At 30.2% G+C, this 88,537-nt stretch carries 87 protein-coding genes and 5 pseudogenes; 16 read left to right on the plus strand and 76 right to left on the minus strand.

All coding sequences use genetic code 11. The features are described from left to right. From L8W56_RS03970 to L8W56_RS03985, 4 genes are all read right to left on the minus strand, one after another. A partial coding sequence (locus tag L8W56_RS03970) for a DEAD/DEAH box helicase family protein (protein ID WP_263659503.1) occupies positions 1-2,090 on the minus strand: 2,090 nt, incomplete at its 3' end. A 78-nt stretch (positions 2,091-2,168) separates the two neighbouring features. After that, the gene (locus L8W56_RS03975) at positions 2,169-2,741 is read right to left on the minus strand and encodes a cytolethal distending toxin subunit A (protein ID WP_133319530.1); all 573 of its coding nucleotides are present in this window, start codon (positions 2,739-2,741) and stop codon (positions 2,169-2,171) included. A 9-nt stretch (positions 2,742-2,750) separates the two neighbouring features. Continuing rightward, a complete protein-coding gene (locus L8W56_RS03980) occupies positions 2,751-3,554 on the minus strand; it encodes a cytolethal distending toxin subunit B family protein (protein ID WP_133319572.1) in 804 nt (267 codons plus the stop codon). Between the two features lie 2 nt (positions 3,555-3,556). After that, on the minus strand, positions 3,557-4,363 hold the full coding sequence (locus L8W56_RS03985; protein WP_133319529.1) for a cytolethal distending toxin subunit A/C: 807 nt from the start codon (positions 4,361-4,363) through the stop codon (positions 3,557-3,559). 156 nt (positions 4,364-4,519) lie between these two features. Between L8W56_RS03985 and pepT the strand changes: the two genes are divergently transcribed. Then, positions 4,520-5,746 (plus strand): peptidase T, encoded by a 1,227-nt coding sequence (pepT, locus tag L8W56_RS03990; RefSeq protein ID WP_133319528.1) that lies wholly within the window; start codon positions 4,520-4,522, stop codon positions 5,744-5,746. 24 nt (positions 5,747-5,770) lie between these two features. Here the strand turns inward: pepT and dcuC are convergent, their stop codons facing one another. Beyond that, positions 5,771-7,063, minus strand: coding sequence for a C4-dicarboxylate transporter DcuC (gene dcuC, locus L8W56_RS03995; protein WP_263659504.1), 1,293 nt, complete (start codon positions 7,061-7,063; stop codon positions 5,771-5,773). Positions 7,064-7,072: 9 nt separating this feature from the next. Beyond that, a complete protein-coding gene (pepE, locus tag L8W56_RS04000) occupies positions 7,073-7,777 on the minus strand; it encodes a dipeptidase PepE (RefSeq protein WP_263659505.1) in 705 nt (234 codons plus the stop codon). Between the two features lie 121 nt (positions 7,778-7,898). On the opposite strand from pepE, the gene surE reads away from it, so the two are divergent. From surE to L8W56_RS04025, 5 genes and pseudogenes are all read left to right on the plus strand, one after another. Next, positions 7,899-8,672 carry a 5'/3'-nucleotidase SurE gene (surE, locus tag L8W56_RS04005; protein ID WP_133319525.1) on the plus strand — a complete coding sequence of 258 codons (774 nt, stop codon included), beginning with the start codon at positions 7,899-7,901 and terminating at the stop codon, positions 8,670-8,672. Next, the gene (locus L8W56_RS04010; protein WP_220566570.1) at positions 8,665-9,318 is read left to right on the plus strand and encodes a ThiF family adenylyltransferase; all 654 of its coding nucleotides are present in this window, start codon (positions 8,665-8,667) and stop codon (positions 9,316-9,318) included. The genes surE and L8W56_RS04010 overlap by 8 nt, the downstream gene beginning before the upstream one ends. Further along, on the plus strand, positions 9,302-9,757 hold the full coding sequence (locus tag L8W56_RS04015; protein ID WP_263659506.1) for a GNAT family N-acetyltransferase: 456 nt from the start codon (positions 9,302-9,304) through the stop codon (positions 9,755-9,757). The genes L8W56_RS04010 and L8W56_RS04015 overlap by 17 nt, the downstream gene beginning before the upstream one ends. Then, positions 9,747-10,053 (plus strand): annotated as a pseudogene (locus tag L8W56_RS04020) (hypothetical protein); the annotation flags it as partial. The gene L8W56_RS04015 and the pseudogene L8W56_RS04020, both read left to right, overlap by 11 nt. A gap of 13 nt (positions 10,054-10,066) precedes the next feature. Beyond that, positions 10,067-10,888: a CPBP family intramembrane glutamic endopeptidase gene (locus L8W56_RS04025; protein ID WP_263659507.1), complete on the plus strand. Its 822-nt coding sequence runs from the start codon at positions 10,067-10,069 to the stop codon at positions 10,886-10,888. Positions 10,889-10,891: 3 nt separating this feature from the next. Here the strand turns inward: L8W56_RS04025 and L8W56_RS04030 are convergent, their stop codons facing one another. Genes L8W56_RS04030 through L8W56_RS04045 form a run of 4 tightly spaced genes read right to left on the minus strand, consistent with a single transcriptional unit; the run spans position 10,892 to position 13,726 of the window. Further along, on the minus strand, positions 10,892-11,590 hold the full coding sequence (locus L8W56_RS04030; RefSeq protein WP_263659508.1) for a methyltransferase domain-containing protein: 699 nt from the start codon (positions 11,588-11,590) through the stop codon (positions 10,892-10,894). Further along, positions 11,575-12,201 carry a pimeloyl-ACP methyl esterase BioG family protein gene (locus L8W56_RS04035; RefSeq protein WP_263659509.1) on the minus strand — a complete coding sequence of 209 codons (627 nt, stop codon included), beginning with the start codon at positions 12,199-12,201 and terminating at the stop codon, positions 11,575-11,577. Before L8W56_RS04035 ends, L8W56_RS04030 begins: the two co-directional genes overlap by 16 nt. After that, on the minus strand, positions 12,198-13,322 hold the full coding sequence (locus tag L8W56_RS04040) for an aminotransferase class I/II-fold pyridoxal phosphate-dependent enzyme (RefSeq protein ID WP_263659510.1): 1,125 nt from the start codon (positions 13,320-13,322) through the stop codon (positions 12,198-12,200). Before L8W56_RS04040 ends, L8W56_RS04035 begins: the two co-directional genes overlap by 4 nt. Further along, positions 13,322-13,726, minus strand: coding sequence for a tetratricopeptide repeat protein (locus tag L8W56_RS04045; RefSeq protein WP_220566565.1), 405 nt, complete (start codon positions 13,724-13,726; stop codon positions 13,322-13,324). Before L8W56_RS04045 ends, L8W56_RS04040 begins: the two co-directional genes overlap by 1 nt. 129 nt (positions 13,727-13,855) lie before the next feature. Between L8W56_RS04045 and L8W56_RS04050 the strand changes: the two genes are divergently transcribed. Next, complete coding sequence (locus tag L8W56_RS04050) at positions 13,856-15,124, plus strand: adenosylmethionine--8-amino-7-oxononanoate transaminase (RefSeq protein ID WP_263659511.1); 1,269 nt, start codon at positions 13,856-13,858, stop codon at positions 15,122-15,124. Here the strand turns inward: L8W56_RS04050 and bioD are convergent. The 5 genes and pseudogenes from bioD to L8W56_RS08860 all read right to left on the minus strand — a co-directional run. Beyond that, positions 15,098-15,670 (minus strand): dethiobiotin synthase, encoded by a 573-nt coding sequence (gene bioD, locus L8W56_RS04055; RefSeq protein WP_263659512.1) that lies wholly within the window; start codon positions 15,668-15,670, stop codon positions 15,098-15,100. The two genes, L8W56_RS04050 and bioD, sit on opposite strands and share 27 nt — an antisense overlap. A 7-nt stretch (positions 15,671-15,677) precedes the next feature. Then, positions 15,678-15,992, minus strand: coding sequence for a DMT family transporter (locus L8W56_RS04060; RefSeq protein WP_087699706.1), 315 nt, complete (start codon positions 15,990-15,992; stop codon positions 15,678-15,680). After that, on the minus strand, positions 15,992-16,339 hold the full coding sequence (locus L8W56_RS04065) for a DMT family transporter (RefSeq protein ID WP_087699708.1): 348 nt from the start codon (positions 16,337-16,339) through the stop codon (positions 15,992-15,994). The genes L8W56_RS04060 and L8W56_RS04065 overlap by 1 nt, the downstream gene beginning before the upstream one ends. A gap of 63 nt (positions 16,340-16,402) precedes the next feature. Further along, entirely contained in the window at positions 16,403-17,596 is a 1,194-nt protein-coding gene (locus tag L8W56_RS08855; protein WP_404842198.1) for a methyl-accepting chemotaxis protein, read from the minus strand. 21 nt (positions 17,597-17,617) lie between these two features. Then, positions 17,618-18,394: pseudogene (locus L8W56_RS08860) on the minus strand (cache domain-containing protein); the annotation flags it as partial. 189 nt (positions 18,395-18,583) lie between these two features. Here L8W56_RS08860 and L8W56_RS04080 point away from each other — a divergent pair. Then, positions 18,584-19,618 carry an isoaspartyl peptidase/L-asparaginase family protein gene (locus L8W56_RS04080; protein WP_263659513.1) on the plus strand — a complete coding sequence of 345 codons (1,035 nt, stop codon included), beginning with the start codon at positions 18,584-18,586 and terminating at the stop codon, positions 19,616-19,618. Here L8W56_RS04080 and L8W56_RS04085 read toward each other — a convergent pair. The 11 genes from L8W56_RS04085 to L8W56_RS04135 form a co-directional block, all read right to left on the minus strand. Next, positions 19,615-20,037, minus strand: coding sequence for a Sua5 YciO YrdC YwlC family protein (locus L8W56_RS04085; RefSeq protein WP_263659514.1), 423 nt, complete (start codon positions 20,035-20,037; stop codon positions 19,615-19,617). The genes L8W56_RS04080 and L8W56_RS04085 overlap by 4 nt on opposite strands. Beyond that, positions 20,034-23,297, minus strand: a complete 3,264-nt coding sequence (gene carB / locus L8W56_RS04090) for a carbamoyl-phosphate synthase large subunit (RefSeq protein ID WP_263659515.1) — start codon at positions 23,295-23,297, stop codon at positions 20,034-20,036. Before carB ends, L8W56_RS04085 begins: the two co-directional genes overlap by 4 nt. A 97-nt stretch (positions 23,298-23,394) precedes the next feature. Next, positions 23,395-24,366 (minus strand): catalase, encoded by a 972-nt coding sequence (locus tag L8W56_RS04095; RefSeq protein WP_263659516.1) that lies wholly within the window; start codon positions 24,364-24,366, stop codon positions 23,395-23,397. A gap of 89 nt (positions 24,367-24,455) precedes the next feature. Then, positions 24,456-25,199, minus strand: coding sequence for a rod shape-determining protein MreC (mreC, locus tag L8W56_RS04100; RefSeq protein WP_263659517.1), 744 nt, complete (start codon positions 25,197-25,199; stop codon positions 24,456-24,458). Further along, positions 25,189-26,226: a rod shape-determining protein gene (locus L8W56_RS04105; protein ID WP_012662095.1), complete on the minus strand. Its 1,038-nt coding sequence runs from the start codon at positions 26,224-26,226 to the stop codon at positions 25,189-25,191. The genes mreC and L8W56_RS04105 overlap by 11 nt, the downstream gene beginning before the upstream one ends. A 2-nt stretch (positions 26,227-26,228) precedes the next feature. After that, positions 26,229-27,458 (minus strand): ATP-dependent Clp protease ATP-binding subunit ClpX, encoded by a 1,230-nt coding sequence (gene clpX / locus L8W56_RS04110; RefSeq protein WP_263659518.1) that lies wholly within the window; start codon positions 27,456-27,458, stop codon positions 26,229-26,231. Further along, complete coding sequence (gene lpxA / locus L8W56_RS04115; RefSeq protein WP_263659542.1) at positions 27,451-28,242, minus strand: acyl-ACP--UDP-N-acetylglucosamine O-acyltransferase; 792 nt, start codon at positions 28,240-28,242, stop codon at positions 27,451-27,453. Before lpxA ends, clpX begins: the two co-directional genes overlap by 8 nt. Next, positions 28,242-28,682 (minus strand): 3-hydroxyacyl-ACP dehydratase FabZ, encoded by a 441-nt coding sequence (fabZ, locus tag L8W56_RS04120; protein WP_039619275.1) that lies wholly within the window; start codon positions 28,680-28,682, stop codon positions 28,242-28,244. The genes lpxA and fabZ overlap by 1 nt, the downstream gene beginning before the upstream one ends. A gap of 68 nt (positions 28,683-28,750) precedes the next feature. Continuing rightward, positions 28,751-29,824 carry an epoxyqueuosine reductase QueH gene (locus L8W56_RS04125; RefSeq protein WP_263659519.1) on the minus strand — a complete coding sequence of 358 codons (1,074 nt, stop codon included), beginning with the start codon at positions 29,822-29,824 and terminating at the stop codon, positions 28,751-28,753. After that, positions 29,818-30,279, minus strand: a complete 462-nt coding sequence (gene bcp / locus L8W56_RS04130; protein WP_263659520.1) for a thioredoxin-dependent thiol peroxidase — start codon at positions 30,277-30,279, stop codon at positions 29,818-29,820. Before bcp ends, L8W56_RS04125 begins: the two co-directional genes overlap by 7 nt. Continuing rightward, positions 30,276-30,482 (minus strand): tautomerase family protein, encoded by a 207-nt coding sequence (locus tag L8W56_RS04135; RefSeq protein ID WP_133319508.1) that lies wholly within the window; start codon positions 30,480-30,482, stop codon positions 30,276-30,278. Before L8W56_RS04135 ends, bcp begins: the two co-directional genes overlap by 4 nt. A gap of 100 nt (positions 30,483-30,582) precedes the next feature. Here L8W56_RS04135 and ilvE point away from each other — a divergent pair, with 100 nt between their 5' ends. Genes ilvE through L8W56_RS04155 form a run of 4 tightly spaced genes read left to right on the plus strand, consistent with a single transcriptional unit; the run spans position 30,583 to position 33,664 of the window. Continuing rightward, positions 30,583-31,497, plus strand: a complete 915-nt coding sequence (gene ilvE / locus L8W56_RS04140; RefSeq protein WP_133319507.1) for a branched-chain-amino-acid transaminase — start codon at positions 30,583-30,585, stop codon at positions 31,495-31,497. 12 nt (positions 31,498-31,509) lie between these two features. Further along, entirely contained in the window at positions 31,510-32,580 is a 1,071-nt protein-coding gene (locus L8W56_RS04145) for a prohibitin family protein (RefSeq protein WP_133319506.1), read from the plus strand. A gap of 17 nt (positions 32,581-32,597) precedes the next feature. After that, the gene (locus tag L8W56_RS04150; protein WP_133319505.1) at positions 32,598-33,134 is read left to right on the plus strand and encodes a DUF2393 family protein; all 537 of its coding nucleotides are present in this window, start codon (positions 32,598-32,600) and stop codon (positions 33,132-33,134) included. A gap of 41 nt (positions 33,135-33,175) precedes the next feature. Beyond that, a complete protein-coding gene (locus L8W56_RS04155) occupies positions 33,176-33,664 on the plus strand; it encodes a DUF2393 domain-containing protein (protein WP_259443337.1) in 489 nt (162 codons plus the stop codon). 3 nt (positions 33,665-33,667) lie between these two features. Here L8W56_RS04155 and purF read toward each other — a convergent pair whose 3' ends face one another. Beyond that, entirely contained in the window at positions 33,668-35,008 is a 1,341-nt protein-coding gene (gene purF, locus L8W56_RS04160; RefSeq protein WP_263659521.1) for an amidophosphoribosyltransferase, read from the minus strand. Then, a complete protein-coding gene (gene dapB, locus L8W56_RS04165; protein WP_133319502.1) occupies positions 35,009-35,737 on the minus strand; it encodes a 4-hydroxy-tetrahydrodipicolinate reductase in 729 nt (242 codons plus the stop codon). 135 nt (positions 35,738-35,872) lie between these two features. Between dapB and L8W56_RS04170 the strand changes: the two genes are divergently transcribed. Further along, entirely contained in the window at positions 35,873-37,654 is a 1,782-nt protein-coding gene (locus L8W56_RS04170; protein WP_263659522.1) for a PhoX family protein, read from the plus strand. A 19-nt stretch (positions 37,655-37,673) separates the two neighbouring features. Here the strand turns inward: L8W56_RS04170 and trxB are convergent, their stop codons facing one another. The 19 genes from trxB to mqnP all read right to left on the minus strand — a co-directional run bounded on the left by trxB (position 37,674) and on the right by mqnP (position 50,828). Beyond that, a complete protein-coding gene (gene trxB, locus L8W56_RS04175) occupies positions 37,674-38,612 on the minus strand; it encodes a thioredoxin-disulfide reductase (RefSeq protein ID WP_263659523.1) in 939 nt (312 codons plus the stop codon). 117 nt (positions 38,613-38,729) lie between these two features. Next, positions 38,730-39,044 carry a thioredoxin gene (gene trxA / locus L8W56_RS04180; RefSeq protein WP_039619298.1) on the minus strand — a complete coding sequence of 105 codons (315 nt, stop codon included), beginning with the start codon at positions 39,042-39,044 and terminating at the stop codon, positions 38,730-38,732. A 51-nt stretch (positions 39,045-39,095) separates the two neighbouring features. Beyond that, positions 39,096-39,434 carry a YraN family protein gene (locus L8W56_RS04185; protein WP_133319499.1) on the minus strand — a complete coding sequence of 113 codons (339 nt, stop codon included), beginning with the start codon at positions 39,432-39,434 and terminating at the stop codon, positions 39,096-39,098. Continuing rightward, positions 39,434-40,687 (minus strand): homoserine dehydrogenase, encoded by a 1,254-nt coding sequence (locus L8W56_RS04190; RefSeq protein WP_220566551.1) that lies wholly within the window; start codon positions 40,685-40,687, stop codon positions 39,434-39,436. The genes L8W56_RS04185 and L8W56_RS04190 overlap by 1 nt, the downstream gene beginning before the upstream one ends. A gap of 1 nt (position 40,688) precedes the next feature. After that, positions 40,689-41,891, minus strand: coding sequence for an LL-diaminopimelate aminotransferase (locus L8W56_RS04195; protein WP_263659524.1), 1,203 nt, complete (start codon positions 41,889-41,891; stop codon positions 40,689-40,691). Positions 41,892-41,903: 12 nt separating this feature from the next. Continuing rightward, positions 41,904-42,710 carry a hypothetical protein gene (locus L8W56_RS04200; RefSeq protein WP_263659525.1) on the minus strand — a complete coding sequence of 269 codons (807 nt, stop codon included), beginning with the start codon at positions 42,708-42,710 and terminating at the stop codon, positions 41,904-41,906. After that, positions 42,704-43,576 (minus strand): hypothetical protein, encoded by an 873-nt coding sequence (locus L8W56_RS04205; RefSeq protein WP_133319495.1) that lies wholly within the window; start codon positions 43,574-43,576, stop codon positions 42,704-42,706. The genes L8W56_RS04200 and L8W56_RS04205 overlap by 7 nt, the downstream gene beginning before the upstream one ends. After that, positions 43,569-44,249, minus strand: coding sequence for a 23S rRNA (guanosine(2251)-2'-O)-methyltransferase RlmB (gene rlmB / locus L8W56_RS04210; RefSeq protein WP_133319494.1), 681 nt, complete (start codon positions 44,247-44,249; stop codon positions 43,569-43,571). Before rlmB ends, L8W56_RS04205 begins: the two co-directional genes overlap by 8 nt. A gap of 19 nt (positions 44,250-44,268) precedes the next feature. Further along, positions 44,269-45,087 (minus strand): 16S rRNA (cytidine(1402)-2'-O)-methyltransferase, encoded by an 819-nt coding sequence (rsmI, locus tag L8W56_RS04215; RefSeq protein ID WP_133319493.1) that lies wholly within the window; start codon positions 45,085-45,087, stop codon positions 44,269-44,271. Continuing rightward, a complete protein-coding gene (gene rpmE, locus L8W56_RS04220) occupies positions 45,087-45,287 on the minus strand; it encodes a 50S ribosomal protein L31 (RefSeq protein ID WP_039664588.1) in 201 nt (66 codons plus the stop codon). Before rpmE ends, rsmI begins: the two co-directional genes overlap by 1 nt. 77 nt (positions 45,288-45,364) lie before the next feature. Beyond that, complete coding sequence (locus tag L8W56_RS04225) at positions 45,365-46,027, minus strand: 16S rRNA (uracil(1498)-N(3))-methyltransferase (RefSeq protein ID WP_133319492.1); 663 nt, start codon at positions 46,025-46,027, stop codon at positions 45,365-45,367. After that, positions 46,027-46,437: a hypothetical protein gene (locus L8W56_RS04230; protein WP_133319491.1), complete on the minus strand. Its 411-nt coding sequence runs from the start codon at positions 46,435-46,437 to the stop codon at positions 46,027-46,029. Before L8W56_RS04230 ends, L8W56_RS04225 begins: the two co-directional genes overlap by 1 nt. Continuing rightward, positions 46,437-46,637, minus strand: a complete 201-nt coding sequence (locus tag L8W56_RS04235; RefSeq protein ID WP_133319490.1) for a cytochrome C — start codon at positions 46,635-46,637, stop codon at positions 46,437-46,439. Before L8W56_RS04235 ends, L8W56_RS04230 begins: the two co-directional genes overlap by 1 nt. Next, on the minus strand, positions 46,637-47,221 hold the full coding sequence (locus L8W56_RS04240) for a 6-pyruvoyl trahydropterin synthase family protein (RefSeq protein WP_133319489.1): 585 nt from the start codon (positions 47,219-47,221) through the stop codon (positions 46,637-46,639). The genes L8W56_RS04235 and L8W56_RS04240 overlap by 1 nt, the downstream gene beginning before the upstream one ends. Further along, the gene (locus tag L8W56_RS04245) at positions 47,218-47,967 is read right to left on the minus strand and encodes a 7-carboxy-7-deazaguanine synthase QueE (RefSeq protein ID WP_133319488.1); all 750 of its coding nucleotides are present in this window, start codon (positions 47,965-47,967) and stop codon (positions 47,218-47,220) included. Before L8W56_RS04245 ends, L8W56_RS04240 begins: the two co-directional genes overlap by 4 nt. Next, a complete protein-coding gene (moaA, locus tag L8W56_RS04250; protein ID WP_133319487.1) occupies positions 47,967-48,935 on the minus strand; it encodes a GTP 3',8-cyclase MoaA in 969 nt (322 codons plus the stop codon). The genes L8W56_RS04245 and moaA overlap by 1 nt, the downstream gene beginning before the upstream one ends. Positions 48,936-48,944: 9 nt before the next feature. After that, the gene (locus L8W56_RS04255; RefSeq protein WP_133319486.1) at positions 48,945-49,466 is read right to left on the minus strand and encodes a DUF6115 domain-containing protein; all 522 of its coding nucleotides are present in this window, start codon (positions 49,464-49,466) and stop codon (positions 48,945-48,947) included. Beyond that, complete coding sequence (locus L8W56_RS04260) at positions 49,459-49,956, minus strand: hypothetical protein (protein ID WP_263659526.1); 498 nt, start codon at positions 49,954-49,956, stop codon at positions 49,459-49,461. Before L8W56_RS04260 ends, L8W56_RS04255 begins: the two co-directional genes overlap by 8 nt. Further along, positions 49,953-50,828, minus strand: a complete 876-nt coding sequence (gene mqnP / locus L8W56_RS04265) for a menaquinone biosynthesis prenyltransferase MqnP (RefSeq protein ID WP_263659527.1) — start codon at positions 50,826-50,828, stop codon at positions 49,953-49,955. Before mqnP ends, L8W56_RS04260 begins: the two co-directional genes overlap by 4 nt. Positions 50,829-50,897: 69 nt before the next feature. Between mqnP and miaA the strand changes: the two genes are divergently transcribed. Further along, positions 50,898-51,773 carry a tRNA (adenosine(37)-N6)-dimethylallyltransferase MiaA gene (miaA, locus tag L8W56_RS04270; RefSeq protein WP_263659528.1) on the plus strand — a complete coding sequence of 292 codons (876 nt, stop codon included), beginning with the start codon at positions 50,898-50,900 and terminating at the stop codon, positions 51,771-51,773. On the opposite strand, the gene L8W56_RS04275 is transcribed toward miaA, so the two are convergent. The 29 genes and pseudogenes from L8W56_RS04275 to L8W56_RS04405 form a co-directional block, all read right to left on the minus strand. Continuing rightward, positions 51,764-54,127, minus strand: coding sequence for a tetratricopeptide repeat protein (locus tag L8W56_RS04275; protein WP_263659529.1), 2,364 nt, complete (start codon positions 54,125-54,127; stop codon positions 51,764-51,766). The genes miaA and L8W56_RS04275 overlap by 10 nt on opposite strands. A 24-nt stretch (positions 54,128-54,151) precedes the next feature. After that, the gene (locus L8W56_RS04280; protein ID WP_263659530.1) at positions 54,152-55,549 is read right to left on the minus strand and encodes an NADH-quinone oxidoreductase subunit N; all 1,398 of its coding nucleotides are present in this window, start codon (positions 55,547-55,549) and stop codon (positions 54,152-54,154) included. Beyond that, positions 55,549-57,021: a complex I subunit 4 family protein gene (locus L8W56_RS04285; protein ID WP_263659531.1), complete on the minus strand. Its 1,473-nt coding sequence runs from the start codon at positions 57,019-57,021 to the stop codon at positions 55,549-55,551. Before L8W56_RS04285 ends, L8W56_RS04280 begins: the two co-directional genes overlap by 1 nt. A 1-nt stretch (position 57,022) precedes the next feature. Continuing rightward, positions 57,023-58,825 carry an NADH-quinone oxidoreductase subunit L gene (gene nuoL / locus L8W56_RS04290; RefSeq protein WP_257928395.1) on the minus strand — a complete coding sequence of 601 codons (1,803 nt, stop codon included), beginning with the start codon at positions 58,823-58,825 and terminating at the stop codon, positions 57,023-57,025. After that, the gene (gene nuoK / locus L8W56_RS04295) at positions 58,813-59,124 is read right to left on the minus strand and encodes an NADH-quinone oxidoreductase subunit NuoK (RefSeq protein ID WP_087699810.1); all 312 of its coding nucleotides are present in this window, start codon (positions 59,122-59,124) and stop codon (positions 58,813-58,815) included. The genes nuoL and nuoK overlap by 13 nt, the downstream gene beginning before the upstream one ends. Then, positions 59,124-59,630 carry an NADH-quinone oxidoreductase subunit J gene (locus tag L8W56_RS04300; RefSeq protein ID WP_263659532.1) on the minus strand — a complete coding sequence of 169 codons (507 nt, stop codon included), beginning with the start codon at positions 59,628-59,630 and terminating at the stop codon, positions 59,124-59,126. Before L8W56_RS04300 ends, nuoK begins: the two co-directional genes overlap by 1 nt. Then, positions 59,623-60,255, minus strand: coding sequence for an NADH-quinone oxidoreductase subunit NuoI (gene nuoI, locus L8W56_RS04305; protein ID WP_257928396.1), 633 nt, complete (start codon positions 60,253-60,255; stop codon positions 59,623-59,625). The genes L8W56_RS04300 and nuoI overlap by 8 nt, the downstream gene beginning before the upstream one ends. Before the next feature lie 9 nt (positions 60,256-60,264). Continuing rightward, entirely contained in the window at positions 60,265-61,263 is a 999-nt protein-coding gene (nuoH, locus tag L8W56_RS04310; RefSeq protein ID WP_133319476.1) for an NADH-quinone oxidoreductase subunit NuoH, read from the minus strand. Then, the gene (locus L8W56_RS04315) at positions 61,260-63,713 is read right to left on the minus strand and encodes an NADH-quinone oxidoreductase subunit G (protein ID WP_263659533.1); all 2,454 of its coding nucleotides are present in this window, start codon (positions 63,711-63,713) and stop codon (positions 61,260-61,262) included. Before L8W56_RS04315 ends, nuoH begins: the two co-directional genes overlap by 4 nt. Then, entirely contained in the window at positions 63,710-64,426 is a 717-nt protein-coding gene (locus L8W56_RS04320) for a hypothetical protein (RefSeq protein ID WP_257928398.1), read from the minus strand. The genes L8W56_RS04315 and L8W56_RS04320 overlap by 4 nt, the downstream gene beginning before the upstream one ends. Continuing rightward, entirely contained in the window at positions 64,423-64,650 is a 228-nt protein-coding gene (locus tag L8W56_RS04325) for an NADH-ubiquinone oxidoreductase subunit E family protein (RefSeq protein ID WP_039642382.1), read from the minus strand. The genes L8W56_RS04320 and L8W56_RS04325 overlap by 4 nt, the downstream gene beginning before the upstream one ends. Then, entirely contained in the window at positions 64,647-65,873 is a 1,227-nt protein-coding gene (nuoD, locus tag L8W56_RS04330; RefSeq protein ID WP_257928399.1) for an NADH dehydrogenase (quinone) subunit D, read from the minus strand. Before nuoD ends, L8W56_RS04325 begins: the two co-directional genes overlap by 4 nt. A gap of 1 nt (position 65,874) precedes the next feature. Continuing rightward, on the minus strand, positions 65,875-66,666 hold the full coding sequence (locus L8W56_RS04335) for an NADH-quinone oxidoreductase subunit C (protein WP_257928400.1): 792 nt from the start codon (positions 66,664-66,666) through the stop codon (positions 65,875-65,877). Beyond that, entirely contained in the window at positions 66,666-67,163 is a 498-nt protein-coding gene (locus tag L8W56_RS04340) for a NuoB/complex I 20 kDa subunit family protein (protein WP_039619352.1), read from the minus strand. The genes L8W56_RS04335 and L8W56_RS04340 overlap by 1 nt, the downstream gene beginning before the upstream one ends. Further along, positions 67,142-67,561 carry an NAD(P)H-quinone oxidoreductase subunit 3 gene (locus L8W56_RS04345; RefSeq protein ID WP_220566531.1) on the minus strand — a complete coding sequence of 140 codons (420 nt, stop codon included), beginning with the start codon at positions 67,559-67,561 and terminating at the stop codon, positions 67,142-67,144. Before L8W56_RS04345 ends, L8W56_RS04340 begins: the two co-directional genes overlap by 22 nt. A 118-nt stretch (positions 67,562-67,679) precedes the next feature. Further along, positions 67,680-68,348, minus strand: a complete 669-nt coding sequence (locus L8W56_RS04350; protein WP_257928401.1) for an ATP-binding cassette domain-containing protein — start codon at positions 68,346-68,348, stop codon at positions 67,680-67,682. Further along, positions 68,332-69,105 (minus strand): ATP-binding cassette domain-containing protein, encoded by a 774-nt coding sequence (locus tag L8W56_RS04355; RefSeq protein ID WP_263659534.1) that lies wholly within the window; start codon positions 69,103-69,105, stop codon positions 68,332-68,334. Before L8W56_RS04355 ends, L8W56_RS04350 begins: the two co-directional genes overlap by 17 nt. Next, the gene (locus L8W56_RS04360) at positions 69,102-69,878 is read right to left on the minus strand and encodes an ABC transporter permease (protein ID WP_220566528.1); all 777 of its coding nucleotides are present in this window, start codon (positions 69,876-69,878) and stop codon (positions 69,102-69,104) included. Before L8W56_RS04360 ends, L8W56_RS04355 begins: the two co-directional genes overlap by 4 nt. Next, positions 69,871-70,809, minus strand: coding sequence for an ABC transporter permease (locus L8W56_RS04365; protein WP_310794429.1), 939 nt, complete (start codon positions 70,807-70,809; stop codon positions 69,871-69,873). Before L8W56_RS04365 ends, L8W56_RS04360 begins: the two co-directional genes overlap by 8 nt. 11 nt (positions 70,810-70,820) lie before the next feature. After that, the gene (locus L8W56_RS04370; RefSeq protein WP_070255429.1) at positions 70,821-72,356 is read right to left on the minus strand and encodes an ABC transporter substrate-binding protein; all 1,536 of its coding nucleotides are present in this window, start codon (positions 72,354-72,356) and stop codon (positions 70,821-70,823) included. A gap of 43 nt (positions 72,357-72,399) precedes the next feature. Further along, positions 72,400-74,343: a BCCT family transporter gene (locus tag L8W56_RS04375; RefSeq protein WP_070255432.1), complete on the minus strand. Its 1,944-nt coding sequence runs from the start codon at positions 74,341-74,343 to the stop codon at positions 72,400-72,402. A gap of 198 nt (positions 74,344-74,541) precedes the next feature. Then, positions 74,542-75,192, minus strand: a complete 651-nt coding sequence (locus L8W56_RS04380; RefSeq protein WP_263659536.1) for a LutC/YkgG family protein — start codon at positions 75,190-75,192, stop codon at positions 74,542-74,544. Next, a complete protein-coding gene (locus L8W56_RS04385) occupies positions 75,185-76,600 on the minus strand; it encodes a LutB/LldF family L-lactate oxidation iron-sulfur protein (protein WP_263659537.1) in 1,416 nt (471 codons plus the stop codon). The genes L8W56_RS04380 and L8W56_RS04385 overlap by 8 nt, the downstream gene beginning before the upstream one ends. Next, a complete protein-coding gene (locus L8W56_RS04390; RefSeq protein WP_263659538.1) occupies positions 76,597-77,337 on the minus strand; it encodes a (Fe-S)-binding protein in 741 nt (246 codons plus the stop codon). The genes L8W56_RS04385 and L8W56_RS04390 overlap by 4 nt, the downstream gene beginning before the upstream one ends. Positions 77,338-77,343: 6 nt before the next feature. Continuing rightward, positions 77,344-78,999 carry an L-lactate permease gene (locus L8W56_RS04395; protein WP_412175542.1) on the minus strand — a complete coding sequence of 552 codons (1,656 nt, stop codon included), beginning with the start codon at positions 78,997-78,999 and terminating at the stop codon, positions 77,344-77,346. Between the two features lie 932 nt (positions 79,000-79,931). After that, positions 79,932-80,142, minus strand: a pseudogene (locus L8W56_RS08865) (pentapeptide repeat-containing protein); the annotation flags it as partial. Positions 80,143-80,207: 65 nt separating this feature from the next. Beyond that, positions 80,208-80,370 (minus strand): annotated as a pseudogene (locus L8W56_RS08870) (hypothetical protein); the annotation flags it as partial. 12 nt (positions 80,371-80,382) lie between these two features. Beyond that, a pseudogene (locus tag L8W56_RS08875) lies at positions 80,383-81,393 on the minus strand (hypothetical protein); the annotation flags it as partial. After that, positions 81,393-85,190, minus strand: a complete 3,798-nt coding sequence (locus L8W56_RS04405) for an Eco57I restriction-modification methylase domain-containing protein (RefSeq protein WP_263659540.1) — start codon at positions 85,188-85,190, stop codon at positions 81,393-81,395. The pseudogene L8W56_RS08875 and the gene L8W56_RS04405, both read right to left, overlap by 1 nt. A gap of 212 nt (positions 85,191-85,402) precedes the next feature. Between L8W56_RS04405 and L8W56_RS04410 the strand changes: the two genes are divergently transcribed. Further along, on the plus strand, positions 85,403-85,981 hold the full coding sequence (locus L8W56_RS04410; RefSeq protein ID WP_133319461.1) for a cytochrome c3 family protein: 579 nt from the start codon (positions 85,403-85,405) through the stop codon (positions 85,979-85,981). A 1-nt stretch (position 85,982) separates the two neighbouring features. Further along, positions 85,983-88,502 (plus strand): molybdopterin guanine dinucleotide-containing S/N-oxide reductase, encoded by a 2,520-nt coding sequence (locus L8W56_RS04415; RefSeq protein ID WP_263659541.1) that lies wholly within the window; start codon positions 85,983-85,985, stop codon positions 88,500-88,502. The last annotated feature ends 35 nt before the right edge of the window (positions 88,503-88,537 follow it).

An 88,537-nucleotide genomic window follows, 5' to 3' on the forward strand; every position in this document is an offset into this window, starting at 1 on the left:
GTATTTTCTTGTGCGTTAAAAACTTTCTTTTCATAATACAAAATTTCTTTTTCTATTTTTAAAGCGTTAAATTCTTTTGCTATTGTTTCTATAAGTTCATTTTCTTTTATATTTTTATAAACTATATTTGCTTTTTTATTTATAATATCCCAAAGCTCTTTAAAATCTTTAGCTAGATTTGAATTTATTTTTATTTTTTTATTTTCTTTGTTTGCATTTATGATTTGCTTGTATTTATTTTGGGAGTTTTCATTAAGAATTTTTAATAAAACTTCAAATTTATCACCTAGAAGTTCTTTAATCTCATCATTATCTTTTATGTTTTCATATATAGGAGATATTATTTCATAATTACTTTGTTCTTCATTGTAAGTGATTAATTTTAATTTTTTTAAAATATAGACCAAATCATTAGCTAAATCTATATTCAAAAGATTTTCTAAAAAACTTTTTTCTAATATTTTATTATCAAAAGCAAAACTAGAATTTGTAATTTCCTTTTGCAAATTTTCTATATAGTTAAATTCTCTTGCACTAACTAAAATATCAAGATAATTAATATCATAAAATTTGCTATCATTAAAATCTAAATAACTATGGGTAATTCTTTTGCCTTTATCATTTACACAAAGTCTAAGTCCACGACCAACTTGTTGGTGTATGCTAATTTGCGAAGAAGAATTTGAAAGTTTGGTAAGGGTAAAAATATTTGGATTATCCCAGCCTTCTTGCAAAGCCCAAACACTAAAAATAAAACGCAAAGAAGTGTCAAATGAAAGTAATTTTTCTTTATCTTCTAAAATAAGTTTAACCCCGTAAGCTTCTTTTTCATCAGCACTCCCTTTATCGCCACTAAAATAACCTTGATGGACTTTTAAATTTCCATCTTCATCAAAATCTTTTTCCAAATATTCTCTATAAGATTTGTCTATTTTAGTTTCAAGTATTTGTTTTCTTTTTTCTTTATAAAGCTCTTCAAATTTATTTTTTATAAAAGGATTATCGCCTCTAAAATCTAAAATATTTGGTATAAAAAATAAGCTTAATGCTTTAATATTTTGTTTAAATAATTTTTCTTCTTTTTCAAAGTGTAAATTAATAGCATTTTGCAAAAGCCCTGTGATTTCTTCTTCACTTAAAACATAACTTTCTTTTTTTTCTATGATAATATCATTATCAAAATACGCTTTATTTTCTTTTACACTTTTTAAAATAGCATTATTTAAAATTTGACAACTATCGCCTTTTTTGATTTTTATTTCTTGTTCTATGCCATTTGAAAAATAAGTAAAAGTAACTAAATCTCTTTTATATTCTTTTAAAAAAATATTTTTATTTTGAGTTCCTAAAGAACTTACTCTAACTTGCTTTACAAGATATTCTTTAAATGCCGATATAGAATCAAGACAATATACTAAATTGCTAAGCTCATAATCTTTTTCTTTTGGAAAAGTAGCTCCAAAACGAAAATAAATAGAATTTAATCTAGAAAAATACTCATTAAAGGCTTTACCTTTAAGCAAATGTGGTTCATCTATAATACTAATAGGCTTTAGATCTATGATATTTTCAAAAATACTTTTTGAATTAAATAAATTTTCATTGTTTTTGTTTAATATATTATCTTTTTTATCTATAGCACTATTTGTTAAAATCAACACTGAAAGCTCATCTTGATTTTTTATATAATGACTGATGATAGAATTTTGGCTTTTTGCATCTGTATAAAAATAAGCTTTTATGTGTTTTTTATACTGCACATAAAAATATTCTCTAGTAAGATCTATGTTTTGCTTTACGCTTTCTAAAATTGCTTTTCTTGGAACAAAAATAATGAATTTATTTTGTTTGTAAATTTTGTTAAGCTCAAAAATCAAATTTAGATAAGTAAAGGTTTTTCCTGTACCTGTTTCCATTAAAACATCTAAATTTAACTTATCGGTGATATTTTGTACCGGCAAGATTGTGGTTTTATAAAATTCTTGCAAACATTCTTTTAAATTATCTTGTTTTTTAAAATCAAAATCTTTTAAAAGCTCTATGATGTTGTTTATGCACTTTTCTTGATATTCTTGTTTTTCAAAAATCATTTTTTTCCCTAACAAAAACTAAAAAGACATTCTAACAAATTTTAACTTAGAGTTTAAACCCGCAAAAGCGGGTTAAATTTAATAAATCGGAGTTGCTTCAACAATAGCAGGAGCAAAGAAAAATAACTCTTTTAACTCTATCGGCACAGAAGGATTTACAGTGCAATCATCTAAGCCAAAACGATTTTCTATAGGTACGCGCGCTTCATAAAAGGTACTCATGCATTTTACCCCGCCATGAGTTAAAGATCTAATTTGTACAGCTGAACTTGTAGTAGGCATGATAGAAAAAACCGTTTGCATTTGCCCATCTTGTAAATCTTGCTTGCAAGATTTCACTCCAAAAGATTTTTCACTTAAGACAGCTAAACACACATCAGCACCTCTAGGGTTTATAAACTGCACATAGCCAAAAGGGCGTTGCACGGCATATCTATCTTTTTGTTTTAACGCATCGCTAAGAATTATCTCTTTTAAAAACCAATTTTGCTCTTCTAGTTTTTCAGAGCTATATCTAAAAGGACTAAGTGAAATTCCTGTTTCTAAAGATCTTATCGCGAACATAGGTGTAAAATCTTCTAAATCATCAAATAAAACTTCAGCTTTTAAAAAACTTAAAATAAAGCAAAATAAAATACAAATTTTTCTCATCATCTTCTCCTAAGGTCTTCTAAAATTTACAGGAAAATGATCCGAAGCTAAAAAAGTCCTAAGTCCTGCTACAGCTAAGATTGCAAGAATTCTAGGCGGACTATATAAAGATGTAGTGCTTGAATTTCCCGTAATCGCATAATCAATTGTATTGCCACCTGTTTGTGTAAAAGAAGGAGGTGCGACTATATTAATGCGAGATCTTAAATCCGGATCAATTAAATTTACAATAGTCCCAGGAGGTCTGTTGAAATCCCCTAAAATCATCCAATTAACCTGTGGCATATTCCTAAAGTGCATATCCACAGCACTTATAATAGCCCCTGCATCATTACCACCTCTTGATAAAGCGTGTATGCTAAAAAACGCATCATTTCCTATACGAATTCCTATAATAGGCCTTGAAGCAACGGTTGGAGGCGGTAAAACTATCACCTCATCAGCTCGCGTTCTACTCACAATAGCCATATTTACGCGATTTGCCCCAACATCAACTCTTGAGTAGTATATATAAACTGAATTTGGACGACTTGATGAGCCCAAATTCCACTCATACTCATGAATAGGAATGCCAACTCCCACGGGTTGAACTTGTCTTGGCGTCATTATAGCAGTACTTGGTAAAACTCCTGCTTCTTGAACAGCCAAAATATCCATAGGATTAGCACCGGTTACAAGCTGTCTTATACTAATATTCCACTTACTTTCGGTAGAAGCTGATGCACCTTGTAAATTCCAAGTACCGCTATTATAATTTTCCAAAGCAGCAAATAATAAATTAAAACTAAAAATCAAAAATACTATCTTTTTCATCATCACTCTCCCGTATAAGCATAAGGCGATCTTGTTTGAAAAGCAGGCGCACTAATGCTCCATTGTCTATCTAAATTTTTTTCTTTTGATTTCAAACAAGGTGTCAAATAAATACTATAATAGTCAAAATAAAATTCCTCCATTACATTTCCAACTGTCGTTTGTATACATTGTTGTGTTGCAAAATTTTGAATTTGATAAGCACCATTGCTCATAGGATATAATCTCCAAAATTGTGCAAAATTTGTCTGATCGCAAGGATAATGTACTATACCATTACCATAAGCATTTAAGCAAGTTAAAGTTTTTGCATTTTTAATCATCACAGTATTATTTGGAAATTCAATGAGTTGCCACACTCTTGCATCACCAAAAGATTTACTATCAAATAAATTATACCCCCATATCCAATTGCCTGGATTTAAAGCCCAAACCGTTAATGCAGCTCCATTTGGGTTCATAATAGTTACAAAATCGCTTACAAATCCTATATTTTCATACAAAGCATTTGAAGTAAATCCATTGCTTGATGTAAGCCTTGGTAATGGTCCTTTTACAGCATTATCTCCTTTAAAAGTATTGACTTTCATAAGAGGTGGCTCAAGTGGTATAGCTGGGATTTTCTTACCTTCCACTAAAGTTGGTGTTTTTTGTTTAGCCGGTGGAGTTGGATTTTTACCTATTTTCAAAGGATCTCCATCGCTAAATTCCCCAAAAGAACGCCCTAAAGGATTGATTTCTTTAGAAGAACATCCAACAAAAAAAGTTATAAATACACTCAATATCATCATAAATCTAAGTTTTTGCATATTCTCTCCTTAAAAAATGTAAATTTAAATATATTATCATAATTTTAAATAAATTTTGATAGAAAATATCATTTAATAAAATCTTCTTAGATTAATCAAATATTTTAAAAATGAATTGTTATAATTTTATTAATTTTAATCTAAAAAGGAAAAATTATGGATATTGTACAAAGATTTATAAATTACACTAAGATTAATACCACTACAAGTAGAGAAAATGGCGCCAAAGGCATTATGCCATCAAGCCCTAATCAAATGGAGCTTGCAAAATTACTTGAAAAAGAATTACAAGAACTAGGTTTAAAGGACATCAAAAGAAGAGAAAACACCATTACCACAGCTCTTTTACCAGCAAACACTCCAAATGCTCCTAAAATAGCCTTTTTTGCGCATTTAGATACAAGTATGGAACAAACTAATGATACCAAAGCACAAATCACTAAGTATCAAGGTGGGGATATATGTTTAAATAAAAACTTAGATCTTTATTTGAAAGAAAGTGAATTTAAAGAGCTTAAAAACTACATAGGAGATGATATTATCCACACTGATGGCACAAGCTTGCTTGGAGCTGATGATAAAGCAGCTATTGCAGCTATTATGGATATGCTTGAATTTTTTGTTAAAAATCCTGATATTAAGCATGGTGATATTTATGCTTGCTTTTTACCTGATGAAGAACAAGGTTTAAGAGGGGCAAAAGCTTTTGATATAAAAGAAATTAATGCTGATTTTGGATATTGTTTAGATTGTTGCGAGATAGGAGAGTTTATTTATGAAAATTGGAATGCAGGAGATTGTGAAGTAGAATTTATAGGAAAATCTGCTCATCCTATGAGTGCTAAAGGAAAATTAGTTAATTCTTTACTTTTAGCACATAAATTTATCTCTATGCTTCCAAATGGCGAAGCACCTGAATACACAGAAAATAAAGAAGGATATTTTTGGGTTAAAGAACTCAAGGGAAATAGCGCTAAAACTATTTTAAAAATAGATATTAGAGAATTTGATGATGAAAAATACAAACAAAGAATGCAATTTTTACAAGATTTAAACGATAGTTTTAAAAAGCTATATGGAGAAGAAAGAATTAACATTAAACTTAACGATCGTTATAAAAATGTCTTTAATAGTCTAAAAACAACCAAATCTTTGCCTATTAAACTTGCTTTACAAGCTTATGAAAATTTAAATATCAAAACTAAAATCATTCCTATGCGTGGAGGATACGATGGAGCGGTGCTTTCGGAAAAAGGCCTACCTTGTCCAAATATCTTTACTGGAGCACATAATTTTCACTCTATTTATGAGTATTTACCTGTTAAATCTTTAAAAGCAGCAAGCAAAGTTATACAAGAAATCATCATTCTAGCCGCAAAATAAATTTAAGCCTTTTAAGGCTTAAAATTATAATAACACAAAAGCAATTACAACCACCGAAACAACACAACCCAAAGCAGTTCTTTTAACAATTTCTAAAGGACTAACCCCGGCTATAGCTGAAACGATGATACAAGCTCCTAAAATAGGCGAAAGGTATCTTCCAAGCACTGCTGACATTGCCACTGCAGTACCAAGTTTAACTTGATCAAAACCAAGATCTTGAGCATGAATAGTTACAGCCTTGTTAAATGCCATAGCAGCAGCATCACCGCTACCTGTAATCATAGCCATTAAAAATGGTATAAAAGTTCCACCAAAACGCACATAATGCTGTTCATTTTTAAGCCATTCTATGATAATATCAATTACACCGCATGCTTTTAAACCCGCAACAAAAACACTAGCAGCTATGATAATCCCTATAATCTCTGCATAAGATTTTCCCATGCCATTGAAAAACTCTTTAAAAATATTATCAGGCTTACTCATAGTTACCACCAAAGCTATAATCGCCCCTAAAAGCATGGCTTCAGCAACTCCAACTTGTTTTGTCCATGTTAAAAACTCATAATCATTTAAAGGACTTGCGCCTATGATTAGCACAATTAAAGGCACTAAAGGCATAAGTGCATAAAATACATTTACTTTTTCAATATTATCTTCAGTCTTGTTTTGATTAGCCACTTCAAAAACTTGCCCTTTTTGATAATCTTTAAAAATCACTGCCATAATCATCAAAGAAATCATCACTATCACTCCTGCTGTTAATGCATTTGGAGTTTGAGTTAAAACAATTTCTTGTATATTTTTCCCTGAAATTCCAGAAATCAAAGCCGTATGAGAAACACCTGGACTTAAAATTCCTCCTATAGTTCCACAAAGCACTGTTGCTGCTGCCATGGCAGGTTTTATACCCGAAGCCATTAAAAGTGGTATTAAAGTCGCACCAACTGCAGCTGAACATCCTGCCGCTGAAGGTATAGCTATAGCGATAAAAAAAGTCACCATAAAAGCAAGTGGGATTAAGAAAAATCCTACATTTTTCAAAGGTGTTGTAAGTATTTTAACCAAATGTTTATCACATTTAGTCACTTTCATCACAAAAGCAAAGCCCATACTCGCACAAATTGCCTTAATCAAAGCAGGTTGCACCATAGCATGTGTAAAAGCACTCAAAGCTTCAATGGGCTTAAGTGAAATCAAACATAAAATAAAACCAACACTAATTAAAGCTGTTTTTGTTTCTACTTTTTTAATAAGCAAATAAACCACAGCCACAATACCAAAAATCGCAGCTAAAAGATAAAAAGTTTGCATTTTTCTCCTTTAGATTTTAGTTATTTGATTGACTTTTAAATATTCTACATTAAAAGGATGACTTAGCTTTAACACATCATGATAACCTATGATTTTTAAGCTATCATCTTGCACTTTTAATGCAGAACCCTCCGGTATAGCATAAACAATGTCTTTTGGATTAGTTAATAAAAACTCTTCCAAACGCTCTTCTCTACTTTCTCCGTTGTGTCCAGGAATTTTCCCGCCAATAAAATGTGGGTTGATTTGACAAGGAAAAACCCCTAAACTATCAAAACTTTTTGGCATAACAATAGGCATATCATTAGTTGTTTTTATGCTAAGGCCTGCTATGTTAGAACCTGCACTCCAACCTATATAACAAGCCCCTTTTTCAATACACTCTTTTAACACTTCAAGCAAATCGTTTTCATATAATTTATGCAAAAGCATAAAACTATTGCCACCACCTACTAAAAAAACCCTTGCATTTAAAATCGCTTCTTTTAAATTTTCAAAATGGTGTAAAGATTTGATATTATCTTTTTTCAAGCCTTCTTTTACCCTAGCTTCATAAGCATCATAAGTCCTTCTAACACCTGCATAAGGTATAAAAAGAATTTCTTCATCTTTCATGGAATTTTCTTTTAAAAAATCATCTATAAATTCTCTAGTATGACTTAAATAAGCACTATCTTTATAGCCAGAAGCACTAAAAAGTAAAAGTTTTGACATCATTCTTTCCTTTAAAAAAATTAATCAAAACTATAATTTTAATATTTAAAAAATGAAAAAACAATTTAGTAATAAAAAAATATTGTATTACTTGTGTTAGAATTTAAAAAAAGGAAAAAACATGAAAGAAATTTTAATAACAAACGATGATGGCTATGAAAGTGAGGGTTTAAAAAAGCTTATAAAAATGCTAAGAAAGCATTTTAAAGCTAAAATTACCATAGTAGCTCCTGCTAGTGAAAAATCAGCATGCTCACACTCCATAACACTAACTAAGCCTTTGAGATTTCATAAGGTTGGTAAAAGATTTTACAAGCTTGATGATGGCACGCCTGCAGATTGTATTTATCTAGCTTTACATGCTTTATATAAAAAGCGTTTGCCTGATCTTGTCATAAGTGGAATTAACAAAGGTGCTAATGTAGGCGAGGATATAACCTACTCAGGAACTTGCGCAGGTGCTATGGAAGCAGTACTTCATGGAATTCCCGCCATTGCTTTATCGCAATTTTACAAAGATAATCAAAAAGAGCTTGATTATAAACTTGCTTTAAAACTTACTAAAAAAATAGTCAAAAATATCTTTGAAAAAGGCTTTCCTTTAGATAAAAAAGAATTTTTAAATATCAACTTTCCTTCTAGCAAAACAGCCTTTCAAGGCTTAAAAATTTGCAAAGCAGGTAAAAGAATTTATAGCTATAAAGCACACTCAAATACAAATCCAAGAGGTGTAGAATACTACTGGCTAGCTGCTGCTAATCTTGATCATGAAAATGAAAAAGATTCAGACATAGCACTTTTAAAACAAGGCTATGCCACAATAACCCCTATAATGCTTGATCTAACAGCTTATAAACAAATGAAAAATCTCAAAAAATGGATGAAAAATGGATAGATACACGCGTATAAAATGGCTTATTAATGAAGAGAATTTTATCAAAATTCAAAACACTAAAGTTTTAGTTTGTGGACTTGGTGGAGTTGGTGGAATTTGTGTTGATGCGCTTTTTAGAAGTGGCTTTAGTAATCTAACTTTAATTGATGCGGATAAATTTGAAACTACTAATCAAAACCGCCAGCTTCATAGTGAAAATATAGGCGAAGAAAAAGCTAAGGTTTTTGAGCGTATTTACAATGCTAAAGGTATAGTCAGTAAAATCGATGATGAGTTTTTGAAAAGTTTTAATTTGAGTGAATTTGATCTTATCATCGATGCGATTGATGATATACCTGCTAAGGTTGCTTTGGCTAATTTACTTGATTTGAAAAAGCAAATTTTTATCTCATCAACCGGTGGAGCTAGAAAGCTTGATCCAACGCGTATTAAAACGACAAGCATATTTAAAACACATGGCGATGCTTTAGCTAAAAAATTCCGCTATGAACTTAGAAAATCAGGCTTTAAAGGGGATTTTGATGTGGTATTTTCAGATGAAGAAGCCCATTGTAAAGATCTTGGCTCATTTATGGGTGTAACAGCTTCTTTTGGACTTGCTCTAGCTTCTTTGGCTTTAAGGAAAGTGCTTGATAAGAAAGCTTGATATAAAAGACTTAGCTCCTTGTATCAAGCTTTTTAAGCAAAGCGTATCCATTCTTTGTAAAAATGATTATACAAAAGAACAAATTCGTGCTTGGATTAATATAAACCAAAAAGCTTGGGAAGAAAAATTTCAAAATCAGCTAGGTTTTATTTATGAAGAAAAAGGCCAAATTGTATCTTTTATAAATATAAATTTAGAAGAAAAAACACTCGATCTTTGCTTTACTCATGCAAACTATGCTCATCAAGGTTATGGTAAAGCTTTATTGGAATTTGCTCTTAAAAACTACCCTTATAGTGAAATTTATACTTTTGCTAGCCTTAGTGCTAAAAATTTCTTTTTAAAAGCAGGATTTAAAATCATCAAAGAAAACATTGCTATAAGAGATCAACAAGAATTAAAAAATTTTTTCATGAAAAAGAAAATAAAACGATTTTAAAAAAGCAAACAAAATGCATTTTATCTGCTTCTACTTTAAAATTTTTAATGTCTTAATTACACTCAATAAAGGTATTATAAAAGATAATAATAAATTTTTCACTACAAAGATAAAAATTATAAATATCATCAAGCTAAGTAAAAACACAAACTGGAATTTAAAACAATATAGACAAATTGTAGGTTTTATAAAAAGTAACAAAATTTACGCTTTTGTCTTAAATATATAAATGTAAATGATTAAAAAAGCTTTACCTAAGAGAAGAAGTAGTAAAACTATATCTAGATCAATTATAAACAAGGATTTTATATGTTAGCTTTAAGCACTCATCTTTTTTTGGCTATTTCTTTGATATTACTTTCATTTGATAAAGTCAAAATTTCGTATATTTTTTTACTCTTTTCAGTCTTGTTGGGATATGTATTTAAAATTATAGATATAACTTTTATAGTGATTAATGTATTAGTTTTTATAACGGCTATATTGTATCAGTATAAAAAAATTTTCATATTAGAAATAGCATTATTTATCTATGCTTTAGCTTTATTTCTTCATTTTATCCCTGGTGTAAATAACATCAAAGTTTTAGATCAAGTTTATGCAAGCACAAATAGCGCACCTTTTAATCTTTACTTTAGTATTGACAAGCCACTAGGGGTTTTTATACTTTTTATACTTTTTCCTATTTTATTTAAAAACACAAACTACACCAAAGCTTCAGTGCTAAAATGGAGCTTATTGCTTTTATCTCCTATTCTTTTGCTGTGCGTGCCTTGGTATTTGGGTGTTATCAAACTAGAAATAAGCATACCATCATGGATTTTATATTTTTTATTTTCAAATCTTTTGTTAGTTGCTTTAGTAGAAGAAGCTTTTTTTAGAGGTTATCTCCAACAAAGACTTACACAATTTATTCACCCCAATCTTGCTTTATTAATCGCAAGCATAACTTTTGGATTAGTGCATTATAAAAGCGGTGTTTTGATGATTGTATTTGCTAGTGTTGCAGGCGTGATTTATGGCTTAGCTTATAAACACTCAAAAAGCTTATGGATGAGCGTATTGTTTCACTATGGATTAAATTTAATCCATTTGATATTTTTTACCTATCCATTTTACTTAAAACATTAGCGATTATAGTTTTCTAACTAGAAAAAATAAAGGATGATAAGTCAAGGTATTTTGAAATTCTTTTTCATAGTTTTTTAAAAATGCCTTGCTTATAAAAAATTTATCACTCAAAGCATTTACTCCGCTTAATTTCAAATGCCTAAAAAGTTCCAAAGTATGATCAAATTTTAACTCTTTTAACTCTTCTTTTGTTTTTATGATCTTAAAATTTTTAGAAAGCTTTTGCCTAATTTGCTCTAAAGTTAAATACTCAAGTGATAAATTAGTGCTTTGTTTTATTTGAGTGAAATTTTTTTCTCCAAAAGTAGAAAAAAGCAAAATCCCATTTTTATTTAGCATGCTTGCAAAATTTTCTAAAAGCTCATCTATCTTTAGCCACTGCATACAAGCATTGGAAGCTATAAGATCAAATTTTTTCGTATAAAAATGATGATTTTTAAGTTCATTCATATCAAAAACACCAAATTCATCAAACTTACAAGGATTTTCAAAAGGATAAATATCATTTAAAAAATAATGCTTAAATTTAATACACTCTTGCAAAGCCTTACTAAAAACCCCTACTCCACAGCCAAACTCAAATACCGCTTTAAAATCGCTCAAATCATTCTCACTAAGCATTTTACAAAGCTCTTTAACCATGTCTTTTTGCACTGGTGTATTTGCGCTATAAGTATCTTTTGCTCTTATGAAAGTTTGCAAAGCTCTTCCCAAGTGTGGTATTTAAAAAATGCAAAATGTGGCTCATCGATAAACATTGCCTTTTCTTTGAAAAAATTTAAAACATGCTTTGGTGGAAAGATTTTATCCTCTTTGCTAATTATGGCTTTATCCCAAGTGAAATTTTCATTTAAGTTTTTAGTGCAAAACTCATATAAACTTAAAAGTTCTGCTTTTAAATACTCGTTTTTTTCAAAGTAAAATTCATCACTTAAACTCATTCTTTTTTCAAGCAAATTTGCTTTAAAATCCTCTAAAGCAAATCTTTTTATCGTAAGTTTAAAAATGGCTTTTTTAATCCCAAATTCATCATTTATAGGTAAATTTGTGCCATTTATGGCTATTTTTTTATCAAATTTCATATCTTTTAAAATTTTACTCGCTATGCAAACTCCCATAGAAAAGCCAACAAGAGTGATTTTTTCAAATTTATTAAGATCAAATTCCCAACCAAAACTCGTATAATCATACACCATTAAAACATTTACATCACTTTTTAAATGCGTAAAATGGCTAAAATGCGAGCAAAACCCTGAAAAAAATAAAATCAACTCAGATGAATTTGCATTTTCATGTAAAAAATGAGTTTTCAAAATACCTCCAAAACCTTTTTTAAGTCTTTTTTCACTAAACCAGTATGCAAAGAAAAGCGAATTCTAGCTGTATTTTTAGCTACGGTTGGCTCTTTAATAGCAGGTGCAAAAATACCATTTTCTAAAAGCTTTTGTGAAATTTCACTAGCTAGTGCATTTTGCCCTAAAATAAAAGATATCACATAAGCCTCGCCTAAAACTGCACCTTTACTTGCTAAAGCATTTTTAAACCAAGTGCTTAACTCTAAAAGCTTTTTTCTTTGAGCATTAAATTCATGCAAATGCTTAAAAACATGTAAAGTCCAAGCTACATTGATAGGCGCAATAGCAGTTGAGTATATAAAAGCTCTTGCTTTGTTGATAAAAAAATCTTTTTCATTACTTATCATGCAAGCTCCCATGGAAGCTATGGCCTTACCAAAGGTAAAAACTAAAAAATCCACTTCTTTTTCTAAGCCTAAAAATTTCACATAACCCAAACCATCATCTCCAAAACAACCTATGCTATGAGCTTCGTCAATATAAATTTTGATATTTTTAAACTCTTTTTTTAAATTTATGAATTCTTTTATAGGCGCAAAATCTCCATCCATGCTAAATAGTGCTTCACTTACGATGATGATATTTTCAAATTCTTTATAATGCTTTTGCACTAAGCTTTGTAAATGCTTTATATCATTGTGTTTAAATCTTATAAATTTAGCCCCACCAAGCCTTAAACCATCAATAATACTTGCATGCACTTGCTTATCTGCTAAAAATAAAGTATTTTTAATGCTTGCTAAAGCTTGCAAACAGCTAACATTTAAGGCATAGCCGTTGTTAAAATGCAAGATTTTTCTGCCTAATTTAGCTTCTAAAAAGCTTTCAAATTCATCAAAAATAGCATAATTTCCACTCAAGCTTCTTGAACTTGAACTAGAAAATTCAAATTCTTTTAAATGTGTTAAAAAATCTTGTTTTAATGCTTTTTCATTGCTTAAATTTAGATAATCATTGCTTGCTAAATTTAGCATTTTTTGCCCATTATAAACGACATATTTTCCCTCATGTTTTAATGAGCGTAGAATTCTAAAATTATCTTGTTGTTTTAACTCATCTAAAATTTGTGCAATTTGCATTATTGTTTAAGCCTTGCGTAAGCTTGACAACCTAAATCATCTTTTAAATCACAAGCTTTACCAAAATATTCTAAAGCCTTAGAAGTGTCTTTTCTAACGCCTTTTCCAAGTGCATATATAGCTCCGAGATTAAAACAGCCATTTCCATTATTTAAGTCGCATGCTTTTTGATATAATTCTGCTGCTTTAAAATTATCCTTTTTTACACCTTGTCCATTTGCATACATGAAACCAAGATTAGCACAGCCATTTCCACTATTTAAATCACAAGCTTTTCTAAGATATTTTTCAGCTTTTACATAATCACCATTTTCATAGGCTTTAATTCCTTTTTCAACCAAATCCTCTTGCGAGTATGCAAAATTTAAAAATAAAATCGCCAAGATAATCAATACTTTTTTCATACTTTATCTCCAAATTCAAGATAAAAAACTAATTATATAAATATTTTCTAAATAATCCTTTTTCATTTTAAAGCATAAATTTGAGTAAAAATTGTAGTATTATTAGTAATAAAAATCAAAGAAGTAAAAATGAATTTAAAAGAACTAGACTTAAAACACATTTGGCACCCTTGCACGCAAATGAGCGATCATGAGTTTTTACCTTTAATACCTATAAAAAAGGCTAAGGGAGTGTATTTGTATGATTTTGATGAAAAATCCTACATAGACTGCATTAGCTCTTGGTGGGTAAATATCTTTGGCCATTGTAATGAATATATCAATGAAAAAATCAAAGATCAACTTCAAAATTTAGAACATGTCTTGCTTGCAGGCTTTTCACATGAGCCTATCATAAAGCTTTCACAAAGACTTTGTGAGCTTTTACCTTTTGATAAATGCTTTTTTGCAGACAATGGTAGTTCAGCCATAGAAGTGGCTTTAAAAATGAGCTTTCAATACCACTTAAACAATGGCTCTAAAAAGGATAAATTCTTATCGCTTAGCAATTCTTACCATGGAGAAACCTTAGGTGCATTAAGCGTTGGCGATGTAGCGCTTTATAAAAAAACCTATGAGCCTTTACTTTTAAAAAGTGTCACAACGCCTGTGCCAACAAGCAAGGACTATACAAAAGAACTCGAAATTCTAGAAAGCATTTTAAAAAATCATCATCATGAAATTTGTGCTTTTATACTTGAACCTTTACTTCAATGTGCGGGCAATATGCATATGTATGAGCTTGGGTATTTAGATGAGGCAGTTAAACTTGCTAAAGATTATGGCGTGCAAGTGATATTTGATGAGATAGCCACAGGTTTTGGACGCACAGGGGAAATGTTTGCGCTTGATTATTGCTCACAAAGCATTGATTATATATGTCTTTCTAAAGCTATCACGGGTGGGTATTTACCGCTTTCAGTGGTGCTTACTAAAGATGAAATTTATGAGAAATTTTATGATAGCTATGAGAGCCAAAAGGCCTTTTTACACTCTCACTCTTACACGGGTAATGCCCTAGCTTGTGCAGCGGCTAATGCGACTTTGGATATTTTTGAAAAAGAAAATATCATCACAAAAAATAAAATCAAAAGTGCTTTTATAAAAACTCAATGGGAGAGTTTAAAAGAATTTGACTTTTTAGGAAATTTTAGAAATTTAGGCATGGTAAGTGCATTTGATATACAAAAAAGCAAATATCAAAGAGCAGGACTTGAAGTCTTTCAAAGAGCCTTAGAAAAAGGCTTGCTTTTAAGACCACTTGGAAATACAATTTATTTCATGCCACCATATGTTATAAATGAAGATGAAATTGCTTATATAGTGCAGTCTTTAAGAGAGATTTTCAAGGATTTTTGAAAGTTTTTCACACACTTTATCATCAAATTCTATGATAGGAATTTTAGCGTAATTGCTTATAAAATCCTTGCTAAAAGTATCTTGAGTTTTTAAGATTAAAGCAAGGATTTTAATATCTCTTTGTTTTAGTGCTTCTATGCTTAAAAGTGTGTGATTGATACTTCCTAGATAGTCTTTTGCGACTAAAATCGTAGGGTGCTTAAACGCACTCATATAATCAATCATTGTTTTTTCATCATCAAGGGGCGAAAAAAGCCCGCCAGCTAGCTCGATGATGAGTTTATCACTTTGTGGAATTTGTATATCAAAGGCTTTATAATTTAAATTCTCTAAAATCCTACCTTTGTGCGGTGAAGCAGGAGTTTGTAAAAACACACCTTCTTTGAAAATCTTAGTTTTTAGGCTAAACTCAGCTACTACCTCACTATCTTTTGGCGTGCCTGCTTGGATAAGCTTAAAATAATCAAAACCCAATTCTTTACAAATTCTAGCACTTAGATAAGTTTTACCAACATCTGTGTCTATACCGCTAATGTATATTTTCATTTTAAACCTATGAAAGTATTTTTAAACCCACGGTGCAAGCAATGATAAGAGCAATCAAAAAAAGCTTTAAAAAGCTTTTGCTTTCTTTATAAAAAAGCACCCCTATGATAACCCCGCCTGCAGTTCCAGCTCCTGTCCATATAGAATAAGCCACACTCATAGCAATACTTTGCATACTAAGGCTTAAAAATCCAAATGAAAAAGCAAAACACACTATCAAAGCTAAAAGATAAAGCTTATTTTTAGTGCTTACAAGTTGTTTCATGATAATCACGCCAAAAATTTCAAAAGCAGTCGCCAAAAACAAAAAGAACCATTCCATTATTTAGCTTCCTTGCTAATGATTTTAAGGCCTATGATGCTTAAAAGCAAAATGGCTATTAAAGTAAGCTTGGTAATAGAGCTTGGCTCATTGAAAATAAACATCTCATTAAGCACCACTCCAACCGTGCCAATACCTACAAAAACACTATAAGCAATACTTACTTCAAGTCTTTCACAAGCTTTTAAAAAACATGTAAAAGATATACAAACTCCAATGGCTGTTAAAGCATAATGCCAAATTTCAGTAGAGTATTTTAAACCACTTACCCAAAAACACTCAACCAAACCACCTAAAATTACCATAAACCAACCAAAATTAGAGCTTATTTTTGTTCTTTCAATCATAATCTACCTTTTTTTAAAAGTGCAAATTATAACCAAAATTACAAAATAATAAGCTCCTTGGTATTAAATTTTCTTACTTTCTACCTCTTTTAATATATCTTGAGAAATATCCCCTACTTCTTTAGTAGTTTCATTAGTAAAATTAGCTATTTTTACATTTTCTTTTGTGACATCTTCTAGTTGAATTATCGCATCATTGATTTGTGAAATACTTTGAGTTTGTTCATGCATTGATATAGAAACATCATTAACACTTTGAACTAAAATATTTACATTAGCTTCTATCTCACCTAAACTTCTTTCTGTCTTTTCAGCCAAATGACGCACCTCATCAGCAACCACAGCAAAACCTCTGCCATGTTCGCCCGCACGAGCAGCTTCTATGGCAGCATTTAATGCTAATAAATTTGTTTGTTCTGCTATGTCCTTGATCACATTTACTACTTCTTTAATATTTTCAGCTTGAGAAACAACCTCTGTAGTTTTACCTCCAACATTTTGCATAGAAATGTTTATTTGCTCTACTGCTTTTATGGATTTTTCCAAAGAATTTGATTGAGAATAAGTTCCATCAACAAGTTTTTGCATAAATTCTTCTAGTTTTTCACATTGTATAGTTAGTTTATGTGCAAATTTAGAAGAAGAAATCAACATCTTTTTGATTTCTGAACCTAAAACATTTGTTGTTATTTCTACACTTCCTTTTGCATTTTCAACCTGTGTTGAAAAATCTAAAGCCTTATAACTTTCAAGCACTCTATCAAGCTCGTTGATGTTTGATCCTATTTTCTCTTCTAAAATATCAAGTAATTCATTTAATACATTTTTTAACTCTATTAGTTGAGGGTTTATAGGATCATTATCAATTCTAACAGATAAATCTCCAAGCTCTATCTCTTTCAACTTTTGAACACTTTCAAATACAGCCTTCTTATCTTGCTTTAAATTCTTTTGGATATTTTTTATACCATTATTGATTTCTTTACCAATAATAGCAAATTCATCATTTCCTTTGATATTTAAATCTATATCTTTCATATCGCCTTTGTAGTTTAAACTTTCAAAAAAATCTTCTAAAGCTTCTTTAATAAATATAATTTTCTTAAGAAAATGCTCTATCATACCACCCAAAATAACGATAATAACAAGGACAAAAATCACACCAAATATAACTTGGGTAATTAAAAGTCCGTTTAAAACCTCATCATAATCACTCAAAGCATTAGAAGAACACAAAGTTAAAGAATTTTCTCCCATAATACATACAGCTAAGCGTTCTTGACCTTTAAGTTTATACAAAATCAAATCAGTAGTTTCATTTGGAGTTACACTTGCAACATTAACAAAATTTTTTAACACTTCTTTAACTTCATTGTCTTCATAAAAATCTATATTAGCAGAAGAATGAGCTATCATTTCCTTTCTTTCATTGATTAAAAACACATTATTACTTGCAGTAGTTTTTAATCTTCCAAAAGCATTGCGTATATCATCTAGAAAAAACTCACCTGCTAAAACTCCATAAAATTTCCCATCAATAACAATCGGAATTGACACTGACAAAGCTATTTTTTTAGTTACGACATCTAAAAAAGGTTCTGAAATGCTTACCTTATTTTTATTTTTTGCATTTTGATACCACACGCGTTCTCTAGCATCAAAACCATCTTTTTCTTGATTTAAAATAAAATGTTTTCCTTTAGAATTAATATCTACATCAATTAAGCTACCATCTTTTTCATACCCAACATAAATAGCATTAAAAGAATAAAAACCAAACATCTTTTCTAAAAAAGAACCAATATATTCCTCACTTACATTTTTATGTTCAATAATATTTGCAGCGATTTTTTTAATATTCTCTATCTTGGTATTGAAGTATAAATCTGAAAAATTTTTTCCATTTTTAACACTTTCTTGCTTTCCACTTACAATACTTTGAAGAATATCCGTTTTAGACGAATAATAATTTAGTCCAACAAAAATACCAAATCCAACAACCAAAATCAAAGCTGTGAAAAATGATATTTTCTTAGCTACAATAGTTTTAAACATTAAAATACCTCCTAATTTTGCAATAAATATAAAAACATTTTAATTAATTTCTAAAAAATTTTTCAAAAATAACACCTATAAAAATAAAAAGTAGAATTTTTGTCCTAAAAATACTCATTTATTAATTAAATTTTAGTTATATTTAATTTTTATTAAATATAATAAATAATTTTAAAAAAGGAGTAAATAATGAAATTTTTAACCTGTAGTAAAAGAATTTTATTGACATTAACTAGTTTAATATTTTTACTAAGCAATAATGTCTTTGCAAAAGATTTTGAACCTATCATCGTTATACATGGTGGAACAAGTGGCTTAGGACTTACCAAAGAAGAATTTGCCAAAAGAGAAAAGGTAATGAAAGAATCTTTAAAAGCAGGTCAAAGCATACTTGAAAAAGGAGGAAGCTCGGTTGATGCTGTTATAGCCGCTATTAAAGTAATGGAAGATAGTCCTGAATTTAATGCTGGGAAAGGTGCTGTTTTTACCTCTGATGGATTTAATGAGCTTGATGCATCTATAATGGATGGAAAAAATTTAAAAGCAGGTGCAGTTGCTATGGCTAGGACGATTAAAAATCCTATAGAAGCAGCAAGACTTGTTATGGAAAAAACACCCCATACTTTAATAGCGGGCGAGGGTGCTGATAAATTAGCCAAAAAACATGGCTTAGAAATAGTAGGACAAAAATACTTCTTTACAGAGCACAGATACAAACAACTTCAAGAAGCTAAAAAAAGCAAGGAAGTTTTATTAGATAGTGATAAGGCAAAAGCCCATCTTGGTGTAAGCACCGAGCCATATTTAGGCACAGTAGGTGCAATAGCTTTAGATAAAAACGGCAACCTAGCAGCAGGTACAAGCACAGGTGGCACTACAAATAAAATGACAGGACGCATTGGGGATTCTCCTATCATAGGAGCAGGAAATTATGCAAATAATGACTCAGTAGCAATTTCTTGCACAGGAACAGGTGACATTTACATAAGAGTAGCTGCAGCTCATGAAGTTGCGTCTTTATACAAATACAAAAAACTTTCAGTGCAAAAAGCAGCCCAAGAAACTATCAAACAAGTTGCAAAACTTGGTGGTACAGGCGGAATTATTTCAATAGATAAAAATGGAAAAGTTGGTTATGCTTGGACTAAAGATAAGCTTGGAATGTATCATGGACAAGCAAAAATCGGCGAAGAGCCAAAAGTATTTTGGCCGCTTGGAAATTAACGCAGTTTAACTTTTTTAATGCCTCGAAGTTTAAAAATCTTTGAGGCTCCACTTTCAAAAAACTTTTCATCTACTATTTTATCTGCATTTTGCATAGCCCAATTTAGATCAAATTTTTTTCCATGAAGATTTGCAGAAGTAGAATAAAGCCAATCAAACTTTTTTAAAAATTCCTCATGAGTGCAATCTTTCACAACGCGTATTGCTTTAGAATTAGGATATAAAAAAGTAGTTTTTTTGGATTTTCTAATAGTATTTTTAAAATAATTTGGCACTCTTGTAAGTTTTTTAAGCTCACTAAATTTAGCCGTAGTAATTAAACAATCTTTCTTTAAGGGCCTTTTTTTTAAAGTATTAAGGGCTTTTAAGTCCTTACTTAAAAACCCTGCTGTTGTATCAGTTTGAGCAAGATAAATCATGTTTTTAAGTATTCTTGTAAGCTCTTTACTTCAAGACATGATTTATTTTGTATAGCTTTGATAGCTTTAATCCCCGCATAAGCTGCTCTTAGATTTGTAAAATATGGGATTTTAAAGCGTAAAATATTTGCTCTAATTTTTTTAGTGTCGCCTTTAAAACTATGCTCATCGCTAGTATTTATAGCAAGTTGAATTTGAGAATTTTTTAATTTATCCTCTACATTCGGGCGTCCTTCAGAAATTTTATGCACAAACTCACATTCCAAGCCCGCTTCTTGTAAAACTTTATAAGTTCCACTCGTAGCAATGATTTTAAATCCTAGCTTAATATACTCATTAGCTAAATCTACTGCATATTTTTTATCTTGCTCTCTTAACGATAAAAACACATTACCACTTTCTGGTAAGAAATTTGAAGAAGCAAGTTGGCTTTTTGCATAAGAGTTATCAAAATCTTTACTTACCCCCATGACTTCACCGGTTGAGCGCATTTCAGGTCCAAGCTCAAGATCGCTTCCGCTAAGTTTAGCAAAAGGAAATACCACTGATTTTACACTAATATGTTTTGACTTTTTAGCTCTTAAAATTCCGTTTTTTTCCTCTACTACTTTAAAGGTGTCATAAAATTTCAAGCTTTCTCTTAAATTTCCTTGCCACATCACGCGCGTTGCAACCTTAGCTAAAGGAATTCCTGTAGCTTTGCTCACAAAAGGCACAGTTCTACTAGCTCTTGGATTTACTTCTATCATATAAAGTTTATTATCATAAATAGCAAATTGTATATTTAAAAGCCCTACTACACCTAAATTTAAAGCAATATCTTTTGTTTTTTGCTCAATCATTTCAAGCATAGCTTCATCAATATTTACAGCAGGTAAAGAGCAAGCGCTATCGCCTGAGTGAATTCCTGCTTCTTCAATATGCTCCATAATACCTGCTACATAAACTTCTTTTCCATCACTTATCGCATCTACATCAAGCTCAGTTGCATTATCTAAAAACTGATCGATTAATACCGGAGATTTATCACTCACATCTACTGCTTCTTGCATATAAAGTCTAAGCTCACTCTCATCATGCACTACACGCATTGCACGACCACCTAAAACATAACTTGGTCTAACAAGCACAGGATAACCTATCTCATTTGCTTTTATAATCGCTTCTTCTACACTTATGGCTGTGCCATTTTTAGGTTGATTTATACCTAGATCTTCAATAAATTTAGCAAATTTCTTTCTATCTTCAGCTAAATCTATTACCCTTGCACTTGTTCCTATAATCTTTGCCCCAAAAGCACTAAGGCGTTTTGCAAATTTAAGCGGAGTTTGACCACCAAAATGCACTATCACTCCATCGGGTCTTTCTCTATCAATAACCGCTCTTAAATGCTCAAAATCAATTGGCTCAAAATACAAAATATCGCTTGTATCATAATCTGTTGAAACCGTTTCTGGGTTACAATTATACATTATAGTTTTTACACCCATATCTTTTAGAGCAAAAGAAGCATGCACACAAGCATAATCAAACTCAATGCCTTGTCCTATGCGGTTTGGTCCACCACCTATAATCATCACTTTTTTATCTTTTTTATCTTTACTTTCTTTTACTTGCGTAGCTTCATTTGTATTAATACTTGAGTATAAATACGGGGTCAGTGCTTCAAATTCTCCTGCACAAGTATCTACTTCACTATATTGAGCGATGATTTTATGTTTAATTCTTGCATAATAAATATCATTTTGGCTTAACTCAAGATTATCTTTTTGATTAATCAAGCTAGCGATTTTTTTATCTGAAAAACCTAAGGTTTTGGTTTTTCTTAATAGTTGCTTATTACTTAAAATATCCATATCTATTTGATTTTCAAATTCCACTATTTCTTTGATTTGATTTAAAAACCAAGGATCTATTTTGCAAAGCTCAAAAAGCTCTTGTGTGTTAAAACCTTCTCTAAAAGCTTGTGCTATATAAAGCAAGCGTTTTTCATTAGCTTGGCGAATTTTTGCCAAAAGCTCATTTTTATCACATTCTATAGTATCAAACCCGCTTAAATTTCTCTCAAGTGAGCAAAGTGCTTTTTGAATGCTTTCTTTAAAAGTTCTCCCTATAGCCATAACCTCACCCACGCTTTTCATAGCAGTGCCAAGCTCTGTGCTTGCATTTGGAAATTTTTCAAAAGTAAAACGAGGAATTTTAGTTACGATATAATCAATTACCGGTTCAAATGAAGCAGGAGTTCCTGTGATATCATTTTTAATCTCATCTAAACTAAATCCAACTGCTAAAAGCGTAGCTACCTTAGCTATAGGATAGCCCGTAGCTTTACTAGCTAGGGCTGAAGATCTTGAAACCCTAGGATTCATTTCAATAACTATCATTCTACCATTAGTTGGATTGATAGCAAATTGCACATTTGATCCACCTGTATCTACTCCAATTTCTCTTAAAATAGCAAAAGAAGCATTACGCATCGCTTGGTATTCTTTATCAGTCAAAGTTAAAGCAGGAGCTATAGTAATAGAATCGCCTGTATGAACTCCCATAGGATCGACATTTTCAATAGAGCAAACGATAATACAATTGTCATTTTTATCTCTAATGACCTCCATTTCGTATTCTTTCCAACCAAGCAAGCTTTCTTCGATTAAAATTTCATGGATAGGGCTTAGCGCTAAAGCAGTATTTGCAAGTTCTGCAAACTCATCCATATTATATACCACGCCACTTCCTGCACCACCTAAGGTAAAAGAAGCTCTAATCATCAAAGGAAAGCCAATCTCATCAACAGCTTTTAAAGCCTCTTCATAATTATACGCATACATAGATTTTGGTAAATCCATGCCAATTTTTTTCATGCATTCTTTAAAAACTTGTCTGTCTTCGCCTTTTTTAATCGCTTCAGGATTTGCACCTAAAAATTTTATATCTGCAAGCTCGCCACTTTCATAAACTTCCATAGCAACATTCAAAGCAACTTGGCCACCCATAGTAGGTAAAATCGCATCGATTTTTTCTTTTTTGATAATACTTAGAATACTTTCTTTGGTAATTGGTTCTATATAAGTTGCATCAGCAAATTCAGGATCTGTCATAATCGTAGCCGGATTAGAATTGATCAAAACTACTCTATAACCTAGCTCTTTTAAAGTTTTTGCCGCTTGAGTTCCTGAGTAATCAAACTCACAAGCTTGACCTATAATGATAGGCCCACTGCCTATTAATAATATATTTTTTATATCTGTTCTTTTTGGCATGTATTTTCCTAAGCTGAATTTTTAGCCAAATTATAACAAATATAAGTTTTTTAGAAGTTGAATTTAACAAAGAATTTAGCTCTTAAAGAGCTAAATTTTATTGACGCTTACCAAAAGTTATAGCATAAGCTTCATTTCTTACATCAAATAAAGGATCTTGTGGTGGATTAACCCCTTGAGGTACATCCGAAGGAAAATATACATCAAAATTACAATCTTCATCGCTCAAGGCATTAACCTTAAAAGTCCCAACTAGACTTTCTTTGTGCTTACCGCTCCATAAAGCCGTTGTTTCATTGGTAATATCATTTTTATTTGCATATACTAAATACATTTTATACTCAACCGGCTTATTAGCTTTTACACGATTTTGGAAATCTTCTTTTAAAAAATCACTACTCGCACTTTTCATTTGTGCTTCATTTAAATATGCCACACCTTCACTTGGAACTAATTTCCATCTTGCTGGTAAATAGTTTTCTCCGTTTGCTTGTTTAAAATAAAAAGTATGAATACTAAAAAATGGAGTATTTGCTACACTTTTACTAATGCCAATTTTATCAGTATATGTAGCAAAATTTCTATAAGAATCAACCTCTTGCATCATCTTGCTTATTTTTTCTTGATCGACTTTACCATTTACAGGAAGTCTCATTTCAAAAAACTGACCGAATTCTTTAGGATTTTTTGCGAAATTTATTTCTGTATTTAGCATAACCATAGTCCAAGAAGCAGAATCTTTAGGATCAGTAATTCTAATAGCCATACCTCTTGTTTTGCTTTTATCATCTTTAAAAGCTCCACCCAAAGAATATCTTACTTGGATTGGCAAACTTTTTTGTGTTAACAAAGGCACATCAACTTCTTTATTAATAGACAAAGCTGGCTCAAAAGTTCCCATAGCACAAAAGCCTTTTGCATGATTAACTTTTGCTTTTGGATTTTTAGGATCAGCATTAAGTTGATAAAAAATATCTGCTATTTTTTGTGCATCATATTCCACTTCATTTGCATAAATAGCACCACTTAAACAGCAAAAAGCTAAACAACTACTGATATATTTTTTCATTTAATCTCCTAAATTTTTAAAATTCGGAGATAATTCTAATATTTAATAGTAAATAATAATTTATATCAACTAAAATAAATAACTTTTTATTAAAAATTTTCTACCATATAAAAATAACTTGGTACTTTCATTTTTACATAAGGTTTAACATATGCATTTTGATAGGCACCTTCTTCTTCTATTTTAAAAATTTCGCCTACTGGAATTCCTGAAAAGAAAATCTCATCTAAGCCACTTGTATAAACCTTATCGCCCATTTTAAGTTCAAGCCATTTAGGAATATATTTAACTAAAACATAATCATTTCTACCATGAGCTATACCTGGTGCTTGTTCCTTACCTATATATACGGAAAAAATACACTCTTCATCACCTTGTAAAAGTCCCAAAGCTCTACCATTTTTTTCTATAACTATGCCTGCTGTATAGCCATTATAAATTAAGCCTTTAATTTTTCCTTTATAATCCACATCAAGCCAAACTTTATGATAATCGCTAATTTGAGCATAAGAAGTTGCCTTAACTAAACTAACATTAGGATAATAAAAACTTGAATTTTTATCACTTAAAATATTGTTTAATTCATTGGCAAAGTTTTTCATATAGATATTGTTTTTTTCAAGTTCAGCATTTCTTTCTCTTAATTTTTTAATTTCTTGAGCTTGATTAAAATGCTCATTAAATTTATCTTTTAAAAGATTAATGCTTTGAGAAAACTGATTAACAATAGCAATATTTAAATCTAAAATATTTCGTTTTATTATATCTCCATAATAAAACGAAACAAACACTAAAAAAGATAAAATTAAAACACTAAGAATTTTACTCTTCATTCGTTAGTTGGTGCAATAAAGAAATTTCTTCCAAAGCTTTACCTGTGCCTTTTGCCACTGCTAAAAGTGGCTCATCAGCTACATATACTGGAAGTTTTACAATTTCAGATAAATATTTATCAAGACCGCGTATTAAAGCTCCGCCTCCTGTTAAAACAACACCGTTTTCAACAATATCAGCTGCAAGATCAGGCGGCATCATTTCAAGAACGATTTTTAATGCATCAGCAATTTCTTTTAAATGCTCACGCATAGCCTCTCTTACATCTTCACTTGTTAACTCTATTCTATTTAACAATCCTGTTACTTGATCGCGTCCTTTAACTACCATAGAAAGCTCTTTTGGAAGCTGAACTGCTGAGCCTATTGCGATTTTGATTTCCTCGCCCGTTCTTTCACCTATGACAAGATTGTATTTTTCTTTTACATAATTTACTATACTAGTATCAAGCTTATCACCAGCTGTTCGGATAGATTTTGAAATCACAAGACCGCCCAAAGAAGTAACACCAATTTCAGTAGTACCACCGCCAATATCTACCACCAAGCTCCCTTGAGGCTCTCTAATTGGTAAATTTGCACCAATAGCTGCTGCCATAGGTTCTTCTATCAAAAATACTTCTCTAGCACCCGCACTTAAAGCACTTTCTCTAACTGCTTTTCTTTCTACTTGGGTTAATCCATAAGGAACTGAAATGATAATTCTAGGTCTTAAAAAAGATTTTCTTCTATGAGTTTTTTCTATAAAATAACGGATCATTTTTTCAGTCATATCAAAATCAGCAATCACACCATCTTTCATAGGACGGATTGCTTCGATATTACCTGGGGTTTTTCCTACCATTTCCTTAGCTTCTTTTCCAACAGCTAAAATTTTAACCCTACCATATCTTTCACGCTCTACCGCAACAACCGAAGGTTCATCAATCACTATACCTTTATCTTTTACCAAAACTAAAGTATTTGCAGTACCTAAGTCAATCCCCATATCACTTGAAAAAAATCCAATTATTTGATCTAAAATCATTCTCAGCCTTTAACTTTTTTATTTTTTATAAATAAAGGTTTTGTACCTTCTTTGATCACTTCTTTAGTAATTACTATGCTATATCCATTATACTCTGGCAAATCAAACATCAAATCTACCATCATTTCTTCAATAATACTTCTTAAACCTCTAGCGCCTGTTTTACGCTCTAGCGAAAGCTTAGCAATCTCTCTTAGCGCTTCATCTTCAAATTTTAATTCCACATTGTCAATAGCAAAAAGTTTTTGATATTGCTTAATAATGGCATTTTTTGGCTCAGTTAAAATACGCACCATGCTTTCCTCATCAAGCTCTTCTAAAGAAGCAAGTACATGCAATCTTCCTATAAGTTCAGGAATAAGCCCAAAATGCACCAAATCATCAGGCTCTAGTCTTTGAAGTAAAGCTTCTTTTTCATCTTTTTTATCATCAGTAAAAAAGCCCATGACATTATCGCCTAATTTTCTTTTAATAATATCACTAATACCATCAAAAGCCCCGCCACACACAAATAAAATATTAGTTGTATCTATTTGTATAAAATCTTGATTTGGGTGTTTTCTACCGCCTTTTGGTGGGATATTTACCAAAGATCCTTCGATAATTTTGAGTAAGGCTTGTTGCACGCCCTCACCACTCACATCTCTTGTAATGGAGCGATTTTCGCCCATTCTTGCGATTTTGTCTATCTCATCGATAAATATAATCCCTTTTTGTGCTCTTTGCACATCTCCATCAGCAGCTTGTAAAAGACGAGTAAGGATATTTTCAACATCTTCTCCCACATAACCTGCTTCAGTTAAAGAAGTCGCATCACAAATTGCGATAGGAACATCTAAAAATCTAGCTAAAGTCTGTGCTAGTAAAGTTTTTCCACTTCCCGTTGGGCCTACTAATAAAATATTTGATTTTGCTAATTCTGTATCATCATCTTCTAAGTCAGATCTAAAAAGCCTTTTATAGTGATTATACACCCCTACACTAAAGATTTTTTTAGCTCTATCTTGCCCGATAACATATTTATCTAAATATGCTTTTAATTCCTTAGGAGTAATATCTTTAAAATTTTCTTTATCAACTTCTTTATTTTTTAATTCTTTTTCCTCTCCAAAGAAAATATTGCAGGCACTTTCGGCACAATACTCACATATAAAGGCATTATTATAATCATTTACTAAAATTCTTCTTTCACTTGTTTCTATTTCATTGCAAAAACTACATCTTTTAACCATGACTTTTTTCCTTATATATAGGAATTCCTCTTTTTGTTTCTAAGATAAAATTACACATTTTTTTCACATTTTCACTAGAAGTATTTTCTAGCAAACTTAAAGCATTATCTTTTAAACTTCCTTGTCTGAATAAAAATTTAAAAGCCTTGCTTAAAACATCCACTTCTTCTTTATCAAAGCGTCTTCTAATGCCTACTAAATTTAAACTTCTAATGCTTGCTCGATTTCCTTCAGCTAAGCAAAATGGCACCACATCTTGAGAAAGCGCACTAGCACCTGCTATCATACACCCCTCACCTACCTTAACAAACTGATGTATTGGAGTAAGTCCACCTACCACAGTATAATCTCCAAGTTCCACATGACCTGCTAAAGTAGCATTATTTGCTAAAATAATATTATCTCCAAGCAAACAATCATGTGCAATATGAGAATAAGCCATTATAAAAGCATTATCGCCTATTCTTGTAAAACCATCACCCTTAGCTGTACCTGAATTTATAGTAACAAATTCTCTAATAACTGCATTTTTTCCTATAATAACACCTGAATTTATCTCATCTTTATAAGATATATCTTGTGGGATATCTCCAACTATGGCATAAGAAAAAACTTTAGAATTTTCACCTATGCTTACATTAGGTAAAATTCTTGCACCTTGTTTGATGATAGTATTTGCACCTATATTGGCATTTTTTCCAACATAAGCATAGGCTTCTACTACAACACCATCTGCTATGATAGCTCCATCTTCTATAACAGCACTTGGATGAATTTTGCTCATCATTTATCTACTATCATAGCTTTAAGTTCAGCTTCTGCAACCAATTGTCCATCAACAAAAGCTTTTCCTTGAAATATCCACATATTTCCACGATTTTTTACCACACTCATCTCATAATCAAGCCTATCACCTGGACGCACTGGATTTCTAAATTTAGCATTATCAATGCCTGTAAAATATACTACTTTAGTGCTTGGATCTACCTTATCATCCATACTTTCAAATGCCAAAACCCCTCCAGTTTGTGCCATACCTTCTAAAATTAACACACCCGGGTAAATTGGATGATCTGGAAAATGTCCCATAAAAACATGGTCGCTTATACTAATATTTTTATAACCTCTAACAACTTCTTTATTTTTTAATTCTACGATTTTATCTACAAGTAAAAATGGATACCTATGTGGTAAAATTTTTTGAATTTGCATTACATCTATCATAAATTTAGCCTTAAAATATATTCAAAATTCAGATTTTACAAAAAAAATATTAACAAACTAGTTAAGTTTTATAACTTCACAATCTTTTCTTTACTATCAAAATAAATTTCACTTTTTGCTATAAATTCATAAGCGCCTTTAATAATATTTTCAACAATAATCACCGGCGAAAGATCATAAGCACCAAAATGCTTTTGCCTTATTTTGATTTCTTGCTCTATTTTTAAAGGATTTTGTAAAAAATCTTCAAAATTTTTAAATCGCATTTTACATAAGCTATTAAAATAATCAAAACTCCATAAATTAATCTCATCCTTTGCACTTTTATAGCACTTTAAATCCTCTTCTAAAATACTAAATTTGGTATAAGAATTTTTAAAATGTGAGTAAAATAAAACATGAGTTTTTATGGCTTTTTTGTTTTCTTTTATCAAAGCTCTTAGTAAGCGATAATTTAAAAATTTCTCTCTTTGAATTTCAAATTTAACACCTTTTTTTTCTATTTTTTTTACTTGGTTATAAAATTTTATTTTTTCTTCTATACTTGAAGGCAATATTTGTTTATTAATAGGACTCATCAGCTCATCTATAAAAGCTTTTTGACCTTTTTGTTTAGAAAGCGCATAAATACACCCACAATAATTTTGATGATAAAGCATATCTTGCTTAGCTAAGGCAAATTGTCTTTGCGTGCCTCCATTTTTTCTAAAATCAGGTGCTAAAAACTCTATGCCAAATTTATCACATTCTTTTTGTAAAGCTAATTTTAGCTGCTCTAAGTCTTTTTTAGGGGATGTTAAAAGGGTTGTTGTAAGTTTTTTTTCACCAATTTTTTGAGCAAATTCAACACTTTTATGCATTCTAAAATCAAAACAAATTTGACATCTTGCGCCTTTTTCAGGCTCGTCTTCATAACCCTTTACACCCTCAAGCCATTTTTCATACTCATATTCACCTTTATAAAGTTTAATGCCTAATTTATCACAACTGCGTTTAACATCTAAAAATCTAAGTTCATGCTCACTATATGGATGAATATTTGGATCATAAAAAAAACCTATAATTTTCTCATCAGGATAAGTTTTGCTTAATTCTTGTATAAAATAATGACTATCCACACTACAGCAAATATGTACTAGCATAATTCTTTTAACACCTTAAAAGCATGATCTTTAGCTTTTACATTTTTATAAATTTTTGAGATTTTTCCATTTTCATCAATCACAAAAGTAGATCTTATAAGCCCCTCATACTCTTTACCATAATTTTTCTTTAAACCCCAAGCACCATAAAGTTTGCAAATTTCTTTTTCACTATCGCTTAATAAAGTGTGTTTTAAATCATATTTTTTTATGAAATTTTCATGCGATTTAACACTATCTGGACTAATACCTATAATCACAGCATTTTGCTCTAAAAAATCCTCATAACTTTGACTAAATTCACAAGCTTGTGTGGTACAACCTGGGGTGTTATCTTTTGGATAAAAATACAAAATAATTTTTTTACCCAAGAAATCACTTAAAGAAATTTTAACTCCATCTTGATTTAAAAGTTCAAACACAGGAGCTTTATCACCAATTTGCAATTCTTTCATTTTTTATCTTTCAATCTTAATTTTTCTACACTTTCGCCACCAAAAGCAATATTATATGGCTCAATATCTTCTAACATAATCACTATATTTTGCTTTGGCTTGTTGTATTTTGTATGTAAAAGTTCTGTAATATCTGCTATTAGCTCTTCTTTTTGTGTTTTGCTAAATTCTGGTTTAGCTAATTTGATATTTATAATTGGCATGATTTTTCCTTGTTTCAAATATAATAATTTTACTATATTCTAGTAATTATTAGTATATTTTTGATAAAATTAGTTTTATTTTCAACAAAAAGGCTTAGTTATGATTAGGGCAAAAAAAATTTGGATGGATGGAAAAATCATTGATTTTGATGATGCAAAAATTCATGTTTTAACACATTCATTACATTATGCAAATGCAGTTTTTGAAGGAACAAGAGCTTATAAAACACAAAATGGTTTAGCAATTTTTAGATTAAAAGAACACACCAAAAGACTTTTAGAGTCTGCAAAAATTACTTTAATTAATTCTCCTTTTTCTCAAGAAGAACTTGAAAATGCACAAGTTGAACTTTTAAGAGCAAATGATTTTCAAAATAACACCTATTTGCGACCATTAATCTTTTTAGGTGATGGCACTATGGGAGTTTATCATGCTAAAGCTCCTGTTAGGGTAGCTATTGCTGCTTGGGAATGGGGTGCTTATTTAGGCGAAGAAGGCTTAGAAAAAGGTATTAAGGTTAAAATTTCTTCTTTTGCTAGAAATAGTGTAAAATCTAGCTTAGGTAAAGCAAAAGCAAGTGCAAATTATTTAAATTCTCAAATGGCTAAATATGAAGCTATAGAAGCAGGATATGAGGAAGCCTTAATGCTCGATGAAGAAGGTTTTGTAGCAGAAGGAACAGGTGAGTGTTTTTTTATGATTAAAGATAATAAGCTAATCACACCGCCAAATGATTTTTCATTAAAAAGTATCACTCAAGATACTGTTTTAAAAATTGCACATGATTTGGGCATAAGTGTAGTGCGTCAAAGAATTTCAAGAGATGAAGTTTATGTAGCTGATGAAGCATTTTTCACAGGAACTGCAGCAGAAATAACTCCGATAAATAATATTGATGCAAGAATTATAGGAGATGGAAAAAGAGGTGAGCTAACGACAAAGCTTCAAAATGCGTATTTTGATATAGTTTATGGACGCAATGAAAAATACGCTTCTATGCTAACTTATATTTAACAAAGGAACTAAATGCCAGCTGATTTGAATGATTATTTTAATAAAAAAAACAATCAAAACAACAATAAGCAAAATTTAAACTTCAAAACACCAGAATTTAATTTCAAAGGTTTTGGGAAATTTTCCCCATTAATTTATAGTGCAATTGCAATTATTTTAGTTTTTGCACTTTTTAAACCTTTTGCAATAGTAAATTCAGGGGAAATGGGGATCAAATCCACTACAGGTAAATACAGCCCTACCCCACTTGAACCAGGACTTCATTTTTTTATGCCTATACTGCAAAAAATCACTATCGTAGATACTAGAGTAAGACAAATCAACTATGCTTCAATCGAAGGAATAAATGAAAATTTACAAATAGGATCAGGCGTTGTTAATAAAAATAGCATTTCGGTACTTGATTCAAGAGGCTTGCCTGTATCTATTGATGTAACCGTTCAATACAGATTAAATCCTTTACAAGTTCCTCAAACTATCGCAACATGGGGGCTTAATTGGGAAAATAAAATCATAGATCCAGTAGTAAGAGATGTTGTAAGAAATGTTGTAGGTCAATACACTGCAGAAGAGCTTCCAACAAATCGTAATACTATAGCGGTGCAAATTGATCAGGGTATTAGAAAAACTATTGAAAGCCAACCAAATGAGCCAGCAGAGCTTCAAGCAGTTCAGCTTAGAGAAATTATCTTACCTATAAAAGTAAAAGAACAGATCGAAAGAGTACAAATTGCTAAACAAGAAGCTGAAAGAACTAAATATGAAGTTGAAAGAGCTAACCAAGAAGCACTTAAAAAAGCGGCTTTAGCTGAAGGGGAGGCAAATGCAACTATTATTAGTGCTAAAGGTAGAGCAAGTGCCGTAAAAATTGAAGCTGATGCACAAGCATATTCAAATAGAGAAATAGCAAAAAGTTTAAATAATCCTTTACTTGATTTAAAACAAATTGAAACCCAAAAGCAATTTAATGAAGCACTTAAAGTCAATAAAGATGCTAAAATTTTCTTAACACCAGGCGGAGCTGTGCCAAATATTTGGGTTGATAGCAAAGATAATAAAAGAACAAGTTCAGTAGCAAATTAAAAAATAAAGAAGTGATAATGAATGTTCAACATATCCGAGAGCAAATGATCTTTTATACAGCTCATTTGCACTTGATCGATTTTTTGTTAATGGCTTTAGTTGTATTCTTTTTCATTATCACTTTATTTATTGCTTTGATTGTTAGAAACAAACCTACTTTTGCTTTTATTATAATTTTTTTAGGAATTTTATGTTCACTTAGTATTGCGTATTTGGGATATTTTTTAATTGATACTAAAGTTAGATCCAGAATAGCTAGCTTAGATAATGCTCAATTTTTTGTATATGATAATTCTTTAAGTGTTGATTATAGCTTGACAAATACTTCTAAAAAAAGTTTTAAATTTTGCAAAATAAAAGTAGAAGTATTTAGAAAAAGCGATGAAAATAATACTTTTAAAAATTTAATACATTTATTAAAACCATTAAGAAGTAAATCTACCACTATCGAAAAAACAATAAGTCCCAACCAAACTATTAATCTAAAAACCAAATTTTCCGATTTTAATGAAGGTCAAGATTTTGACATTAAAATTAATTCAAAGTGTTTTTAATGGGATATTTTACTTTTTTTCATATTCTTATCATTTTTATTATGCTAGCTTCAACTTTCCTTACTTGGATTTTATTCTATTTAAAAATACAAAACAAAAAATATATGATAATTTTTTGCATAATAAGTTTTATATTAGCCTCAATCTTAACTATTTCTTTATTATTAACTATAGATCAATACACAAAAAAAGCTAGTTTGAGTAATTTTTCAACCTACAGACGCTTAGCTACAGAAAGTATTATTATAAAAGGTAGAGTAACCAACGATACTAATTTTAAAATTTCAGAATGCTTTTTAGAACTTAGAATTATTGATAATAATAAAAAGCATGAAATCAGTGGAGAAATTTTTAATCAACAAAATTTTGATAGCATAAAAAAAGCAAATCAACAACAAAGAGATGTTTCGTATAATATTAACATTGCAAATCAATTATCAGGTCATACCTACAAAGACTTTTCTTTTGAAGTGGGATTGCCACCTCATTTTCAAAGTTATAAAATTTTTAAACAATTAAAATGCAGATAAGGATTATTTAATAAAATAATCCCCATCAAAACTAACCAAAGAATATTTTCTTTCATTGCCTATGCTTGAAACTAGCTCATTAATATCTAAAAAAGTCAAACTATCTGCACCTGTATATTCTCTAACCTCTTCAATACTCTTATTAGCTGAAATTAACTCTTCAAAAGTTGGAGTGTCTATACCATAAATATCAGGAAATTTGATTTCTGGACAAGCTATAGCCAAATGAATTTTTCTAGCACCTGCTTGTCTTAAAAGTGTGATGATTTTTTTAGAAGTTGTTCCTCTTACTACACTATCATCAATCACCACTATATCTTTACCTTCTAAAACTTTCTTCATAGGATTTAATTTCAGTTTTACTTTTAAATTTCTCATTTCTTGAGTTGGCTCTATGAAAGTTCTTCCAACATAGTGATTTCTAACTATGGCCATTTCAAGTGGAATTTTTAAATATTGCGCAAAACCTATAGCAGCACTTACTCCACTATCAGGAACAGGCACTACAAAATCTACTTTTTCTTTAAATTTTTTAGCCAAGGCTTCACCCATTTTTTTACGCACTTCATATACACTTTTACCTTCTATAATACTATCAGGTCTAGCAAAATAAATATATTCAAATGCACAAATTCTTGGATCTGTTTTATCAAAAACTTGAATGCTTTCAAACTCATCACTACCTTGAGTAAAAACTAGCATTTCACCGGGCTTTATATCGCGGATAAATTCAGCTTCTATCAAATCAAAAGCACAAGTTTCACTCGCTACAATATATCCACCATCTTTTAATTTTCCCAAAGATAAAGGTCTAACCCCATAAGGATCTCTTACCACAAAAAGTTGATTTTTACTAGCTAACATAAAGCAATATGCACCCTTACTTTGCATTAGACTTTCTATAAATCTATCTTTTAAAGTTTCTTTTTTGCTTTTTGCTATTAAATGTACAACATTTTCCGTGTCCATATTAGAATGAAAAATAGCTCCATTATCAATTAACTCTTTTCTAACTTCTTCTTTATTAATCAAATTTCCATTATGCACTAAAGAAATATCACCCAAAGAACAAGTAGCTGCAACAGGCTGTGCATCATGCAAAGAAGAATTTCCGGCGGTAGAATAACGATTATGGCCTACAGCTATACTACCTTTTAAATCTGCTAAAATTTGAGTATTAAAAATTTGTCCTACTTCACCTTTAGCTTTATGAGTTTTGATATTTAAACCATCACTTACACTAATTCCACTTGCTTCTTGGCCACGATGTTGCATAGCAAATAAAGCATAATAAGCCACCGTGCTTGCATTTTTTGAATTAATTACTCCAACTACCGCACACATTTAAATTCCTAAACAATCGTCTATATCATATAAGCCATTTTCTTGAGAAACCAGCCATTTAGCACATCTAATAGCCCCCATAGCAAAAGTAGCTCTTGAAGTAGCACTATGATTTAATTCTATAAATTCACCATCATTATAAAATCCAACTCTATGAGAACCCACTATATCACCACCTCTTAAGCTCATCACTGCGATTTCATCTTTACTTCTTTGACCAATAATCCCATCTCTACCACTTACTCTAACCTTTTCCAAATCTAAATTCCTAGCCTTAGCGACATTTTGTGCTAAAGTCATAGCTGTACCACTTGGAGCGTCTTTTTTCTTATTATGGTGCATTTCAAGTATTTCTATATCAAAATCCCTTAAAGCTTCACTTGCTAAACATGAAAGTTTTTTTAAAATAGCTACACCCAAAGACATATTGGTAGCATAAAGAATTGGCATAGTAATGCTTGCACTTTGCATTAACTCATTTTGCTTAGCATCTAATCCTGTAGTACCTATCACTAAAGGTTTAGGATTGCTTCTTGCGTATAACAACAAATCCTCACAACCTTTCGGGGAAGAAAAATCAATTATTACATCGCATTTGTTAAAAAATTCTTCATAGCTTGATCCTTGATAAAAAAATGCACTTGCTTTAGCATCTTTTTGATCTTGTAAACAATTTTCAATTTGTTTACCCATGCGACCATTGCTCCCATGAATTCCTATACATATCATAAATTTATCCTTTATATTTGCAGTGAGAAATTGTATCACTAAGTTAATTAATACAATATTACATACCATGAGCAAAAGTTTCCAAAAAGTTTCCAAAAAACTTTAAATTTATAACACATTTTTAAAAGGAGTTTTATGAAAAGAAGAACATTTTTGAAAGGTTCAGCTTTAGGTTCTATGGTAGCATTTTTTGCTAGCTCAAATTTAAATGCGAGTTTATTAAAAGATAAAGATTTGCTAAATTTTAAAGAAATACCTGCTAGCACAGAAGATAAAGTTATCGTACCAGATGACTATAAAGCAGATATTTTAATCTCATGGGGCGATCCTCTTTTTAACAAAGCATCTATTTATGATGAAGAAAAAAATATCGATAAAAAAGCTGTGGAAAATGCTAAATTAACTTTTGGAGACAATAACGATGGTATGAGTTTTTTTCCTCTTTCAAAAGATAGGGCTATACTAGCTATTAATAATGAATATATAAATCCTGAAATTATGTTTAAACATCAAGGTAAAAATCTTAGCTTAGATGATATTTTATATGAACAAGCAAATTTAGGGGTGAGTATTTTTGAAATAAAAAAAGAAAAAGATCAATGGTCTGTGGTGCTTGATTCTAAATACAATCGCAGAATCGATGCAAATACAAAAATGAGCGTTAGTGGTCCAGCAAAACAACAAGTACTTCAAAATGAAAATTTTATATATGGAACTTTAAATAATTGTGCCAATGGAAAAACACCTTGGGGGACTTATCTTACTTGCGAAGAAAATATAAATGATTTTTTTGGAAGTTTAGATGAAAAAATTAAATTTTCAAAAGAGCAACTTAGATTTGGATTTAAAGCTCAAAGTCAATATGGGTGGGAAAAATTTGATGAAAGATTTGATTTAAGTAAAAATCCAAACGAGGCAAATAAATTTGGATGGGTTGTAGAAATTGATCCATTTGATCCAAACAGCATACCTATAAAAAGAACAGCTCTTGGAAGATTTAAACACGAAAATGCAGAATTAATTGTAGAAGATGATGGAACTGTTGTAATTTATATGGGAGATGATGAAGCCAATGAATTTATTTATAAATTTATAAGCAAACATAAATATAAAAAAGGTCTAGATACTAGCAAAATTTTAGATGAAGGAACCTTATATGTAGCACAATTTAATGGAAAAATAGGAGATTTTAGAGGGAGTGGAAAATGGATTGAGTTAGAATATGGTAAAAATAACCTTAATAAAGAAAATGGTTTTAACTCTCAAGCAGATGTGTTAATCAATGCTAGAATTGCTGGATCTATTGTAAATGCAACTCCTATGGATAGATGTGAATGGATAGCAAGCCATAAAGAAAGTGGCTCAAAAGAAGTATTTGCTACCTTAACAAACAATAAAAAAAATAATAACCCAAATCCAGCAAACCCAAGAACAAAAAATATTTACGGACAAATAATTAAATGGGAGCATAAAAATTCTCATAAAGATGATGAATTTACTTGGGAAATTTTTGCACTTGCAGGAAACCCTGATAATCAAACAAGTTTAAATAAAGGCTCAAACAACATTACAAGTAATAATAAATTTAATTCCCCCGATGGATTAAGTTTTGATAGAGATGGTCGCCTTTGGATACAAACTGATGGAAACTATTCTAATCAAGAAGAATTTGAAGGCATGGGAAATAATTGTATGTTAGCAGCTAATCCAAAAACAGGGGAAATAAAAAGATTTTTAACAGGACCAATAGCTTGCGAAATAACAGGAATTGCTTTTAGTCAAGATTATAAAACTATGTTTGTTGGAATTCAACATCCAGGAGAGAAATTAAAAGGCAGTCAATTTCCTTATGGCAAAACACCAAGATCAAGTATAATAGCAATAAGTAAAATTGATGGCGGAGTTATTGGAAGTTAATCAATTTACACTAGAAATTCTAGTGTAAATTTTCAATATAAGCTAAAGCGCTAAGCGCTGCAACCGCTCCATCACCTGCTGCACATATTACTTGTTTTGGAGCATCTTTTCTTAAATCACCTGCTGCAAATAACCCTGCTATGTTAGTTTGCATTTTAAGATCAACACTAACTTGACCACCTTCTTCCATAGCACATAAAAATTCACCATTGTCTTGTTTTAAGATTTCATTTCTTACATTTAATCCAACAAAGGTAAAGATTCCAGGCACATCAAGCTCTCTTTTAGAACCATCATTAAATGCTATTTTAATTTTATTAACACCCATATTATCACCGCAAACCTCATCAACAACCGCATTTGTGATTAATTCTATTTTGTCATTATTTTTTACTTTTTCAACTGTTGAAGGTGCTGCTCTAAACTCATCTCTTCTGTGGATTAAATACACTTTTGAACAAATATTAGCTAGATACAAAGCTTCTTCTAAAGCAGTATCTCCCCCACCTAAAACAGCCACTTCTTTATTTTTATAAAAAAAGCCATCGCAAGTTGCACAAGTACTCACACCTTTACCAAAAAATTCATCCTCGCCTTTAAAACCAGCACGACGCGGAGTAGAGCCTGTGCAAACAATAACTGCTTTTGCTTGTTCGTTTTTACCGCCTTCCAATTTTATATTAAAACTTCCATCAGAATTTTTACTAATTTGCTCAACACCTACCATCTCATGTTTTAAACCAAAACGCATACATTGTTCATTCCAAGGAACCATAAAAGAAATTCCATCTAAAACTTGAGCAACTCCAGGATAATTTTCTATCTCTGAACTCGAAGTAATCTGCCCACCAGGCATACCTTTTTCAAACATTACAACATTTTTTAATCCACCTCTTGTAGCATATAAACCTGCGCTCAAACCTGCAGGTCCACCACCTATAATAGCTAAATCTAACATGATATTTTCCTTATAGTTTTATTTATAAGTATTATACAAATTTTTCTTTAATTATAAATAATAAAAATTATTAAATAGTAAAAAATATGAAGAAAAGCCACAAAAAGTGGCTTAAGATTATAAAAGTGAGTTTAGTTTATCTGCTAAAGCTTGTTTTGATTGAGCACCAACTAGTTGATCAACCACTTCACCATCTTTAAAGAAAATGATAGTTGGGATAGATCTTACACCAAATTGTGCAGCCAAATCACCTTGCTCATCTGTATTTACTTTACAAATTTTAGCTTTACCATCAAAATCATTTGCAAGCTCATCAATTACCGGTGCAAGCATTCTGCAAGGTCCGCACCATGGAGCCCAAAAATCTACTAAAGCTACACCTTCTTTTGCTTGTGCAAAATTTTCTGTAGTTAAATCAATATATTTTCCCATTTTTTTCTCCTTTGTTTTTTCAAATTCTATTAAAATAGAATAAACATTCCCTTAATAACTAATGTTCTCTAAAAGTTTTATATCATCTTTATATACGCAAAGTAAATCTAGTTGATAATTTTCATCATTTTTATGTTTCATAAAGTAATATTCTATAGTCTTAATAATTTTATTATATTTTTTATTATCCAATCTATATTCTACCTCATAATCACCTTGCGTGCTTTTAACTTCAATAAAATGTAAAATTTTATCTTTTTTAGCAATAATATCAATTTCTCCAAATTTAGAATAAAAATTCCTTTTTAAAATTTCAAATCCTTGTGTTTTTAAAAATTCACACGCTAACTCTTCTCCTTTTTTACCAAAAAGATATTCAAATAATGCCATTACTCTTCTATTCTCATCATAAAAACATCATCTTTTACAAATTCTTGTTCTCTAAGCTTTTGAGTTAAAATTTGTATATTTTTTTCATAAGTTTGATGAGTGATGAAAAATAAAGTGCTATAATCTTGCTTTTCTTTTTTAGGCTTTTGCAAGAAAGTATCGATTGAAATTTGATGTTCACTCATTAATTGTGTGATTTTTGATAAAACTCCTATTTTATCTAATACCTTTAATCTTAAATAATATCTTGTATAAATTTCATCTTTACTTAAAAGTTTATAAGAAGTATCATTTAAATACCCAAAAATAGCACTATTTTTTTCTTTTCTTGCTATATCGATTAAATCAGCTATAACAGCACTTGCAGTTGCCCTGCCACCTGCTCCTGGGCCATAATATAAACTTTCACCCAATACATCTCCATCAATACTAATAGCATTCATTACCCCATCAACTTTTGCTAGTATTTTATCTTTGCTAAGCATGGTAGGATGAACTCTTAATTCTATTTTTTCATCTTTAATCTTAGCAATACCCAAGTGTTTTATGGTATATTCAAATTCTTTTGCAAAATAAATATCCTCATTACTTACTTTGCTAATACCCTCAATCAAAATATCTTCAGGTTTCACTCTTAATCCATAGGCAATATTTGCTAAAATCAAAAGTTTATGCGCTGCATCAAAACCCTCTATATCAAAAGTGGGATTAGCTTCAGCATATCCTAAATCTTGTGCTTTTTTTAACACCTCTTGGAATTTGGTATTATCTTCGGTCATTTTACTTAAAATATAATTGCTTGTGCCATTTAAAATGCCTTTAATAGAAACAATATTATTAGCACTCAAGCCCTCTTTTAAAATTTTAATAATAGGAATTCCACCCGCCACACTCGCCTCATAACCAAAAGCTGTATCTTGTGCTAATTTTTCAAGCTCATAACGATGATAAGCAAGCAAAGCTTTATTAGCAGTTACCACTGCTTTTTTTCTTTTTAAAATTTTTGAAATTATCTCAAAGGGTAAATCAATACCACCCATTAACTCCACAAATACATCAATATCTTCACGCTCTAAAACCTCATCAATATCATTTACCACAGGAATTAACGCATTTGTTTTTGGATTTCTTGCCAAAGCAATTACTGGAATAATTTCTTCATCACATCTTGCTTTGATTAAATCTTGATTTTTTAGCAAAGTTTCTACAACAGCACTTCCTACCGTACCATATCCCAAAATTGCGATTTTCATTTTATTCTCTTAAATATTTTTTTATATTTCTTGCTGCTTGACGAATGCGGTTTTCATTTTCTATTAAAGCTATTCTAACATACTCATTACCCGCTTCACCAAAACCAACTCCAGGACTTACCGCTACATTTGCTTTTTGCAAAAGCTGTTTAGAAAATTCCATACTTCCAAGGTGAGCTTTACCTTGAGGGAGTTTTGCCCAAACAAACATACTTGCATTAGGTTTTTTCAGCTCCCATCCTGCCTGAAAAAATGAATCAAGCAAGACTTCTAATCTTTTTGCATAAGTTGCCTTAATCTCTTCAACACAAGTTTGATCTCCATCTAAAGCTATAGTAGCAGCAACTTGTATAGGAGTATACATACCATAATCAAACCAAGACTTGATTTTTTTCAAAGCCGCAATTAAGCGTTTATTACCCACTACAAAACCTACACGCCAACCTGCCATATTGTAAGACTTTGAAAGTGTATAAGTTTCTACCGCTACATCTTTAGCACCTTCTACTTCAAAAATAGAAGGGGTTTTATAAGAACCAAAAGTCAAATCTGCATAAGCAATATCAGAAATAATATAAAATCTTTCTTTTTTTGCCATTGCAACTAATCTCTCATAAAAACTTCTTTCCACAGTGACTGTTGTAGGATTGTGCGGAAAATTTACTACTACATATTTTGGACGCGGAATACTTTCATGTAGTGTTTTTTGTAAATTTTCAAAAAAAGTATTTTCATTTAATTCATAATTTTCATTAAAATCAAAATTCATAGTTGCTACATTACCACCTGCTATGATAAAAGCTTGAGTGTGTATAGGGTAAGCGGGTGTAGGTACAATAGCTACATCTCCTGGGTTAATAACGGCTCTTGCTAAATTTACAAAGCCTTCTTTAGAACCCATCGTTGCAACTACTTCACTTTCAGGATCTAAACCAACATCGTATTTTCTTTTATACCAATTACAAATTGCAAGTCTTAGTTTATAAATTCCACTCGAAGCAGAATAACCAGAAGTTTTTTCTTTATTTGCACTTTCGCAAAGTTTATCTATAATGTGTTGAGGAGTTTTACCATCAGGATTTCCCATAGAAAAATCTATTATATCCTCCCCTGCTCTTCTTGCTGCCATTTTAATCGCATTAACTTCAGCAAAAACATAATTTGGAAGTCTTTCTATGGTATTAAAATGAATTTCTTCAAACATTTTCCATCCTTTTTAGCGTCTTAAGTAAATTTTTAAACCCCTTTTTATGTTATCAAGGCTAAACATATCGCCAATGATAGCATATTTTGCACCCAATGGGATATTTATATTAATTTCATTTTGTTTGTGTGTGTTTTCTATACCTTGAATAAAATTTAAATTTTTATCTAAAAATTGAATTTTACAAAACCAAGAATCAAGATTGTGCGCACTAAGCTCTATGCTTTTTGCTCCTTGTAAATCAACAATATATTCCCTTAAAGGCTTATTTAATTGAGTGATGGTATTTAGTGGAATTTGAGTATTGACTTTAGGTTTTGCTTTTGAAAAATCTAGCTCATACTCATAATTTAATTCTGAAATTTTAGAAATATCTTTAATAAAAACAGAGCTTGATAACAAGGCTTTATAGAAAACTCCTGGATCAAGCATATATTGAGAATCTACAGCTAACTTATAGGTGATATAATTTTCCCTTAAAGTTAATTCAGTTGGTATAAAATACACATAGCCTAATTCGTTTAAAGTATCATTAATAGTTTTAAAAAATAAAACAGAATCAGCTTGAGCTTTAAAACTAAAAGTTAGAGTTTTTGGCTCATTTAATATAAAATTTGCCAAAGAATTAGTTTTTAAAATTTGAGAAATAGTGTAAATATCTACATTTCCGCGTTCATCTTTATAATCATTCCTTGCAAACAAGAGCTCTAATTTTGCATCTTTAGAATTATCATTAACAATATGTTTTGCAACTTCTAAAGCACTTAGTGCAAAAGCGTTAAGAGTAAAAAAAATGGAAAATATTAAAATTCTTACCATAATTTTCCTCTATTTTCTTTGATAAATTCAGCTTTTGTAATTTGTTTGATTTTACCATCTTTAATCATTAAAAATTTAGACACACCGTTTTTAAACTCTAAAGTATTATTATTTTCATCGTTTAAGCTAAAAGCAGCGTGGCCTGTGGTAATTAACATATCTTTATCCAAAGGTAAAACATAATCATTTTTAATAGTTAAAGAGCTCTTTCTAAAAGTTTTTAAATCCACCATACCAAGCCAAAGCTCTGCACTTGGTTTTATAATGCTTTCATTGAGTAAAATGATATTTTCTTCAGGCATATTTGAGCTAGCATTATCTTCTAATGTTTTTTCTGTATTATTGTTCTCGCTTATTGGTTCTAAAATAGTCGCGTTTGTTTCATTATTTTCCATAGCATCATCAGCAAAAAAATTAAGAACTGGTGTTTCATTTTCATCAACTTTTTCTTCTAAAACAACCTGCTCTTGATTTAATACATTGGTGGTATTTTCATCTAAAGTAGAACTTTGAAAAAATCTTGAAACACCCCAGGCCAAAGCTACTATCAAAAGTACTACTACTATAATCACAATATACCATACACTTGAGCTTTCTTTGGTATATGAGTTCATTCTAGGTGAAATATGCACATGATTTTTTTTCTCAATACCATTTTCTTCTAAATAGACATGATATTCTTCTAAAAAATTAGAAAAGTCAAGCTCATACTCTCTTTGTAAAATTTTAATAAAGCCATTTACATTAAAGCGAGATAAAGACTTAAAATCTTTCTTAATGATATATTCAAGACAAGCTATTTCTATTTGTGTTCTTTTTTGAACTTCTAACAAATTTAAATCTTCTAATTTTTTCCAACTATCCATTTTTCATCCTATCGCAAAGTATTGCAAATGCTGCACTAACATTTAAACTATCAAAATCATTGTGCATTTTTATACCTACGCACTCATCGCATTTTTTAAGCACCTTTGGCGCTATACCAAAACCTTCACTTCCCATAATCAAAACTTTTTTATCTTTAGCCTTGATAGTATGTATATCACTACCTCCGCTTGCACTAGCATAGATATAAAAACCTTTTTGTTTTAACTCATTTATCATGCTTAAAATATCATCATTTAAGACTATTTTCATATCTAAAGCTGCTCCACTACTTGCACGAATAACTCCATCCATAGCCACGCTTTTAGCTACCAAAATAACCCCATCAGCACCTAAAGCATAAGCACTACGCACGATAGCACCTATATTTCCAACATCGCTAATATTATATAAAATAACTATAAAATCTTTTTCTTTTAAACTCTCAAAAGAGCTAAATTCAAATTCATCAATTTCCATTAAAAAACCTTGATGATTTCCACCTCTTGCCAAGCTTTGTGCGGCTTTAAAATCGAGTTTTTTAATTTTTTTTGATGCCCTTGTTATTTTTGAAAAATCAGCTTTTTCACATTCTTTTGCCAAATAAATTTCTTTAATTTTTTCTTCATGCTTTTCTAAGATATAAAAAAACACTTGCTTACCATAAACTATCATTTTTAAATAATAACCAAATTCAACTTAAAAGCAGTTTTTGATAATTTTCTTTTGGAGATTTTGCATTGATTTTCGAAAGAAGTTTTGCCTTTGTCTTTAAAGATAAATCAAGCTCATAAATATCTTGCTCACACAAGGTATTTTGATGAAATTGCTTTTCTTTGGCATTTACCACTGCACACCATTCACCGCGTAAATCCATTGTTTTTAATTTTTCCAAAACCTCTAAAGCTTCTGCTCTAAATTTAGTTTCAAATTTCTTTGTTGCTTCTTTTATGATAAAAATTTCTCTTAAAGGATCAATTTTACTAATTTCTTCTACTAAATTAAGTATTCTAGTGGGTGCTTCATAAACTATACTAGGATAAGGATTAAGCATTAAATTTTCAATATCTTTTTGTCTTTGAGGATTTTTATTGGCCAAAAAACCCATAAAAATAAATTCTTTTTTACAAAATGCACTTGAAACCAATGCAAGCAAAGCAGCATTTGATCCTGTTAAGACTTCATAGTCAATATTGTTTTTAATAGCATATTCGATTAAAAATTGCCCCGGATCGCTAATACCTGGCATACCTGCATCACTTAAATATGCAATATCTTGTTTAAAAAAATCCTCATCTATTTTTGCTAAAAAATCTTTTTCATTATGAGTATGTAAAGCTATATATTTATCAGGCTTTATTTCTAAATTAAATTTTTCATTAAGAAGATGAATTAAAGATTTGCAAACTCTTGTATCTTCACATAAAAAGAGCTTGCATTTTTGTAAAATTTCTAAAGAATGAAAAGAAATATCGTTTAAATTTCCTATGGGCGTAGGAATAAAATATAACATTATTGCATTGCGTATTTTTTCTTAAATTTCTCTACACGACCCGCAGCATCTACGATTTTTTCACTACCTGTAAAGAATGGGTGGCAGCTTGAACAAATATCAACTTTAATTTCTGATTTATTTGACTTAGTAGTAAAAGAATTTCCACAAGCACAACTAACTTTACACTCTACATATTCTGGGTGAATTTCTTTCTTCATTGTTTATCCTTTTTCAAAACATTAAGGCGTAATTATATAGATTTTTATATAAAAAATAGCTAAATTTAAGCATGCTTTTAAATTATAAATTTTGAAGCAACCCCTATAAGTGCTGTTTGTGCTTTAAGTATATAGTTGGCTTGTAATTTTGCTCTTTTTATATTTATTTCTCTTTCTTTTTGCGAAAATCCGCCTTCAGCCCCAACCAAAAATACATATCTATCGGGATCAAAATTCATCAAATCTTTACCTTCAAAATCTATCAAAACAATATTTTCATAAGCTTGCTGAAATTTTTTAAAGTCATCAAAACTTTCAAGTTCCATTAAAGAAGCACGACCGCATTGCTGGGATGATTCTATAAGAATTTTTTCCATTCTTTTAAAATCTAATTTAAAATTTTTTTGCGAGTATTCCATATACACAAAAGAAAGTTTTGCTACTCCAAGTTCATTTAAAAAAGGTAAAGTTTTTTCTATAACCTTTGGATCAATCACCGCCAAAGCTAAATGTATATATGTTTTTAATTCTTGTTTTTCTTCTTTTTTATCAAGTAAATTTAATATGCAAGAGCGTCTAGAAAGCTCTATGCATTCATAAGTGTAAGCATAAAAATCTTTCAAATTCTTTAATATAATTTTATCACTCACTTTAATTCTTCGAGCCTTTAAGTGTAAAAAGGCTTCATTTTCTAGCTCTAAACTTACAGCACCACTTTGTGGGTGATATAAAAATTGCATTAAAAATAAAACCTCTTAAGCAAATAAGGTACAAAAAGCAAGAATATACCTAAACACAAAATAAAAAAACTTAAAAATCTAAATTTAGCATAGCGTTTAAACAATCTTGCTTTTTTAAATAAAACAAATTGATAAACAGCCAAAGCAAAAATCAAAATCCAACAAAACCACATAGAAAGCACATAGAAATTAAATTCAAAATGCTTTAAAGCCCATAACAAACTTCCAGTAAAAAGTGTAATTGCTAAAAACAAATAATAAATTGGTAAAAATAGACGAATTCTTTTTATAAAGATAAATTCTTGTGAGAAGTTACTTTGAGTCAAATACAAATAAAACAACATTAAAAAACCATTTGTATATAAACTATACACATGCAATGCTAAAAAAAATTCATAACTTTGATCCATTATTGTCCTTGTGTATTATTTTCATCTTGTATATCATCATCAACAGGTATAGGAAGTGTTTCATCATCTATAATGACATTAGAATCACTTTGTTCAATCTGAACTTGCTCGGTTTGTATTTCTTTTTTTATATTTTTATTCTCTTGATTTGAACAAGCCATAAAAAGCAATATTGGCACAATCAATAAAATCTTTTTCATTACACCTCCTTTTGATTGATAAAAACAAAATTTACATCTTGAAGTTTTTCAAAAAAATCTTTATTTTTCCATTCATCTCTTATAGCTTGCGAAAAGTCAATATCTGCCAAATCAATCTTTGGTAAAAATTCACTATAAGCATCTTCTCTAAAACCTTGTGCATAACCTGTTCTTGTTTCATGTACAATAATGCTTTTTAAACTAACACCTTGCTCACCATTGACCATCTTAGTCTTTAAAAGCAAAGTATCAATCAGTACAAAAAATATGCGTACAAAATTTTCCGCACTTACATTCACAGGTAAACTCACCCATCTTTGCGAGTGCTTTTTCATATCTTCTAAATAAGCTTTATCATCATCTTTAAAAAGCGTAATAGCATGATCAAAACTATCAATAATTTGTTTTATCTCATCTTTTAACAAACCAAAATCATACACCATTCCAGCATTATCAAGGTATTTACTCTCAAGTAAAATTTCTACCTTATAAGAGTGGCCATGTATGCTTGTTTTACATCGCTTGGAGCTACAAAATCTAACAATATGAGCATTTTCAAATTCAAATATTTTTCTAATAATCATACGCCTTCTTTATCTCCCCAAATTCTAATATGCAATCTATCGGAGTAATTATATCCATTTTTTATACAAAATTCAGCAACACTTAAGGCATTTTTGGAAATTTCTTCTTCATTTGACCCCATAGGCATACAAAAAACATCATTTTTACAAACTTGTAAAATTTCATTGATTTCTTTTAAGGCTTTATTTTCTTGTAAAAAATCCTTATCCAAAACAAATTTATAAAAACTTTCCTTAGCATAATTTTTAAAAGCTTTCAAAGCTTTTTCATTAATTCTTTTTTCTTTTTTTACACCACTATTGCTAAGCTTTACTCCTAAAGCAAAATAACATTTTTTATACAAAGGATATTTTTCAAAATCAATTTCAATACTTGCATTCGTTTCAAAATGCACCATAAAATCATTTTCTAAAAGTAAATTAATAAAACACAAAAAATCTTTATTTTGATAATTTAACAAAGGCTCACCACCTGTAATTACAACTATAGCTTTGTGTGAATTTGCTAGCTTCAAAACCTCATCAAAAAGCTTTGTTGAAGTATATGTTTTATAACAAGTTTTAAATTCTTTAGTAAAAACAGCTCTTATAGTATCACAGCCCAAAAGTATTTTAGAATCTTTTTCTTTTTTTACTCCAAAGCCTGCGCAGTTAAAATTACACCCGGCAAATCTTACAAATATAGCCAAATTTCCACTATATTTTCCCTCACCTTGCAAGCTTAAAAAAGTTTCAACAACTTCCATTATCCACCTGTTTGATAAAAGGCTCTTGTAGAACTTTGATTGGCATCATTTTCTGCCCATCTATTTTTTTCTGATTTATTTTTTATCACGGTTTTTAAAACTTCACAAGCACCTGCTATGTCTTTATTGCGTATAGCTTTTTTAATGCTTAAAGCCTCATCATAATATAAACAAGGTATTAAAAGCCCTTCGGCTGAAAGCCTTATACGGTTACAACTATCACAAAAATCATGGCTATGTGGATCAATAATGCCAAACTCATACCCATCTTCAAGTTCATAAATAGTCGCAGGTGCATTTGGACTTTTTTGTCCTTGTTTAAAAGAATACTTTTGAGCAATGATATTTAAAATTTCTGTTGATTTTAAGCCTTTTAAATCTCCATAAGCATGATAATTTTCCATAAATTCTATAAAGCGAATTTGGCTTTTGCGTGCTTTGGCAAATTCTAAAAGATCGATAAACTCACTATCATTAATCCCTTTAAGAGCTACGGTGTTAAATTTAATATTAAAACCTAATTCTAAAGCCTCATTAATACCATTTAACACATCTTTGAGTATGTTTTTTTGAGCTAATTTAAAGGCCACTTCTTCTTTTAAAGTATCCAAAGAGATGTTAATTCTTTTTAAGCCCGCTTGTTTTAAATCCTTTGCTTGTTGTTTTAATAAAGAAGCATTAGTAGTAAGCGCTAGATCTATATCTTGCTTATACTCACTAATCATAGCAATAAATTTATGCAAATCTTTTCTTACTAAAGGCTCACCACCTGTAATACGAATTTTCTTAACTCCTTCATCAATGCAAACTTTAACAAACATAAAAAGTTCTTCAAATGATAAAAGATTTTCCTTAGCACTCCATTCAAATGGAGTTTTTGGCATACAATAAAGGCAACGAAAATTACATCTTTGTGTTACTGAAATTCTTAAATAATCAATCACTCTTCCATAGCTATCTACTAACATCAAAGGCCTTTATAATAATTTATTAAATTTTAAAATAAGCTCAACCCTGCCCATACCTATACGCAAATCTTTAGCAATTTGCTCTATGGATTTTTTTTGATTAAAAAGTTCTATGACTTTTTGCTCTTCATTATCATAGCTTGGGCTTAATTTTGTAATACTTTGGGTTTTTTGTTCTAAATTTAATAAACGATTTTTTTGCTCACTTTGAAATTCTTCAATTACTTCCTCTACTTCTTTTAAAGCACTTAAAATAGGAATAATATTTTGATTGATTTTTTGTTCTAGCACCTGCAAAAGTTCTTCTTTTAATTCTTCTCTTATGGCTTCAGTGTCTATTTCTTCTTTTTCTTGCTCTTGCTCATCTAAACTTTCTTTTTTTAAATAATGATATTGTTTATTTAAATCTTCTATCATTTTACCAAGCTCATTGATCTTAACAATACTTTCTTTTTCTTTAATCATCATATAAGCAAACATAGCAAAAATTAATAAAGCTACAACTAGCCACAATAATAAATCACTATCCATTTTCTTGCTCCTTTAAAATTTTAATCATTGCTCTTTGCATATTTGCTACAAAATTATCATACACGAGCTCATCTTCTGCTTTTATTTGCGTGATTTTTGCTTCATTCTCATTTAATGCTTTAAAAAAAATACTAATTTTTTGACCATTTAAATTAAATCTAGCATAATAATCTTCATCTTGCATTAAACACCTATCTTTAAATTGAATATGTGTAAAATTTACCCCAATCACAAAAGATTTATATTTTAAATTAACAAATAATTTTGTTTTATTAATATCATTTTTGATCAAATACAATTCTTGCTTTAAATCCATAAGCAAATCAAAAATCAACTGCTCGCCCTCGCTAAATTCTACCCTTGAAGCAAGCTTTTTCCATTTGCTTAAATTGACATAATTATTACTTGAAACATATTCTTGCAAAAACTCTTCATATCTTTCTTTGCTCTCTTCAAATTCTAATTCCAAAGAGCTTTTAAAAAATTTCATCTCCATAAAAGATCAACCCATATAAAAATAAAAAACACTATACTTAAATACCCATTTAAAGTAAAAAATGCTTTGTCAATTTTTGCAAAATTCTTTCTAACAATGCGGTGCTCAAAAAATAAAATAACAGCACTAACAATCACACCTAAAAATGCAATATTTCCTGTTGGAGCTACCCAAACAAATAAAAACCAAAAAAGCACTGCTAAAACATGACAAAATGCTGAGATGAACAAGGTTGCTTCAAGCCCAAATTTAGCAGGTATAGAGTGCAAGCCTGTCTTTTTATCATACTCCATATCTTGCAAAGCATAAAGTAAATCAAAACCAGCTGTCCAAAAAGTAACACCCAAACACAAAATAACACTATAAATTTCAATACTTCCCAAAACCACAATACTGCCTGCAATAGGAGCAAGTCCTAAGCAAAATCCTAATACTAAATGCGCTAGGGATGAAAATCTTTTAAAGGCTGAATAAATAGCTAAAATAAACAATACCGGCAAAGAAAGAGCAAAGGCTAGTTTGTTGATAAAATAACTTGCCAAAACAAAAATAATAGCATTTAAAATAATAAAAAGTAAAATGCTAGTTTTACCTATACGACCATCGATATTAGGTCTATTTGCACATCTTGGATTGTTTCTATCAATGTCCTCATCCATCAAACGATTGATTGCCATTGCAAAATTTCTTGCACTTACCGCGCAAATAACACCCAAAAACAAAGCTTTAAAACCAAACCAAGTGCTATCATTTAAAATAACAGAAGCTACAATCATAGAAACAAACAAAAATGGTAAAGCAAAAATAGAATGCTTAAAAACAATCAGGTCCAAAATATCTTTTAATTTTTCTTTTAATAAAGGCATTTTTTCTCTTTATAATATATTTTTGTTATGATTTTACTAAAATAATTTTAAATTTAGGATATTTTTACGATGTTTTTTGAATTTGCACTCATTGGAACTACTGCAAGTGGCAAAACAGAACTTGCTAACAAACTAGCTTATGAATTTAATGCAAGCATTTTAAGCCTTGATAGTCTTTGCGTGTATAAACAAATCAACATCGCTTCAGCCAAAACAGAGCAAAAAACCTTAGATGAGCTTGATTATTTTGGCATAAATTTATTAAATGTTAATGAGCATTTTAACATTGCTTTGTTTTTTGAAGAATACAAAAAAGCAAAAGCCTTTGCTCAAAAAAGCAATCAAATGCTTATCATCACAGGTGGAACTAGTTTTTATTTAAAAGCTTTAATGGATGGCTTGAGTGAAAATTTCAAAGAAAGTCAAAGCATGCTAAGTAATGATGAAATTTATCATTTAATGATAAAAACTGATCCACATGCCAAAATAGAAAAAAACGACACCTATCGCTTAAAAAAATGGCTTGGAATTTATGAGCAAACTAATAAAATCCCAAGCGAAGTTTTAAAAGAAACAAAACAAGAAGCTTTAATTAAAAAACTTGATATTTTTGAAATTTCTTGGCAAAAAGATCTTTTGGAAAAACGCATTATTAAACGCACTAAAAATATGCTTGATGAGGGTTTAATAGATGAAGCTAAAATGCTATATAGTAACTATGATCATCATTTAAAAGCACTAAATTCCATAGGCTTAAAAGAATGTAAAGATTTTTTAGATAAAAAAATAAATTTAAACGAGCTTGAAGAACTCATCATCATTCACACAAGACAACTTGCCAAAAGACAAAGAACTTTTAATAAAAAATTCAACAAAGAAATTTTAGATTTTCAAAACGCTTATGAAAATTTAAAAGCTTATATTTTAAAAAAACATCAAGGCTGAGTGTTTAAGACATTTAATTTATCTTTACATAAATTTTGCCAATTGCTTGTTGTGTTAATATCTATACAATTTTGCAAACTTTGCTTTTGATTTTGTACATCTTTTAAATCTTCATAAATATTACTTTGCATATAAAAAGCTCTTGCGCGCTCATCGTCTTTTAAAGGATTAGCAAGCAAATCTTTAAACAAAGTTAAGGCTTGTTGAGCTTGATTGTTTTGTTTTAAGGCTTTGATATAGATAAATTCTAAATCCGGACTAAAAAGATTTACTCCTTTTAAATTTTGATAATCAATAGCCTTTGGAGCATAAGTTAAAATACTTGTTAGAAAATTATTTTTTTCACAATAACGCAAAAACTCATAATATAATTCCACCATACGATAATTCATAGGAAATTGCTCTAGTTTTTGCAAAGTTCTGATCATAGCATTATAATCTTGCAATTTAAGTTCAGCAAAAAATTTAATATAATTTGCTTCAAATTTTTCATCATCGCTAATAATAGTTCTTGTATTTAAAATATCATTAATTGTTTTTACAACAAAACGATAACGTTTATCTTTAAGCGCTAGATCAGCACTTTGAAGTTTATAAAAAATAATATCATCATTTTCATTTTCAACTATATATTTTTTAGCTTCTTCTATACGAGTAGTACGCTTAAAGCATTCAAGCATTTGTTTTTTATTTTGTATTTTACTTCCCACATCATATACCTTAAAATCATCATATATTTTAACAGCAGCTAAGCACTCATCATTTTTTAAATTTTGTTCTAAAACTAAGATAGCAGCTTGTTCTAAAAGATTTTTGATTTCTTTGTTGGAATATTTTTCTATGTCTTTTTGATAACTTACAACTTTTTCATAATTTTTTTCTTGAAAATATAATCTCACATTATCAAATAAAGCCATACTAGAAATTTCTCCAGCATACTTTTGCATGATCTCTTCATATCTTTGATGTAAAAAACTTGCATTATTATCTTTTAAATATAAGAAATTTTTATCTTGAGCTTCTTTTATTAAACTCACATATTCACCCAAAGGAAAATCTTCTGTGTAAAGATCTAAATACTTTTGAGCTTTAGTATGTTCATTTGCATTTAACAAAGCCAAAGAAAGATCTTTTAATACTCTTTCATATTCTTTATCGACTTTAGTCAAATGCGTAAAAATATACTCATAAATTTTAGAACTTAAATCATAAATTCTATGATTACTAAAAGCCTTAGCTAAGGATAAAGAATTTTCTAAATCACTCATAAAAAATTCAGGATTTGACTCTAAAATTTTACTTGCTAACTCTTTGGCTTCTTTTGTATTTTGCGCTTCTAAATAATTTTTAGACAAAAATAAAGCAGCCCTACTAGCTAAATCTGCATTCGGAGTAGAATAGTATACATCTTGATAAATATTATTTGCTATATTTTTTTTACCCAAATGATATAAATAATCTGCATAATCAAGTAAAGCAATTATGGTATATTTATCATCTTTATGCTCAGTACTTAAAGTATCAATAATATAATCAACATTAGACCTTTGAGATAAGCCCATATAAACTCTCATCATGATATACATTACTTCCGTATAATCTTTATCATTAATATAAGTTCTCACCCATCTTTTAGCATTATCTAGCATTTGCTCTAAAATTTGCTGATCTTTATCAAGCTCATAAGTGTAAAGCTTATTTTGCGCTCTTAATTTATAAAGCTCAAATTCATTCATAAATACACTACCTTGATAACGCTTAATAGCATTAACAGCATCTCGTAAAACTTGATCGTATTTTTTGGCTTCATATTCTTGTTTGATATTAAAATATGCATTAAAATCTGCACTTTTTGAAGTTTCCATAGGATTAGAATTTAAATCCAATGCTCCAATATAAGGCATTAATGCATCATCGAAATAAATATCAAAATCAAGTCCATCGCTAGGTTTATAATACCTTAAATCCTTAGTAAAAATAAACACAAAATGTTTAGAAGTATCTCCATTTTGACTTTGAATTTCTTTAGCATTAAAAATATCTTGAGAATAATTAAACATTTTAGCTAAAATTTTAGGATATATTTTAATTGTCAAAAAAGTTTGGTGTTTTTCAAAATAAATTGTAAAATCATCAAATTCTTTATTTTGAAATTGCATATTACTAACGCCCAAAACATTACACTCAAAATGAGTTTTTTCAAATTCAAAAATACTCTTGCAAGTAAAATCTTTATTATCTTTTAAATGCAAAAGTGTAAAGGGACGATTTTGTTCTTCCCCTTTATTAACAATAACTTCAAAAGAAAATATATAATTTATGCTTAATAATAATAAAAATAAAATCCTTATCATGAGCGTGATTATAGCAATATTATTTTACAAAAGCAAAAACGCACACGATAAGCTTCCGATAAAACATAAACTTAAAATAATCTTTTGCCTAATATCTAAATTTATACTCTTTATAGATTGACTTTTTTTAAAAAAGATATAAATTAAAATTTTCAAATAAGCATAAAGCATAATCATGGAACTTAAAGCTATAGCAAATACAAGCACATAATAGCCTGAATTTAAAATAGAAGCTAAAATTAAAATTTTACCCCAAAAAATCCCAAAAGGTGGAATTCCTGCTATACATAAAATAAACATAGCTAATATTATAGATAATACGGGTCTTTGATCAAATAAGCCAGAAAAACTTTCAAATGAGCTTTTTTGAAATAAACTTAAGATTAAAAAAATTCCATAGTTTGCAAAAGCAAAAGAAACCCAATAAACGAACAAAGCAAAAATTGAAAGCAGGTAAGAAGTTTCATCTCCTTGAGAACTCACACTCATACTAGAAACAATAACAGCCAATATAAAAGAAGAATGAGTAATAGAGCTATATGCAAGCATTTTTTTTGCATCTTTTTGAATTAAAGCTACTATGCTTACAGCAAGCATAGAAAAAATTGCTAACGATGCGACTATGTATTCAAATTTTACTCCACCGCCTAAAGCAGAAAAAATTCTTAAAACTACTATTATCATAGCAATTTTTGGAACAATAGATATGAAAGCTATAAAATTTGTATGAACTCCACAATATACATCTTTTAGCCAAAAATGAAAAGGAGCGATAGAAAGTTTTACTCCAACAATAACCAAAAACATTACTCCAGCACATAATAATATAGGATCTGAAATATATTCAGAATGCAATAAATTATCCAAATCTAAAGACTTTGTTTTTAAATACACAAAAGCACAAGCAAAAACAAAAAATCCAGCCCCTACTGCAGCTAAGGCAAAATATTTTATGCTAGAACTAATAGCATTATGAGTTCCTCTTAATGCTATTAATGTATAAAGAGCTAAAGAAGATCCTTCTAAAGCTAGGAAAATCACAATCAAATTAGTACTTGAAACCATTAATATTAAGGAAGCAACCATAAATAAAAATAAAGAAAAAAATTCTGCTCTTTGTTCATCTTTGTCTATAAGCAAATAAAGCATAGAAAAAAACAAAATAATTATTTGCGCAAAAATTGCATAATTATCGCTTACAAATAAACCAAAAAAAGCATGAGAATTATCTAAAACAAAACCATTATAAAGCAATAAAAAACACAAAGTACTAAGCAAAGCTATAACACTTGCTCCTATATAAAAATTTCTAGAAAGTTTTTTAAATGCACTCAATAAAAGTAATGCAATAGCCCAAAAAAGCAATGACAACACAGGAAATAATAATACAAAATTTAATTTTTCTAAACTAAAACCACTCATTAAAAACCTCTTATACTATCTATGATTTTTTGATTTTCTATGGCGATATTTCTTGTTTGCATAACTTCAAGAATACTATTTACATTAGAAGCAATTTGATCTAGCATAGCACTTGGAGCTACCCCTAAATAAATCACTAATGCACTTAAAATACTTAAAACAAAAATTTCACCTTTTTTAAGCGTAAATTTACTGCACACTTCTTCTTCGCAAGTAGTAAAAAACATATTTCTATAAATATTTAGCATATAAATAGCTCCTAAAACGATTACACCGCCTGCAAATAATGCATACCATAAATTTACACTTGCCACACCTTGCAAGATCAAAAACTCACCTACAAAGGAAATAGTCAAAGGCAATGAAATAGATGAAAACAACAATACTGCAAAGAAAAAGCTAAATAATGGGGCTGTTTTAGCTAAATTTTTATAAAAGTCTAAATCAAAAGTATGATATCTTTTGTAAAGCATATAAGCGGCTAAAAATAAGCCACCTGTTACTATACCATGTGCAAACATATAAAATACAGAACCACTAACCCCATTATAAGTAAAAGTTACGATACCTAAAATTACCACACCCAAATGCGAAATTGAGCTATAAGCAATTAATTCTTTTAAATCCTTGGCTTTAAAAGCAATTAAGGCTGCATATAAAATTCCAACTATACATAAAATAGCAAGTAAAGAATAATAATGATTCAAAGTATCAGGCGCTAAAGGCAAAATAAATCTTAAAAACCCAAAAGGTGCCATTTTAAAGCTTACAAGCATTACAGATACTAAAGTCGGACTTTTGGTATAAACCTTTGGAGCCCAAGTATGAAAAGGAAATAAAGGACTTTTAATCGCAAAAGCAATAAAAAATCCTACAAATATTAGATTTTGTGCATTCTCAGGTATAAAAAATTCACTCTTATACCAAGCTAACAAATCAAAACTCCAATATCCAAAACTTTGATAATACAAAAATCCCACATAAATAATAGCTAAAAGCATAAGCATAGAACCGCAAAATGCATAAATGAAAAATTTAATCCCTGCCTTATAATTATCTGAATATCTACCTATTAAATAAATAAGCGGTATAAGAGAAAACTCCCAAAATACATAAAACAATAAAGCATCCAATGAAGCAAAAAGTCCTACAATGCAAAATTGTAATAAAAATATACTTATTACAACACTTTTATCTTGAATATCCAAACATATAAAAGATAAAAAAATCATAATAGAACAAAGTAATATTAAATAAAGCGCTATAGCATCTACACCTATGTGAAAATTAACTATCAAAGAATTTAAACTAAATTCATAAGCCATGCCACCATCGTAGTTAAATAACAAAAAAACATTAAAAACTAAAATCAAAAAACTAACTAAAATAGCAAAGGACTTGCTATCTTCTTTTTGTAAAAATAAAGCTATAAAAGCCGCAAAAAATGGAAATAACATTAATAAACCGAGCATATTACACCGCCAAAGCTAAACAAAATAAACACACAAAAGCCAAAACTACAATTCTTAAAGCCAAAGAATAATCCTTACCCATACTAAGAACCCTAGCAAATGTTTTAAGGAAAAATGCAATACTATCTACCAAAGCATCTAAAATTTCTTTATCAGCTTTTCTTAAAAATTCACAAAATAAAGCATACTTACTAACAATAAATTGATGATAAAATTTTGGTATGTAGTATTCATTAAACAAAAGTTTGTAAATACTTGTTTTAGAAAGTGATGGTTTAAACCAATTTTTCCAATAAGCTATGATAGCTAAAAGCACTCCAAGTACCGCAGAAACACTTGCAAGTATCATAACTAAAGAATTTTGACCATCAATAAAAGCTAAATTTTTACTTACAAAATCCATAAAGCTATGCTCAAAAAATCCTGCTATAATAGCAAGTAAAGCCAAAGGACTCATCGCAAGCAAAGCTATTTTACTAGCTTCATGGGGATGTTCTTCATGTCTTTTTGGAGTAAAAAATACAAGCATTAAAAGTCTAAAGCTATAAAAAGCTGTCATAAAAGCTGCTATTAAAAGTACTAAAAAAATTCCATGATGATGGCTTATAAAAGAAAATCCTAAAATTAAATCTTTAGAGAAAAATCCTGCAAAAGGATAAATTCCTGCTAAAGCTAAAGAACCTATAAGCATTAAAATAGCACTAAAACGCATACTTTTATAAAGTCCACCCATTTTACTAATGTCAAGCTTATCATTCATAGCATGCATAACATTACCCGCACCTAAGAATAATAAAGATTTAAAAAATGCATGAGTTGCAAGATGAAATAAAGCTATTGCATAAGCTCCAAGACCTGCTGCTACAAACATATACCCAAGTTGAGAAAGCGTCGAATATGCAATAATTCTTTTTAAATCTTTAGCTACCATGGCCATAGAAGCAGCAAAAAGCGCTACAAAAGCTCCAAGTATAGCGATAAAATACCCTACTTCAGGAACTTGTAAATAAAGCTCCCCTGCGCGAATTACCAAATAAACTCCCGCAGTAACCATAGTAGCAGCATGGATTAGAGCTGAAACTGGCGTAGGTCCTGCCATAGCATCAGCAAGCCAAGTATGGAAAGGAAATTGTGCTGATTTACCCATAGCACCTACAAAAAGTAAAAGTGCTATTAAAATCAAAATCACATCATTTTCATGCCCTAAAGATAAAAGGGTAAAAAATTCATCATATTTTAAAGAGTTAAATTCTATATAAATTAAGAAAATTCCTAAAAGCAAAGCCAAATCTGCAATTCTATTCATGATAAATGCTTCATTAGCAGCAAAAGTGTATTTTTCATTATGATACCAAAAACCTATCAAAAGCCATGAGCAAAGTCCAACACCTTCCCAACCTATGAAAAGTCCTAAGAAATTATCACTCATAATCAAAAACATCATAGAAAAAACAAAAAGTCCCAAATAGCTAAAATAGCGATTAAACCCTTCATCATGCTCCATATAAAATATACTATATAAATGCACAAAAGTCGCTACTATACTTACCACATTCATCATAATCAAAGTAATAGAGTCTATTTTAAAACCAAAACTAACATCTACTAAAGATATCCAAGTACCAAGTTCGAAATTAAAATGTACTCCATTATTTAATAAAACAATTGAAGCAAGAGCTGAAAAAGCTATAAATAAAGAAGCTAAATAACCTAAAATAATTTTCTTAGCACTAAAAGCAAAAATACCTAAAATAACAGCTGAAGCCAAAGGAGAAAAAAGTGCAATTAAAGCTAAATTTTGCATTTTATCTCTCCTTTTTCAGCTAAAGAGCTAAGCTCTAGTGTTCCTGTTTTTCTATACCATAAAACACAAAGCGCTATCCCAACAGCTACTTCACAAGCTGCAACTCCCATTACAAATAAAGCAAAAATTTGACCTTCTATGTCTTTATGAGAAGCTCCTGCTGTAACTAAAGCCAAATTAGCAGCATTTAATAAAATTTCACTTGAAATAAAAAGCATAATTAAATTTTGGCGTTTTATGATACCTATTAGACCAATGATAAACATCAAAATAGCCACAATGTAGTATTTTTCTAACATCATTGTTCGTCCTTTTTTATATTTTTTTGAGTAAGTACTATAGCACAAATTAAAGCTATTAAAAGTAAAATTGCCATAAATTCAAAAGCAAGCATATATTTTGTAAATAGAGCAAAGCCTATTTGCTGAGTAGAATCAAGACTATAAACTTCACTAGTTTCATTTAAACCAAACTCATATCCCATAATAATACTAACTAATAAAACAGCACTAAAAATCACAGCAAAAATGAAGATTCTTTTACCTTTTAAACTTTCTTTTACTTTTATAGAAGCATCAAAAAACATCATAGCAAAACTATAAAGACCTAAAATAGCTCCACTGTAAACAATTATTTGAATTGCTCCAATAAATTCAGCATTAAGTAAAAAATAAAATCCACTTAAAAAAACCATAGCCGCAGCCAAAGAACTGATAGCATAAAGCACGCTAGTGCTTAAAACACTAATTAAAAAAAATCCCAACACCAAAACACTTAATAAACAAAAAGCTATCGTTTCAAACATTTTCTTCCTTTGGAGCATCTTGCTGTCTTTGCAAATCTATCTCATAATAATTTGGAGTTTTCTTTACTAAATCATCAGCATCTTTTCTTAAACTACCACTTCCTTCAAACACCACTTGATTTTTAAGTTCATCGATAGGAGTTAAAAAATCTTTCTTTTGACCAAAGTAAGATCTTTGCTCTGCGGCATTTTCATATTCTTTACCATGTACAATGGCAAGTTCAGGACAAACATCAGCACAAAATCCACAATAAATACAACGTCCTAAATTAATACTATAATTTTCGACCTTTTTGTGTCCATCTTCACTTAAACTCGTTTCCATTCTTATACAATTACTAATGCAAATTTTTTCACACAAGCCACAACCAATACAACATTCATTTTCACTTTCAATAAAACGCATCAAACGATGAACTGCACGATATCTATCATCTAAAGCAACTTTTTCCATAGGATATTTAATCGTTGCACTATTGTTTTTTTTAAACATTTCTCTTAATACGACAAATAAACCTACAAAAAGCTCCGTATTTAAAGAACGCTTGATTACTTGTATGAATTTTTCATAAGTATTTTGAGGATTTTTACGCTCAAAATCTACTTTAAAATAACCTTTTTTCATTGTTTTTTCCTATATCACAAGCACTAAAGCACTAATTAATAAATTTAAAACCGCTAAAGGTATTAAAATCAAATAACACATTCTCATTACTTGATCAGGACGCAGTTGCGGAAAAGCACCTCTAGCCCAAAAATACCAAAAGAACACAAAAGACACTTTCAAAAGCATCATAATAGCCCCTGGTATAATCCAAAAATCATTAAATCCACCCAAAAATAAAAGCGATATCATAATCGCTCCGGTAATCATGGCTGTATATTCTCCGATAAAAAACATACCCCATCTAAGTCCGCTATATTCAGTGCCATAACCTGAAACAAGTTCGGTTTCGTTTTCACTTAAACAAAGTGGAGTTCTATTAGTTTCTATAAAAATAGCTATCACAAATAAAATAAAAGCTAAAGGTTGTTTAAAAATAAGCCAAGAAAGTATGCCATCACTTTGATAGTTATTAATATCTACTAAAGACAAAGATCCAACAAGCATTACAACACACACCAAAGAAAGTCCTGCAACGCTCTCATAAGAGATAATAGAAACAAGTCCTCTTGCCCCGCCTAGCAGCGACCATTTATTATTACTTGCTAAACCTCCTAAAAAAATCGCATAAAAACTAACTCCACCCATACCTACAACAAAAAGCAAGGCCACATTAATATCAGCGATAATAGGACGAATCACTCTACCAAATAAAGTAAATTCAGGAAAAATAGGTATAGCTGCAATTGCTACAAAAGCACAAATTGCTGCAATCAATGGAGCAATTAAAAATACCACTTTTTGAGCATAAGTTGGCACTATATCCTCTTTAGTAAAAAGTTTAATCATATCAGCAACTACCTGAAGCAATCCAAAAGGACCTACCATATCAGGCCCTAAACGACGATGAAATAAAGCCAAAGCCTTTCTTTCAAGATAAGTTGCCAAGCCTGCTAAAGTAGCAAAAATAGCTATAACAAGCACACATTTTATAATTGTTTCTACAATAAAAAAAGTAATATCACTCATATTTTAGCTCCTGCTTTTTCAAGCCAAACTTTTACATATCGAGTATTATCAAATAAAGATTTATAATCAATCTTACTATCATAATCCCCTAAATACGCACCATTTTCTAAAGATTCATCACATTTTACACTTATAGCAATTTGAGTTTTTTCATTTTTTAAAATAACACTATCATCTTGGTTTAAATCAAATTTTTGCATTAAATCAGACGATAAAAATAAAGCTCCAACCTCATTAAAAGCTCTATTACTAAGTTTTGAAAACTGATGAATGCTATTTGCATGATATAAAGTTAAATTTCCTTCATTTTGCTCTTTAACTTCTTGAATGCTTAATGTTTTTTCAAACTCAAAATGGGAAAAATCAAGCTCATAACCTCTATGATTTACCCCACCATTATCATAATGATTTTCTAACTCATCAAAGTCAATTACCCTAAAGCCTTTATTTTGTGGTAAAAATTTAGTATAGTTGATCGTAAATTCTTCATCAAAACCTAAGGCATTTGCCAAATCATTTAAAAAATAACCTTTAAATTCTAAAGCCGCATTTGTAGGAACTAATCTTTTATCATAATTTACAAAGCTACCTTCTTGTTGATTTAAACTAGAACTTGCAAGATCAAAATGCCCATCATAAGAAAAAGTAAAATCGCCTTTTTCGTTATAACCTAATGTTTTTCCTGCTTGAAAATCTTGACTTAAATCACAAATTAAACTCACACCTAAGGTATTAGTACAAGTTGGATTTAAAAAGACTTTAAATTCAGTATATTTTTGCACCAAAGCACAAAGTTTTGCTAGCTTGGCACTTTGCTCATCATAGTAAAAATCACTTCCTATAATAAGTGTAAATTTTTGCTTTTTTACGAGTAAAGTTTCTAAAATATCCTCATCTATGCCAAGATTTTTCGCATAATTTGATCTTTGCACCTCTATGCTTTTTTTAATTTTTTTAGGCACAAGTTTTTTAACTTCTTCTATAATAGTTTCGCCGTTTTCATTTTGCTTTTCTATCTTTTCAATAACTTCTTCATTGATAGTTTCTTCTATTTCTTTTGTATCTTGATAATACGCATTTTCTAATGTGTTTTTAAAATCCTGTGGAAGCTCTTTGGCAAATTTTTGCAAGATAAATAATAAAATACTTTCATTATCTTTAATATCATGATTAATCTGCAAGAAATTTTTAGAATATTTATCCACACCTTTATCTTTTATAGGGTGAAAATATAGCCCTGCACCTTTATTCATTACCAAAGCGTTATTAACTTTATATCCTAGCGTTGGCGCATCATAGCGTAAAAATGAACCTACGATGATTAAAAAATCACTTTGAGTGATATCGTCTGTATTTGCATTATACATTGCATTTGCATTTTGATAAAAACAAGCTAGGAAATCTTGGAATTTTTTAGCTTCATGATTTATAAGATTAAGATTAAATTTTTTACTTAAATTTTGCAAGATTAAAGCTTCTTCATTAGTAATAAAACTATTAAATAAAATATTTTCTATTTCATTATTTTTTATCATATTTACTAATTTTTCAAAGGCTTTTTCATCTTTACCTTGAACTTCATTTTGGGTATTAAAACCATATCTTGCGGCTTTATTTAGCGTAGCAAAAGCAAAATCATTGCTCACTCTATAAATTTTTTCTTTTTGATTATTAATACTAGTTTGTTTAATATCATAATACATCAACTCACAATCACTTGAATGTGGATTACTAGCTGGAATTTTCTTTAACTCCCAAGCATTAGATGTATATTGAAAAGCCGAACCCACCAAAGCTCCCGTTGGACATACACTTGTACATTCTCCGCAAAAAGAACAATCAAGCATATCGCCATTACTCGGTGCAATTAAACTCTTTTGAAATTTAGTCCAAATAGCTAGCGCATCTTTACTCATACTTTCTTTAAAGCTTGCATCGGGTGTATTTGCTCCTCTTGGAGTAGTTTTTAAAGCGCTTTCTCCTATTTTATCTTTACAAACTGTAATACATCTTTCACACACGATACATAAAGCTGGATCATAATTAATCTCGCCCCATTTTTTATGCTCTTTATGGGTATCTTTAATCCAATAATTTTGCACATTTACTCTTGCTTTGTGTGTAAAGTTTTGAAGCTCGCACTCACCGGATTTATCACATACCCCACATTGTAAAGGGTGGTTGATACAATATGCTTGCATAATAGCATTGCGCTCATCCCATAAATTTGATAAATCACTTTCTACTACCATACCTTCTTTAACTTTAGTATTACAAGAATAAACCTTTTTACCATCAGCTTCTACCATACACATACGACAAGCAAGTGTTGGAGAACAACCATTTAAATAACAAATTGCGGGAATGAAAATATCATTTTTTCTTGCGACATTTAAGATATACTCACCCTCATTTGCCTCACATTCTATACCATTAATGATAACTTTCATTTTATAACCTTAACTTGAGCTTTTGAAAAAGCAAAATCAGCGCTTTCATAATCAAACAAAGCCACCGTGCCTTTTAAATCATGATTGATTTTTACTATAGTTGTAAATTCTTGAGTGTTTATTTTTAAATTAATTTTATCCCCATCCTTAACCTTAGCAATTAAAGCAAAAGAAGAAGAACAATGCAAATTTTTATCCCCTAAAGGTGCTTGCATGATGATAGTTCCATCAAAATTATCAAGTTCTAAAAGTTCACTAAAAGAATTTTGTATTGACAAATTTTCTTCATTTTCATTAGAGCAAATTAGCAAAAGATTAAATTTATGACAAAGTTTTTCTAAAAAATACTTAATATTTTCAAAGTCTTTATGTTGGTATAAATTTTCATCAAAAATAATACACTTTGCTTCTTTTAAAAACTCCAAAATCTCTAAAGCTTCTTCTTCGCCAAAGCAAGATTCAGCACTTAAATAACCCTCATCAAATTCGTTAAATTCAGTCTCCAAGCTCATCTTACAAAGTAATGCAAGCACGAAAGGTACACTCGCGATCTCACATTTATAAAAGCTTGCTTTTAAATTTTTATCTTCTATACAGGAAATATTGTAATTTTTACTTTTTTTAAGCTTAGCACAAAGTGAAGGATTTTTTAAAGAAAGCAAATCCACAAAACACAAAGCATTTAAGCCTTCTTGATATTTTGCTAATTTCATTGTCCTACCTTTTTAAAAACTATAGTCCAATCTACTTGATTAAATTTTAAAGAATTTAAAAGTTCACAATTTTGCTCTTTTATGAAAGCAAAACTTTTTTCTACATTAGAAAAATCTCCTATTTCAAACAAAACCACTAAAACTTCACCCATATAGGCATTTTGAATGATTTGTTCTAAATCCTTAAATAAATCTTGACTTTTTCTTAAATCCACGCGTCTCATCGGTCTATCTCACCTAAAACTATATTAATACTTCCTAAAATTGCCACTGCATCAGCCAAATATGATCCAACAAGCATTTCTTCTAAAAACGCACAGTGAAAAAAACTTGGGGTTCTAGCTCTTAATCTATATGGCCTACCGCTACCATCTGAGTGAATAAAAAATCCAAGCTCGCCTTTTGGGCTTTCAGTTGGCACATACACCTCTCCTTTTGGTGGTTTTAAGCCTTGGGTTACTAGGACAAAATGTTGCATAAGTGAATAATTTTGTGTCATGATTTGCTCTTTTGAAGCACTTACATACTCAGGATGATTGCATAAAATTTCAGGCGGAGTATCTTGATAAAGCTTAGCACATTGAACTAAAATTTTTAAACTTTCTCTAAATTCTTGCATATAAACCTTATATCTTGCATAAGAATCACCCATTTTGGCCACAGGCACGCCAAAATCTACCTCATCATAAAGCAAATAAGGCTCTTCTTTTCTAACATCATAAGCAATACCACTTCCTCTTAGCATAACCCCACTACAACCCCAACTTAGCGCTTGTTTTTTGCTTACAACTCCTACATTTTCAGTTCTTGCGCGCCAAATTCTATTATCATCAAGCAAAGCTTCATAATCTTTTATATCATTTGGAAATTTATTACAAAATACCAAAAGTTCACCTAAAAAACCTTCAGGTAAATCAAGCATTACCCCGCCTATTCTCATAGATGAATGCGTAAGTCTTGCCCCGCAATATTTTTCTATTAGATCAAGCACATACTCACGCTCTCTAAAGCAGTATAAAAATACTGTCATCGCACCAATATCAAGCGCATGTGTAGCAAGCCATAACAAATGCGAAGCAATACGGTTTAACTCAAGTAAAATCATCCTTATCACACTTGCTCTGCGTGGAATTTCCAAACCACAAAGTTTTTCCACAGCAGCTACATAGGCATAATTATTTGCACTAGCTGCGATATAATCCATTCTATCAGTAGTTGGGATAAACTCTTGATAGATCATATTTTCAGCCATTTTTTCCATACCACGATGCATATAACCTATACAAGGAGCAGCCTTGGTGATTTCTTCTCCATCAAGCTCTAAAATAAGGCGTAAATTTCCATGAGCACTTGGATGTTGAGGGCCAAGATTTACTATCATGGTGCCATCTTCTCGCTCAAAGCTTATATTTTCATAATAAGGTTTTAATTTAGTAGAAATTTGCATTTTATCTTCTCTTATCTAAAATTTTTACTTGCGTTCTTTTGGCTTTTTTAACAAAAGGCACACCACCTTCTTCTTGATATTCTTGTAGGTATTTATCCTCTCTTGGAGCTTCGCCTTTACCAACCTCATGATAAATTCTACTAAAATTTAGCGTGTCTTTTTCATCTACAAAACCTGGATCTCTATTTTCTTCACCTACAACCTCGCGGTATTCTTTTCCAAAAATTTTATCTATCTCATACCACTTAGCAAATTCATCACCATGCAAAGGATAGCTTTTTAAAAAAGGATGTCCATACCAATCATCAGGCATTAAAAGTCTTTTTAAATTTGGATGATTGATGATGAAAATTCCAAACATATCATATATTTCTCTCTCACACCAATTAGCACCTTTAAAAACGCTCATAACACTTTGAAGCCTTTCTTTTAAACCAACGAAAGTTTTTATTCTCACTCTTAAATTTTTCTCCATATTTAAAAGCTGATAATATACTTCAAAACCCTGTTTTTGAGCGACAAAATCAATCGCACTTGCGTCAGTAAAACAACTATAACCTAAATTCTTAAGCTTATCAAGAATAGCAACATTATCATCTTTGTTTATCTCAATCACCCAAAAATCAAGCTCTATAAAAGAATTTTTTAACTCAAATTCTTGGCTTAAAATTTGATGATCACTCTCAAAAATACTGCTTTCTATGCTTAGTTTTTTAGTTGCAGGTGCATGGTAAAATCTATCCTCATAATAATTTTTTAACTGAGCATTTTTCTTATCGCTATATTTTCTCATCATATAAGCCTTTTTGGAGCTATTTTTCTGCTTGCTTTTTCTTTACGAATTCTTTTTTGCAAAATCATCAAAGCAAATTGAAAAGTTTCAGGACGCGGGGCACAGCCTGGCACATAAATATCAACAGGAATAATCCTATCCACTCCTTGGACAGTAGAATAGGTATTAAACATACCGCCGGTATTTGCACAAGAACCCATAGAAATAACCCATTTAGGATCAGGCATTTGATCATAAAGTCTTCTTGTAAATTCAGCATGTTTTTTACTTAAGGTACCCGCTATAATCATTACTTCAGATTGTCTTGGACTTGCTCTAAAAATTGTTCCAAATCTATCAAAATCATATCTTGCACCACCTGCTGCCATCATTTCAATAGCACAACAGGCAAGTCCATAAGATAGTGCCCATAAAGAATTACTTCTACCCCATTGCACTAACTTATCAACCGTAGTTAAAACAACTGGCGCATTACTCATTTTTTGATACTCTGCCATGCAAATGCTCCTTTTTTATAAGCATATAAAAAGCCTACTGCAAGTAATAAAATAAAAACAAACACTTCCACTAAGGCGAATAAAGATAAGCCATATTTTGAAAGTTCTGCGGTTAAATCTTTAAAAATCACCGCCCAAGGAAATAAAAACACCACTTCAATATCAAGCAAAATAAAAATCAATGCAAAAACAAAAAATTGAGAATTGATTTTATTTGCTTGTTTAGAAGCCATAGGCCCACACTCATAAATTCCTAGTCCAAGTTTTTTTCTATTATGAGAGGCTAGCTTAGAACCTATTTTAGAAGAAATATACACCAAAGTAAAAAATATAACACTTGCAATAACAAGCATTGCAAAGATGCCAAAGTATTGATGCTCTATAGTTGCGTGCGTCATAATAAACCTTTTATTTAAGCATAATTAAATTTATTTTACTTCAATTTAGCTATATAAAAACTTATTATCAAAAAAATAAATTTTTATGTATTTCAAAATGAAACAGTTTTTATCTTTATTATAAATACATTTTTTTATGGCAAATATTTTGTAAGATTTTTTCCTGATGAGAAATAAAAATATAAGTAATATCGTATTTTTTTTGAAAAGCATATAAATAATTTAGAATTTTACAAGTAGTTGGTATATCAAGTGCTGCTGTGATTTCATCTAAAATAAGCAATTTTGGTTTTAAAAGCAAAGCTCTAATCAAACCTAATCTTTGGCTTTGACCGCCACTTAATTTAGAAGGTTTTAAATTTAAAATATCTTTTTCAAGCTCAAAAGCATCAAAAAGTTTAAAAAGCTCTCCAAAATCGGGCTTAAGTTTAAAATTTTCATATACATCAAGTAAAAGTCTTTTAGTGCTTTTGTAAGGATTTAAGGCTAGCTTTTGATCTTGGAAAATATATTGAATTTTTTGGCGTAATTTTCTTTGAGCGTTAAAATCTAAATTTAATATATTTTCATTTTCAAACAAAACTTCTCCAGTATTTGCACATTCAAGCATACAAAGAATTTTAGCTAAAGTGCTTTTACCACTACCACTTTCCCCACAAAGCAATAAATTTTCATTTTGATTTAGAGAAAAACTCACATCTTTAAAAACAAAAATTTCCTCTTCCTTTAAATACCAATGTTTTTTAAATTTATAAGATTTGCTTAAATTTTTAACTTCTAAAAACATTCTCATTCTCAAAATAATTTAACAATTCTTTAGCAAAAACACCTTTTGGATTGCTTAAAAACTCTTTCACGGGCATTTGATAAATCAAAGTTTTATCTTCTATGATAGCCACCTCATCACAAAGCTCTTTAGCTAAATTTATATCATGAGTAATGAAAATGAGATTTTTAAATTGTGCTTTTAACTCTTTTAAAATAGCGATGATTTTTTCTTCATTAGCTCTATCAAGTGAGCTTGTAATCTCATCACACAATAAATACTTAGCCTCGCTTAGTAAAGCTAGAGCTATTTGAATGCGTCTTGCCATACCACCACTTAGCTGATATATAAAAGAATGCCATAAAAGATCATGATTTTTAAGCCCTAAACACTCAAAATAACAAAAGGCCTTTTCTTTAATCTCTTTTGTGCTTAAATTAGTATGAGTTTTTAAAACTATATTAAAATAACTCCCTATATCAACAAGAGGATAAAAACTCCCATAAACATCTTGAAAAAGTAAATTTACCTTAGTTCTTAAAATATTTAGCTCTTTTTCTTTTAAAATTAAAATATCTTTTTGATCTATCCTAAATTTTTGTGCATTAAGCTTATAGTGTTTATCAAAAAGCTTAATCATGCTTTTTAAAAGCAAGCTTTTTCCCACTCCACTTTTACCCATGATAGCCAAAGCTTTACCATCTTCTAAATTAAGATTTATATCTTTTAATAAGATCTTATCTTTAAAGCTAAGATTTAAATTTGCAATTTCTATCATGCTTTAATCTCTTCTTGTAAGTCATTACCCAAAGCAAGCAAAGGTAGGATAAGCATAAGTATAAAGGCTACTGGAAAAACTATCATCCACCAAAATCCTAAAAACACAGCCTTACTTGCTTCATTTAACATATTTCCTAAACTTGGAGTCCAAAGCTCTACGCCCAAACCAAAAAAGCTTAAAGTAGCTTCACTTGTAATAGCATGAGCAATATTTAAAACAAAAAGCACAAAAAGCAAATTCCAACAAGCAGGCAAAAGTTCGCTAAATAAAGCTTTCATCTTACTAGAGCCTAGAATGATAGCATTTTGATAAAACTCAAGTTTTTGAAATTTATTAAGCTGAGTATCAAGTACTTTTGCCACAAAAGCAAAATGCCCCAAAGCGATGATAAAAATCATACTCCACAAAGATCCTGCCAAAAAACTTTGAAAAAACATAATCACAAGTAAAGAAGGTAAAGCCAAAAGCATATCAAGCACTCTAGCAAAAAAAGCATAAGCAAAAAATCTTGTTAAAAACACATAAACACAAGCAAAAAGCACGCTAAAAAATGCCGCCATTACCCCTACAAATAAAGAAATACGCAAGGCATATAAAATACGCGTAAAAACATCTCTACCAAGCAAATCTGTGCCAAAAATATGACTTAAATTTGGGGCTATTTTAGCCTTGCTTAAATCCACTAAACTAGGATCATAAGAACTTATTAAAGGTACAAAAAGCGCTAAAATAAAACTTAGTAAAATCATCATCACATAAAACTTACGCATTAGCAAACCTTGGATTAATCATCTTGCAAATTATCTCTACGATCAAATTTACAAGCACTACCACTAAAATGCTAAAAATTACCACAGCTAGCACCACAGGATAGTCTTTAAACAATATACTTTTAATCACTAAATTTCCAACACCCTCATAAGAAAACACACTTTCTACTATATAAGTTCCCATTAAAAAACTCACAAAGGAAGCACCAAAATACGCGAGTATAGAAGCAAAAGCATCTTTTAATACAAAATGCAAATAAATTCTTTTTTTACTAAGTCCTCTTGCGAAAGCACTTTCTATAAAGCCCTGATTTAAACTATCAATCAAACTTGTCCTTATAAAACGCACAAAAACAGCTAAATGTGAAAGCACTAAAGCACATACTGGTAAAAACAAATGCCACAAACGATTAAAAACATCATCTTCAAAGCCAATATCAGCAATAGCCGAACTTGGAAAAAGCTTAAAAAATACAGCAAAAACTAAAATAAGCATTAGCGATAAAGAAAAAGCAGGCAATGCAAAAAAACTCATCGTTGAAAAGGTAATAATTTTATCCAAAAAACTATCTTTATAAAGAACGCAAAAAAGTGCCAAAACCAAAGACAACACAAAAAGTATAAAAAAAGCCAAACTTCCTAGTATGATGGTATAGGGAAGTTTTTCTTTTAAAATTTCATTAACCTTTTCTCCGCTGATTAAAGAGTAGGAAAAGTCGCCTTTCATGGCATTAAAAAGCCAATTTTCATACTGCTCTAATAAAGGCTTGTCTAAATTTAAATTATGCTCAATTTCTTCTTTTATTTTAAGGCTAGTTCCTTGAGGCACACTAGCAAAAACCACACTTCCTTTAGCATAATAAATCATCGCAAAACATAAAAAACTTGCAAAAATCATCAAAAAAAACGCCCATAAAAGGCGTTTAAAAATGAGTTTTAGCACTAATTTTTGCTCCACTCATAAGCATTCCAAGTAAAACCTACCCCATGATGACCTAAAATATGAGGTTTTATACCTTGGATATTTTTAGCAAAAACTAAAGGATAATCAATATAAGCTATAAATAAAAATGCAGGATCTTTATATAAAGCGTCAATAAATTCTTTATAGTATTTTTTTCTTTCATTTACATCAAGCGAATTTCTAGCTTTTATCAGAGCTTCATCAACTTTAGCATTTTGATAATGACCAAAATTCCATCCACTAGAGTTTAAAGCACTATCTTGAGAGCTTTCAAAAACTCTAAAGGTATGAAAATCAGGATCATAAGGACTACCCCAACCAACCAAAAAGCTGTCAATCTTAGTATAGTCAAAACTTCCACTCGGCTTAGCAACTGCCTTTGCCTTAATACCAAGCTTTAAAAACTCACTTTGTAAGATATTTACCAAAGCTATTCTTAGTGGATCTTCACTCATAGCATACATTTCAAAGCTAAATTCTTTGCCATTTTTTTCTAAAATTCCATTTTTGTTTTTCACAAAGCCTGCTTTTGCTAAAAGCTCATTTGCTTTTTTTACATCATAAGTATAAGTTGCAAATTCTTTAGGATTTGCCCATGATTTTTCCAAAGGATGATTTGCTACTTTTCCAAAAGAATGCAAAAGAGAATCCACAATAGCTTTCTTATCGATAGCATAATTTAGTGCTAAACGCACATTTTGATCTTTTAAAAACTCATGATTAAAATTAAACATCAAAGCACGATAATCAGCTGAAGGTTCTATAAGCATTTTAAAGTTTTTATCATTTGCAAAATTTGAAGCTAGAGCAAAATCAACTAAAGCTACATCAATAGAACCATTTTTAAGCTCAATAGCACTAATACTTGGATCTTTAATATGTTTTAGTATGAGTTTTGGTGTTTTTACCTTAGCTAAATGATAATTTTCATTTGCTTCTAAGATCATGTATTGACCTTTTTTCCATTGTTTTAGCTTATATGGTCCTGTTCCTATAGGCATTTGATTAAATTTAGTAGTATTTAAATTTTCTTTTTCAAGTAAATGTTTTGGTAAAATTCCCACACTCAAAGCGTCTAAAAATGCAGGAAAAGGCTTTGAAAGTGTGATAATCAAATGATAATCATCAATGATTTTTACTTCTTTAACTGCGTCAAAATTTACCTTTGAGGGTGAATTTAACTTCTCATCTTTTAAAGCATTTATACTAAATTCCACATCTTTGGCACTAAATTTAGTCCCATCATGCCACAATATATCATCTCTTAAAGTAAATTCATAAACAAGCCCATCTTTACTAACTTTCCAAGATCTAGCAAGATCAGGCGCTAAGCTCATATTTTCATCAAAGCGTGTAAGTCCTGAAAACACAAGAGCAATTGCCACATCATGATCTTCACTAAAAAGCGGATTTATACGCTCTGGCTCATTTTCCACTGCTATAACGATCGTATCTTTTGGCGTAATAGCAAAAAGATTTAAAGCACAAAAAAACATTAAAAAAAATCTCAACATAAAAGGCCTTTCTTATAAGAATAAAGTGTAATTATAACGCTTTTTAATCATAAGCTTTGGTAAAAATTTCATTTTTATCATCAAATAAAAGTTGCAAATACCTCTCATATTGCTTTAGTATATCTACGATGATTTCTTGCTCATTTAAATACTCTATATTATAACCATTACGCGAATCAGCAAAGAAAGTTTGTGGCTCAAAGATAAATTCTTTAGAATAAGTTGGCATAAATTTATCATCAATTATGCTTTGGCTTGCTTGTTTTTTTACTACTTGCACTCCATAGATAAAATCTTTTGCAAATTCTTTTTTTATAATCAAACTTATACTTGATTTTTCTTGAACGATCTGTGTTTTCAAGCCGTAGTTTTTTAGACTTTGGCTGAGTGATTCCATAGCATTTTTAACTTTGGTATTTAAGAAATTTTGTATGTCTTGTTCTTTGCTTTGTTTTAAAATTCTAGCAAGTCTTTCTTGCCAAAATTCTCCTGTAAAATACACACTACTTTGACTAAGCTTAGTTAAAGAGTAATTCACATCTACAATTAAGCCTTTAAGCAATGAAAAACACATCAAACAAAGCAAAAATGCAAAAGGTAAAGCCACTATCATAGTGATACTTAAAATCGCCCCCAAGCCACCTGAATACAGCAAAGAAGTAGCTAAAAGCGCAAGCACAAAACCCCAAAGGATATTTTGCCATTTGTATGGCTCATGAGCGCCACCACTACTTAAAGAATTTAACACAAATATCCCACTATCTGCTGAAGTGATGAAAAACAAAGCTAAAACCAAAAGCGCAAGCAAAGAACTAAAATAAGAAAAAGAAAAATTTTGTAAAAAATAAAAAAGCAAACTTTCAGGTGCTGAAGTAAAAGGACTTAAAATATCATTGAAATTTAAAGCACTATTGCCAAAAATGCTAAACCAAAGTATATTAAAACTAGTAGGCACTACAAGCACGCCAAAAATAAATTCCCTTATCGTTCTACCACGAGAAATCTTAGCAATGAAAAAGCCCACAAAAGGTGCCCAACTAAGCCACCAAGCCCAATAATAAATAGTCCAATTATTAAACCATTCTATATGTTCTTTTTCATAATAATAAGTCTTAAAGCTCAAAGAAATTAAATTTTGCAAATAATTTCCAATATTAGAGCTAAATTGTGAAAGAATTTGGATGGTATTTGTTGAAAAAAGCACAAAAAGCATTAAACACACTGCAAAAACTAAATTTGCTTCACTTAAAATTTTTAAACCCTTTGTTAAGCCACTAATCGATGAGAGTGTGGCCAAAGAAATAATGATGATTATAATCACGCTTTGTTCCAAAAAGCTTTGTCCGTTTAAAATACCCAAATTTGAAAAGCCCGCATTTAGTTGAGATGCACTATAGCCAAGTGTGGTACTAATGCCAAAAACCGTGACAATTAAAGCAAGCATATCGACTAAATTTCCCCAAAAACCATAAATTTTATCTTTAAGCAAAGGGTAAAAAGCACTACGCAAACTAAGAGGCATTTTATATCTAAAACCAAAATACGCCATAGCCAAAGCACACACCCCATAAATAGCCCATGGGTGAATTCCCCAGTGAAAGATAGTATGTAGCATAGCTTCTTCATCGCTTGTTTGCAAGGCTTTTTTATGTATGAGAGGTTCAGCCACACCAAAATACATAAGCCCCACGCCCATACCCGTAGCAAAAAGCATAGCAAGCCAAGAAGTAAATTTAAAATGAGGTTTTTCATCATCATCGCCGAGTTTAATATCGCCAAATTTTGAAAGTGCAAGTGCGAGCATAAAACACACAAAAAAGCTCACACTTAATATATAAAACCATGAAAAATTTGCAAAAATTCCACTTTTTATATGATTGATAAAATCATTTGTAAGTTTAGGCAAGAAAATACAACTAAGGCTTAAAACAACTATAATACTAATACTTGGTAAAAATACTGCCTTTTTAAAACTTGTTTTTAACATGATTTTCCTTTTTATAGTTTTAAAATTTAAGTTAATACCTTTTTTACTATGTCAAAAAATATCTTAAATATAACTAAAATCAATAAAATAGCAAAGGTTGATAAAAATATAATTTAATTAATGTTTTAAAAACCAAGAAGTTAATTTTTGATTTGAAGGTGATTTTAGAATTTACACTAAGTGCAAATTCTAAATAAATCAATAAAGTATAATATGAACCTTTTGAGATCCATGAACTCCAAAAACAGTGATAAGTTCAATATCTGCAGTTCTTGATGGCCCTGCTATAAACAAAATATTGCTAGGTAAAATTTTATTTTCTTCTTTTACTAAATTCAATGCTTGACTAATGCTTTTTACAATATTTTCTTTTTTTAATAAAACAATACAAAGCATAGGAGCCAAAGAAAGCATTCTTGGTTGAGTTTTATCAGACAAAACTAAAGCAACGCCATGTGAGCTTACTCCAACTCTTGCTTGGATGATAGAAAAATCACTATGAAAAACTTCTTTTCGTATTTTTTCAATCTCTTGATTAAAACAAGTCTTTTTTTCGGCTTCAATTTTATTTATATCTAAATTTAAATTATCAGGATAAATAAGACTTTTATAGCCATAACTTTTAACAATTTGATTGATTTTTTCTTCTAATTCTTCTAACGAGCTTTCTTCTACTATGTATTTATTTGCACTCATTTTTTCTTTTAACTCACTATACATATCATCACTTGTTTTGATATGCTCTATAGGATCCATAGTCGGAATTTTTTCAAAAGATAAATGTGTATTTTTAATCTTATCCAAAATAGCTTTTTTGCTTTGTGAAGAAATTTCATTTATTCTACTCACACTTTACTCCTTGCATATTTTCAAGTTCTTTATAAAGATCAAGTTTTATTTGTGGAAATTCCTTATAAGCACTCCATTTTTTAACTACTGGTAAAGAATTTTTTCCTTTTTGCAAAAGCCAATTAAAATTATGTAAATTTGCTAAAGTATTTTTCCAAATAATAGGAGTTGTAGCTACTTTTTCAAAAATCTTAAATGCCATAGCTTCAGCAGTATTTGGAGTGATATTATCAAAACTTCCTTGACCTACTTTTGCTGCTCTTAATTTGCGTATTAAATCCGCAAGAGGAATTCTTACCGGACAAACTTCAGAACATCTTCCACAAAGCGAGCAAAAAGTAAGAATATCACCATTTTCTTGCATACCAAAAAGATTAGGACTTATGACTTCTCCAATCGGCCCTGGATATACACTTTGATAAGTATGGCCGCCTATTTTATCATACACAGGACAAAAATTCATACAAGCCCCACATCTTATACAACGCAAAGCTTCATAATAATCTTCATCATTTAGCATTTTGCTTCTATTATGATCAAAAAGAATAATATGCACTTCTTTTGGGCCATCTAAATCTCCATTTTTTCTAGGTCCTGTAATGATATTGTTATAAGTTGGTATAAATTGACCCGTAGCTGATGGAGTAAGCAAAGACACCATAGTGGCAGCATCTTCAAAGCTTTCCATAACTTTTTCTATACCACAAAGTGCTACATGTATATCACTTGCTGTGGTACACATCCTACCATTTCCCTCATTTTCTATAAGCCAAAAAGCGCCTTCTTTAGACATAGCAAAATTTACTCCGCTAAGTCCCATTTTAAGCCCTTCAAATTCATCTCTTAAATGCTTTCTTGCAATAGAATTTAGCTTTTCTGGCTCACTTTCTAAATTAGAGCCTAATTTTTCTTGAAAAATTTTACCAATTTCATAGCGGTTCTTATGTACCGCTGGAACTACAATATGCACGGGAGTTTCATCATTTAACTGCAATATAAGTTCGCCTAAATCTGTTTCTATGGCTTTTAAGCCTTTGGATTCTAGGTAGTGGTTTAAACCTATTTCTTCACTAGCCATAGATTTGCCTTTTAGAATTTTACCGATGTTTTTTTCTATCATTAATTCATATATAATCTCACAGGCATCCTCATCAGAACTCGCCCAATGGACATTTATGCCATTTTTAGTGGCATTTTGTTCAAATTCTAAAAGCCTATCGTGTAAAGTTGATAAAGCATTGTTTTTAGCTTGCTTAGCTTTAGATCTTAGTCCTTGCCAATCATTAAATTTCTCATCTATAACTTTTAAACGATTTTTTTGCAAAGTATGCATAGCAGATCTTAAATTCTCTCGCATTTGCTTATCATGAATTTTCACATCCACAATTTGTTCATGTGTCATTTTCATATCGCAACTCCTTCAAGACGCTTGTTTAAAAAATCATACAAATGAATTCCTTTTATATCAAGCCCCATTTTACTCATCGTGCCTGCAATATTCATCAAACACCCGCCATCAGAACTTAATACATATTTTACGCCTGTATTTTGAATATCTTTGATTTTTTCTTGTGCCATAGAGTTTGAAATTTGAGGCTCTTTCACAGAAAAAGTTCCTCCAAAACCACAGCATTCTTCTTCAAATTCTAGAGGAATTAATTCCACATTTTTGAGTTTTTTTAGCAGATTTTTGCTCGCTTGTATGCTTTTTTGAATTCTTAATGCATGGCAGTTAGAGTGCCAAGTCACTTTTATAGGCTCGCCTTTGTCTTCATAATCAACCTTTAAAACCTCATCTAAATACTGGCTAAGATCAATCACTCTAGAGCTAAATTCCTTTACCAAGTTAAAATGCTCATCATCTTTGAAAAGCTCTAAATAATCATGACTCATCATCCCCGCACAAGAACCGCTTGGCACTACTATAGGATAATCTTGAGTAAAAAGTTTTATATTATGCAAAGCTATATTTTTACTTTCTTTAAAATACCCTGAATTAAATGAGGGTTGAGAGCAGCAAGTTTGCTGCTTTTTAAATAAAACTTCAACTCCCTCTCTTCTTAAAAGTCTAACCGCGTTTAAAACACTTTCTTGTATTATCGCACTACCCAAACAAGTAGCAAATAAATACACTTTTTTCATCATCAATCCTTATTTTAAAAGCACTGCTTCAGGGATGATCCCGTGGAAGAAAAATGCTATAACAAAAGTCCAAATTCCTATTAGAATTATAAAACCTATTGAGTATTTTAAAGTAAATCTAAACAATTCAGATTCTTTTCCTACAAGTCCAACTGCTGCGCAAGCTATCGCTATACTTTGAGGAGATATCATTTTACCCACAACCCCACCAACAGAATTTGCTGCTAAAAATAAAGTTTCTGAAATTCCTAACTTTTGAGCACTAACTTGCTGTAATGTCCCAAAAAGCAAATTTGAACTAGTATCAGAACCTGTTAAAAACACACCTATCCATCCTATGATAGGAGAAAAAAATGCATAAGCATCGCCTGTATTTGAAAAAGCAAGTCCTAAAGTGGTGCTCATACCGCTATTTTTAGCTATAAAGGCAAAAGCAACTACTAAGCCTATAGTTAAGCATGGAGTGGCCATTTCTTTTAAAGTTTCCCAAAAACACTCGGTAGCTTCGTTGATTTTTATTTTCAACACAACAATGCTCATTAAAGCAGCCACTAAAATAGCAGTTCCTGCTTGTGCTACTAAATCTATAGTATGTGATGGAATCATTGTTTTTGTGATTTGTGGATTAACTATATCAGGACTTATGATAGCTCCTAAGGCTTCATTAAATTTCAAAGTAAATTGCATAAAATTTAATATTCCATCTTTAGCAAATAAAGCCTTAAACCAAGGTTGCGTCCATATAATAATACAAATAATCAAAAGTATAAAAGGAATCCAAGCTAAAAATACTTTTTTAAATTCTAGCTTTTGTGAGTTTTCAAAGTCTTTTACATCATCTAATCTAAAAATATTTTTTGGCTTCCAAAATTTTAAAAATATCGTAGTAACAGACAAAGAAACAACCGCTGAAATAATATCTGGAAGTTCTGCACCTAAATGATTTGAACTCCAAAATTGTGTAGCAGTAAAAGAAACGGCTGCGACAAAAATAGCAGGAAAGGTTTCTTTAACCCCTTTTAAACCATCCATTAAAAATACTATAAAAAATGGTATAGTCAAGCTAAGAGGCACAAGCATCCTACCTACCATAGCTGAAACACCGTGCTGTTCTATACCTGCTAGATTACTCATCGCTATAATAGGAATCCCAACTGCTCCAAAAGCTACCGGAGCGGTATTGGCTATGAGACAAAGTCCTGCAGCGTATAATGGTCTAAGCCCAAGTCCTACAAGTAATGCAGCGGTGATAGCCACTGGCCCTCCAAAGCCTATAGCACCTTCTAAAAAAGAACCAAAACAAAATCCAATCAAAATCACTTGAATTCTATGATCTGGAGTGATACTCATAACACTTTGTTTTATCACTTCAAACGAGCCTGATTTGATAGAAAGTTTATATAAAAATATGGCCGCGATGATGATCCAAGCTATAGGCCAAATACCATTTGCAAAACCTTGTATAAAGCTAGCACCTAATAAAGAAAACGGCATATCATAAGCAAACAATGCCACAACACTTGATAAAATAAGAGTTAAAAAGCCTGCTTGATAGCCTTTGAGTTTGAAAACTACAAGAGAAAGCAAAAAGCACAAAATAGGCAAAAAAGCCACCAAAGCACTTAAAAGTATGTTGTCAAATGGATTATATATTTGTTGCCACATATTTTTCCTTTTGATAAAAATTTCCAATATCTAGCTTAACAAATATTTTTATTTTTGTGTATTTTTGTTAGAAAAAATTAACTATATGAGTATAAGAGTAACATTTCGTATAAAAATTCTCTTTTAATAAAAACAAAAATTTACACTTTACAAATAAAATATAAAGTATTGTTTATATTTGAAACAAAATATAAATATAATAAAAATATTTATATCAAAAGTATTTTTAAATCAAATTTTTCATCACACTTTAAAGCTAAAAGCATGATTTTGCTTTTAGCTTGGTACTATGGAGTTTTTGCGTGCGGTTTTTTGGAGTGAGAATATCACTAAAGCTACAAGTATAAAATACACCACCGATAAACTAAGCAGTAAAGGATAAGTGGCGTTGCTGTCTTTTTCTAAAAAGCTTCCAAGCACAGGAAGCATTAAACTAGGTTTTGCAAGTAGCGTAAAAATACAAACTATATAAGAAACACTTACAAAAAGAAATCTTTCAGGCTTACTATCAAAAACCATTATAAATACAAAAGTACATACAAATAGCATTATAATCATAAAATGAGCAATAATCGACATAGGAAATTCTACGCAATAAACCACCCCTACAAATAAAGGCAAAAGCAAGAACCATAAGTATTGTTTATTCAACAAAGCAACAAAAGTCACTAACAATACAAAACCGAGAGAAAAATAAATCTCAGTTTTAGATAATAAATTATCCAAGTTTTTAAATTCTTGCTCTATATTCAAGGATAAAAAATTATAAGTCGTTTTATTGTGTTCTTTAAAGATATAACTTTCGTTAGTATCTACTTGAACGATGTGGTATTTTGCATGATTTTCTATGCTAGGTTGTTTAAATTTATCAAGTACAAAAGAAAAAACGCTAAAAAGCATGATGATGATAAGTAGATTATGAAACACCTTTAGCAAGTCTGTATGATGATCACAAAGTTTACGGTAGAAAAAGAGTTGCCATTTATCTACTATATCTTTAAGAGTCTTGCCTTTTTTATTTTTTAGTTCTATCTCTTTACAATAAAGCTCATATTTATGAAAATTTGAAGCATCTAAAAAATTGTTATCTTTTATCAAAGCACTTTTAAAGTTCCTGAAAGAATCTCTAAAATCATTTGCAATTTCATAATTATACTTACCTTTTCCTTGTGAAGATAATAGTTTTATTTTTTCATCTACTCTAGCATAATCAAAATTTAAATTCGAATTTATAACATTTATATTACTCTTAAATAAAGCTTGAGAAAAATTTGGAGCTTTATCAAATGTAACTCCATAAAAACAAGCTGTCTTTTCAAACTCACACTCGTGAAAGTCAACTTCCTTTTTAAACCATGAATTATTAAAATACACGCTTTCTTTAAATGTGCAAGTATTGAAAGCAACTTCATTGAAGGTATAATCCTTCAAATTTATATCTTGCAAAAAAATACATCTTTCAAAATCCACGCTCTTTACAAAAAGTTCTTTTGGTATATATAATTTTCCAAAAGCAATATCTTTAAAATTTATATTTTGTGTGAGTGTAAAATTATTTATAGATAAACTTATTTCTTTTAAGGTTGATCTTTTGATTAATAAATTTTCAAAGTGTGCATACGATAACATCATATTATTATCAAAATTAGAATTTTTAATTATAACTTCTTTGCCTTTAGATTGTCCAAAATCAACTTCACCCAATGCCTTGCTATCAATAAATTCCATTTTATCAAAATCTTTTACACCAAGTGTTATTTTATTTTCAAATTTAGCATCAAAAATATGGATATTTTTTTCAACTTCTATCTCTAAAAAAGCAACTTCTTCATGGAATATTATTTTTTTAGCTATAGTAAAGCTGTTTAAATGAGCTTTGTTGATTTCAAATACTTTCCAAAAAACAAGATTAACTAAATTTATATAATCTTTAACTTTAATATTATTGAAATCCACCTTATCAAAAAATTCTGTCTCTGCAAAATCAACTTGCCCTATAAATTCTGAATTGACAAAATGCACTATTTTATTAAATTTAGTTCTATAAAAATTTACTTGTCCTTTGCTAGATATCTGATCTAAAAAAAAATTATCCTCAAAAACACATTGCATTAAGATAAAATAATCAAAAGACGCCTCTTTTATTTGAACTACGTCTGTAAAATGAACATTAAAAAAATTAAAATTTAAATATACATTTTCTATATACAATATATTTATAAATTTGCTATCTGATATATCAAGCTCTTTAATACCTTTTTCTTGTAAAATTTTAAAATCTATTGTTTCTATGATTGTATCGCCAAATATGGATATTCTATCTTTTTCTATTAATTTTTGTGCATTTTTTGCAAGAATTCCATATTGCGCTAATGTTTGATCAAATTCATTCATTACTTACCCTCGATTGTTTTTATTTCTTCTTCGTTTAGGTTGTAAAGTTTATAAACGATAGAGTTTATTTTGGTTTCTTGGGTTTTGGTGTCTGCTTTTTTGTCTTGTTCTTTAGCTTTTAAAATCTCATCGACTAAGCTTATAAGCTTGTTTGCTAGTTTTTCATTTTTAGAATTTATTTTTGGTATACAAAATTTTTCTATATAAGCAGGTTTAATCCTATAAAATCCACCTCTCATCACAACGCTAGTTTTTTGCAAAAACCACCAAGTTAATGATGAATTTAAAATAGCTATTAAATACTTATAATCTAAATTTTTATATTCTTCATTTTTAACATAACCATAAATAGTTGTAGTGAAATAAAATTTTCCAAGATCATCAAAAGCAAAATGAGTATTATTACAAATATCTGGACAAAGTAATTTTTCTTTATCGAATAATGTTTGATTTTTTGGATAAATATATCTCCACCATAAATCATCATTAGATAATCTTCCGTTTTCTCTTGCTCTTAAAACATTTTCACACTCTTTTAAATAACTCCAAGCTTTTGGAAATTTAGCTTTTAATTCCTTTTCATCATAAAGAGACATTTTTGCTTTAGTATTTACATCATCTTGTTTATAATAAGGAAACAAAACCATTGAATTTGAAACAGGTTTTTCATATCTATGAAAATTATCACCCATTAAAAGTGGTTTTAAAATTTCTTTTTCTATCTCCACTTCCTTATTAAGCTCTTTAGAATATCCTTTAACTAGATTTTTATTTTCTTTGCAATCTTTTAAAAAATAAACACTATCTTTACTTGTAGCTAAACCTTGAAAAATTTTAGAAAAAATATTTTTCACCATTATATGTTGATTAATTTTTGAGAAAATTTCTTGATTTAAATTTTCTTCAAAACTCCAAAATGATGAAGATAGTTTTTTATTGTCTATAATTTTAAAATCTTCTTCTTGTAAATTAAAAATAAAATTTGACATTTCTTCTTTTGAGTTGATATTTTTATCCGTTTGAATAAATTTCAAATGCGAAGAATTATTCTCAAACCATTGCAAAGCCGTATATGTTGAAGCATCAAAAACCTGAAATTCCCCAAAAGATATAATCTTGCTAATCTTATCTTTTACAAATTCTCTTAAATTTAACCCAAAATCAGCATTAATCCATTTATGAGGCATTATAAAAGCAATTGTTCCTTTATTTTTTATAAGCTTAAAACATTGCTCTACAAACAAAATGTATATATCATAATTTTTACTTGCCACTTTAAAATGTTTTTTATAATACTGCGATAAATTTTTATCTAACCCTTGTATTCTTATATAAGGTGGGTTACCGATGATGAGATCAAACCCTTGAAAGCTCCCGCCCTCATCAAGCACTTCGCTAAATTCAAAACGCCATTCAAAAGGATTTGCACTTTCTAAGTCAAATATACTCTCATAAAGCTTTTTAAGCTTTTTAAATTCTTTCTTAGCTGCACTTTCATCAAAGTCAAATTCAAACATATTTTTAGAGAAAAATGCTCTAAAATTCTCATCTTTTTCATCTTGTGCTAAAAAATCGCCGTATTTTTTAGAGTATTCATTAGCGCCGTTGGTAAGTTGCTTGATCTCTTTGGCAAATTTGTCTTTTAAACAGAAATTTTTAAAAGACTCTTTGAGGTTTTTGATCTCTTTTGCGATGAGAGTTTTGTCGGTGTAAAAGCCTTCTTTGTAGTCTTTGACTATGCGTTTGTATTTATCCATGCGTTCTTTGATGTTTGGGTAGTGAGAAAGGCTTTTGTGAATTTCAAAATAACTTATAAGCGAATTCCCGCATTTTATGTTGATATCGATGTTTGGTAGGGTTTTAAGATCATGATAGTTTGTATCATCAAAGCTTTCATAAAAGCTGTGTTTTAAAAGCTCTATCCAAAGCCTTAGTTTAGTGATCTCACATGAGTTTGGGTTGATATCTACTCCAAAAAGGTTGTTTTCTATGATGTCTTTTTTACGCTCGAAAAGTTCTTTTTGACAAAGGTGGGTTTTGTCTTTGTCAAAATCAGGGCGTTTATACTCTAAAAACTGGCCTTTGTGATTTTGCACTAAAATTTCATCATTTTGCACGCTTAGGTAAAAGTCCTCTTCAAACAAACCAAGCTCATAATGCACCATAAGCATGGCATTTAAAGCTGAAACTAAAAAATGCCCACTTCCCACCGCAGGATCACAAATGCGTATGGAATTTAGCAAGGCTAGTTTTTGCTCTTGGGGGATTTTTTCTTGGCGTAGCTGGGTTCTTAGCTCGTTTAGCTTGGTGGCATTTAGCTTAAAAGTATGGTTAAACTTATCTAGCACGACTTTTTCTATGCTTGCTTTACACATATATGAAGTGATAAAGCTTGGGGTATAAAAACTACCTTCTTTGTAGCCATTTAGTTTTTCAAAGACATTTCCTAAAACGCTTGAGTTGATGAGTTCTTTTTGTTTGATGAGTTCTTCGCTTTGCTCATCTGCTCCAAAATCAAAGCTGTCTAAAAACTCAAACAAATACTCAAGCAAACCTACTTTACCTTTTTTGCTTTTGCCTTTGTCATCTTTTAACTGCGTGTGTGGGTGATACTCTAGCAAAGCATCATTTTCCAAAGTAGCGATTTCTAGTGTAGTTTTTTCGATGGCTTGTTTTTCAAAAAGTGATGAATTTAAATAAGGCAAATAGCTAAATTTACTCTGCGTCCTTGTGTGCTTTTCTTTAGCCAAGATATCAAAGAAAAGGTGTGAAAGGGTAGTAAAATTTGGAATTTTTTCATAGTTTAGAAATTTAAGGGTTTTATCATCATTAAATCTAACTAAATTAGACTCGATAAGCTTTAAAAATAAAATGCGGTTTAGCCAAAGTATGATGAATTTTAACACCTCTTCAAAGTCATGCTTTGGAAGCTTGCTCGCTATGAGATGATAAAGCGTGCCTTGGGCTTGTTTGCTTTGCTCACTTTGTGTGATGATGAATTTAGAAAGTTGTTTGCTCTCGCTTAAACCTAAGATGTATAAAAGCTCTTTATAGAATGCGTTGTTTAATGAGTTTGCGTCATTTGGGCTAAATTCATTTAGCAAAAAGTCTCTATGAAAGGTTTTAAAAATGCTTGCTAGGTTTTTGAAATTTGACTTTTGCTTGTCTTTTAAAAATGCTAAATCGATAAAAAAGCCTTTTAAGCTTTCTTTGGAATTTTCTATGAGTTTGCTTGCTTCTTTGTAAAATTCATCGGTGTTGCCTTTAAAAAGTGAATTTGGGCTTTGAAATTCTTCAAAAAGCTTTTTAAAGCTTGTGTTTTTATAAAAAAGCTCTTCAAATTCACTAGCTTTGAAAATGTAGAATTTATAAAAGTCTGTGATGATGATAAATTTCAAACTAAAGCTATGCTCTCTGTTTCTAAAATAATACAAAATGGCTTCATGCAAGGCTTTGGAATTTGGCTTTGCGTGGATGATGAATTCTTTTGAGTTGGGCTTTTTAGCTTCGATGAGAACTTCTAAGTCTTTGCTAAACTCATCTTTAGCAATGGCTAAATCAATCTCGCTTTTGCCTTTTTGCTTGGTTTTGATGTGGGTTTTGAAATTTAGAGTGGTTAAAAATGGACTAAGTGTGTTAGCTACAAGATAATCTTCATTTTCACTTTGTGAGCTTTCAAGCCTTTCTAGATACTGCATTAAAGCCTTGCTAAAAGTATCAAATTCATTTTGTGTAATTTGCTTTTTGCGGTAGTAGGGGTTGAAAAAATCTTTTTCATTTAGCAAAGTAAAGTGCATTTTTAACCTTTATAAAGAATATTTTATATTTTACTAAAATTTACTTTAAAGGATTGAAAAGACTTTATGAAAATATAAAAACAAATAAATTAAAAATTAATAAAAAATTATTAGATAATATTTATTATTGCATTTTTTATATTTTTATACTAAGAAAATTTTAATACTAAAGTTATACAATAAGTTTATATTAAAAATATCAAGGAGGCAAAATGGGAAAAATTTTAGTTTTCTGTTTAGCGCTTGTTTCTTTTGTTTGCGCTAAAAATGAATTTTTTACAAGTGAAGTAAGCTCACTTTACTTAAGCAAAAATGACACAAAAGCTGTTGGTAGATTGCTACCCACAAATCCTTTTGAAGTATTAAAAACTGATGGAAATAAAGTTTTAGTCAAGATCACAGGCTATGTTAATCCTGCTTCGCCTTCTGTGCTTTATTACAACGATAGTCAAAGAATCATAGTTGCTGCATTTTCTAAAAATACAAAACTTGATTTTAAAACTTATACTAAAAGCAAAAATGGAAAATGGGATAAAGCTACCATAGAAGTTTGGACTGACAAGAAAGATTTTGCAAAAAGCAACAAAGAAATGTTTATAAAAGCTAAAGAGCTTTATATGAATAATTGCGGAATTTGTCATAGCGTTCATAAAGAAAGTGAATTTAGTGCTAATGGCTGGCCTGCTACTTTTAGATCAATGGTAAATAGAACAGGAATTGATAAAAAAGATCATTGGCTAGTGATACAGTATTTGCAAAAAAATGCAAAAGATTTTAAGGAGGTAAAATAAAATGGGACTTGATAGAAGAAAATTTTTAAAAATCGGAGCAGGGTTAAGCGTGTTGCCTTTAGCTCCTAGTTTAGCCATGAGTAAAAATATAGAAGTTTCTCAAATAAATTCTGGTTTAGTAAAAAATGGAAGTGTGATAACAGCAGCACATTGGGGAATTTTAAAACTTACCATTAAAGATGGTGTGGTAATTAAAAGTGAGCCATGGGAAAAAGTAACACAAATTGACAATCCTTTACAACACTATACAGCAGATATGATCTACAAATCGCGCGTGAAATATCCTTATGTTAGAAAAAGCTATCTTGAAAATCCCGACAGTCCAAAACCTGAACTTAGAGGAAAAGATGAATTTGTGCGTGTAAGTTATGATGAGGCTATAAAACTTATAGCAAAAGAACTTAAAAAAACAAGAGAGCAAAAAGGAACTCAAGCTATATTTGGTGGAAGCTACGGATGGAAATCTAGTGGAAATATGCAAAATTGTAGAATATTGCTCCATAGATTTTTAAATGTCACAGGTGGTTTTGTAGGGACTACCGGAGATTACTCAACCGGAGCTTCTCAAATAATAATGCCTTATGTTGTAGGCTCTATTGAAGTATATGAACAGCAAACTTCATGGGAAAACATTTTAGAACATTCTAAAATAGTAGTTATTTGGGGTGCTAATCCTATCGCTACTTTAAGAATAGCTTGGACTTCAAACGATCAAAGAGGTCTTGCTTACTTTGAAAAATTAAAAAATAGTAAAATCAAGGTTATTTGCATAGATCCTATAAAAACCGAAACTGCTAAATTTTTAAATGCACAATGGATCTCTCCAAAACCAAATACAGATGTTGCTATGATGATAGGCATGGCTAGTCATTTGATCGAAAAAAATAAAGTCAATTATGAATTTTTAGAAAATTATACAAGTGGATTTGATAAGTTCAAAGCTTATTTAGATGGCAAGAATGATGGCATTAAAAAAGATACAAAATGGGCAAGTAAAATTTGTGGAATTGATGAAAAAATCATCAAAACACTAGCTGAAAGTTTTTATGATAACCCTACTATGATCATGAGTGGTTGGGGCATGCAAAGAGCTCATCATGGCGAGCAACCTCATTGGATGTTAATAACCCTAGCTTCAATGCTTGGTCAAATTGGCACTAAAGGTGGTGGATTTGGCTTAAGTTATCACTATAGTAATGGCGGTGTTCCATCATGCAAAGGTGGTGTTATAGGAGGTATTACAGCAGGAGCTGTAGGAATTTGGGAAAATGGTAAATTTAAAGGTATGCCAAAAAATGGAGAATCTCAAGGTGGTGCTGAATGGCTACAAAATACTGCTAGTTATTCTTTTCCTGTAGCTAGAATAGCTGATGCTTTATTAAATCCTGGGAAAGTTATAGACAATAATGGTTCTAAAATAACCTATCCTGATATTGACTTTATTTATTGGGCAGGTGGAAATCCATTAGTTCATCATCAAAATACAAACACTAACATCAAAGCATGGCAAAAACCAAGAACTATAGTTGTAAATGAAATTTATTGGACTCCAACTGCGAAAATGGCAGATATTGTAATGCCTACCACAAGTTCTTATGAACGAGATGATATTACCATGAGTGGAGATTATTCTAATATGAATATAGCTCCAATGAAACAAGCAGTATTACCAATAGGCGAAAGCAAAGATGACTATGAAATTTTTGCTGATATTTGTAAAGTGTATGGAGATGATGTATTTAATGCTTATACCGAAAATGGTAAAAAAGCAAAAGATTTTATTAAAGAATACTACAATAGCGCTTTAAAACAAACTCAAGCTTATGGGGATGTATTTGAGCCAAAAATGCCAAGTTTTGAAGAATTTTGGGCCAAAAATGAGCCTATAACTTTTTCTCCAACTATAGAAAGTATGGAATGGGTGAGATTTTCTGAATTTATTGAAGATCCTATCTTAAATGCTCTAGGTACTGAATCAGGTTTGATAGAAATTTACTCAAAAACTATCGAAAAGTATAACTATAAAGACTGCAAAGCACATCCAATGTGGATGGAGCCGATAGAATGGCTAGGAAATGCTACCAAGGAAACACCTTTTCATCTACTAACTAATCATCCAACAGATAGGCTTCACTCTCAAATGTGTCATACCTTATTGCGTGAAAAATATGCAGTAAATGATAGAGAACCTATCTTAATCAATCCTATTGATGCTAAAAAACTTGGAATCAAAGATGGTGATATTGTAAGAGTTTTCAATAAAAGAGGTCAAGTTCTCGCAGGTGCTGTGGTAACTAAAGATATTATGCCAAATGTTGTAAGATTATGCGAAGGTGGCTGGTATGATCCAAATGATGAAGGAATGTGCAAATACGGAAATGTAAATGTCTTAACTATTGATATGCCAACTTCTGAATTAGCAAACGGAAACATTTCTCATACAGGCTTAGTAAATATAGAAAAATATAAGGGATTACCGCCTAAAATAACAGCATTTACAGCTCCAAAAGGCGCTGTATAAACATTCTCTTTCTTAGAAGATAATTTCTTCTAAGA

The sequence above is a fragment of the Campylobacter sp. IFREMER_LSEM_CL1085 genome, assembly GCF_025772235.1.
GTDB classification, from domain to species: Bacteria; Campylobacterota; Campylobacteria; order Campylobacterales; family Campylobacteraceae; genus Campylobacter_D; species Campylobacter_D lari_D.

Bases quoted from the DNA above. Each gene is read 5' to 3' on its own strand.
- L8W56_RS03975 (WP_133319530.1), bottom strand. From the start codon at position 2,741: ATGAGAAAAATTTGTATTTTATTTTGCTTTATTTTAAGTTTTTTAAAA.
- L8W56_RS03980 (WP_133319572.1), bottom strand. From the start codon at position 3,554: ATGAAAAAGATAGTATTTTTGATTTTTAGTTTTAATTTATTATTTGCT.
- L8W56_RS03985 (WP_133319529.1), bottom strand. From the start codon at position 4,363: ATGCAAAAACTTAGATTTATGATGATATTGAGTGTATTTATAACTTTT.
- pepT (WP_133319528.1), top strand. From the start codon at position 4,520: ATGGATATTGTACAAAGATTTATAAATTACACTAAGATTAATACCACT.
- dcuC (WP_263659504.1), bottom strand. From the start codon at position 7,063: ATGCAAACTTTTTATCTTTTAGCTGCGATTTTTGGTATTGTGGCTGTG.
- pepE (WP_263659505.1), bottom strand. From the start codon at position 7,777: ATGTCAAAACTTTTACTTTTTAGTGCTTCTGGCTATAAAGATAGTGCT.
- surE (WP_133319525.1), top strand. From the start codon at position 7,899: ATGAAAGAAATTTTAATAACAAACGATGATGGCTATGAAAGTGAGGGT.
- L8W56_RS04010 (WP_220566570.1), top strand. From the start codon at position 8,665: ATGGATAGATACACGCGTATAAAATGGCTTATTAATGAAGAGAATTTT.
- L8W56_RS04025 (WP_263659507.1), top strand. From the start codon at position 10,067: ATGTTAGCTTTAAGCACTCATCTTTTTTTGGCTATTTCTTTGATATTA.
- L8W56_RS04040 (WP_263659510.1), bottom strand. From the start codon at position 13,322: ATGCAAATTGCACAAATTTTAGATGAGTTAAAACAACAAGATAATTTT.
- L8W56_RS04045 (WP_220566565.1), bottom strand. From the start codon at position 13,726: ATGAAAAAAGTATTGATTATCTTGGCGATTTTATTTTTAAATTTTGCA.
- L8W56_RS04050 (WP_263659511.1), top strand. From the start codon at position 13,856: ATGAATTTAAAAGAACTAGACTTAAAACACATTTGGCACCCTTGCACG.
- bioD (WP_263659512.1), bottom strand. From the start codon at position 15,670: ATGAAAATATACATTAGCGGTATAGACACAGATGTTGGTAAAACTTAT.
- L8W56_RS04060 (WP_087699706.1), bottom strand. From the start codon at position 15,992: ATGGAATGGTTCTTTTTGTTTTTGGCGACTGCTTTTGAAATTTTTGGC.
- L8W56_RS04065 (WP_087699708.1), bottom strand. From the start codon at position 16,339: ATGATTGAAAGAACAAAAATAAGCTCTAATTTTGGTTGGTTTATGGTA.
- L8W56_RS08855 (WP_404842198.1), bottom strand. From the start codon at position 17,596: ATGGGAGAAAATTCTTTAACTTTGTGTTCTTCTAATGCTTTGAGTGAT.
- L8W56_RS04080 (WP_263659513.1), top strand. From the start codon at position 18,584: ATGAAATTTTTAACCTGTAGTAAAAGAATTTTATTGACATTAACTAGT.
- L8W56_RS04085 (WP_263659514.1), bottom strand. From the start codon at position 20,037: ATGATTTATCTTGCTCAAACTGATACAACAGCAGGGTTTTTAAGTAAG.
- carB (WP_263659515.1), bottom strand. From the start codon at position 23,297: ATGCCAAAAAGAACAGATATAAAAAATATATTATTAATAGGCAGTGGG.
- L8W56_RS04095 (WP_263659516.1), bottom strand. From the start codon at position 24,366: ATGAAAAAATATATCAGTAGTTGTTTAGCTTTTTGCTGTTTAAGTGGT.
- mreC (WP_263659517.1), bottom strand. From the start codon at position 25,199: ATGAAGAGTAAAATTCTTAGTGTTTTAATTTTATCTTTTTTAGTGTTT.
- L8W56_RS04105 (WP_012662095.1), bottom strand. From the start codon at position 26,226: ATGATTTTAGATCAAATAATTGGATTTTTTTCAAGTGATATGGGGATT.
- clpX (WP_263659518.1), bottom strand. From the start codon at position 27,458: ATGGTTAAAAGATGTAGTTTTTGCAATGAAATAGAAACAAGTGAAAGA.
- lpxA (WP_263659542.1), bottom strand. From the start codon at position 28,242: ATGAGCAAAATTCATCCAAGTGCTGTTATAGAAGATGGAGCTATCATA.
- fabZ (WP_039619275.1), bottom strand. From the start codon at position 28,682: ATGATAGATGTAATGCAAATTCAAAAAATTTTACCACATAGGTATCCA.
- L8W56_RS04125 (WP_263659519.1), bottom strand. From the start codon at position 29,824: ATGCTAGTACATATTTGCTGTAGTGTGGATAGTCATTATTTTATACAA.
- bcp (WP_263659520.1), bottom strand. From the start codon at position 30,279: ATGAAAGAATTGCAAATTGGTGATAAAGCTCCTGTGTTTGAACTTTTA.
- L8W56_RS04135 (WP_133319508.1), bottom strand. From the start codon at position 30,482: ATGCCAATTATAAATATCAAATTAGCTAAACCAGAATTTAGCAAAACA.
- ilvE (WP_133319507.1), top strand. From the start codon at position 30,583: ATGATTAGGGCAAAAAAAATTTGGATGGATGGAAAAATCATTGATTTT.
- L8W56_RS04145 (WP_133319506.1), top strand. From the start codon at position 31,510: ATGCCAGCTGATTTGAATGATTATTTTAATAAAAAAAACAATCAAAAC.
- L8W56_RS04150 (WP_133319505.1), top strand. From the start codon at position 32,598: ATGAATGTTCAACATATCCGAGAGCAAATGATCTTTTATACAGCTCAT.
- L8W56_RS04155 (WP_259443337.1), top strand. From the start codon at position 33,176: ATGCTAGCTTCAACTTTCCTTACTTGGATTTTATTCTATTTAAAAATA.
- purF (WP_263659521.1), bottom strand. From the start codon at position 35,008: ATGTGTGCGGTAGTTGGAGTAATTAATTCAAAAAATGCAAGCACGGTG.
- dapB (WP_133319502.1), bottom strand. From the start codon at position 35,737: ATGATATGTATAGGAATTCATGGGAGCAATGGTCGCATGGGTAAACAA.
- L8W56_RS04170 (WP_263659522.1), top strand. From the start codon at position 35,873: ATGAAAAGAAGAACATTTTTGAAAGGTTCAGCTTTAGGTTCTATGGTA.
- trxB (WP_263659523.1), bottom strand. From the start codon at position 38,612: ATGTTAGATTTAGCTATTATAGGTGGTGGACCTGCAGGTTTGAGCGCA.
- trxA (WP_039619298.1), bottom strand. From the start codon at position 39,044: ATGGGAAAATATATTGATTTAACTACAGAAAATTTTGCACAAGCAAAA.
- L8W56_RS04185 (WP_133319499.1), bottom strand. From the start codon at position 39,434: ATGGCATTATTTGAATATCTTTTTGGTAAAAAAGGAGAAGAGTTAGCG.
- L8W56_RS04190 (WP_220566551.1), bottom strand. From the start codon at position 40,687: ATGAAAATCGCAATTTTGGGATATGGTACGGTAGGAAGTGCTGTTGTA.
- L8W56_RS04195 (WP_263659524.1), bottom strand. From the start codon at position 41,891: ATGTTTGAAGAAATTCATTTTAATACCATAGAAAGACTTCCAAATTAT.
- L8W56_RS04200 (WP_263659525.1), bottom strand. From the start codon at position 42,710: ATGGTAAGAATTTTAATATTTTCCATTTTTTTTACTCTTAACGCTTTT.
- L8W56_RS04205 (WP_133319495.1), bottom strand. From the start codon at position 43,576: ATGGATAGTTGGAAAAAATTAGAAGATTTAAATTTGTTAGAAGTTCAA.
- rlmB (WP_133319494.1), bottom strand. From the start codon at position 44,249: ATGATAGTTTATGGTAAGCAAGTGTTTTTTTATATCTTAGAAAAGCAT.
- rsmI (WP_133319493.1), bottom strand. From the start codon at position 45,087: ATGTTATATTTTATTCCTACGCCCATAGGAAATTTAAACGATATTTCT.
- rpmE (WP_039664588.1), bottom strand. From the start codon at position 45,287: ATGAAGAAAGAAATTCACCCAGAATATGTAGAGTGTAAAGTTAGTTGT.
- L8W56_RS04225 (WP_133319492.1), bottom strand. From the start codon at position 46,027: ATGCAATTTTTATATCACCCACAAAGTGGTGCTGTAAGTTTAGAGCTA.
- L8W56_RS04230 (WP_133319491.1), bottom strand. From the start codon at position 46,437: ATGGATCAAAGTTATGAATTTTTTTTAGCATTGCATGTGTATAGTTTA.
- L8W56_RS04235 (WP_133319490.1), bottom strand. From the start codon at position 46,637: ATGAAAAAGATTTTATTGATTGTGCCAATATTGCTTTTTATGGCTTGT.
- L8W56_RS04240 (WP_133319489.1), bottom strand. From the start codon at position 47,221: ATGATTATTAGAAAAATATTTGAATTTGAAAATGCTCATATTGTTAGA.
- L8W56_RS04245 (WP_133319488.1), bottom strand. From the start codon at position 47,967: ATGGAAGTTGTTGAAACTTTTTTAAGCTTGCAAGGTGAGGGAAAATAT.
- moaA (WP_133319487.1), bottom strand. From the start codon at position 48,935: ATGTTAGTAGATAGCTATGGAAGAGTGATTGATTATTTAAGAATTTCA.
- L8W56_RS04255 (WP_133319486.1), bottom strand. From the start codon at position 49,466: ATGGATAGTGATTTATTATTGTGGCTAGTTGTAGCTTTATTAATTTTT.
- L8W56_RS04260 (WP_263659526.1), bottom strand. From the start codon at position 49,956: ATGAAATTTTTTAAAAGCTCTTTGGAATTAGAATTTGAAGAGAGCAAA.
- mqnP (WP_263659527.1), bottom strand. From the start codon at position 50,828: ATGCCTTTATTAAAAGAAAAATTAAAAGATATTTTGGACCTGATTGTT.
- miaA (WP_263659528.1), top strand. From the start codon at position 50,898: ATGTTTTTTGAATTTGCACTCATTGGAACTACTGCAAGTGGCAAAACA.
- L8W56_RS04275 (WP_263659529.1), bottom strand. From the start codon at position 54,127: ATGATAAGGATTTTATTTTTATTATTATTAAGCATAAATTATATATTT.
- L8W56_RS04280 (WP_263659530.1), bottom strand. From the start codon at position 55,549: ATGAGTGGTTTTAGTTTAGAAAAATTAAATTTTGTATTATTATTTCCT.
- L8W56_RS04285 (WP_263659531.1), bottom strand. From the start codon at position 57,021: ATGCTCGGTTTATTAATGTTATTTCCATTTTTTGCGGCTTTTATAGCT.
- nuoL (WP_257928395.1), bottom strand. From the start codon at position 58,825: ATGCAAAATTTAGCTTTAATTGCACTTTTTTCTCCTTTGGCTTCAGCT.
- nuoK (WP_087699810.1), bottom strand. From the start codon at position 59,124: ATGTTAGAAAAATACTACATTGTGGCTATTTTGATGTTTATCATTGGT.
- L8W56_RS04300 (WP_263659532.1), bottom strand. From the start codon at position 59,630: ATGTTTGAAACGATAGCTTTTTGTTTATTAAGTGTTTTGGTGTTGGGA.
- nuoI (WP_257928396.1), bottom strand. From the start codon at position 60,255: ATGAAAAAAGGTTATTTTAAAGTAGATTTTGAGCGTAAAAATCCTCAA.
- nuoH (WP_133319476.1), bottom strand. From the start codon at position 61,263: ATGAGTGATATTACTTTTTTTATTGTAGAAACAATTATAAAATGTGTG.
- L8W56_RS04315 (WP_263659533.1), bottom strand. From the start codon at position 63,713: ATGAAAGTTATCATTAATGGTATAGAATGTGAGGCAAATGAGGGTGAG.
- L8W56_RS04320 (WP_257928398.1), bottom strand. From the start codon at position 64,426: ATGAAATTAGCAAAATATCAAGAAGGCTTAAATGCTTTGTGTTTTGTG.
- L8W56_RS04325 (WP_039642382.1), bottom strand. From the start codon at position 64,650: ATGAGACGCGTGGATTTAAGAAAAAGTCAAGATTTATTTAAGGATTTA.
- nuoD (WP_257928399.1), bottom strand. From the start codon at position 65,873: ATGCAAATTTCTACTAAATTAAAACCTTATTATGAAAATATAAGCTTT.
- L8W56_RS04335 (WP_257928400.1), bottom strand. From the start codon at position 66,666: ATGAGAAAATATAGCGATAAGAAAAATGCTCAGTTAAAAAATTATTAT.
- L8W56_RS04340 (WP_039619352.1), bottom strand. From the start codon at position 67,163: ATGGCAGAGTATCAAAAAATGAGTAATGCGCCAGTTGTTTTAACTACG.
- L8W56_RS04345 (WP_220566531.1), bottom strand. From the start codon at position 67,561: ATGACGCACGCAACTATAGAGCATCAATACTTTGGCATCTTTGCAATG.
- L8W56_RS04350 (WP_257928401.1), bottom strand. From the start codon at position 68,348: ATGTTTTTAGAAGTTAAAAATTTAAGCAAATCTTATAAATTTAAAAAA.
- L8W56_RS04355 (WP_263659534.1), bottom strand. From the start codon at position 69,105: ATGATAGAAATTGCAAATTTAAATCTTAGCTTTAAAGATAAGATCTTA.
- L8W56_RS04360 (WP_220566528.1), bottom strand. From the start codon at position 69,878: ATGCGTAAGTTTTATGTGATGATGATTTTACTAAGTTTTATTTTAGCG.
- L8W56_RS04370 (WP_070255429.1), bottom strand. From the start codon at position 72,356: ATGTTGAGATTTTTTTTAATGTTTTTTTGTGCTTTAAATCTTTTTGCT.
- L8W56_RS04375 (WP_070255432.1), bottom strand. From the start codon at position 74,343: ATGTTAAAAACAAGTTTTAAAAAGGCAGTATTTTTACCAAGTATTAGT.
- L8W56_RS04385 (WP_263659537.1), bottom strand. From the start codon at position 76,600: ATGAAAATGACACATGAACAAATTGTGGATGTGAAAATTCATGATAAG.
- L8W56_RS04390 (WP_263659538.1), bottom strand. From the start codon at position 77,337: ATGATGAAAAAAGTGTATTTATTTGCTACTTGTTTGGGTAGTGCGATA.
- L8W56_RS04395 (WP_412175542.1), bottom strand. From the start codon at position 78,999: ATGTGGCAACAAATATATAATCCATTTGACAACATACTTTTAAGTGCT.
- L8W56_RS04405 (WP_263659540.1), bottom strand. From the start codon at position 85,190: ATGCACTTTACTTTGCTAAATGAAAAAGATTTTTTCAACCCCTACTAC.
- L8W56_RS04410 (WP_133319461.1), top strand. From the start codon at position 85,403: ATGGGAAAAATTTTAGTTTTCTGTTTAGCGCTTGTTTCTTTTGTTTGC.
- L8W56_RS04415 (WP_263659541.1), top strand. From the start codon at position 85,983: ATGGGACTTGATAGAAGAAAATTTTTAAAAATCGGAGCAGGGTTAAGC.